Origin of the sequence: Peribacillus sp. Aquil_B1 (assembly GCF_022603275.1) — a bacterium.
GTDB lineage: Bacteria > Bacillota > Bacilli > Bacillales > DSM-1321 > Peribacillus.
This window is the reverse complement of record NZ_JAKXEE010000001.1, coordinates 396,585-508,426: the sequence shown is the minus strand read 5'-3', so window position 1 is coordinate 508,426 and position 111,842 is coordinate 396,585. Positions and strand designations below refer to the sequence as shown.

The window sequence follows — 111,842 nt, the reverse complement described above, 5'->3', positions numbered from 1 at the left end:
CACAAAAAACTGTCGGCAAACAATTATTATCTAGTTTGTAGACAAAGGAAGTTCTATCTTTTAAAACAAAGTAGATTGGAACGGAAGGCGCGAGACTCCTGCGGGAAAAGCGAGTGCCTGAAGAGGAAATCAACGTTCCAAAGTATCATTTTCGTTGTCTATTTCGCTCCCTATCCTGTTACGGATTTCCCATCAAGTTGAAATAAAATCAAAATAAAACCAATAAAAATTTTGACTTACTGTCAAAAATGATGTACATTACCTAATGGGCGAACAATTTTTATATAAAAAGACAAAAATATTCGTATATAGAGGTGCATAACATGGAAAACGTGTTTGATTATGAAGATATTCAATTAATTCCTGCAAAATGTGTAGTAAATAGCCGTTCTGAGTGTGATACATCCGTTACTTTGGGTAAACATACATTCAAGTTACCTGTAGTACCTGCCAATATGCAAACAATCATTGATGAAAAGATTGCCATTTACTTGGCTGAAAACGGTTACTTTTATGTAATGCATCGTTTTGAGCCAGAAAAACGCCTGACTTTCATTAAAGACATGCATTCAAGAGAATTGATCGCTTCCATCAGTGTCGGCGTTAAAGACGAAGAATACGGATTCATCGAACAATTATCGAATGACAACATTGTGCCTGAATACATTACGATAGATATTGCACACGGACATTCCAATGCCGTGATTAAGATGATACAGCATATTAAAAAACATTTACCTGAAAGTTTTGTCATTGCAGGAAATGTAGGAACTCCTGAAGCGGTACGTGAATTGGAACATGCTGGTGCGGATGCTACAAAGGTGGGTATTGGACCAGGGAAAGTATGCATCACTAAAATCAAGACTGGATTTGGAACGGGTGGCTGGCAATTAGCTGCACTTCGCTGGTGTGCAAAAGCGGCAAGCAAGCCAATCATAGCTGACGGCGGCATTCGCACGAACGGTGATATTGCCAAATCAGTTAGATTTGGAGCTTCAATGGTCATGATCGGTTCACTATTTGCCGGACATGAAGAATCTCCAGGTCAAACGATCGAGAAAGATGGAAAGGCCTTTAAAGAATACTTCGGTTCAGCTTCTGAATTCCAAAAAGGTGAAAAGAAAAACGTTGAAGGCAAAAAGATGTTTGTCGAGCACAAAGGATCTTTGGAAGATACGTTGAAGGAAATGGAACAAGACCTTCAGTCATCCATTTCATATGCAGGTGGTACAAAGTTAGAGGCCATCAGGAATGTGGATTATGTAGTTGTTAAGAATTCCATCTTTAACGGCGACAAAGTTTATTAAGAAGTAATGTGAAAAAACGGTCTAATCAATGGATTAGGCCGTTTTTAATTATACCTTTTTAACAAATTGGGATTTTAATTTCATTGCACCAAAACCATCAATCTTACAATCAATATCATGATCACCATCAACTAGACGGATACTTTTGACTTTAGTGCCCATTTTTAAGACGGATGAGCTCCCTTTCACTTTAAGATCCTTGATTACCGTAACGGTATCACCATCGTTCAAGGCATTTCCATTAGCATCTTTGATAACCTTCTTTTGATCGCCATTTTCCGTTTCGGCTTCCACCGTCCACTCGTGGGCGCATTCCGGGCAAATAAAAAGACTGCCGTCTTCGTATGTATATTCTGAATCACATGCAGGGCAATTAGGCAAATCAGGCATAAATTCACTTCCTCCATTCATTATGCCAATTTTAATATAATAATGGTTTACACACAACCAGTAGTCTATTACCTCCCCTGTCCCTCCCTTGCTCTAGAACCTATAAAGGTTTTACTATATACTTTTAAGAAAAAGCTGGAAAGTGCGGTGAACCCATTGTTTAAACTTCTATTGATAGAAGATGATACGACGTTATTCAATGAAATTAAAGATAGATTGGCGCAATGGTCTTATGATATTTACGGAATCGGTGATTTTAGTAAAGTGGTTCAGGAATTCACGGACATAAAACCTGATTTGGTCATCATTGATATACAGTTGCCGAAGTTTGATGGATTTCATTGGTGCAGAATGATCAGGGCCCATTCAAATGTTCCCATCATCTTTTTATCATCACGTGATCATCCTACCGATATGGTGATGTCCATGCAGCTTGGAGCAGATGATTTTATCCAGAAGCCTTTTCATTTCGATGTACTCATCGCGAAGATACAGGCCACCCTTCGCCGTGTCTATAATTACAATACGGAAAAGATCGAATTGAAAACCTGGTGCGGCGCCACCGTGGATTACGAGAAGAACACGGTATCGGCCGAGACGGGCACAATCGAATTGACGAAAAATGAAATTTTCATCTTGAAAAAGCTCATTGAACAGAAAAACAAGATTGTAAGCCGCGAAGAGTTGATCAACAGCTTATGGGATGACAAGCGTTTCATAAGCGATAACACCCTTACAGTGAATGTGAACCGTTTACGAAAGAGGTTGGATGAATTGGGTTTAGGGCATTTTATCGAAACGAAGGTCGGACAGGGCTATATCGCCGTAGAAGAGGCAAATGCATGATTGGAAAATATCTCGTGGAAAGGTTCAGCTGGATTACATTTTACATACTTCTTCATCTATTCATTATCTTTGTCGCTTATCTGGATTCGGCGATTCCGTTAAAACCAATACTGTATATTGTTTTTTTGTCGTTGCTCATATTCAGTATGTTTTTGATATTCCGCTATAAAAAAGAAACGTTTTTTTATAAAAGTTTAGAAATGAGGGAAGACAACCTGGATATTACGAATATAGCCGAACCGGAAAGCCCTTTCGAAAAAATCATAGAAAACAGCATCATTAATCAAACTGAAATATTGAAGCAATCCGCAGCAATTGGCCGAATGACTTTAGAGCAGGAGAAGGATGAATTATTATCTTGGATTCATGAAGTGAAGACACCGTTGACGGCGATGCATTTAATGATCGACCGCTTGGATGATGAATTGCTGAAATCGCATTTGACTTATGAGTGGCTGCGCATTCACCTTCTTCTTGATCAGCAGCTCCATCAAAGACGCATGCCTTTCATCGAAAATGATTTGTATATAGAGAAAACTGATTTGGAAACAATAATCTTTGATGAGATTAAAACGCTGCGATCATGGTGCATTCAAAAAGGGATCGGCTTCGACATACAATTGGATGTAACCGAAGTGCTTACTGATGCCAAATGGCTGGCCTTTATCATGAGGCAGCTCTTGACCAACTCCATTAAATACAGTGAAAACTCAGATATCATGATATTTAGCCATGTGCAAGCGGGACAAACGGTTCTTGAAGTGCAGGATTCTGGACGGGGCATTGACCCAAAGGATTTATCCCGCATATTTGAAAAAGGATTTACATCCACGACAAATCATCGTGACACTGCGGCAACTGGCATGGGTTTATATTTAACAAAGAATGCAGCCGAGTCCCTATTCATCTCCATTGATGTTAAATCAGAGCTTGGAACCGGGACGTCCGTTACCTTGACCTTCCCAAAAAGAAATGATTTCGTGAATATCACAAGCATGTGACAAAAGTGTCACATGCTTTTATTCTTTGTTCGTCCAAACGAAGGAAAAGAAATACATGGCCTTTTATAATGAGGATATAGAAAAAAAGGAGTGTATCCAAATGAATATATTAGAAGCGAAAAAAATCCATAAAAGCTATGGTAATAAATTCAATAAACAAGAAGTATTAAAGGGTCTCGATATAAGCATACAAGAAGGTGAATTCGTAAGTATCATGGGTGCGTCCGGTTCAGGAAAAACGACTTTGCTGAATGTCCTTTCCTCGATTGATAAAATCAGCAACGGTACCATTACGATCGATGGAAAAGAGATTTCGGGGATGAAAGAAAAGAATTTGGCCGAATTCCGTAAGAACCATCTGGGCTTCATCTTCCAGGAATATAACTTATTGGACACACTGACTGTCAAAGAAAATATCCTTTTGCCCTTATCCATTACAAAAACGCCCGCTAATGAAGCGGCACAAAAGTTTGATAGCGTGGCGAAGGAACTGGGCATATATGAAGTGATGGATAAATACCCAAATGAAATTTCCGGCGGTCAAAAACAGCGTACTTCTGCAGCACGGGCTTTCATCCATGATCCAAGCATCATATTTGCGGATGAACCGACTGGGGCGCTTGATTCAAAATCAGCTTCCGATTTACTGAACAAACTGGGCGAAATGAATCGGAAGCACAAAGCGACCATCATCATGGTAACCCATGATCCCGTGGCCGCCAGTTATTGCAGCCGAGTCATTTTCATTAAAGATGGACAAATCTATACCCAATTGAATAAGGGTGAAGAATCCAGACAAACCTTCTTCAAGGACATCATGAAAACACAAGGTGTATTGGGAGGGGTTCAAAATGAGCATTAATCAACTCATCTTGCGAAATCTGAAGAAGAATCTGAAGAACTATTATCTATATGTGTTTGCCCTGGTCTTCAGCGCTTCCCTTTACTTTGCTTTTGTCACCTTGCAATATGACCCATCGCTTGATGAAGCGGAGGGTACGGTGAAAGGGGCCGCCTCCATCAAGGCTGCATCGATTCTGCTTGTTGCGATTGTTTCCATATTCCTTTTATATGCCAATAGCATTTTCATAAAAAGACGCAGTAAAGAAATTGGTTTATTCCAATTGATAGGCATGACGAAGAACAGGATATTCCGTATCCTGAGTGTGGAAAACCTGATCCTGTATTTCTGTTCCGTATTCCTGGGAATCTTTGTAGGGTTTGCCGCTTCAAAATTGATCATCATGATACTATTTAAAATAATGGGTGTCGAGGCAATTGCGACTCTTACATTTTCTTTTCAACCGCTAGTGCAAACCGTGCTCGTTTTTAGTGCCATCTATCTTTTAATCATGTTGATGAATTATGCCTTCATTAAAAGGCAAACCATTCTATCTTTATTTAGAGTGACTTCAATGACGGAAGGAAAAGTGAAAAAGGTTTCGATGTTCGAAATGATCATCGGGATATTCGGAATCATCCTGATCATTGCTGGCTATGTCGTTTCATCCAAATTATTCGATGGAGCTTTCACACAGATGACCGAGCTTTTTATGGCCATGATCTTCATTCTGGCAACCGTCATCATCGGTACCTACCTATTCTATAAAGGATCCGTAAGCTTCATCTTTAATATCATCCGTAAAAAGAAAAATGGCTATTTGAACATCAATGAAGTATTGTCCCTTTCATCCATCATGTTCCGGATGAAATCGAATGCGATATTATTGACGATCATAACGACCGTTTCCGCTTTGGCAATCGGTTTATTATCATTAAGCTATATCTCCTACTACTCAGCGGAGAAAATGGCACAAAGCAGTATCCCTACCGATTTTTCGATGACGGATAAGGGAGATGCGGATACATTCAAAAAAGCTTTATCAGACAGTAAAATTGATTATGACGAAAAGGTCATAGATGTCATTCAAGTGGATGTCAACGTAAAGGAAATAATGGAAACGAGCCTCGAAGGAGTGAACTTCGATTCGGACATCATGACCGTTCCCGTCATCAGTGATGAATCCGTTAAAGAAATCAACCTTACTGACGATGAGACCCTTTTCAGCGGATACAGTAATATGATGGAGAAGGTCATATCCTTGAAGGATTCCGGAAAGATTGAACTGAAGGGCAAAAATGAAGTGATTCCGCAAACATATATGGGTTTGAATGATGATACGTTCCTGTCCTATTACTTCACGAGTGGCGGACTGCCCGTTGCCATTGTAGACCAAACGATATTCGACCGTTTGAAAAAGGATGTCGACCCGAAAATCCAAAAAGTATCATCCGTTAATATCGGCATTGATGTGAAGGATGAAGCTGAACTTGAAAAAGCGAATGATCTATTCAGTAAAATGAATTTTAAAGAAGAACATGTAAATGATTCCCAATTAGAAAATTTCACCAACCAGAAGAAGAATATGGGTCTTATGATGTTCATAGTCGGCTTCTTGGGATTAACCTTCCTCATCACATCCGGCTGCATCCTTTATTTCAAGCAAATGGATGAAAGTGAAGGGGAAAAATCCAATTATACGATTTTAAGAAAACTGGGATTCACGCGTGGTGACTTACTAAGGGGAATCCAAGCAAAACAAGTTTTCAATTTCGGCATTCCTTTAGTCGTCGGGCTGCTTCACAGTTATTTTGCAGTCCAATCAGGATGGTTCTTTTTCGGGACCGAAGTTTGGACACCGATGATCATCGTCATGGCATTATATACGGCATTGTATTCGATCTTCGGAATCCTATCCGTTTTTCATTACAAAAAGGTCATTAAAGAATCTCTATAATTTCGAAGATACTAAAAGCTCCAGGGCCAATGAGGCCCTGGAGCTTTATTCCGTTTCCCTTTAAAGTACTCCAGCCGGTTTCATCATTTCCTTGATCAATTCCCTGTTGCGCTTTTTAAAGATTTCATTATGGGAAGAAACCATCCCCACTCCGTGAGCGTCAGGCTGGATATATTGCTTTGCCTTGTTTACGGCATTTGCAGCATCTTGAAAAGTACCTGCTATCAGGTTCAATTTACCTTCATGCTTTAAGATATCACCAGCAGCGTATATTCCATCCATCGAGGATTCACTTGCAGAAGTACCTTCAATATAATAATTGTCGGCAATGGCAATGTCCACTTTACTATTTCGAAGCAGCGATGTATCACGCTCATAACCATGATTGATGATGACCTCATCGATCGGTAAGTAAGAAACCTCTCCCGTTGCGTGATTCGTCAGTTCAACATGTTCAATTGATTCATGATCAGCGCAAGCGATCAATTTTGTAATCGTCGTATTCAAGAAACAGACAGCAGAGCTTTCCATCAATTGCCTTGCTTGTGATTCATGTCCTGCTAAACTATCTTTCCTGTATGTCAGATACACCTTTTTGGCGATGGGCTCCAATTCATTTGCCCAGTCTATTGCAGAATTCCCGCCGCCTGAAATGATCACCGTCTTATCCTTGAAACGATTGAAAGACTTGACAGTATAGTTTAAATTGGAGACTTCAAACCTTTCTGCCCCGTCTATTTCCAACTTTTGCGGATTCAGGATTCCGCCGCCAACCGCGACAATGATCGTCTTGGAAAAATGCATTTGACCTGAAGCCGTATGTAAAACGAAGATACCTTCTTCATTGCGTGTGATTGATTCCACTTTTTCATTCAAGATGACTGTTGGATTGAATGTTAAACCTTGCTCCACTAACTGCTCAATTAATTTTTCCCCAGTAGTGGGTGTCAGCCCTCCAACATCCCAAATCATCTTCTCTGGATAGACATGGATTTTCCCGCCTAGCCGTGGCTGGTATTCAATCAGTTTAACTTTCATTTCTCTAAGTCCGCTATAAAAAGTGGAGTAAAGGCCTGCTGGCCCTCCTCCAATAACCGTTACATCAAATAATTCCTGCTGTTCCATTAACGTCCACTCCCCGGTAATCAAATGTGATTGATTATCATTCTCATTTAATGGTACACTCTTTTTTCATATATTACAATAAGCAGTCGAGTTAAATTTCAAAAATATCATCATTCTGCACGTTTGTATGAGATTGAAAATAAGCCATGTAATGATGTTCAGGCAAGCGAAAAAAAAGTGCAGCTATCCTTCATCTCATTTAAGGATGAAAGATACTGCACTGAATATTAGCTTGAACGAGGTCTTTTCCCTTCTGCTATAAGAAGGTTGATGCGATCTATGAGTTCAGGTAGTTCCTCCATCGTTTTGATGGTGAAGTCGGCTCCGTTTTGCATAAAGGTCTCTGCTGTTTTAGAGATGAGGTTTTGTTTATCTCGTTCTGGTAAACTTGTATACTCATCCAAACTCAATCCCATTTCGGAGCTTCCGACAATGATTCCGACCGACCATACTCCAGCGTTCACTGCCTCTTGCATATCGGAAGTGGTATCGCCTACCTTCACTACCTTCCATGATGCCGCTAGTTTCAATTCTTCCATATTCCGATAGATCATGTAAGGATAAGGCCTGCCAATCGAATGGGTTGCATCAGGGGTTACATGGAAATCCGGCCCATACCCTTTTTTCAAAGCATTGGCTACGACGACCTCCATCATTGAATCCGTATATCCCGTTGTCGACCCAATCTTCAGGCCGCGATTCCTTAATGCTTCCACCGTCTCGATAACCCCTGAAATGGGATCTGTATAATCCGCCAATGACATCATCAGCGCCGGTTCGAATTCAGCATATAGTTTTTCAACGTCTTCCTCATTGAATGGTCTTCCGTATTGTTCTTCCCATAACGATGATATCCTTGGCATGGTCAGCATCGCACGAATATGGTCGATTTTCAGCATGCCCATCGGTGCTCTGGCTTCCTCCATCGTCACATCAAGTCCAGCATTCTTAAAAATATCCACAAAAACATTCACTGGTGCAAAACATCCAAAATCCACAGCTGTTCCTGCCCAATCCAAAATGATTCCCTCTACCTTATTCATACTGTCACCACTTTCATATATTTTTCTACGATCCTGCCAAGTTCCTCGATATCTTCTTCATGGATTTCGCCAATATTGCCGATCCGGAATGTATCTATGTCAGTCAGCTTTCCGGGGTAAATAACATAGCCCCTCTCTTTGATGAAATTGTAGAAGTCCTCAAAATCAAAGGTTTCAGTTGGAAAAAGGAATGTTGTAATGATGGGCGATTGTTTATCAGGTGAGATATATGCATGAATGCCCAATTTCCCCATCAGCTCTCTCAGCCTATCATTATTATTTTTATAGCGGGCGAATCTGGCTGGAATGCCGCCTTCTTCCGTTAATTCTCCCAATGCTTTAGCAAACGCTGCCACTACATGCGTCGGAGATGTGAAACGCCATTTCCCATCCTTGTCCATCTCTTTCCACTGATCATATAAATCCAGGGACAAACTGCGGGCATTGCCTTCACAAACCAACAATTTCTCAAGCTTTGCAATGACAAAACCAAAACCGGGGATCCCTTGAATGCATTTATTCGCACTGCTGATCAAATAATCGATTCCAAGTTCATGCACATTCATCTCCACTCCGCCAAAGCTGCTCATCGCATCAATGATCAAGATTTTCCCTTGTTCCTTTGATATCTTCGAAACCATTTCTATCGGATTTAAAATCCCTGTCGTCGTTTCACAATGAACCATCGCTATATGTGTGATGTCACGGTCTTCCAGTAAAAGCTTCCGGATTTCAGTCTCCTTTGGAAATTCATTGTATTCAACGCCATATTCCACATGATTCAGTCCGATGCACTCCGCCATTTTCACAATCCGTTTTCCATATGCGCCATTCGTAATGATCAGCACTTTATCGGATATTGAAAGTGCAGTCGTCAGCACTGATTCTACAACAAACGAGCCGCTTCCCTGCATAAGTACAGCCGTATATTCTCCGTTTGCAGCATATGCCAATTCAAGAAGCTGGGATCTGATTTTTTGCGTGATTTCTTTATAATCATTTTCCCACGTACAGCGGTCAACAAGCATTTCCTGTTTCACCGTACTTGTTGTGGTCAGCGGTCCAGGCGTTAATAGTTTATAAGTATTCATTTTCCTTCACTCCTCACTGTATTCATCATTGTGCTGATTTAAAGAACTCTTGATGCTGTTTTAATAATTCGACCGTTAGGGGCTGCTTGTATTTCTTAGGGTGGGCCGGTTTGTTCTTTTCCGTTACCTTTTCCCCTTCATAAAGTGCGACCGGGTAATGTTTCAGCAATTCTTCTCTAGCATCTTTACTGATTGTTTCTGCCATTTTCATTGCTAAACTTGTTTTAGCTTCATTATCTTTATTCACGACAGCCACAGATTCCGTGTAGGAGAAATTCCCCTCAACCGGATCGACGAACTTGATCGGTAAGCCTGACTCTTTAGCCATCACAGCTTGGTAGCGTAAACCAAAACCGGCAGCCACTTCCCCTGCTTGCACTTTATTGATTGGGCCTGAACCTGAGCTCTCAAGATGCGGACCGCTATTTGCTATTAAGTCATGGAGAACCTTTTTCCCCTCTGCGTCACCGTATTGGCTGATTATTGCTTGAACTAACAGCCATCCTGTTGAAGAGTCCAGGATATTAGGAATTGAAACGAACCCTTTATATTCCGGCTTTGTCAAATCCTTAATCGAGGTAGGCATCGGCAGGCCTTTTTGTTTAAGCACTTCCGTATTGACAAAAACGGAACCGGTATTTGCCAAAATCGGCGTATAATAGGCTGGATTTTTTTCCAAGGCGTTGGTACTGAATGAAAGGTCCTGGAACATGGAGTGCTGATCTTGTGCGCTTTCGATGAAATAAGAACTCATCGTCACGACATCTGCCTCGATTTCTGCGCCTTCTGCCAGCAGTTTCCCGCCTAACTCTGATGTGCCTAATGATTGAAGGACATATTTCCCTTCGTATCCGGCATCTTTCAGGGAAGTCTCCATTGCTGCAGTGGCTTCTTCATCGCCATTCGTATAAATGACCACCTTATCCTCATCCGCTTTGCCGCTATTACGGCCCACCAATACAAATACCAAACTTAAAGCAACTAAAGAAAGTAAGGCTATCTTGATCGTTTTAGACATAATATCCCCCTCATTAATGTTTGAATTGTCTTTTTTGATAATGATCACAAAGCAGCTTCACGACTAGATTTGTAAAAAAGATAAGTAAAGACAGGATGAATATTTCATTGAATTTGGCAAAATGCTGAAGCTCTTTAATTTTACTGGCCACTAATGTGGTTTGGGCCGTGACCAAAAAGATGATTCCGCTGATCGTCACCATACTATTGATGAAATAGTAGCTGAACATCTCGATTACCGTAGATGCCGAGTTAGGCAGGATGACACGATAAATTGTCCTGATCCAGCTATCCCCCAATAAATTCCCGGTGGTTTCCCAACCAGGGTTCATTTTGGATAAAGAGTTCTTCGCCATTAAATAGGGTGTTGTAAAGAAGTGGACCATGTTACATAGAATGATGATGGCAAAGGTCCCCTTCCAGCTGCTGCCGTTGAACAGAAGCAAATACGATAAGCCCAACACCATTCCCGGTACTGTATTCGTCAGCATCGAAATGATATCCATTGACGATTTTCCCTTAAGGGGCGTCCGGACATTCAAGACCGCCGAGCTAAAGGCAATGAACGTTCCCAGTACGGCCGTCATCAAGGCAACGAATAAGGAGTTTTTATAGACTTCCGTTAAATCGCTCGATTGGAATATGTCGATAAAGTGCTTTAAGGTGAACGAGAGATTGTAAGGGAAACTAGTTAAAAATGGTGCAATGAACATGACTGCAAATACAGAAAACATCCCTATTAAGACCAACAGCGAGATACCCCCAAAACATATATCCCTCCCTTTGTGCTGTGTCAATTCGATATCGCTGAACTTGTCATAATGGAAATTAAGTTTTTCGAGATAGTTTAATAGAAAAACACTGAATACTACCGGAATGAGCATGAGAATGGCAATCACTGCACCACTATTGAAATCAGGGATTGAACCTAACATGACTTGATACAGTTGCGTCGCAACAACGGAGTAGGTTCCGCCGACTGAAGCCGGTATCCCAAAATCGGTAAAGCTCAAGATGAAGGAAAGTACAAAAGCTCCACCTAAAGTTCCCGCCAATGGCCGTATAATCGTATTCATGAAACTTCTTATCGTTCCGTCACCCATTAATTTTGAAACGATGATGAACTTTTTATCCATGTACTTGAAAGAATTATTAATGAGCAGAAAAGCTGATGGCAATGTATAAATCACATAACCTATCAATAATCCATTAAATCCGTATATATCGAATAGATTCCTTCCAAAAATCTTCGTTATGATTCCTTGGTTACCGAAAGAGTAGATGATCGCAAACCCGAATGTGATTGTGGGCAGCAGCATCGGAATTAGGATCCCTGTTTTGATTACACTTTTTAACGGCCTATATAATCGGGTGCAATGGATGGAATAGGCCAGGAAAAAGGCTAAAACGGTCGTAATGACGGCTGTGAGACCTGAGATTTTCACGCTGTTTCCAAATGACTCCATCAGCTCTGCATTTGAAAGGACCGTTAGATAATTCGAAAGATTGATTCCATCAGCCGTTTCAAAAGAGCGGACGAACAATGTGCCTAGCGGCAAGAAAAGAAAAGCGGCAAATAGCAGTAAGATAGGTATATAAATGACTCTCATTGCCGGTTTTACATCAGGCATACTTTTCACCGAATAAGTTATAAATATTTTCTCTCTTGATCTCCAGTTGCTTAAGAATGAATTGCTTAACAAAATCATTGGCTGGCTGATTGATGATCTCTTGTGGTGATCCAAATTGAGAAATGTTCCCTTGATTAATGATCAAAATTTTATCGGACATCGTCAAAGCCTCTTCCGGGTCATGTGTCACTATGATTGTCGTCAGCTTATATTCCCGGGCAATGGATTTGATGCGTTCCTTTATCGATTCCTTGATCACACCATCCAAAGCACTCAATGGCTCATCAAGTAATAGGATCTTCGGTTTCATTACAAGAGTCCTTGCGATCGAAACCCTTTGTTTCTGACCCCCGGATAATTCGCTGATCCTTTTTTTCAAATGCGGTGTTAATTCCAGGAAATCGATGTATTCCTGAAGCTCTTCCTTGGAAACGGATCCCTTCCTGTTCCTCAATCCATAAACGATATTTTCATAGGCATTTAAATGAGGGAAAAGAGCATAATCCTGGAAAACGATATTAAATCCCCGGTCTTTCATGGGCACGTTACTCAAATCGGTATCATTGAAAATGATTTTTCCGTGATTGATACCCGTCAAGCCCAAAATTATATGTAATAAAGTAGTTTTGCCGCTTCCACTTGGTCCTAATAGTGAAACGATCTCCCCCGTTTTAATTTCAAGATTTATATGATCCAAAACTGATTTCCCATCGAATTGCTTGCTAATATTTTGTAATTTTAGCAAACCGTTCACCTCCTTTAATACACCCTTAGTATAAAAGCCGTTTGTAAAACGAATTTGAGATTTTTGTAAATACTCTGTAAATGTTGAACACTTTGTTACTAACTTTATACTAACTTTTGACCAATTAGTGATATTTTTATCATCTACTTGTTGAATATACTTGCGCTACACAGTACACTTAAAATGAATATCAGGAAGATAGATATGAAGAATAGGCGGGTGAAACTTATGCTTCCTCTTGAAAGGCAAAAGAAAATCATCGAGTTATTAACGATTAGAAAAGTTATGAAGATTGCCGAGCTTACTGAAGAAATGCAAGTTTCCATCGAAACCATCAGAAGGGATATAAACCTTCTTACAAGGCAAGGAAAAATAGAAAAGATCTATGGCGGCGTTAAGCTGGTTCAATCGAAGTTTGGAGAATCGACGATAGATGAACGGATGTTCAGTCAATTAGAAGAAAAGGAATCCATCGCCCAAAAATGCAGTGAGTATATCGACGATGGTGATTGCATTTATATCGATAGTGGTTCAACAACCTATCAAATCGCTAAATATATAAAACAGAAAAAGAAACTGACCGTGATAACCAGTTCGATTCCCGTTGTAAATGAGCTCATTCATAGCGATATCGAGATATTGATCATTGGGGGAAAAGTCAGGCGAAATGAACAATCCATCGTTGCATTTGACTACTTATTCAACTTTAGTGAATTGAATATTTCAAAAGCATTCATTTGCGCGAGTGGCATAACCGTTGAAAAAGGCATATCCGACTATAATTTAGAAGAAGCGAACACACGAAAAAAAATCATAGATTTATCCCAAGAAGTCTATGTTGCCGCTGACAGCACAAAGTTCGGGAAGGACGTGACCATCGGGATATCGTCACTGGATAAAATTGATTACATCATAACCGACGATCAATTACATAAAGAATTCATCTCTTCGTTTAAAGAGACCGACACACATTTGATTCTTTCTTAAAAGCAAGAAAAAAACGGGAACTATACTGTCGTATAGTTCCCGTTTTTCAGTTTGTAGACAAAAGGGGGTCGGCGAATGCCCAATGCATTTGGGACGAAGAACGTCCTAACAAATGACGGGGAAATCCATAATAAATGATGTTCAAGGACCAATTGGCCCAAAGCTTCACCTTCATCACAACGTTGATTTCCTCTCCAGGCACTCGCTTTCCGCGGTCGGTCCGGGAGCCTCCTCGGCGCTTTGCGCCTGTGGGGTCTCCCCTGGACTCGCATTTCACACAGGAGTCTCGCCCCTTCCGTTCCAATCAACTGGTGCTCGATTCCCGATTAACGTTTCCGCACAAATAAAAAAATGCCCTTTCATACCGAGGGCATTTTCATTTTAATTTACAAATAGATATAACTTCCTATGATATTCCTCAAATGCCTGCTGGTCCTTTTCCGTGTAGTCCATCCACTTCACTTTCTTGCATCTTTCCTCTAATCTCTCATTCAGTTCATCTTCTATTTCATTCATGAAACGAATGATTTCCCCATAAGGCATATTGAAATGACGGGCTGCGAGCCTGGGCGGAGAATGCTTTACCAGCAATCTCATGAATTGATCGACCGTGTCTGCCTTTGATGCAAGATAATCTTCTTCGTTCACGATGAATTCATACACTTGTTTTTTGACGCCAGAAAGTCTGGTTACTTCGTCGCGCAATAAAAACTCCATTAATCGTTCGTTCATATGGCTCTACCTCGAATTGGTTTATATTTAAATCCTTTTAGATATGTATGAAAAGTCTATACTGCCCGATACCTCATTATGACATCGTAACCGCAACCCTACAAGCAATTCCTGTATCAATACACAAAGCGTAATTGTTACGATTTACCATCCATTTTAAGTAAAATAACATGTATATGCCTTAAATGTCAATGTTCGTGTTGTGTGCATAGTAAGCATCCTGTAATGGCAAAATATGATCATGAACAAATGGAACAGCTCTTTATTAATTTTTCTATAGGTATGGAGAATAATTTTGTTAAAATTTGATATAATAAATGTAATATTTAGTCAATTAGTATCTTTTCCTAGAATTTGCTTTTGCAAAGGGGTAGAATGAAGCTAATGACATCTTATTTTTTCTAAATGTTTCCGAGGAGTTATAGGGTGGGTATAGCAAGTACATAGTGACAGCTGAAATGCTGTCCGACATATCGGTTGTTTTCATTTGTTCAAAATAACAATGAAAAGAATAAGGAGTGATTTTTTGAAACCTTCAACAAATCGCATGTTAACCCGTATTAAATCCGTTTATATGTTCATTAGTAATAACGGTACGGTTTCTACTCAAGAGCTTGTAGAAGAATTTGGCATCACTCCTCGAACTGTGCAGCGCGATTTAAATGTCTTAGCATACAATGACCTTGTTCAAAGCCCAAGCCGAGGCCTTTGGACGACAACAAGTAAAAAGGTGAAGATGTCATCGTAAAAAGAACGACCACCCGAACAAGATCGATATGTAAAATACTTTGAGGCGGACAATATTGTCCGCCTCATTTTTTAGTGTCCAGCTATCATTCAGCCGGTTGGCCTGCCTTTAACTGTTCAAGCTCCTCCGCCGTCAACTCACGGTATTCACCAAGCTCAAGTTCCTCATCAAGCTGTAAACTCCCCATGGAAAGCCGCTTTAGGTAGACGACTCGCTTGCCAACGGCCTCAAACATCCGCTTCACCTGATGGAACTTTCCTTCCATGATCGTTAGCTCGATATCCGATGTCAAACCTGATTTTAAAATGTTCAATTCACCTGGTTTTGTTTCGTATCCATCATCCAAGGTCACGCCGTTGCGGAATGCCTCGATATCCCGTTCCGTCACTTCGCCATCAATGACCGCAAAATATGTTTTAGGGACATGTTTCTTTGGAGAAAGCAGTTGGTGGGCGAGCTTTCCGTCATTCGTGATCAGTAATAAACCTTCTGTGTCCTTATCAAGACGGCCTACAGGAAATGGCTCGAATACCGAATCTTCCGGCTCCAAGATGTCGATGACCGTTTCTTGGTAGTTGTCTTCCGTTGCCGACAATACGCCTGGCGGTTTATTCATCATTAAATAGATGAATTCCCTGTATTCAACCCGTTCACCATGAACCGTAACGATTTCCGTATCAGGGTCCACTTGTTCCTTCGGGTCCTTAAGCAGCCTGTCATTGACCTTGACGGCGCCGGATTTCAGGAGCTTTTTCACTTCTTTTCTGCTGCCATAACCAATATTGGATAAAATCTTATCTATTCTCATCGTTTCCTCCTACAGCCTTTTTCAAGAAAAAGCCTTGCCCTCTTTAATGACAGGCAAGGCCAATATATTTTAATCTGGGGATTCACCATTCAATACCCTTTATTTTACACATCAAACTTCCAGCTTATAATCCTAATTTAGATTTTAACCGATCGATCCGGGTACCGAACAAACGATGGGCAAGTTTGCTTTTTAAGGAAAGCGCCGCATAAATGAGCGCTCCAAAAATTGCACAAACGGCCACGATCAAAATCGCCTGGAAGCGCCCTTCCGTTGTAAGCCATAGCGATAATAAACTGTTCATGCCCCATGCAGCCAGTCCCATGATCATTGAAAAAACAGTGATCAAAACAGACCTTCTGATGGTAAGGCTGTAACGATATCCAGTAAAGTAGGTAATGACATACAAATTCAGCAGCACAGCAGCCAAGTAGCCAAATGCCGTGGCATAAACGGATCCTTCCGTTTCAAACAGCTTGATCATCGGGATATTCAAGCTAAGTTTGATTAAAAAGCCTACAAGCAGGCTGAGCACCGTATATTTTTGCTGATTGATGCCTTGCAAAATGGCTGCCGAAACGGAAAAAAGCGCAAATAAGATGGAAACGGGCGCATATGCCTTCAGGACACTGATTCCAAGTGGATCATGGCTGTAAAAGGCACTATAGATTGGATCGGCTAGCACCGACATGCCAACGACCGCTGGAATCGTAATGAACAGCAAAATTTGGAAGGCCTGGTTCAGCTGGCGGTTTAACTCTTCCGAATCCTCGCTTACATATGCCTTCGTCACCGAGGGAAGAAGTGCCATTGAAAATCCGGTTGCAAGCGTCATCGGAATCAAGACAAGCTTTTGGGCATATACATTCAACACCCCAAGTGCATCTTCTGCGACGTGCTGCAAACCGATTGAAGACATCGCCTTATTGAAAGACAATAAGTCCGCAAACTGAAACAATGGCATCGCGATTCCGACAAATATGAAAGGAATCGACGAAAGAAATATTTCTTTATAGATCTCCTTCAGGGAAATTTCCATCGTCCCCCGGTCTTTCTTCATCAAGCTGTCCAAATGGGGTTTTTGTTTTTTCCAATACCAAAATAACACAACTAAACCGCCGACAGCCCCGACCGTCGCCGCGAAGGTAGCCACTTGGATGGCTCTCACTAACTCTCCATCCAGGACATTCAAAACAACATACACACCAGCCAAAAGAAATACGATGCGGACAATTTGTTCGATAACCTGAGATATGGCCGTTGGTTCCATCGCTTCATGACCTTGAAAGAAGCCGCGGATGATGCTCATGAACGGTACAAAAATCAAGGCGAAGCTGACTGCCCGTATGATCTCCGTGACATCACTGACATCTTCCTGCCTGACCCCAAAGACTCCAGTAAACAGCGGAGCCATCGTATAGAGAATCAAAAAAGCGAGAAAACCGGTGATTACCATTAATTTCAGGCTCGATTTAAATAACTTCTCACCGACTGCGTATTCCTCAAGAGCATTATACTTCGAAATGAATTTAGAAACAGCAAGCGGCATGCCTGCCGTTGCAAAGCTAATGAAAATGGTATATGGAACGTACCCATATTGATAGAGGGTAGCCCCTTTATTCCCAACCATATGTTCAAATGGGATGACGTAAAATAAACCAAGTATCTTGGAAATGATCGCTCCCAGCGTTAATATAAAAGCCCCTTTTAAAAACTTAGATGACATCTAATCCCTTCCTGCCTCTGTCAGTTACGTTTCACACGCTCTTTATCTTATCATATTAAAGTATTTTTTCTATAGAAAACTACACTCAAGTTTATCGTTTTCGATGAGAATACACAAACAAATAATTCCTTTTCTTCTACATTCGCAATCTGACGGGCTCTTGCTATATAATGAAGGGACTGAAAATGATAAAGTGGTGATCAATTTGAAATATGATGTAGTGGTAATTGGCGGCGGTCCTTCCGGATTGATGGCAGCAATTGCAGCCGGTGAAAAAGGTGCCCATGTCTTGTTAGTGGATAAAGGCGAGAAGCTTGGAAGGAAACTTGCAATCTCGGGCGGCGGTCGCTGCAACGTGACGAACAGGCTCTCAATCGATGAAATCATTCAGCATATCCCTGGAAACGGGCGATTTCTATACAGTGCTTTCTCAGAGTTCAATAATGAAGACATTATTCAATTCTTTGAAAAATTGGGCGTCGCCCTTAAAGAAGAGGACCATGGCCGGATGTTCCCTGTCAACGATAAAGCGCAAAGTGTCGTGGATGCCCTTCTGACGCGCTTGTCTAGTTTAAAAGTAACGATCTATAAGAACTCTCCAGTAGCGGAAGTTCTCTATGAACATGGAAAAACAAGCGGTGTCCGGTTAAAAGATGGCCAGACCATTGACACGGAAGCCGTCGTGATTGCAGTCGGCGGGAAATCGGTTCCCCACACCGGTTCAACGGGAGACGGCTACGCATGGGCTAAAAAGGCGGGACATACGATTACCGAGCTGTTCCCAACTGAAGTTCCCGTACTTAGCCATGAAACATTCATTAAAGATCGAACACTCCAAGGTCTCGCACTTCGCGATGTTTCATTGAGTGTCCTTAACCCAAAGGGCAAGGCCCTGATCACACACCGAATGGATATGCTCTTCACCCATTTTGGCGTCTCCGGTCCAGCTGTTCTAAGATGCAGCCAATTCGTCGTGAAAGCGATGAAAAAATGGAACCTGTCGGAAGTGACAATGAAACTCGATGCCCTGCCGGACCGAAACAAGGAAGAGGTCTTTCAAGACATCATGAAGGAAATCAAGGCCGAACCGAAAAAAGCCATTAAAAACACCTTAAAAGGCTTAGTTCCTGAACGATACCTTCACTTCCTGCTTGAGCGAAGCGGCATCGACCTTCAAGAACAAGGAGCGACGATATCAAATGAAAAAATCCGCCGCTTTGCAGAATTATGCAAGGACTTCCAATTCGGAGTGCACGGCACACAGCCGCTGGAAAAAGCCTTCGTCACGGGCGGCGGCGTATCCGTCAAAGAAATACATCCAAAGGAAATGGCATCCAAACTAATGGACGGACTGTATTTCTGCGGTGAAATTCTGGATATACACGGATACACAGGTGGCTATAATATCACATCGGCATTAGTAACCGGAAGACTTGCCGGAATGAATGCTGCCATGTATGCCCGTTCATAATTCAAAGAGGCTAATCCGCTTGGATCAGCCTCTTTTACATGCGTTTTCGCAAGCCTACACACATTCCGTGTTTGTTAGCTTTGATTCCGGTGTAGGTGCTGTTATCTGGGCCTGCACCGTGCTTTTTTCGTCCGCAGCCGCGAACCCTCTATTATCCGGCGTTCATTTTAAAACATTTCTGGATGATGGCGAAATGCTTCGAGGTCAATGGTATCCCGTTTCGTGAATGTGACGCCTTCACTCTCGAGCATCGCCTTCTGATGTTCGGCGGCTCCCTCCGCTTTTATGCCAATTTCGCCTTTGGCATTGATTACCCGGTGCCAAGGAAGGTCATGTTTTTTGCTGCTTGAATGAAGGATCCTTACGACCTGCCTTGCACCGCGCGGGCTTCCGGCGAGCTGTCCAATTTGACCATATGTCATCACTTTACCGGAAGGGATTTGTTGTATGATATTAATTACCCGTTCAGTAAAACTTTCCAAATAACTCGCCCCTTCCATTCTATCCGTTTGCTAAAATCGTGATTTTTTCATCGGTTACCAGGACCCCATGATGCTTGACCAAGTTTGTTTTAAGCTCGGCAGGCACTCTGCAGTCATCGTACGCACAAACAGAAATCAATCCTCGTTCCTTGATCAGTTTGTTGATTCCCTTTTCATATTCGCCTATCGCTAAGCTGGCTTGATCGTCATGGCCCCATTCAACATGGCCCCAAGTCCGCACGTGCTGATTGCGTTCAGTGTATGTATCGATATTTTCCAAAAAATAATTAACCATCGTCGAAGGATGGAAGTCTCCATGAAAACAATAAAAATCAAAATTATTCATAAGATGCACTTGCTCCAATTGCTCCTCGTTTAAATGAAGCTGCAATTTCTTGTACACGAGAGGAAAGATACGGTCATTTTCGACGACCAGAATATGGTCTCCCTGTTTAACACCCTCAATGATGAATGTTGCCTCATTTTCAATGTAGGTTTCCAATTCATTAAAACAGTATAAGATATGTCCACCATCCGATTGCTGTAGATTTTTTATTAGTTGTTTTATATTGTTATCCAAAATGGATCTCCCCTTTAAATACACCAGTCCGCTCTATGTATTATGTATAACTTTACTCATTATCTCCGTGTTTGTAAAATTCATAGATAAATATAATCAGTTTTTCTTAATGACGCCTGTCATGATCGGGAATTGAGGCTGCTTTTAGTCCACTCACCGAAAGACCAAGGCAGCCCATTTCAGCAAACTCCTATCCTCTTGCATTTTCCCTTAGTATGTTCACCCTTAAATCACGGGATAATACGGCACATAGCGCGGGTTATAATAATATGGCGGTCTCGGTCCTATAAGCGGCAATTCAAAGGTATTGGGGTTGGAATCATATAACAACTCCACTTTTTCATCCGATTGATCGACCAATAACAATTTCACTTCTTCGCTATAATAATATGGCATATTAAGGCCTCCATAAACTATTTTTCTACACTTTAGCATATTCGAGCTGTACGGCAACGAGCCCGTACCCATACATGTTCTTCATGCACGGCATATACGTGATCGTCATAGAGTAATCCGACTAAATTCTTTTTTAGGAGGACTCCTCATGGCAGAAGATAAAAAAAAGAAATCATCATGTGAAGGCTATCCCATGCAGCCAAATTATGGAAGGATCACTCGTTATCAAGACGTCCCCATCACGGTTCCGGAGCAACGGCAATTTCGCCAGCCTGGTGTAGAAAAATTAATGGTGCCCCGGCCCATCATCGAAAATCCCAATTATAAGGGCAGTGGAAAATTAACTGGTCGTGTCGCATTGATAACTGGCGGAGATAGTGGAATTGGCGCTGCGGCTGCCATCGCTTTTGCTAAAGAAGGCGCAGATGTTTCCATCGCTTATCTGGATGAACATGAGGATGCCAATCGGACTAAAACGAGAATTGAAGAGCTTGGGCAACGTTGCTTACTGCTGCCTGGTGACTTAAGGGATAAACAGCAATGTATCAAGATCGTGGAAGACACCATCGAAACATTTGGAAAGCTCAATATTCTTTGTAACCACGTGGGTATTCAATTTCAGCAATTAAGCTTGCTTGATATTACGGATGAGCAATTCGATGATACCTTTAAAGTGAATATCTATTCCCACTTCTACACGACCCGTGCTGCCCTTCCCCATTTAAAAGCTGGGTCCTCCATCATTAATACCTCTTCTGTCGTGACGTTTAATGGGAATAAGCAATTAATTGATTACACGGCGACTAAAGGGGCCAACATTGGTTTTACCCGTGCCTTGGCAAACAGTCTTGTCGATCAAGGCATCCGGGTGAACGCGGTTGCGCCCGGAAGGTTTTGGACACCCCTCATCCCGGCAAGTTTCTCGGCAGACGAAGTGACACAAGTCGATAACCCGATGGAGCGTCAAGGCCAGCCATTTGAACTGGCTCCCACCTTTGTCTATCTCGCTTCTGATGACTCCCGTTTTGTGACAGGACAAACACTTCATGTCAACGGCGGGGAAGCGACATCGTCCTAATTTCCACATCGTATAGGCCTCCTTCCCAGGAAGTCAAATACCTGATTTCCATAAAAAAAAAGACTACCTATTGCCTGCCAGCAAGCAATAGGTAGTCTAATGTTGATTATAGACCAGCCGGCCTTTATTTTTTTTTATAGATGATCATCGCGCTAAAACAGTAGATCTGTTCCTCTTCCTCTTCACCTGTAGTGGCCACATTGTATTTGATATCGACGATTTGATTATCACGAATGTCTTCAAGGAAAAAGTTCATTTCATCCTCAAGATCCTTTTCATGCTCATAATCAAATAATTTGACTTGTATCATCGGCTCTCCCCGCCCTTTTACTATAATGATAGTTATTGTGCAGGATGCCCATTTTTCAAAAATATTATACTTGATTTGTTTGTAAAGCGGATATTAATGCAACCACTTCATCCCCGACTTCTTCTGTAGAAGCCGTCCCGCCCATATCAGGGGTGAGCGCCTTTTTATCGACCATCACCTGTTCGATCACATCCAACACTTTAGCACCCCAAACCTCATGCCCGAAGAAATCGAGAATCTGACTGGCGGACCATATGGCCGCAAGTGGATTGGCGATGCCTTGATGTGCTATATCCGGGGCTGAACCATGGATCGGTTCGAACATCGAAGGATAAATCCGTTCCGGGTTCAAATTGGCACCGGCCGCCAGCCCCATCCCGCCTGCAATGGCAGCACCTAAATCGGTGATGATGTCACCAAACAAATTGGAGGTGACAACGATTTGAAAGCGTTCGGGCTGCTTGACAAAATACATGCTCGCCGCATCGACCAGATAGGAATTCGTTTCTACATCCGGAAACTCTTGTCCAATTTCTTCAAAAACCTGATCCCAAAATACCATTGAATAATTCAATGCGTTCGCCTTGCTTATGCTCGTCAGCGTCCTGCCCGACTTACGTGCAAGTTCATAAGCATAACGGATGATCCTCTCGGTTCCCTTTCGTGAAAAGACCCCCGTCTGCAGGACGACTTCTTCCGGCTTGCCTTTAAAAAGCCAATCACCAGCACCGGAATATTCCCCTTCACTGTTTTCACGGATGACAACCATATCGATTTGGTCACATGTCACGTCTTTTAATGGACAGGGTGCACCTTGAAGCAATTTAACGGGTCGAACATTCACATATTGGTCAAATCCCTTTCTGATCTTCAGCAGAAGTTCACGTAAGGAAATATGGTCCGGGACACCAGGATAACCGACAGCCCCAAGATACACGGCGTCAAACTTCATCAGTTGTTCCAGTCCGTCGTCGGGCAGCATTTTGCCGTGCTCAAGGTAATATTCACAGCCCCATGGAAAATAGGTGAACTGGAAAGAAAAATCCCCGGCAATTGCCGCCACTTCTTTAAGGACCTTTACACCCTCATCAATCACCTCAGGGCCTATCCCGTCACCCGCAATGACCGCTATTTTATGAACATTCATTCTCCAACTCTCCTTTTTCTATATTTTCTGACTTCAGCACCCTAATTTTAGCATATAATTTATACATCCCCGTTAGAAGAGGTCCATACAGAAAAAAGAGACCTTTCATGATGAAAGGTCTCTTTTTTTTACTCCTTCAAATATGCGCGTCTTTCCGCATATTCACGGCATTGTGAACAAACCATGATCTTTTTTCTTTCTTCATTCAAATAAACCGTCACATTCCTGGATTTACGCTTACAAAAGTAACAGGTCTTTTTGAAGAACCTCACTTAACGATGACTTCGCCGTCCCATTCAAGCATTCCGCCAACCATGTTTGCCACTTTATATCCTTGTTCCTGAAGATAATGGCATACATTTTCACTGCGGCGTCCTGAACGGCAGATAAAAATATATTCTTTTTCTTTATCAAAATAGTCAAGGTTCGCCGGGATATCATTCATGCGAATATGTTTCGCGCCTTCGATCATTCCCTCTTGCACTTCTTCGTCTTCACGAACATCGACAAGTTCCATCGCTTCGCCTGCCTCAAGCTTCGCTTCGACTTCTTCAGTTGTAATGATTTTGATTTCTTCCATAATTAGCACCTCGAATTATCGTTTGATTTATCTTTTTCATTATAGCAAAATTTCCAGATAAACATCACGTAATGGATTTCCTGATGAAAATTTCCTCATGCTTATGTAAAAACGCCGGCGAATATAATATTCGCCGGCGTTTTCAAGCATAAATTTGAATTAATGCTTGAATCCCAGTTGATATTGTTCAGGGATCTCCGTTTTTTTATTCAAAGTCTTAGATGCTTCCAATGCCCAATAAGGGTTTCGCAGCATTCCTCTGCCGACTGCAACCAAATCGGCCTCTTCATTACCAATGATTGAATTTGCAAGAATCGGATCATCTAATCGACCTACAGCAATCACCGGAATATCCAAGGCTTTTTTGATTTCCCTGGCCAAAGGAGTTTGATAGCTAGCATGTGTACCCGGCCTTCCGTCTGCTCCAATCGGGCCTTCTCCTCCAGAGCTTACATGGAACATATCGACGCCTGCTTCTTTAAAGACTTGTGAAAAGGCAATGCTTTCTTCAATACCATATCCGCCTTCTACGTATTCTTTTGCAGAAATGCGCATGATTAAAGGCATGTCGGCAGGCATTTCGCTTTTCACTGCTTTAATGACCTCCACTCCGAATTTTGTCAGGTCTTTTCCATATTCGTCATCGCGTTTATTCGTAAGCGGTGATGTGAATTGGTGGATTAAATATCCGTGTGCACCATGTAATTCAATTACGTCAAATCCTGCTGTAACTGCCCTTCTGGCCGATGCCCGGAATTTATCGACCATTTCCTTCACTTCTTCCGTTTCTAAAGCTCTTGGTGTTTTGTATGTTTCGTCAAAGGCAATGGCTGATGGTGCCACCGGAGTTTCTGCATCCTCCGCTTTACGGCCTGCATGGGCAATTTGTATCCCGATTTTTGCACCGTATTGATGTACTTCCTTAACGATGTTGGAGAAAGCCCCAATTTGGTCTTCGGACCATAATCCAAGATCGCGATTCGAAATGCGCCCATCAGGATCCACATCGGTCATTTCCACTATAATTAACCCCGTGCCGCCAACTGCCCGGCTTACATAATGCTGCTGATGCCAGTTTGTTGGGATACCATCTTCCGCTTCGACGGAGTATTGGCACATCGGCGGCATGACGATTCTATTTTTAAGTTCAAGTTCTTTTATTCGATAAGGTGAAAATAAATCATTCATAATTTTTATCTCCTTTTTTATAAAATGCATGCACATGCATTTATATCATCTCAGTAATACCATGTCAACTAATCAGATTCGCGAAGCTGTCATTGTGAATGCCGATGCGGTAATCCAATAAAAAAGAAGGACGGGTATCCCGTCCCTCTCCTTCCTACGTGATTAAAAGTCGAAATTATCAGGATCTGGACCAACACGGTGATTCTGGTTCAATCCATCAATTTGGTTCATTTCTTCTTCCGTCAATTCGAAATCGAATACAGATGAGTTTTCTATAATACGATGTTCCTTAGTGGATTTAGGAATCGTTACAATCCCATTTTGTAAATCCCAGCGCAAAATGACTTGTGCAACTGATTTACCATGCTTGGTTGCAATAGCTTGTAAAACCTCATTATCCAGAAGTTCACCTTGCATCAAAGGAGACCATGCTTCAAGTTGTATTCCTTGTTCCTTACAGAAAGCCTGAACTTCTTTTTGAGTTAAACGCGGATGGCATTCCACTTGATTGACCATCGGCTTCACTTCTGCATCTGCCATTAAATCTTTAAGATGGTGAATCTGGAAATTGCTCACACCGATCGCTTTCACTTTTCCTTCTTTATAAAGAGTTTCCAACGCTCTCCAGGCTTCTTTATATTTTCCTTCCACTGGCCAATGGATAAGATATAAATCCAAGTACTCCAAGCCAAGTTTCTTTAAGCTTTTTTCGTAAGCCGCGATTGCCGATTCATATCCTAAATCGGCATTCCAGACTTTTGATGTTACGAATAAGTCTTCCCTTGAGATTCCAGCTTCCTTTAAGCCCTCACGGATTCCTTGGCCGACCCCTTCTTCATTTTCATAAATGGCAGCCGTATCGATGCTGCGATAACCATGTTTAATGGCCACTTTAACTGCATTTACCAGCTCCGGTCCTTCTTCCACCTTAAATACGCCCAATCCGAACCAAGGCATTTTGACGCCGTTATGCAATGTTGTTGTATCTTGTAAATTTTTCACCATTATACTCTACCTCCAAATTTTTTCTTCATTGTTTTTATAGATTGTAATGCGTCTAAGTATCAGTATCATTACATCCCTTCAAGGAACCTTCCATCATTCGCTGAAGGGATGCAATGATACTTATGTTATCGATACTCTATAACGCATAGCATGCTTTTTCTAACTTGCATCACTTTTAACCCTATGCTATTTTGTCCGTTCCCTTGGTACGGTCTTTACTTTCCAAGGCCCGGCTCCAGCCTGTTAAAATCACTGCTGCAAACACCATGACTCCACCTATCCACGCTGTATGAATCAGTCCGATCGAATCCGTAATCACCCCTCCTAAGTAGGCACCAATGGCGATTCCTGCATTGAAGGCGGCAATATTGATGGCTGACGCCACGTCCACTGCACTCGGCACGAAACGCTCCGCTAACATGACGACATACACTTGAAGCCCCGGCACATTCATGAATGCAAACAATCCCATTAAAATGATCGTAATTAAACCAGCTATCTTAAACGGTGCCGTGAAAGTCAGCACAACAAGTACAATGGCCTGAATAAGAAACATATAGAATAGGGCATTAATAGGATTGCGATTGGCGAATTTCCCGCCAAGGGTATTTCCTATTGCTATGGCTACTCCATATATTAGCAAAATCAAGGCCACAGTTCCTTCTTTATACCCTGTCACTTCCTGAAGTAATGGGGACAGGTACGTGAAGACAACGAATGTACCTCCATACCCTAACGCTGTAATGATGAATACTAGCAGCAATCGGCCATTCGTCACCAATTTGATTTGGTCACGGAACGTGGTCCGTGCAGCCTTTCTTAAATCGGATGGTACGAGGATGCCGTTTCCTATGAAAGCAAGCAAGCCGATTGCCACAATGATGATGAAAGCGTATCTCCAACCGAATTGCTGACCGATGAAGGTTCCAAAAGGAACTCCGGTCACCGTAGCAACCGTCAGACCTGTAAACATGATGGCGATGGCACTCGCCCTGCGGTTTTCAGGGACTAAATCAGCGGCAATCGTAGCGCCGATTGACATGAAGATACCATGTGCAAGCGCTGAAATGACACGTGCAATCAATAATACACTGACCGTGGTAGCAGAAGCCGCTAATGCATTTCCGGCAATGAACACGATCATTATCCAAAGCAATAAAGTCTTTCGCGACATATTCGATGTCAGTGATGTCAGGATAGGTGCCCCGAACATGACCCCCAAGGCATATAAGGATACCGTCAATCCCGCCGTCGTCACTGTAATGTGTAAATCTTTAGAAATGAGTGGTAATAATCCCACGCTGATGAACTCAGTTGTTCCAATCGCAAAGGCACTGATCGCTAAAGCCAGCAATGCCCATGTACTTCTATTTTTATTTGAAATCATATCCTCTTCTCCTTCTTGTCATTTTGTACTATCATTGAAATTGCCTTAGCAACTTTTTTTATAAATGGTACAGTGGAATTCGGTGTGCAAATGTTATTATGAGATATAATAGGAATAAAAAACAGTACGTACTTCAAAGTGATATAGGCACCTTTTAGTACCTATCAAATAAGGAGAGTATGCAAATCATGCAAAAAAGGAAATACAATATATCCGTTGAAGCAACACTTGAAGTAATGGGCGGAAAATGGAAATGCGTTATCCTCTGCCATCTGACCCACGGGAAAAAGCGGACTAGTGAATTAAAGCGCCTCATGCCGAACATCACCCAAAAAATGTTAACCCAACAATTGAGGGAGTTGGAAAAGGACGAAGTCATCAATCGGATCGTTTACAACCAAGTCCCCCCAAAAGTGGAATATGAATTAAGTGAATATGGGCAAAGTCTGGAAAGTATCCTATCCGCACTATGTACATGGGGGGAAAATCACATAACAAGAGTGTATGGAGATAAATTTTCCGTTCTAGAGGAAAGTGTATTGAATGATCCATTAAAATAATCCCAAACAAAAAGGATTAGCTCGAAGTGGCTAATCTTTTTTGTTTATAAAGAATTCTCCTGGTTTAACTAATAATGAAAGCTAGCCCTAATTTCCCATAAATTTACCCTTCGTAGGAGGCACCTGTTTTATTCCCCTCTCTCTTTTTGGTATAATATGTAATACTACATCACTTAAAGTTTTTATTTTTTAATCGAAGAAGTATAATGGTGAAACCAAGGAGTGACATATGAGGGTCTTATTAGAATTGATACGCATCATATTAATATTCGGGATAGCCGGAACAATCATTTCGGACATTGTAAACGGCATATATATAAACATAGGTGTGAATCAGTATGGCTGGCTAGGATCGATCGCGATACTGCTTTTATTATTCGTCTGGTATAGAAATAAACTTCAGTTCAGTGGCTGGTACTCGGGAAAAGGGAAGGAAAAGCTTCCAAAAACGGCCTCAAAAATCCTCATTCAGTGTTCACTATTTTTGTTATGTGCCCCACCTGTCTTAAGTCTGGTGCCGATGATCTTTCATTAAACGGGATTTAATATCCTGGATAGAGCAGGAGTGAACGATTTGCGGAAATTGTTTAATATAGTAGTCCTCATACTCCTACTCTCTGGATTATGGTATGGATATGGTAAGGATATTCAGGAGTCTGGATTCAAAGCTGGGGTTAGTGCCTTTGCATCAGATGTTCGTTCCTTTATAAACGGGCCCGAGGTTTCAACCGCGTTGGAAAAACTGAGTACCGGAGTCAGCAGCCTGATTGGCTCACTTTCGGAAACATTGGATACCGCTTCTGAAAAAGAATCGCAAGAAACGGAAAAAGTGAAAAAACCAGCACTGGAAGCACCTGCTGATGCATCCTTCTCAGTCCGTAATATCGAAATTGGCGACACGAAGAATGATGTAGAAAAATTGGCTGGTAAAGCTAAACGGAATACACGAAATGAATATGGCGTAGACTGGTTTGCCTATCACGAAAATTATCAAAACTTCTTCATGGCTGCCTATGATAGCAACAATAAAGTTGTTGGATTATATACGAACCAAGATTTGATTTCCTCAAAGGAAGGCATTAAACGCGGCACTCCCAAAGAAACCGTGACCGGGAAAATGGGGGAACCTGTAACAAAACTGCTTAAAGGAAACGTCTATTACCAGATTCGAAGTGACAGCGGCGAATACGATATGTTTGAAATGGATAATAGCTATGTGACCATTTTTTATGACAAACATGAGAAAAATACAGTCACGGCAATCCAAATCATCGACGCAAAACTCGAAAAGCAAAAGAGCGGCTATTTTGCAGAAGCCGGTCCCGGATTAAAGAAGGGCTTTGAATATCAATTATTCGATTTGACCAATGCCTCACGAGTCAATCATGATCTCTCAGTGCTTTCCTGGGATAAACAAGTGAAGGTCACTGCACAGGATCATAGTTCAGATATGGCCGTGAATCAATACTTCAACCATACAAATCTTGAAGGAGAATCCCCTTTTGACCGGATGGAAGATGACAAAATCAATTTTCGAATGGCTGGGGAAAACCTTGCTGCCGGTCAGAATAGCAGTATCTTTGCCCATGAAGGCCTGATGAATTCCATTGGACACAGGGAAAACAAATTACAGAAGGATTTTGAATCGCTCGGTGTCGGAGTTGCCTTCGATGAGGAAGATAAACCATATTATACGGAGAACTATTTGACGAAATAAACGAAAAAGCTGTGCATGGGAAAATCCTGCACAGCTTTTTTCATATAAAAGAGGGCATCCATTTATAAAAATGGATGCCCATGTTTTAAATCACCAAACGAATAATCCAACAACCATGGCACTTAGCAAGGAAACAGCCATCCCGCTAACCAACAGCTTCCAAACATTCCTTCCGATAATGTTCGATTTCTCATCATTGAGAATGGAATTGAATGTTCCATAAATCATGCCCACTGTACTGAAGTTGGCAAATGACGTCAGATAAGTGACAGCCACAGCGACTGTATGCGGAGGCAGTGTACTGACTTTATCTTTTAAATCGAGCAAGGCTACGAACTCATTTGTGGCAAGCTTGATTCCCATCAATTGAGCGACATACATGGCATCATGTCCTGATAATCCAAGCAGGAATGCAAATGGACTAAAAATGACAGAGAATATCTTTTGAATGGTCAATCCATCCACGAAGAAACCGAAAATGCCGTTTACGCTGGCCGTTAACGCCACATAGCCGATAACCATTGCCATGATGACGAAGACCATTTTGGCCCCAACCAGCATACTGTTGGAAATGGTGGAAAAGAAATCTTTACGTTCCTCTTTGGAAGGTACATAAACGACATCTTCTTCTTTACTGACATCGACAGGATTCAGCATGTTAGCTATCAGCAAGGCATTTAAGCAGTTCAAAGGTATCGCTACAAAAACATAGGTTGCCGGTACCATGGACAGGTAGGCTCCAATGATCGAACCACTGATGCTGCTCATACTCATGATTCCAAATGTCAAAAGACGCTGATCCTTAATCGCACTGAGCTGCATGCGGAGAACGGCAAGTGCCTCGGTATTTCCTAAAAACATCATCTGAATTGAAAAGAAACTCTCAAGTTTTGGCAAGCCGGATACTTTTGAGATGAGCCATCCCACTTTATCAATGATCCAGGTAAGTATACCGAAATACGATAAAACATCAAAAAACGTGATAATGAAGATAATTGGCATCAATGCACTGAAAAAGAAATCCACTTGTTCATTGGCCATAAGTGAAGGAAAGACAAAAGAAATCCCCTCATTCGCACATTCAATCAACCAGGTGAAGAATGAAGCGATCAGATTGATGACCCACGCCCCTATTTTTGTCGATAACATGAACCATGTGATAAGCAATTCAAGAACCAGTAAGGTAAGAATGGCTTTCCACTTAACATTCCTTTTATTAGGTGAACAAAGGTAAACGATGCCCATTACAACTAAAACACCTAATATATTCAATAAGAAATACATGCTTTCATCCCCTTTGGCTATATCATTTCCCATTCGTTTTTTTTATATAAAAAGCCCTCACCTTTTTACACCTTCAGCCGCAGGAAGAAAGTGTGAAAAAGTAAGAGCCTTCATTCAAACATGTTATATGGATCACAAGCGAACCAACATAAACCTGTCCATCTCTTCTATTTTCATACTTCCTTGTAGTCCGGCATTACGGCTGCCAGGTAGAAACTATCAGACCATCGTCACTGATATTATACAAGGATATTTTTTAAATAAATTTCTTAGGAAAGATATCATTTTAAATCAGTTTATTTTTAATTACAATACGTTTTAAAGTTGTTATATTAATATAAATTTTTTGAAAACAGTCAAGAAAGTCTTAGAAGGACCGATGTTGGGTAATACTTAAGAAGGAGCTGTCTTAAATAATAAACGGCCCATCTAAAGCGGTCTTTAAATAAGTTTCCCAGTCATCCTACTGACCATTACATTTCCTTTGCAGGAAATAAGGACGTGAATTTTTTGTGGACTTTTTTAATAGCCAGGAAACTCTTACTGCGATCCAGTGGACTTTAAGAGCCATTATATCCTTCTTCTTCTTACTTTTTTCAGTTAAATTGATGGGGCAACGGTCCATTTCCCAGTTAAGATTACTTGATTTCATAATGGCATTAATTATTGGAAACATTCTTGCCCACCCTTTATCAGATGAACAGTTAGGTTTAAAGGGTTCAATGATTACGACCTTTGTTTTAGTGATTTTATATATAATTAGTGTGTTTACGGGTCTTAAATGGGGCAAAATCCGAAGGTTTTTTGACTCTGCCCCCTTTCCACTTATCGAAAATGGGCAAATCATTTACAAAAGCTTAGCAAGGGCCCGAATCTCCATCGATTTTTTATTATCGGAATTAAGAAAAGAAAAAGTCGAAGATATTCAAAAAGTATCTCTCGCACTATGGGAACCGAGTGGTACCATTTCATTGTTCTTATATCCTCAATATGAAGCTGTCACCCCAGCAGATATGCACCTAGCAACAAATGCCTTCGCTTTTCCTAAAACGATTATTAAAGAAGGGAAGATCGATTCTAAAGAATTAAATCGGGGCGGCAAAGACGAAGCATGGCTTAAAAACAGAATCAAAATAACATATAATGCCGATGTGAACGATATTTTATTGGCTACTCTTGATAATAACGATAACTTAAAGGTCTTTTTCTACAAATAGATGCAAAAACACTTTTCAGCCAAAAATAAAATCCCCTCAAGCATTATGTAAAGCCTACATATGAATGCAGGCATTTTACACGTTTAACTTAAAGGGGATTTACAAACTCGCTTATTATTCCGACCAGTTCAGTGTATTTAAGAACTTATACACATCTTCATACACCTGCTCACGTTCCTTACCCAATGTGATAATATGGCCTGAATTTTCATACCATATCAAGTGTTTATGCTGCGTATCGACTTCATTGAAAATCGCTGTCGCACTCTCCGTATAATCGGGATCATCCAAGCGCCCTTGTAAAACAAGAGTTGGTGATGTGATTAAATCTAAATTTTCACCTGTCTCATTTATAATATTCAGCACATCTTTTAGTTGAGGCATAGGCTCTTCTTCCAGCAGCTTCACTTCAGCAGCAATTTGGTCTGCGTCTTTGCCCTCAAACTTCTTATAAGCCTGTGCATAATTGAGCAAGCGGTTCTTTTGTCGTTCGATACTTTTCCCTTGCGTCGGAGCGCACATAGAAACTACCCCTTTTACAGGCAATTCAATTCCCACTTTTAATGAGAAAACTCCTCCTAAAGAAATTCCTACAACTGCAATTTCCTCATAGCCTTCTTCTTTAAGGAATTTATAGCCATTAACTACATCTTCCCACCATTCCTTTGGACCAGTCTGAACTAATTCCTCACCAGACACTCCATGCCCTCTATAAAGAGGTCCGTGGCAAGTATAGTCAAGATCATTCAAGTATTTCCCTAATTTCTTCATATCTCCTGTACTTCCGGTAAACCCGTGAAGTAAAAGAACAGCTCTCTTTCCACCAATATATGTGAATGGCTCAGGTGCTTTCACTTTCATCTATCTAGGACCTTCTTTCTTTGCTCTTGTTGATAAATAGAATCTAAATGATTTTCAAAAAAAAATCAATTAATACCCCTTGAGTAGGGAATCTTCTATCCTATTCCGTATTTTCATTAAAACAATTAAATCATGTATATAATATCCTTACCACACTCTTCACAACTCATCCGTTCCGAAGCACATTTTACTATGATTAAATTTATTTAGCAATCGTCATTTAACCATTTTTTTTAAGAAAAGTAAAATGCACCTTGTGATACGATGTACAACGTATTACACTTTAAAAATGAAAAGGAGGAGAATTTATTTGGATAAAGAATTAATGAAGGGAAGCATTGACCTCCTTTTGCTTTCACTTCTTTCACAAAAAAAGCTATACGGCTATGAAATCACGAAGATCTTGAAGGAAATGAGCATGGGCAAATATCAAATTAGTGAGGGCACCCTCTACCCCGCCCTTAAACGGTTAGAAAAAAAAGAATTCATAAAAGGCCATTGGAAAGAGTCCGAGTCAGGCCGCAGGAAATATTATCATGTCACCGAAAATGGACAAACCGAACTAGAGCGGAAACGAGAATGCTTTTTCACCCTCGAAAAATTAGTTCGAAAAAGCACAGAGCTATTCTAAACAAAATACAAAGCTTCCTAGCCCCAATAGAACGGTGCAGGAAGCTTTTTTTATGTTTTACTCGTGAGTTTGGGCGGCACTCTTAATTTAGTACTGTTTAATCGTGAAATTCGGGCTGCTCTCTTGATTTCGCACTAGTTTACTCGTAAGTTTTGCACTTTTACTCGTGAATTCATGCTGAACTCTTGATTTTGCACCGTTTACTCGTGAATTTCGTACTTTTACTCGTGAATTTCGTACTTTTACTCGTGAATTTCGTACTTTTACTCGTGAATTTTGCTGTTTTACTCGTGAGTTTTGCTGTTTTACTCGTGAGTTTGGGCTGTTTACTCGTGAATTCATCCTGAACTCTTGATTTGGCACCGTTTACTCGTTAATTTCGCACTTTTACTCGTGAATTCATGCTGAACTCTTGATTTAGCACCGTTTACTCGTGAGTTTGGGCTGTTTACTCGTGAATTCATGCTGAACTCATGATTTCGCACCGTTTACTCGTGAATTTCGTACTTTTACTCGTGAGTTTTGCACTTTTACTCGTGAGTTTAGGCTATTTACTCGTGAATTTTGCTGTTTTACTCGTGAATTCGGGCTGCTCTCTTGATTTCGCACCGTTTACTCGTGAATGTGCACTGCACCCATGATTTTGCTCGTTTTCTGGTGAGTTACTCTGTTCACGCAAAAAAAGGACCTAATTTGGTCCTTTTTTGTCTATTCCTTTATGCTTACGATAATTGGCGCAGGAGAGCTTCATACATTCTCCTTGAACATGCGGGCCGTATTTTTCACGAAACGCCTCGAGACAATAGCATTTATCTTTTTCTTTTTTTGTTCCATCCATGTAGTGCATCCCTCCTGGCATTTAACTGGAGACTACACGTTTCTCCAGTTCTACGTTGATTCGTCCCAAAAGTACGGCACCTATTGACTGAATGATGGTTTTCACGATGATTTGGCCGATGACCGCAGCGGGTACTGCTTCCCATGGTAATATATTGGCACCCAATGGACTTAGACCAATCACGACAAATATTACCGAATCGAAAAACCCTCCAACGATCCCGCTGTAAAACACCCTCCAACTCATCGGGAGCTTTAATCGGGTATAGATTTCCGTGTCCGCTGTTTCTGCGACCACGAACGATAATGCGGAAGCAAATACAATCAATAACGTATCTCCTAATAAAAATGATACACACGCAGATAGAATAAGTGCAGTGACGATACATATATAGGTCTTTGTGCGGCCGAATTTATTCTGAACCAGATCTCGAAAGATGAAGGTTCCCCCAATTAGCAATGTACCCATCGGAATGATGAACATGCCAAAATGTAATGGCGCAAAAGCTGCTGTAACCACATTCGCCGTGATGATGGATACCAAATACAATAAAATTCTTAACATTTCTTACTTCTCCTTATACAGAAAAAACAGCACCCTAAGAAAGAGCACTGTTCTCCTTAGTTTTTTTGAGAGGGTAGCTAGAACCTCTTCCGCCCGAGCGGATTATCATTTTCCTTATTTATCGTAGCTTGAAAACGATTGGAAATCAAGAAGTTTCCATATGGTCAATTTTAGTATGTATTTGCGTATATCGTTTGGTATTAGCCATGCACTTCAAATCTACTTCAATGCAATGACTTTGCCGATTTCTGTCGTAGAAAACCGCTTGACCGGTGGTATATGAAAAGCGGACAATCATTGGTAGAGAGATGCTGCGAACTTGATATGAGGTATAAAACGCAAGGAGGAAATAGAATGATGGAAAAAACTACGTTTGTTTATCCTATTTATATCGCAACCACACCAGAGAAGCTTTGGGAAGCCCTGACGAGTGGTGAAGTCACGAAGGAATACCACTTCGGATTGCAAGTACAGTCTGACTGGCAAGAAGGATCAAGCGTTAAATATTTACTCGAAGATGGGCGGATTACTGATCATGGGAATGTACTTAAGTGTGAGCCGCTAAACCTGCTCTCGTTTACATGGAACATGGCAGGAGACGAAACACCTCGCGAGCAGCCTACCCAGGTCACTTTTGAATTACAGAAAATGGATGATTCGACTGTAAAGTTAACCGTTAGGCATGAGGAGCTTTTGGAGACAGATTTCGTATATGATGACAATACCTTTGAAGGCTTGAATAATGGATGGCCAGCTATACTGAGTAACCTGAAGAGCTTGCTTGAAACTGGACAGACTCTGCCGCCAATATCAGTAGATTGGGAAAATGGAAAACAATAAAAACAAATCGAAAGAGAGTGGAAGTATGGATACCCAAATAATTACGAAATTTAAGATAATCAAGCCAGCTAATGAAGTATTTGAAGCCATAGTGAACCCTGAAAAAATCGGGAATTTCTGGTTCTCATCCAGTTCAGAAAGATGGGAACAAGGCAGGACACTTACATTGAGATACAACGAATACGATGCTGAGGTGGTTATTAATGTAGTGGAAGTCGAGGAAAACAGGAAAATCGTGTTTGCGTGGGGCGGAAATAATCAAGAAACGATTGTTACCATTACACTAAAAGCGTTGGATAATACGAGTACAATTATTGAAGTAAACGAATCAGGATTGAGTGAAGACGACCCTGAAATAATAAACAAAATGATCGGACAAAAGGAAGGTTGGGTTTATACATTGACCTGTTTAAAGGGTTATTTGGAAAATGGCGTTACTACTTTGAGAGCCTCATTAGTTTTTTAATTATTAAAGGGTACTGGTTCAGATGTATAAGGTATCCGTTATTCTAGCTCCTTTCTAGATGTCGATTGTCTAAATCAACTCATTTTTATTCGGGAGGATACTTAGATGTTTCCGAGAAAAAACTCAAGGATGACACCCTTGAGTTTTTTTACTATCCGTATGGTTTGAAATCGGAAATCACTTTTAGATACATGCCCTTTGAAGCTTTTTTATAGGCTTCAATTCCCATCTTCTTTACTTTTTCTGATAAACTGGATGCTCTTACTAATTGGGTTCCTTGAATTACAGAAGGATCTATCATACGCATTTTATTTTTCAGATGTAAATCGTATTCCACTTGATCTTCTTTCACCTTTACGTTACCATGGATTCGTTTTAACAAGCGTTGAACTTCATGGTCTTCAGTGAAGCTTAACAAGGACATAACTTCTTCATCTGTACCGAGTAAGTCATCAAGGCTGATCAGTTTTTTAGCTAAAGCCACTTTCAGGGTCTTTGCCAAGATATCATAGCCATATATATTAAGTGGGTTCATGAAAAAATCAATAACTTCGCTGTAATACGTTTTCACAAACCATTCCGCCGATTCAATATTATCCAGATACATCCTTCCATTTATTATGATTACATGTTGTAGAAATTCTTTAATGGCTTCGATTGTGATATGTCCATATTGATACATATCCCTGAGAGTATAATCTACGCGATCGGCACATAACTCAGGTGCTGGCTGTTCAAGCAATTCCCATTTTGATTGAAAAATGACTTTACAATCATATCCATATTCCTTCAGCATAAATGGGATTTCGGATTCCATTATGACTTGATCATATATCTTTTCATGATAATCTTCATCCTTACAATCCAGAACAAAGTCAATGACATGTGAAAATGCAGTGTGGGATACGTCATGCAGCAAGCCCGCAATTTGTTCCTCTAATGAACCTCCAAGCGTTTTTATTAAAAGCATCACACCAATTGAATGGTCAAATCGTGTGACATTCCACTTCTCATTAACTAAATAACTTGCGCCGCCTTGATGTATCCCCTTCAATCTTTGGATCGGTTTGCTTACTATCAGCTCTTCCAGAACTCCCTCTACAATGTGTTCCCCATAGATACTATCCAAAACTATCAATAACTGCCGCCTCCCCCATTCGTTTACTCATAACAGGTAGGTGATTTCACTGATTTTTTTCTGTAAAAATTATTTCCCCCTTTTGACTTTGCTCATATTGCCTTTTTGCCAATTTTTCCAATTCCTCTTCATCATTCAAATCGATATTATCCGGATTGTCCTCATCAACTCCCTCTATGATCATCATTTCATGTATTATTACCTGATCTCGTGGATACTCTTTAATAAAGTCTTCTACAGAGTTTGTTTTATTTTTATAAGGTTTAGTGAATAAAAAAAAGCCGGTCAAGACTATGAAAATTGATACCAAAATACCGAAATTTTTTTTCATTTATTCATCCCCTCACAACGCTAATAATCCCATTATTATAACATATAAAGGTATTGTAGGTAAAAAAAGTAACATGAATAGAACGATCATTTTTTCCTATGATTACCTGTCTCATTGAGCTGCTATGGATACGGCAATATCGTACCCACTAGTATTTAAGTTAATTAGTTGCGGGGAATAACCCATAGGCAATGTCCTGCAACCTCACCTTTGCTCTCATTTTTTCAGATGGTAAAGTTCACTCTTGATAACAAGGTTTTGTAATTTAATCTAATAATTGACATTTCTGAATTAGTGAGTTATCATCCTAATTAACCAGTGGTCAATAAATAAGGAGGTGACGAGATGTCGCCAAGGAAATCGGCAGGTAAAGAGTTATCCAGGGAAATGGTGTTGAATGAAGCTAGAAGCCTTTTTGCAACGTTAGGGTATTCGAATGTCTCAATGAGGCAATTGGCTAAATCATTGGATTGCAGCCATGGAGCCATTTATTATCATTTTAAAAATAAGGCGGAAATATTTTATAGTTTGGTAAAAACGGATTTTTCCGTATTGAATCATTTAATCGATGAGATCATCATGTCGGAAAATGATCCTTCTGTAAAAATGGAAAAGATTTTATTGTGCTTCTTGGAGTTCGGTTTAACCCAACAAAATCATTATTCCATCATGTTTTTATCGAAGGAAAAGGAAATTCAGCAATTACTTCAATTTGATTCTAATAAAACCTATGAAAAGCTAATCCAGTCCCTGACGGACCTAACGGACAATAAATTGAATCCTGCATCCATATGGTCGATTTTTCTTTCTCTTCACGGGTTCATAACTTTTTATATTAATTCTGAGCTAACTTATCAAGATGTAAAAGGCTTAGCTTATTTTCATGTAAAAAATATCATTAGGAACATCATATAATTCTTTTGAATATTATTGACCATTGGTCAAATAGACTTTGGAGGTTTTAATATGGTAAAGAAATTCATTCATATTGAAGGACTCATGGTCCTTTTAACAGTGATTTACATCTATTCGTCATATGAATTCAGCTGGTGGATTTTCCTTCTACTGATTTTATCGCCTGATGTTTCCATGCTGGCCTATCTGATCAATGATCGGATTGGAGCAAAGGTTTATAACGTATTTCATACTTATACCCTGTCCATTTTCATGATTTTGCTAGCCATTTTTCTAAAGTCGGATGCATGGATGCTGATTGGTTTGATTTGGACCGCGCATATTGGAATGGATCGCTTATTTGGATATGGTCTTAAATACACATCATCCTTCAAAGCTACACACATTCAAAGGTTGTAATAAGCTTAAAAGGCAGTGTGATTACACTTCACACTGCCTCCGTCTCTTTTGTTTATACGCCCCTCTTGTTTCCCCATATATAGGTATGCAGCTGGGGCAGCACTTTCACATCATTCAATTCATCATCCGCTATCACTTTATCAATTAACTCTTCGTACTTCTTTAAAAGACCGCTGATCAATTGAAGATCATCCGCCGTCCTGCTGTCGTCATTGCCGACCTGCAGATAAAAAGGAATTTCCGGGTAACGACCATGTACATGTTTGGCATATTGATAATCTTCCTCGTTAAAGACGACGATCTTCAATGAGACATGGTTTTCAGGATTTCGATTATCAAGGTTCGAGATGATTTGGTCGAGCACCGTAAAGTCCGTGTTCATTCCAGAGCTCGGCGGCTTAGGTGAAATCGTCAGTTCATCAATATCGAGAAACCAATCCTGCCATCGGCTCCCTTGGGTTTCGACACCTATTTTCATTTTATTTTCATGTAAGATCGCTATCAAGCCGTTTAAGTTTTTCAGCAGAGCCGGGTTTCCTCCTGATATCGTCACGAAGGAAAAACCTGAACCCCCAATACGCTTCAGCTCATCCCATATTTCGCTAGCAGTCATCTGGACGGTATCTTCCTTACCGGTGCCATCCCAAGTAAATGCGGAATCACACCAGGCACATGAATAATCGCAGCCTGCCGTCCGAACGAACATGGTTTTTTGGCCTATGACCATTCCCTCTCCTTGGATGGTCGGCCCGAAGATTTCCATAACCGGGAGTTTACTCACTTTCCATCCACTCCCGTCTGGCTTCGGCATAGCTTGTCGGCGTTTCGTACAGTCGAACAAACTCGACTCTAGCACCCTCATATTCTTTTAATGAAAGGGATTCGGCCATTTTTTCGTAAATCCAGACAACCATATTTTCAGCCGTTGTATTCATGAGCGGCAGGGTTTCATTCAAATAGCGGTGATCCAGGTGGATTTCAATTTCATTTTTCCATATATCCTTGATGTCCCCAAAATCTATCATCAACCCGCGTGAATCTGTATACCCGCTTAATCCGAAAATGACCTTATACGTGTGGCCATGCAGGTTCTTGCATTTCCCTTCATAATCATGCAGATGGTGTGCCGCATCGAAGGTGAATTCCTTACTCACGAGAACCCTCTTGTTTGTATACTTCAATTGGCTGCGCTGAATATCTTCATCTATTTTTTGGAGTTTATCCACTATAGTAAAACCGTACATCATGAAAGCACCTTCCGTCTGCTTACATAATCATCAAGTCCTTTTTTCCGCAGTATACATGCCGGACAATCTCCACAGCCGTCGGAGATGATTCCGTTATAGCAAGTCAGGGTCTTTTCGCGGACAAAGTCGAACGCGCCTAGCTGGTCCGCTAGCTCCCATGTTTCCTCTTTATTAAGCCACATTAGCGGCGTATCAATCACGAATGACTGGTCCATCGACAAGTTCAAGGTCACATTCAATGATTTAATGAATACATCGCGGCAGTCCGGATATCCGCTGAAATCCGTTTCACAGACACCTGTGACAATATGTTTAGCTCCAATCTGACTCGCCAGCACTCCGGCAAACGAAAGGAACAGCAAATTCCTCCCTGGTACGAACGTCGACGGCAATTCCCCTTCTTCTCCGTCCGCCACCGCAATATCACTTCTCGTCAGCGCATTTGGTGCCAGTTGGTTCAGCAGCGACATGTCAAGGATATGATGGTTTATGCCCAATTCCTTGGCAATGTTTTGAGCACATTCGATTTCCAAGCTATGCCGCTGATTATAATCAAACGTCACCGCTTCCACTTCCTCAAATCTCTCCATCGCCCAGAACAAGCACGTCGTACTGTCCTGACCTCCGCTAAACACAACCACTGCCTTTTCTTTCTTCTTCATTTCTATAAAACTCCTTTTTACGGAAAAAAACAGCACCCTAAGAATAGAGCACTGTTTCTCCTTAGTTTTTTTGAGAGGGTAGCTAGAACCTCTTCCGCCTTAACGCGGAATATTATATTTTTCCAAGTCAATAGTAACTTGAAAACGATAAGAAATCAAGATGTTTATATTAAGAGAACATTAGATCTGATGGAAAATTTGGTTAACTTTTCTTTGCTTAAATCTCCTTTTATTTATCCGATAAAACAGTGTGAATAAAATATCGATAAAGGGGTCCAATAATTTGAAAAGCATTAAAGCAAAGGTATTGGTGGCATTTTCACTCATCATATCTTTATGTGTCATCTTAGGAGCATTCAATATCTATAGCAGCAACAAGTCACTGGTATATTCCCAGGATATCATCGAAAAGGAACTTCCGCTTCTTATCCAAGACGAAAAGCTGCTATACAATCTAGCACAAAGAACCGCATACGCCCGAGCCTATATTCTTTATGGAGACGAGAGCTATAAAGAAGGGTTCTTACAATATACGGAAGAAAGCCAGGTCATCCAGGAGGACCTCCTTGCCTTAAGCGATTCTGATAAAGCGAACGAATTGATCGAGAAAAGCGTGGATTGGAGGACGATGATTGTAGACCGGGTGTTTCCACAATATGAAAACGGAAATGAAGAACGCGCTAAAGAGATACTTAAAAATGAGGTGGCGCCAATAAGCAATGAAGTTATGGAGGGTTTCAAGGAGCTTGCTTCGGAACGGGAGGAATTGATTGTCGCTTCAGGTGAAACCGTCATCGCCAGCGGGAAATCGGTTAAGACGACAAGTATCATCATATCCATTGCGGCAGTCCTTATCGGCCTAGTCCTTGCGGTTGTTACTGCCAACCTCATTATCACCCCCCTCCTTAAAATCAGGGATAGGATGAAAATGGTGGCTGCAGGAGAGCTGAATCATGAGCCCCTGGAGCAAAAGTCAAATGATGAAATGGGCGAACTAACGGTATCCGCCAATCAAATGCAGAAAGACCTTCGTGATACGATCGAAAAAATGCTCATTGTATCGCACTCCGTATCCAACCAAAGCGAAGATCTGACTCATTCAGCAAATGAAGTGCAACAGGGCAGCAAACAGATAGCGAGTACGATGTATGAACTTTCGGAAGGTTCGGAGTCACAAGCCAACCGGGCATCTGAAATGGTTCGCATCATGGATGATTTCACCAGCAGGATTAAGCTTGCCCACCTAGAAGGGGTGGATGTAGCTAAAAGTTCAACCGAAATCCTTTCCTTGACCAAGGAGGGTACCACTTTAATGCGCAGTTCGGTCCAACAGATGCAAAGTATTGATGGCATTGTCAAAAATGCCGTAGAGCAAGTGAAGGGGCTCGATTCTCAATCACAGCAAATTTCGCAGCTTGTGCAGGTCATCAAGGATATATCCAATCAAACCAATCTATTGGCGTTGAATGCAGCCATAGAAGCTGCTCGTGCTGGTGAACATGGCAAGGGCTTTGCCGTCGTCGCCGATGAAGTGCGGAAACTCGCTGAAGAGGTCACACACTCCGTTGGGGATATCACCAATATTGTCTCCGCCATTCAAACAGGTTCAAAAACGGTCGTCCACTCCCTGGAAGATGGTTATACACAAGTGGATGAAGGCACAAAACAGGTCACGCTCACAGGCCGAACCTTTGAAACAATCAATCATTCTGTCGGGAATATGGAAATGAAAATTCAGCATATAACAAACGAATTGAACTATATCTCCACAAATAGCCAAAAAATCAATCAAGCTATCGAAGATATCGCAGCCGTTTCTGAAGAGTCCGCTGCAGGAATCGAACAAGTCTCCGCCTCCGCTCAGCAATCCAGCTCTTCGATGGATGAAATCACGAATCATGCCAGTGAACTTGCTTCTTCGGCAGAACTGCTAACCGAACAGGTTAAGAAGTTCCAATTATGACACTAGCAATTTCCCGAATGCGGGAAATTGCTTTTTTCCTCCCAGTATAAGGTTGTTTCATATTCGTATATTCGGGGAATAAATAACTATACACAATAATAAATCATAAAAAAACAAATCTATCAGGAGAAGCTGGAAGTGAATATTTTCCTTTGTTTTCAGAATATTTAGTGTATAATTGATTAAAGGAATATTTTAACTAAAATAATCATCACTTCCAATATCTGCTACTGCAAATCCCGACATTTCCTTTCAACACCATGCACGGGAACATATACCCAGAAAGGCTCCATTGCATGCTTTCTCGAATCAAACCATTCACAACTTAATTCACACAAAAATACGATTCTCACTCCGTTTTTTTTAAAAAAGGTTAAATTTCACTAATGATATGTTACTATTAAACCAAGACCTTTTAACCCCATAAGGAGGAATTCATATGAAACGTTTTTTCAAATTCATTACAGATTATAACGAAAGAAAAGCACTGGAACGGGAAACCGAAGAATTCTTTCGCCAAGAATACGAAAATTATATGAAGATGAATCCTGACAATCAAAGAAAAAGAAGGAGATTAGCTCCTAGACTTTATGTGATTGATGGCGGTAAAAAGGGCTCCAACCTTGAAATTTCTGACAGAAAGAAATCCAGTTAACTTGAATCCTTCCATAATCAGCTACCCAGGCTGCAGCTCAAGACCCACAATCGTTAAATCTCCAGGATGAAACGACCATTCCATTCATTTACAATATATAAGCCGAAAGCTCAGAAATGTTTCTGAGCTTTTTTATTTTTCATTCTTCTATAAACACTATATCTATAGAAGAAACTAGGTATTTTTTTAAAAAAATGGGTTAACTTTAGTTTATTTCATGTTTTAGGTAAAGGAACAATGATAGACCCATGGGTATTACCTAAGGAAAAAACCGGAAAATATCAAAAAAAAGAGATGTGTTCTTTTACTCATCTTTATCCATATTCAAAAGAGTTCAACTAATTGAGTCATTAGATGCAATATTTCACATTGAATGACAAATGGATAAAAATTGTTACGTTTATGTCAAACAATGGGTATAAACAATTAACAAACTGTAATAAACCTCACTTTTCAAAAACAATTATTATTCAAATATAGCCATTATGAATTAGGTTTAAATGCTCATGAATCTATTTTGATTTTAACCAAAATGGGTTTTTATTAAACTTTCCATAATTTAGTGTAAATAAACCGAGGATCCCCTTCATTTCCAGCCATATCTTTGTACTCATGAAACAATTTATCCCATTAGATACTATTACACTCCAATATACATTTATTTGAAAAAGCTAAGAACAACTATATTGCAATAGAATAATTGACCCTTGCCTATTAAGTTTAAAATCATGTAGTGTGTATTCAGTAAATCAAATATTTGAAAAAAGAGAGGTTAAAAAATGGCACCAATATTTATTTGTGCGATCTTTTTGCTTGGCTATGGCATTTTCGAACAAAAGCGCCATCAGAAGCGTCTCGACTCCATCCCGGTACGTGTGAATGTGAATGGGATTCGAGGGAAATCGACTGTAACGCGCCTGATTACAGGTGTGATCCAGGAAGCTAAGTATAAAACAGTAGGTAAAACAACCGGAACATCAGCAAGAATGATCTATTGGTTTACCGACAAGGAAAAACCGATAGTACGCCGCCCTGAAGGACCCAACATAGGAGAACAACGGCGTGTAGTTAAAGAAGTTGCCGACTTAGGCACGGAAGCACTGGTTTGTGAGTGCATGGCCGTACAGCCTGACTATCAACTAATCTTCCAAAACAAAATGATCCAAGCAAACATCGGGGTCATCGTGAATGTATTGGAAGACCATATGGATGTCATGGGACCGACTTTGGATGAGGTTGCTGAAGCCTTCACTGCTACCATTCCCCATAATGGTCACTTAATAACCATTGAAAGTGAATATTTGGACTTTTTCAAGCAAATTGCCAAAGAACGCAACACAAAAGTTATCGTTGCTGACAATTCCAAAATATCGGAAGAATTCCTGCGTGAATTCGACTATATGGTATTTCCGGATAATGCATCACTGGCCTTGGCCGTTGCTGAAGCATTGGGCATTGATGAAAAAACGGCTTTTCGCGGCATGTTGAATGCGCATCCCGATCCAGGTGCCATGCGGATCACCAAATTCGGAGATCCCATCCAGCCAACTTTCTTTGTCAATGGCTTTGCTGCAAATGACGCGTCATCGACGCTGAACATATGGGAACGTGTCAATACGTTCGGATACAGCACTGAACCTCCTATCGTCATCATGAATTGCCGTGCCGACCGTGTGGACCGTACCGAGCAGTTTGCTAGAGATGTATTGCCTTACATAAAATCTGAAATCGTCATTGCCATTGGTGAAACCACGTCACCGATTACAAGGGTATTCGAGCAAGGGAAATTGGATACTAAAGAATATTGGGATTTAGAAAACTGGTCAACTGAAGAAATCGTGGCCCGTCTCCGCCCATTGATGAAAAATCGCATCGTCTACGGTGTCGGGAATATTCACGGTGCAGCGGAACCATTAATAGAAGCATTCATGAAATCTAAAACAAAGCAAAAAGCAAGTTAAGTAGGAGGAACCTTAATGTTTGGATCGGATTTATATGTAGCCCTAGTACTGGGAGTAACGCTTAGCCTTATATTTTCAGAAAAGACGGGTGTCGTACCCGCAGGACTTATCGTGCCAGGTTACTTGGCATTGGTATTTGATCAATGGGAAATCATGCTGACCATATTGATCATCAGTGTCGTAACTTATTTAATCGTCACTCACGGACTTTCAAGATGGGTGATTTTATATGGAAGAAGAAAATTCGCCGCCATGATGGTGACCGGGATTTGCTTGAAGCTCCTGTTGGACTTAGTCTACCCCGTCATGCCCTTTGAAATATTCGAGTTTCGGGGAATCGGTATAATCGTACCTGGATTGATAGCGAATACCATACAAAGACAAGGAATGCCATTGACACTTGGCAGCACGCTTTTATTATCCGGCTTGACTTTCGGTTTAATGAACGTGTACTACCTATTCTGAGGTGCAAAAAATGAAACGGACTTTAAATGCAAAAGAAAAAACACTTATCTTTATTAAACGCACGAAGAAAAAGAATCTTAAATACACTGGAATCATACTACCTATATTACTAATCGCTTTAGTCATTACCACATGGATGGGACGGGCTGAGGAAGTGAAAACAGTCGAATTAAATTCCGATCAACCATTGACGATGACAATGGTCGGTGATGTGATGATGGGACGTTATGTTGAAGAAGTGACGGAAAGGCACGGGTATGATCACCTCTTCCGGTATATGAAGCCCTATTTTGCCAATTCGGATTATGTCAGTGGGAATTATGAACATACCGCTTTAAAAGAAGAGGTATCTAACTATAAGGAAGCAGATACGCCCATCCGGTTAAACTCGAACACTAGTGGTGTGGAAGCCGTTAAAAATGCTGGCTTCTCTGTGGTGTCTTTGGCCAATAACCATATGATGGACTATGAAGAACAAGGACTTCTTGACACGATTGATGAATTCAAAAGTGCAGATATGCCCTATGTAGGTGTTGGATCGAACACTGCGGAAGCAAAAAACAGCATCGACTATGCGGATGTTAATGGCGTACGTGTCGCAACACTTGGCTTCACAGATGTTTACGGTAAGGATAACGTGTCAAAAAATGGTAAAGCTGGATTATTGAACTCCAATCCTGATTTATTATTTGAAATGATCGGCAAAGCGAAGGATGCCAAGCAAGGCAACGCAGACTTGGTTGTCGTGAATATGCACTGGGGACAAGAGTATTCAACATCAACAACCGATCGACAAAAAGACTTGGCTAAAGCTATCATCGATGCGGGCGCTGACATCATCATCGGCCATCACCCCCACGTGCTTCAATCGTTTGATGTGTATAAAGATGGAATCATTTTCTATAGCTTAGGAAATTTCATATTCGATCAAGGCTGGACACGCACAAAGGATTCGGCTATGGTTCAATACCATTTAGCGGAAGACGGAAAAGCTACAATTGATGTCGTTCCACTGCAAATTGAAGAAGCAACACCAAGGCCAGCTACCTCTTCAATGGACAAATCACGTGTTTATCGGCAGTTGACGAAGGAAACGAGTGAAACAGTCCAGTGGTCGAAAAAAGAGGACCGCATCGAGATTACCTTGGATCACAAAAAGGTAATCGACCATAAGGCACAACGTGAACTAGAGGAAAAGGCAGCAATGGAAAAGAAAGCTGCTCAAGAGAAAAAAGCAGCACAGGCTAAACAACTGGACACGCAACCCATTCAGTAAGGAACGCTTTGTTACTACTATTTGAAGAATGAAGACAAACAACTTAGAAGCTCAACGAAAAGGGGGAACAACCGATGATTAACCGTATGACGGGAAAAGTACTCATATCCCTTAGCATGCTCATATATATTGCTGGATGTTCGAAGACACCCCCTATTTCTGACACGAATGATCCGATAGAGAGTAAAACGGAACAATCATACGGGGTCAGTTCTTCAAACCCAATCGCAATAGATGTCGGGATGGATATATTGGAAAACGGCGGAACGGCGGCGGATGCCGCCATTGCCGTATCTTATGTATTAGGTGTAGTTGAACCTTATGGATCTGGCGTGGGCGGCGGCGGCGGTATGCTGATTGCCCCGGAATCCGGCGATCCCAATTTTATCGATTATCGTGAATCCTCTCCAGAAGACCCAAGTTCAAGACACGATACAGGGATTCCAGGCTTAGTGGCCGGCATGCAGGTTATCAGTGATAAGTATGGGAGCGTACCGATGGAGGATCTTCTTCAGCCGGCGATAGATTTGGCTGAAGACGGATTTGAAGTCGACGAATCGTTATCATCACGCTTAGAAGCAGCACAGCCAAGGATATCTTCCGATGCGACTTCTCTTTTTTATCCTGATGGTGATGCCATTGAACCAGGCAAAACTCTCGTCCAAGAAAGACTTGCTGAAACATTGAAGCAGATTCAAAAGGAAGGTCCTGATGGTTTTTATAAAGGGGAAATTGCGCGGGATATTAAAAGAGAATCAGATATCGACTTGATGGATTTAAAGCGCTATGAGGTGAAAGAACGTAAACCGGTCCAAGGAGCATTTGCCGGTTATGATGTTTTTACCGCCCCTCCGCCCTTTTCAGGAATTACTGTTCTCGAAATGTTAAAGCTCGCCGAGGAAATGAACCTAGGTGATTCTTCAAGCAAATCAGCTTATATGAAAGTCTTGGGGGGCATCACGGATACTGCTTATCAAGATCGGTCCGCCCATGTTGGAGATGGAATAAGTCACTCTAAAGCGGAAAAATTGCTCTCCCCCATTCACTTGGATAATCTTAAAAATAAGATTAAAAGTGAAAAATGGGAAAATAAAGAATCGAATGGTTCAGAAGAACATGAAAGTACGACACACTTTGTGATAATGGACAAGTATGGCACTGTCGTTTCCACAACAAATACGCTCAGTAACTTTTTTGGATCTGGGGATTATACGAATGGATTTTTCCTTAACGATCAATTGAAAAATTTCCGGTCCGGCTTGAATTCTCAAGAGGCATATAAACGGTCAAGAACGTTCACCGCTCCGACCATTCTCAAGAAACCAGGGCAGGAATCGATTGGGATCGGCTCACCAGGCGGTGATAGGATTCCGCAAGTATTGATGCAGGTTCTTTATTCTTACACAGAGAATGAAGGCCCATTTCAGGATATCGTCGACCGTAATCGGTTCGTCTTTGATGGAAAGAAGATTTATACAGAATCCAGGCTTTCCGATGAAATAATATCCGACTTGGAAGATTCAGGATATGAAGTCATTCAGAAAATTTCTCCCATGTTTTATGGCGGTGTTCAAGTACTTGTTAAAAACGAGAAAAATGGACAATTATCCGGAGCTGGGGATAAAAGAAGAAATGGAAGCTGGAAAGCTCAGCAATAAATAGGCAATCCAGCTCCTCCTTTTCTAAATATCATATGAATTTTAGCGATGTATAAGGGGACTTAAAATATGAATATCGTAAAAAGAATAACGAGCTGGGTCATACCCGTTTTTATAATAGCTGCCCTGCTTGTAACCATGAATACGTTTAAACGGACAGAAACTTTAACACCCGACGAGCAAAAAAAGATAGAACAATATACGACTGTCGAAAAATAAAAAAAGCCGGGGCATCCCCGCTTTTTTTATTTTGCCGTCAAATGGTAAAAGATTAAAACCAGTACAGATACGGAGGATAACCATGAAGGAAAATAACTATACTGATTTTATTGAACTGAAGCAAAATGAACAAGAAGACCTCGATTACCGTATCATCGTTCACCACAGGAACCCTAATATAGCAGTTCTAGCCATACATGGCGGGAACATAGAACCAGGAACTAGCGAGATTGCAGCCGCACTTGGAGAGAGACTTTATGCAAGCACCTATCTATTCGAAGGTCTTAAACCAAGGGGTAACCAGGTCCTCCATATAACATCCCGCTTGTTCAATGAACCGGTCGGCGTTTCAATGGCATCGAACGCACAAACCACCCTTTCCATCCATGGCCACTACGACGTACATCATGCGCTGGTTTATATTGGCGGAAGGAACGAACCCTTTAAGAACCTGATACAGCAATGCCTCACCAAAGCCGGATTTCAAACTGAACATGCACCGCAGCACCTTTCAGGGATGAAAGGAAACAACATCACCAACATATCCCAAACGGGTGCAGGGGTGCAATTGGAACTTTCCACTATGCTTAGAAAAAGCTTTTTCAAAGGTGATGACTTTACCAGTAAAAACAGGAGCAATCACTGTGATCTTTTTAAACGGTTCGTTACTGCCATTGAAAAAGCGACTCTAGAATATAAACAGATTGAATGACCATCTTAGTCCATAAGGCTTTGAACTTGACCGAAGCCTTCGAATTTATCGGCAAAATAACCTGAAGAAAGATTGGAGATATGAACGCCCGTGTTTTCCGTTGTATGGAGAAAACGGCCATCACCTAGATAAATACCTACGTGGGTCACACCCAACCTTGTTCCTGTATCCCTAAAAAACACTAAATCCCCTGCCTTTGGATTTTCGATTTTGGGCAGTAAGGAGAAGTAATCCGCCGCAGATCCCCGTTTTACTGAAAGGCCCTGTTCCTTCATGACCCAATAAATGAATCCGCTGCAATCCATTCCGATCATCGGATCTTCTCCCCCGAAAACATAGTTGAATCCGCGTAGAGTGTATGCATACTTGATGACATCATATGCTTTATCATATGCAGCCTCCTGGTTTACATAAAACGGATACAACGGATTGCTGTATAGTTGAAGATACTGCCCATGCATCAACTCATCCGTACTTAATGCGTTACGATTTTTAATCGTACTCATGGAAATGCTGTAATTCTCCGATATACTTTTAAGCGTTTCTCCCGTTTGGACGATATGCTCACCTTTAGGCGTATATGATTTATACGCCACTTGGTATTTTGCAAAGTAATCTTCTGTAGTGGATCTCACCTGAACCGTTTCTGCTCCATATCCAGAATTGACAAATTGGTTTTTGCCGATATAAATACCCGCAGTCACGACTTTTAAGCTGTCTTTATCAAGAAAGAATATAATATCCCCCGTTTTTGGAGTGGCTGTATCCATCCCTTGCTTATAAAAACCATCTACTGTCAAACGGTCAACCGGCACATTTTGCCGGGAAAGCACCCAATGAATCAATCCGCTCGAATCAAACCCTTTTTCAGGCGTCTCCTCTCCAGCTGTCTTTTTAAACCCTATAAAGGATTTCGCATAGTTTGAAATTTTTTTCCCTCTCTCCGACCATTGATAGATGGAAGGAGTATACGCCGTATGAATGATTGTCAACCTTTGGCCCGCAAATAACTTATCATCCGGTAAACCATTCGTTTTCATTAATTGCTCAGCCGATATATCATATGTCTTGGCAATCGATTCTACCGTTTCGCCAGAGGTTACAGTATGCACAGGATCTGCTGCCTCGGCCTTTAAGCCAGGTAAAAAAGTGAAATTGACCATGAATAACAATGTAAGTATCATACCGCTTAATTTTCCATTAAACATTTTAACCCTTCCTTAATAGCTGAAATATTTTTAAATATACGATGTTCATGTAAACTCCATCATATGAATCTTTTATCCTATCACCCACCCGAACAGATGAGTCTTAACTCTCGCTCCAACAATATTATCGGCGAATCAAATAAAACATTTAGCCTATTTTTCGCAAATAATCATCCATCCGATTCAATAAATCATTTTAAAAATAAACCATTATTCCTATACTATGTTCTTTTACCGTCACAGTGTTACTTTCCCTAGAGCTACCCAGGTCATGGAGAAATGTTCATGGTTGGAAATCGAAGATTTTATTTTTTTGCACCGAATGGGTAAAGTTAGATTAGGCCAGTGATGATAAAGTCGTACTATCGATATAGGAGTGAAGATATGCAACAACGTTTAGGAGGGGCAACGTATTTGAGGTTTGGCATAAACAGACCTTGCTGTAACGTGATGAACTACACATTAAGCTGGCAATCTCTAATAAGGAGCATGAGGAAATTCTCATTTTACATAATATAAAAATATTGATGGACCCGTCGGACTCCGATATTACAGATCAAACGGAAGGAACCCGAATCCATTGGCATCACCCATCATCCAGCATAAGAAAATAAGGGGAAAGCTTAAATGGCCTTCCCCTCGTTTCTAAGAATCTATGGCATGTACACCGTTTTAATATGTGAAAGCTTCAAAAACACATGATCTCCATTGGCTGTCGTTAATTCTACCAAGTTGTTTTCCGCCTTTTTAAGCATACCGATTTTCATCGGGTCCTCTCCCCCATCAAATACTACTAGCTTTCCTGCATTTTTCTTTAATTGGTCTTCCAAAGAACGTAGCATCGGTACATCTGAAGGGTTGACGGGAAAACTCTCTTTACTGAGTGTATAGGGTGTGGCATTTTGATTGTACGGAGTAAGCCATTTAAGGTGATGCAGCGAGACATACATCATTTTATATACAGGCGAGTAGAATGCGAAGTAATCATTGAAAACATTGGTGATATAGCCGTGTAAAGGAATGTGTCCAGCAACATGGATTTCTGAAAAAACTCCTTTTGCGTTCATTAGTGTTTTACGATAGGAAATTGACGCCATGTCTTCCATCATGGGGGACTCCATAGGATTTTTAATCTCGTTATCTATCTCTGTACTCAGATTGAATCTATGGACGTGCAGCATAGGAAAATATAAAAACTGCTGTCCATCGAACAACACTAGAATATCCGTGCTCAGATCAGTTAGAATTCCTTTGAAAGTTTTTTTTCCTGAGATTTGGACATCAATCTGTTTACCCAGTAATGCAAACGCATCACTCATTACTATCTCCTCCTAGGGGGTTATTCAGCTAAAAATCATTTGCACCCAATAAAATAATAAGAGCAGTGTCACCACTGTCGATATTGGTATGACTATCAGGGATACACTTAAATAATCTTTCCACTTTATTTTCACTTTGTATTGTTTCAGGATATGCATCCAGATAAGTGAGGCGAGAGTACCGATGGGCAATAACAATGATCCCATGTCACTACCGATTATATTAGCTAGATAGATAGTTTTTAATGTGATCGGATCCAGTCCCATTTCGGTTAAGGTAATGGTTCCTATCATTAATGCGGGATGATTATTGAAGATGTTTGATAGAATCGAAACCAATCCTCCCATGACAAAGCTCGCACTCAGTAACCCTTGATTTACAATCGGTTCGCATATCTGTACGAGCATGGCTGTAAGGCCAACATTATGGAGACCATAAATGATGACATACATGGAGAATGCGAATATCAGGATGTGCCATGGGGTCTTTTTTAGGATATCGACAGGGTTTGTCCGTAAATGATACCATCTCCAGATCAGTAAAGATAAAGAGCCAAGTACAGCAACCCACTCGATTGGAATGGAAAAATAAGAAGCTACAAAGAGTAAACAGCGCACCACAAACACATAGAGCAATACTTTCAACATGAATCTTGTGCGTTGCCTTTTTGTTTCAACCGTCATTTTTCCCTTTAAAGGATGGAAATTCTTAGTGAAGAAACTTTCCTCAATGTCATAAGAAATATTCGGCAGTTTCTTGGGCAGTTTTTTCTTGACTACTACGAACATCAACCATGACATGAAGATCAACCCTAAAGTTGCAGGTACAAACATCATGGCAGTATGCATATAAAGCGACATATGCACAATTTTCAAAGCGATTAAATTGACTATATTACTCACGCCTATAGGCGCACTTGAAGCTGTTGCAATCAATGCTCCACTCAAAAGATACGGGATGGCTTCATGTGGTTTTAATCTGAGATTTTTCAAAAGCAAGATCAAGATGGGGGTCGTAATCATGATGCTGCCGTCGTTATTGAATAACAAGGTCATTAAAAAGCACAATAATTGAATGTACCAATACAGGCGATACCCCGATCCTCTGGCAAGGTTGGCAAGTCTCGCAGCCGCCCAGTGAAAAAAGCCGAAACTTTCCAAGATGACTGCCATGACAATCGTTGCCATGATGGTGATCGATGCGCCCCCGATTTTATTGATGATATCCAAAATATCGCCTTGGGATACTGTGCCAGTCAGCAAAATTATCACTGCACCGATTGAAGCTGGCCATGCTTCATTGATACCTCCTGGCCTCCACAATATAACTATCATTGTCATGACAAACACAAAAATAGTCATTCCTATTTCGAAATGCATGTTGTTCTCCCCTTTTTGGGCCTTGAGCCATTGGACCCTACTTGTCCGATTCCTATATATTATTCCCCTTTGTAAAAAAAGCATGGATACTTGACCAGCTCCTCTAAATTGTACTTTTGTACTTCTAGTGATTTTGTCCACTAAAGAGAGATGCCCTGTTCACAGAAATCAAGGTCAATGGCAATACAACAAAAAAGGGGAACCACTTTTAGTGGCCTCCCCTTTTCGCAACGCTTATGGTTTCCGTTCCTCTAATTCTTCACCTGGAATTCCCCAAGTGTATGCTCCAAATCATTTATCAACTGTGTAAGCTGCTGTGTATATTGAGCTAGTTCATTGGATGAAGCGGCTTGTTCCTCCATCGATGATGCAATTTCCTCTGATGATGCAGTCGTTTGCTGAGATACGGCGGTGATTTCTTCTATCACTTTAATGACCGTTTCTTTCTGTTGATTGATGCTTTCAATGGATCGTGTTTCTTCCTGAATCGAATTGGATATCCTCGCGACGGAATCCTCCAGCTCTTTCATGGCTTCACTAACCGTGATCACGGCATTTTTCTGATCCTTGCTGATTTGATTCGTTTCATTGGTCGTCCTCAGCAATTCCTCTGTATCTGACAGAATGCTTTGGATGATGGCTTGAATGTTTTTTGTAGCTTCTTTTGAATCATCAGCCAAGCTCCTCACTTCATTCGCCACGACAGCGAACCCTTTGCCGGACTCACCTGCCCTTGCAGCTTCTATGGATGCATTCAGTGATAACAAATTGGTTTGTTCCGATATTTTCGAAATGGCATTCGTGACATCGGAAATGGTTTTAGATTTTTCCACAAGTCTTAAGCTCATGCTGGTAACAGCTTCGAATGCCATTTCAAGTTTTTGGTATGACATTTCCAAACCACTTACCTGTTGTTTCCCTGACTCTATATTTTCGGATGCAAGCTTCAATACGGATTGTGTCTCCCTTGATTTTTTTGATAATCCATCGATTTCGCCACTAAGAACCTGAATCGTGCCTGCACCATGCTCCACTTGTTCAGATTGATTCGATGCACCCGCTGCAATCTCTTCTATCGCACGTGAAACATCTGTTATGGCTGCACTATTTTCAGCAGCTATTTGGCTTAAGCCGGCATTGGCTTTTGTCACCGATTCCGCATTGCCGTTTACCTTGGCAACCAATCCTCTTAATTTCCCCAGCATCGAGTTATAGCTTTTGCTTAAGTCCCCAATCTCATCATTGGATTTAATGGCAAATTCGGACACTAAATCCCCATTCGCCGTCTTTTCTATGATTTTTTGGAAGTCGGCCATGATCTTCGTTAACTTTCCTGCTAGATAAAGAGCACATGCAGTCCCGAGTAGAAGACCTAAAATACCTGATATCACTACGATTCTATTAATGTCATCGAGCTTTGATTGCAGTATTTTGTCTGGAGTGAGCGCCAATACCTTCCAGTTCACTTCAGGGACCGTATTCAGTTCACCTGTATAATCTTCACCATCCAACGTCAAGGCCTGATTCGCCTTGGCGTCCCCATTATACATGTCGGCTACCCACTTGAACTCTGAATTGAACTGGTCAGTATCCGCCATGAAATCCTCCACACCTTCTTCTATGCCGCTTTTTTCAGGATTCATATTCTTCCCGTCCATCCCCTGCATGAATGAACTCACGATAAAACCTTGTGAATCCAATATAACCAGATTGCTAGTAGACTCTTTTTCGATCGTTGCCCTCATTTTCCCGATTGTCGAAAGGTCGATATCATAACCAAGGGCCCCTGCCATTTTCCCGTCCGATAAAACAGGCGTGACAACGGACGTCATGATCATCCCTGAAACTCCATCCTTATACACATCCATCCATTTCGTTTCCGGTCTTTCGGTCAGCTGCGTATAAGTCTTAGTCTCCCTTGCATCCTGATTGAAATCCATTTGGGGCGAAGCATACAAGGAACCATCCGACCCATCCATATAATAAACAGAAATTAAATCTTCATTGTTCTTTTGAAATGCCTCTATCGTTTTTTGGATATCCTTGATTGAATCACCATTTTTGATCTGATTGGAAACCAGCTGTGATAATTGCTCTAGCGAATTTTCATACGTGGCCATACTCAAATTGATCTGTGCCGCTGCATTTTGGGCCGAGCTTTTGTTGATGGATATACTATCTTCTTTAAAAATGGAGGTCACTTTCACCCCCATTATCGAAACGGATACGACTATAGCTAGAAAAACGGATGTACATATAAATAATAACCATTTTATCCGAAGCGATATCCTTCTCTTCACTTTTTCTTTTTTGTCAATCGATGAACTTCCCATTGATAATTTCCCCCTTTTATTTGACCTGCAAATGCCCTCGCTTACCTGTGTGAAAACAAAGATTCAATCTATGCTCAAAATGGATCCTTCCTTATTTACGATCACTTGCTTTATTTTTCCACATAAACATACTATATACCTAATTAAATCTTGTCAATTGCCAATTATGGATAAACATGTAGGTAAAAAGGTCTTATTGCATTTTCAAATTCAAAAAAACCTTGGATTACATAGAATCCAAGGGTTTCACATGGGGAATATTAGGTCAGCAGTAAAAAGAGATTTAGCGTAATACTGCGGCTAAGCTTTCACTAAATTCTTTTGCGCCATCCGGACCATCACCTTACCTTCCGTTTTTATAGAAAAACTTTAGACCGACAATAGAATATGTCAGTCTTTTAAACTGGCCTTTTCCATTAAAAAGGAAACAAGGTACCTCATTTACTTTTTACCCGGCTTGGTGAATTGCTGACCAATTGCACCTATTATTAAAATGATGATCGAAATGAGACTGTAGTCCTTAAAAAAGGTCGTAAATGGAATTTCCAGAAATAAAAACGCCATCGTAAGCAGTCGTCCTATAAGTAGGATCATTCCGATAACTACCATCCAATTAAATACTTTTGCCAAAAAATCCATCTTTCCCTCCTTAGCCAATCTAATGATGACTTTCATGTTGTGCCAAGAATAAATAACTGGAGTGCTGCCTAATATCCAATACCCATCTGGCTCCATTCCTTCATCTTACATGGCGTTCCGTGTACCATTACGCATCTTTCGAGATTGGTTTTCCGGCTTGGATCAACACTTTGCTGCCCAGCAGGAAAAAGCCTTGAATGAACAGCAATAAACCAGTCCCCATAAGCAGCCATTCAATTTTAATGATGTCGGATATCGGTCCGAATACTAGCATTCCCAGGGGCATCATCGAAGTCGAGATCATCCCTAAAACACCAAATACCCTCCCAAGAAGATCACCCTCGACCTTCTCCTGTAACAAGACCATGGACGGCGTATTAAAGATGGGCATCGCCAATCCAACTACCCCCATGATGATCAAGTAAATCCAGAAAACGGGGATGATTCCAAGAGCGAAAGTACAGGCCCCAATTATTAGGCTCGCAAGTGTCATCGTATGGATTTTGTTTTTAAAGCCTCCCCACGAAGCCATGAAAATCCCGCCTAGCATCATTCCGATGGCAAAAGTGATCTCTATCGCAGTCAACCGCCAAACATCATTCCCGAAAGAGCGTGTGACCTGAAGCGGTGTAAGAAATGCAACAGGTGCGGCAAGCACGAAGAAAAATGCGAAAAATATAAAGAACTTCTTAAGAAAGTCATGATTCCTGATATAACTGAACCCTTCTTTCAAATCGGTGAAATAGCTGGTTGTTTGCTTTTGTAATGCCTTCGCATGTGCTGGAATTTTCATAAATGCCAGCAAAGTGAAGATGGCAATTGCAGCTGTAATCACATCAATGAAGAAAATGGTTTCGATTGAAGCCATCGTAAGCAGCGCGCCGCTCACCATGGGGGAAACGAGCATCACTAGCGCTTGAATGCTTCCATTTGTCCCATTCACCTTCGTAAGCTTATCCTCTGGCACAAGCTGGGGAAGAATGGCCCCGACTGCAGGAGTCTGGATTCCAGTTCCTATCGCCCGGACAGCAGACATGACGAAAAGCAGCCACAGCTCATCGTAGCCGATTAAAAACAAGATGGCCAATATTAGCGTTGAAATGGCAATCAATGAATCCGAAAGAATGATCAGCATCTTCCGATTATAGCGGTCTGCCCATACCCCCGCGATTGGAGAGAGTATAAAGGTAGGCACGAAACCACAAACGATGGATATCGTCATCATGACACCCGACTGTGTATTCAACGTAATATACCACATGATGGCATACTGAACTAAGGATGAACCAAAGAGGGATATGGTCTGACTGCCTAGAAAAAGAGTGATATTCTTTTTCCAATTGTCTTTTACTTGTTCATTTAATGATTTCATCTCTTAAACACCTCATTCTATTTTCAATTTTTTTCTTAATGCCCTAAAAAAAACACAGGCTATCTGCCTGTGTTTGAAGTAAATGGATCAGAACTTATCTAAAGAAACCTGATAGGATGATTATCACAGAAAAAATAATCTCCCACTGGCCTTCGGTTTGGTCAATACAATGGAGAATCCACCACTTTACGTATCCAAAATGACCTCATTGGATACGTAAAGTATTTCTCCCGTTAATCATTCTTCTATTTTGAAGTCAACTGGATAGCGAAAACCTTTGATCACAAAGGTTGCTGCGGCTTCAGCTGAAAACCAAAAAAGAGGTTGAATCGTCTCTTTTTTCACAAAAGCGTAAAATGAAGGTTTCCTTAAAAATAGACAGACCATTCCCATTTACCCTGCGGACATGCAGAGCCCTTGAACGTATTCAATTAACGGTTCAAAGAGTGGAAACGCAATCTGATAAATGTCACAAGGAAAACCTCCATTTCTTAAAAGTTAAAATCATCTTAACATGGAGCCAACTGGAATATCAATTAATAACTTCCCTACATGGCAGAAGCATCACTTCGGCTTTAGCTGAAATTCACTTTCCGCTTCCTTATGGAGCCACCTGCATGCCATTCATCCATCCATTCGTTTGACGGCGGCAGTATATTCCTTATGCCATTTTTCCCATTCATCCATTGGGAAGTCCTGATGATGACCGTCAAGTAAATCACTAAACATATCAAGGCATATATGCCATCCTGCCAAATCTTTTGATGTATGATCATTAACTGGCGTGATGAATTCCTTCAATACTAATGAGCATCCATCCTTTTCAGGGGAGACCTCGAAACGAACCCAGCCGTCCCCCCATTCAAAATCTAAAACGGCAGATTCTTGGAAGTCCCTGATCTTCATATCAAAAGATTTCCCTGACCCATCATTGAAATTGAATTTTATGGTCCCGTCTTTTCGAAGGTTTTTCATTTCCAGGTTGGACATCCATTTTTCCACTTTATCATTCTCCGTTAAAGCACTCCATACTTTTTCAACCGAATGATTGAGCAGGCGATCGAATCTTGCTAAAATCCCATTCCCTTCTTTTTCGATGACAGCGTGCACTTGAAATCACCCTTTCAATTCATTACCCGATATAATTTTAAAATAAAAAATGGTCGGATGTAATTCACCATTTGCAGATTTCGCATAATCAGGAATCCTGCCTGCCTGAGTATATCCCAATGAAGTATACAGGGAGTTAGAAGGATCTCCTTCCCTTGTATCCAGGACCAATAATGTCCGACCCTCCTGCTTGGCCCTTTTCTCAGCCTCTAGCATGAGTGAACGTCCTATTCCATTTCGCCTATAACCAGTATGTATCATTAATTTTGCGATTTCCGCACGATGGCTGCCATTTTGCTTTGAACATAAATGTAACTGTACACTCCCGACTATCTTACCCTGTAATTTAGCAACTAATAAAATCATATCAGGATTTATGTCACTACTCCAATAATCAACCGCCTCAGACCGTTCCATGGGAGGTAAAAAACCGATGGACGCGCCATCATCCACAACCTGCACCAAGAGGTCGGAAAGTTCATTAAGATGGTATTCGATTGACGTCAATTGTTCGATTTTCACATCGGCATTCACAGTAATCACACCTTTCCCAGTCATATTCACCATCCCAAGCGCTTTGATAAAGAAGTAATATGTGCCAGATGATGGCGCCCATGCCACGCATAAATGCCTATATTTTCACAGACAGTCACCTTTCCTGAATCAGGATGGATGAATGTCCGACTCAGATCGTCTGCATGAAGGTCCGATAAAAGTTTACACATTCGGATATGTATACTTTCGAGCAGTGAAAGAGAAACTTCAATCGGCAAATCATAATCAGGCAGCTCAGCCCATTTCCCCTCCTCGTACGGTTTAATGACAGGACTTTCTTCCGTAAGGGCCAATTTGAAGCGCATATACGCATTCATATGACTATCAGCAACATGATGCACCACTTGGCGGACCGTCCATCCTCCAGGCCGATAAGCCGTATCAAGCTGTTCATCATCCATGTTGCCTACCGCTTCACGCAGCATCCGAGGCAAAGCTTCAATCTCGTTGAGCCACCCTTCGGCTATACCACAAGTAATTTCCCCGTCAAATTGAAACTTCCCGACCGGGTATCTTAAATCCATCTTCATTCCCCCCTGAAGTTCAATAAAAATTGCATCTATATGTATTCTTTATCGATTAAGACAAATCCTTTTTAAAGGAAAACTTTGCTTTGCTCTCCTACTCATCATTAACCATCAGGAAATTTAATCCATAACATTAGCACGTATACTATTTCCACATTTAGCAAACATAAACAAATGAATGGCATTTGCATCAATCCAACCTTTAAACAATGGAAATGGGGATAGGCTCACCTTGAAGAAAATCAGTTCGATACAAACCCTTAGCATCTTCTTTTTATCAATCGGCCTTCTTAATCATGTTATTTTGATCCCTTTCCTCCTATCCACCGGCGGAAGGGACGCTTGGTTTTTTTCTATCCTGACTATTGGATTGATACCGATTTGGGTCTACATATTATCGAGAATAATCAAGAATATGGATAATCAATCCCTGACGGATTGGCTTGAAAATAGATTTGGAAAACACATTAAAAATATCGCTTTATTCTTAATCGTGATTTATCTGATCAGCCTTGTTTTGGCCACTACAAAGGAAACGATTGATTGGATAACTACAAGCTTTCTTTTTGAAACCCCAAGTTTAGCGATTATCATTCCGTTTACTTTGCTATGCATTTTTCTTGCCCATTCTGGTATGCGTTCCATCGCCATTTGCTCTTCTGTATTATTGCCAATAGTCGTCATTCTTGGTATTTTCGTTGCGACAGGAAATATACCGACAAAAGACTACAGCCACCTCCTTCCCCTTTTCGAGAATGGCTATTTTCATGGAATTAAAACCATTCAATATTCTGGTTATGGCCTTGCCGAACTGATTTTAATCGCTTTTTTTCAAGAAAAACTATCGGATATGCTCAATCTAAAGGTACTAGTATTCTTATGCCTCGGGTTAGTGTTTTTACTTCTTGGCCCATTAACAGCAGCACTCGCTGAATTCGGGCCGAGCTTAGCCGAAGCCATGAGATACCCCGCCTTTGAACAATGGCGGTTGCTGACAATTGGAAAATATATCGAACATACAGACTTCTTTTCCATTTACCAATGGCTTGCGGGTGCCTATATCCGTGTTTCACTGGCGTTATTTCTAATAACGGAAGTCTTTAAAGGAAAACCCAATAATATAAAGCTTGGAATTCTTTTCGCTGTAGGATTTCTTATGGTCGTCATCTCCATCGTACCATTCAGTAATTTCAAGTTCTTGCATGTAACCCAGACATTCTACTATCCTGGCGCTCTTTATTTCCTGTTACTTTTGTCCGCCTTTTTGTTTATCGGCACTTTCATCAGATCTAAGGAGGGGAAACGACATGCGAATGAAACGATCCAAAAATAAGCCACCCCTCTTAGAATTAAGGGAGGAGACATTTAGGGAGTTATTCAGTTCAAGCTCAGATATCAAGTTTGACACGATTTATATCGGAGAAACCGAAAGACCCATTCCTGTCCTTATTTTTTACTGCTCGGGTATGGCCGACATCAGTTTACTGAACGAAGGAATTTTGGAAAAGTTAAACAAAATGATGGAATTGGATGAGAGCATCGAGGCCGAAGAATCAATCAACAAGCTAAAACCCTTGATAGACCTCAGGAAAGTAACCATCGATAGTGAATTCAATAACGTTCAGCAGCTGATTTTCTCCGGGCATGCCTTATTATTCATACCCTCAGTCCAAGAGTTATTTTCAATCGAATTGTCCAACTTGCCGAACCGGCAGCCCGAGGAGTCTTCCTTTGAGGTCTCGGTAAGAGGTCCAAGAGATGGGTTTGTCGAGGACATTTCCATCAATACTGCTTTAATCAGAAAGCGGCTAAAAACAAAATCGCTCGCCTATGAAGAGTTTATCGTTGGCAGGCGCAGTCAAACGAAAGTCGGACTGATGTACATGGATGACATCATCAATAAAGAACTCATTAAAAATGTAAGAACGGAAATTAACTCCCTTGATTTAGATATATTGGTGAGCAGCCAACAATTGGAGGAATTGATCACTAACAGTAAATATAGTATATTTCCACTCACTCATTATACGAGTCGCCCTGATTTTGTAGTCGAAGCACTCAATCAAGGAAGATTCATTCTAATCGTGGACGGCATGCCAACGGTAATCGTGGCCCCTTCTACCTTACTATTGCAAATAAAAACCGCAGAGGATTCGAATCTTCCTTATCTATTTGTAAGCCTTGAGCGACTACTTCGCTTTATGGGGCTTGGCATTACCGTATTATTGCCGGGGTTTTGGATATCCATTTCCGCCTTCAATATTGAACAGGTGCCGTTCCCGTTACTAGCCACCATAACCCTTTCAAGGCTGGGACTTCCCTTATCTGCCACGATGGAATTCATTCTCATGCTCATTTTATTTGAATTATTCCGTGAATCCGGGGTCAGGCTACCTAAAGCGGTTGGACAGACAGTTGCGGTTGTAGGCGGTCTCATTGTCGGTGATGCCGCGATAAGGGCAGGTCTGACCTCACAAACCATGCTTGTGGTCACTGCCGTAACCTCTGTCGCATCTTATACCCTTGTAAACCAGTCTTTAACAGGTGCCGTTACCGTTCTGAGAATGTTTGTGCTGTTATTAAGCTGCATCTATGGAATCTACGGCTTGATAATCGGTTTCCTTTCCATTGTCACTTTACTATCCAGGCTTGATTCATTCGGGGTTTCATATATTGGCGGAATGAACCCGCCAAGAATCAAAAAAATCCTGGATTCATTCCTAAAGTCGCCATGGAAATCCATGAGCAAACGATCCTTGGCAGCTAATGATAAAACCAGAAAGGGGCAGTAAGGCCATGTTCCGCATCTGTAAAATTTGGTTGACCCTACATTTACTCCTATTTCTTTCAGGTTGTTGGGATGAAAAAACGATTCAGGACTTTCATTATATAACGGCCATCGGGATAGATTTCAAAGATGGGGAATACATAGTCTATACGCAACTTGTAGACTTCGCTGCGGTAGCTAAAACGGAGGCAAAGCCGACGCAAGCTCCACCCGTATATGTAGGGAAACAAAAAGGACGGTCCATTTCGATCGCCATTAATAAACTAATGCGCAATACTCAACAGTCTCTCTATTTAGGGCATGTATCCACATTTGTAATCAGTGAAAATGTTTTGAACCGGCAAAGCACAGAAATAGTGGATTATATATACAGAAACCAATTACTCAGATACTCATCCAATATCTTTGCCACAAAAAATTCCATGGATGAGCTTTTCTCCATTAACGGCTTTTTTAATTTGTCACCTTTATATACGACATTATATTTCCCGGATGATGTATACCGGATTATATCATTCATCCAACCCATTACAGTCCAAAGGTATTACTCTGACCAGCGGGAAAAAGCATCTACCACCATATTACCCTCCATTTCCTGGAACGATAAAGTTTGGAAGGAAAAAGATAAAAAGCGAAAAAGCCTCTATATGGATGGTGCATTTATCATTTACTATAAAGTGTCCCAGCCCTGGTTCTCTGAAAAAGAACTGAGCGGTTTACGCTGGCTCACTAAAAGGACCAACAAAACTCCAGTGAACATCGCAATGAATAAGCAAGACATCTATGCCTCTTTTTCCCATCCGGCTCATAAAGTGAAACCTGTTCTCAAGGATGGCAAATACAAATTCGATATTGAAATTGACGTTTCCGGCAAAATACTGGGGCTTGATACCCAAATCGATATCGAGGAAATAAAACGTAAATTCGAAAGCCAAATAAAAAAGGAAATCCTATCAACGTTTAAAACAGGGCTCCAAAAGAACGCAGACCCTTTAAACCTAGGCAAAACCCTTTATATCAAAGAGATAAAATACTGGCAAAAGAATCATTTAAAAGAGCCGAAGGATTATTTAGATAAGGATTCAATACATGATATAAACGTAAAGGTACATATCCTTAACACAGGTGGCTTAGAAGCTAAACCACTGGAGTAATGAAGATTTGAGGATTCGGTTTGGAATTTATAGTACCCAATATTATTGGATAATGTTGAATTCACGAGTAAATCGGCTTAATTCACGAGTATTTGTTCCATTTTCACGAGTAAATCGACTATCACGAGTATTTGCTTCAATCTCACGAGTAAATTGGCTTTTTTCACGAGTATTTGCTCTAATTTCACGAGTAAATTGCACCAATTCACGAGTATTTGCTCCAAACTCACGAGTAAACGCTTATCATCCATGAGTTTGCTGCTCAGCTTGGTCTAATAGCCCGCTTCATGAAAAACTAAAATCAGGATGGCACCTTTTTGGGCTCCATCCTGATTTTTGGCGCCGGAAAATGAGTTCCAGAATTTGTCGGACAGCATAATTAAATGGTAAATTTAGAGTATTCTAAATTTGGGGGTCCATTTATGAGCATACAGAAGGCTACATTACATGAGTTGGAATCACTGACGGAACTTTTTGATTTATACCGAGTGTTTTATGAGCAAGCATCTGATCCTGGTCGTGCAAGGGAGTTTTTAAGAGAAAGGCTGACAAATGGGGAGTCTGTGGTTTTTATCGCCTTTGATGAAGGAAATCCAATTGGTTTTGTACAATTATATCCTTCTTTTTCATCTGTGAGTATGATGCGGTCATGGGTGTTGAATGATTTATTCGTGAAGGAATCCGCTCGCAAAAAGGGATTTGGCGAGGAGTTATTGAAAGCGGCCATCACATTTGCACGCGAAACAGGTGCCAAAGGGGTATCACTGGAGACAGGCAAGGATAATGTAAAAGCACAGAAGCTTTATGAAAAAATTGGTTTCGTCCTTGAATCGAACCATTTTTATTATTTCACCATTTAATATAAAAAAGTGTAGGGAAAACCTCCCTACACTTGGATGCTATTTATCTAGCATAGTAATTATTTAGCAGTTTCCATGCTGGCTTGAATTTCTTTAATTAGAAGTTCGGCACCTTCAGGGCTAAGTATTAATTTACCGCCAACAAGTTTCATATTGTCATCGGAAACTTCACCTGTAACCTGACAAGTCATGTTTGGTTTATATTTTTGAAGGATGATGCGCTCTTGTTCTACATAAATCTCCAGAGCGTCTTTCTCATTAATTCCTAATGTCCGGCGAAGTTCAATTGGAATGACTACCCGTCCTAATTCGTCAACTTTACGTACAATACCTGTAGATTTCATTTAATTTACCCCACTAACTTTCTTGCGAATGTTGCATCTATATATTTCGTCACCATTCGACATTATTTGCACTTCTATAAAGATACCACTACCTACCATATTCGTCAATTCTCGTATCTTCATATATTATCTGCCTCTCTATGATTTTTATATAAATTATTAGCAATCCCTTCATAAGGCGCGTCATAACAGCGTTTCCCGCTTGCAAGGTTGGTACATTTTGTTAATCAAAATGTTAAAATGGAAACGTCTTCATTAAATTCCAACAAGCATTCTTTTCATTCCATGTCGAATCCTGGAGAATGAACTTCACTAGTCTAAAAGAATCCTGTTGATTTTCTTTTGCTTTTGAAGGACAATTTAAATTGATCGCTTATAATATTCCGAAAATTCATTCCGCTTTTAACACAGTGGATATATCTGAAAAATCTTCCAGAAAGCCGAAACGATTGCCATCCTTCCAGAGTCTAACTGACTCATAAAACAGATTGAGGTGAGTCAATTGCGTCCGATTATATTTGGTATTTGTTCTGCTTTCTTTTTTGCATTTACTTTTGTTTTAAATCAGGCCATGGAGTTATCTGGCGGCAGTTGGATATGGAGTGCTTCTCTGCGTTATTTCTTTATGGTGCCTTTTCTGTTATGTATCGTATTAAGCAGAAAAAATCTGCGTCCCCTTTTACGGGTGATGAGAGAAAAACCAGGACCTTGGCTGCTTTGGAGTTTTGTCGGTTTTGGGTTATTTTATGCTCCTTTATGCTTTGCATCCGCCTACTCACCTGGCTGGCTAATCGCCGGCACTTGGCAAATCACGATCATTTCGGGTGCATTACTTGCGCCGCTGTTTTTTGAAAATGTCCAAACGAAAGATGGGCTCGAAAGACAAAGAGGAAAGGTTTCTGTGAAAGGTCTCCTCATGTCCATGATCATCCTGCTAGGAATCATCCTGATGCAACTGGAACACACCAAGCATATTTCTATGGCCAATCTTTGGTTGGGAGTGATTCCTATCGTCATCGCCTCGTTTGCATATCCTTTGGGAAATCGCAAAATGATGGAAGTATCAGAAGGACGTTTGGATGCTTACCAGCGTGTATTGGGAATGACTTTGGCGAGTTTGCCATTCTGGTTCCTGCTTTCATTGTACGGTTTCTTTACAGTAGGGGCGCCGACGAAGATGCAAAGTTTCCAATCCCTTTTGGTCGCACTATTTTCAGGTGTCATTGCCACGGTCCTTTTTTTCAAAGCGACCGATTTGGTAAGTGGAAATATGCAGAAATTAGCTTCAGTCGAAGCCACACAATCGATGGAGGTCCTTTTTGCCCTAGCCGGCGAGTTGCTATTCCTATCTTTACCGATCCCTTCTCCATTATCGTGGTTCGGTATCTTTATCGTCATCATAGGAATGATCCTGCATAGCTATGTATCACATAAAAAAGAAGGTTCATCCCGGAAACGGACAGTGAGTGCCTAAATAGCAAGTCAAAAAAGCCCCGGATAAAATTTCGGGGCTTTTTGACCTGAAAACAGAATACTGACTACGTTCTTTTTTTCCATTGACAGGTCATGATAAATTGATGATTTTTTAAAGTGGCAAAAAGCTCACCATCCATTTTTTTCATTAAACTTTTTGCAATAGATAACCCTAGTCCCGTTCCTTTTTTATTTCTTGCTGTATCTCCTGTATAAAACCTATCAAAGATTCTCTCTACATCTTGTTCTGTCATTACATTTGTTTTATTACGAATAGTAAAGACTATGGAGGATGATTCTTCTTTTAATGATATCACTACCTCACCACTTGCATGCTTAAGAACATTACTCACTAAATTTTCAACAACTCTTTTAACTGCCGATGGATCTGCATTTAACATGATCTCTTCATCAGGCATGTCGATATCCACTTGTAACTGTCGCTCATGAAATGCATCATAATAGTTCATGAGCACGTCCCAAATACTCTCATTGAGATGGAATGTTTGAATCTGCAGCTCATAGTCCATGGATTCCACTATAGATAATTCAAAAAATTCATTGAGCAAATCTTGTAATCTTTTCGTTCGCCTTTTGACAATTCCATTATACTCTGCTCTTTCTTCTAAAGTTAAGTCCTCATCTTCTAACAACTGAATATAACCTAAAATGGAAGTTAGCGGCGTTCGAAGGTCATGGGACATATTGGCAATTGCCTGCTTCAATGTCTCTTCCGTGCGCTTTTGTTCCACCTTCATCTCCATCATGGAATCAAAATAACCATTGATTTCCACTGCCAGTTTTTCAATATCCCGATCAAAATATGAAATATCCAATTTCTTTTCTGTATATCGATAACGATAAGCTTGGAGCTGTTTCGTCATTCTTTTCATTTCTCGCTTCATGAAAAAAATCCGGAAGAGAAAAACAATCGCTATGAACATACATAGTACTGTTAAAATGATCATTTGCCTCCCCCTTTTTTCTTACTTGATTTCTTTGCGGGAAAATACAATGCAGCTTCCTATTGCACATACGGCAAAAGTTAAAATTGGAACAATAAGCATCGTAAATGACTCTGTTTGTTCTAATATGGCAGTAGGAATATCTTTTAATAATTTAATGATGCTATGATCATATATAGTTTGAATGATAGGAGAGTTTTTCGAGAATAATGAAAATGCAACCTCCAGTCCAAAGGTGAACACAAATAAAAATGAAATGGTCTTTCCACTATCAGTAAAGATGAGTCCTATGAGTGTCATAAAAGAGGCAAATGCTGCCCCATACAAAGCAAGTAACCCTATCATTGGAACAATACTTTCCACTACGGACATATTAGGGAATAAATGCGACCCTGATCCAAAGAATACAGTGGACACTATCCAAAGAACAAGTGGGAATAAGATAGAAATAATGATTGCTCCGATCGTAAAGACTGACAGTTTTGCCAGAACGATTTCCATTCTATTATTTCCACCGGATATCATATTTTTCATCACGCCTGTTGAATAATCACTTGATATAAAAAATCCAGCCAAAATACAAGGGGCATATTTCAACACAAGTTCATTCTGGTTAACAAACGCTATCACAATGTCTATTCCTTTCATCTCTCCACTAGTACCCCTAAATAGCATCTCACTCGGAGCAAGAATTCCTATTAATATAATCGTTATAGTAATAGCCCAGAAGGAGCGATCATGCCTTAGCTTATACAATTCCGCTTTTATAAGATTATTCATGGTTGCCGCCCCCAATAAGCTTTGTAAAGTATTCTTCTAAATCTTCACCCATTGGCATAAACTGCTCAATCACTGCCCCATTGGCAGCTAATGTTGTAGAAACAAGGCCTGGTTCACCTACAAACTTATATAATTTGATGATTCCAGCAGGCATTACTTCAAATTCTTTCGTACCCAATTCTTCTTCCAGCACTGCTACTCCCAGATGTGGCTTATCTACTTTTATGTGTAAATAATGCTGACACTTTTCTTGTAAATCTTTCGCTGTTAACTCCTCTAATAATTTTCCTTCGTGAATGATTCCATAATGAGTTGCCAATAAATTCAATTCACTTAAGATATGACTGGAAATAAGAATCGTAATTCCTTTCTCACGGTTTAACTTTAATAGCAACTCACGGATTTCTACTACTCCCATTGGATCCAAGCCATTTATCGGTTCATCCAAAATAAGAAATTCAGGCTCTGACAACAACGCCATCGCCAGTCCTAATCTTTGTTTCATACCTAATGAAAAATTTCTCGTTTTTTTCTTTCCTGTATGCTGCAGCCCTACAAGCGCTAACGTTTTTTCAATGCATTCTTTTCCGGGAATGCCTCTTTGCACTCGGTGGACTTCCAGGTTTTGCTTAGCAGTCATATGAGGATATAAAGCTGGCCCTTCAATAATGGTTCCTACTCTTTTTCTTGCCTCAATCAATTTTTTCGGATCGATTTCGCCAAATAGTTCAATGCTTCCCTCACTTGCAAAGGCTAATCCTGCCACAAGTTTAATAAAGGTTGACTTCCCTGCTCCATTCTGACCAATGAAGCCATATATGGCACCTTTTTTGATTGATAGATTCACGTTATTTAATGCAGTGGTATGTTTATATTTTTTTGATAAACCGGATGTCCTTAATATATATTCACTCATTTTTTTTCCTCCCTTATCTGTGATTCATCATAAAATGAAAATCATAAGGGATCATAAAGAAAACCTTAAGAAAACCTTAAGTTATTTTAAGCGATATCCCATTCCCCAAATGGTTTCAATATACTCTTCATTAGGGTTCGCTTTAGCCAATTTACTTCTCAGATTACTCATATGGACGTTCACCGTATTCTCATCCCTTAAATAATCATCTCCCCAAACCGCCTCAAACACATTTGCTTTCGAAAATATTTTTTGAGGGTAGGAAATAAGTAATTCTAAAATGGCATACTCTCTTGCCGTTAGTATTACCTTCAAGTCATTTACGATAACTATTTTCGTATCAGTATCCACTGTAATTCCTCTATACGTAAGCTGATTCTTTTCCTCTATTCTTTTTATGGTTGAAGATCTTCTTAAATGAGCATCTATTCTTGCCATTACTTCTTCAATATCAAATGGCTTCGTAATAAAATCATCTGCCCCCGCACGCAAATTATTTATCTTCGTTTGCTGTTCTCCTTTTGCGGAAATAATCAAAACAGGGACATGATGATTCTCTCTAATTTTCCGAAGAACTTCCTCCCCATCCATTCCTGGAAGCATTAAATCCAACAACACCATATCCCATTTCTTTTTCTCTACATATAATATTGCTTCCGTCCCTGAAAATGCCGGCTGAGGGACATAGCCACTTTTTTTCATCATATTACAAAGCAATCCACTAATATCATTATCATCTTCAACAATTAAAATATGTGCCTGTTTCTCCATAAGAGCCACCCTCTTTTCCACTGCAATCTATTTCTTACTAGCATTCATTGTTAAGGTCCCTTTCATTATATCGATGTTTGTTACCTGACAAAACACCAACGGGAATCGATTGTTTTAAAAAAATGTTCAAGTGTTTCAGATCGCCAGCTCTAGTCAGTTTTTTGCCGCAAATTTCTTTAAACCAATGAGGGTTTCATAAAACAATAAAAAATCATGAAGAATAACCTAGTCTATTATAATCATGGTTCGGGAAGAAGCCATTCCGAATCCCTCCGGACTATTTTCAAATTCGAAGAAAAGCCAGTTTTCCTATAGTTTTTTATTCAAAAAACATTCCAGTTGATTGGAACGTAGGTACGAGACTCCTGCGGAAAGCAAGTGCCTGGAGTGGAAATCAACGATTAACAAACCCTCAAAACACGTTTCAGTGATTTCATTCCATATATATAAAAGTGAAAATTCATGAAGGATTACCAAGTCTTGCTTTAAGATCATGTCACTCGATAAAATTGACGCAGTGCAACTCACTGCGGCTTTCTGTATTCAGATGAAGTGCATTTTTTCTGATGTTAATTCAGTCATCCAAGCTGCAAACGTTACGTGACATTTGCGGATATTAGGCTAAATTGGGCATGGCCTTGGCAAAACTTTTACCTTGAGTAAGTTCAAAAAGTATGTATAATGAAAGGTAATTGCATATGTCAAAGGTTTTCTAGGGTTCCGCAGTGCGTCTCATTGCTGGTCTGGTCCGAGAGAAAACTCACAGCATGCTGTGTCACGGAAGGATAAAAGCCTGGGAGAAACTGTTTAACAGTTATCTCTTGGGCTTTTTTTGTTTTTTTAGTAAAGAATAAAATTGGAGGTGCGATATTTCATGAGCACAAACTGGATTAAAGTATTCATTGCAGCCTTTTTTGAAGTATTTTGGGTGATTGGCTTAAAACATGCAGATGACTTTTGGACCTGGTCTGGAACGGTCATTTCGATCATCATCAGTTTTTACTTGATGATAATGGCTGGCAGGAAGCTTCCTGTCGGAACGGTATATGCCGTTTTTGTCGGTATGGGGACAGCCGGTACCGTTTTTTCCGAAATCATTTTCTTTGGTGAATCCTTCAAGCTGAGTAAAACGCTATTGATCCTCCTCTTATTATCAGGGGTGATCGGTTTGAAGCTAGTGACTGATGATAAGGCTGAGAAAGGAGATGAATCATAATGGCTTGGGTCTCTTTAATCTTAGCGGGGCTATTTGAAATGTTTGGCGTTGCGATGATAAATAAATTGCACAAAGACCGTAATTGGCAATCGTTGCTGCTGTTATTCATCGGATTTGGAGCAAGTTTCCTTTTTCTTGCTTATGCCATGAAAACCTTGCCGATGGGAACGGCATATGCTATCTGGACAGGGATCGGCGCATCAGGAGGAGCGATAATCGGGATGCTATTATATGGGGAATCCAAAGATTGGCGAAGGGTCGTTTTTATAGCCATGGTCCTTGGCGCAGCAGTGGGATTAAAACTTGTTTCATAGGAATGAGTGAAGGGTGATTTTACTTTTGTCTGTAGAAATTCGGAATATGACACACCGCTTTACCATTATATGATCAAGTATTTAAAAGCATGGAGAAACAAAGACGACACAGTTTAGATATCGAATAATGTGTCGTCTTTTATTTATTTTCTTGTTTGAAGTCATTTTATAAAAAATGATTAGCATCCATCTTAGTGGAATCTTTCCCCTTAACCTGCTTCAGCGTCGCTACTATAAGAAAGCTAACAATCACTAATAAGAGCCAGGAGCTTACCTTTCCTAGATGAACAAGACTCCATGCATCGGTTTGGTTTGGATATTCCCATGCCCCAAAGAACGTTGCGATATTTTCGGCTATCCATATAAAAAATCCGATAAGCACAAAAGAAAGTGCGATTGGCATACGATACCGAGTTCCACCAACCTCGTATGTGACCCATGACCGCCAAAAGACGATGATGACAAGACCAGATAACCACCAACGAACATCAATCCAATAATGGTGGGTAAAAAAATTCAAATAAATCGCAGCTGCAAGAGATACAACGACCAAAAACGGCGGCCACTTGACCAGTTCAACCTTTAACCTCCTCCAAGCCTGGCAAAGATAACTCGCTACACTTGCGTACATGAATCCGCTATACAGAGGCACTCCAAAGATTTTAAATATACCTTCCTCTGGATAAGTCCAGGAGCCCATATGTACCTTAAAAAGTTCAAGAGCAAGACCAATAAGGTGGAACAATGTGATAACCTTTAGTTCATCCCGTGTTTCAAGCCCGGAACGCACCATCCACCACTGCATCAGAAGGCAGATGATGAGCAGCCAGTCATACCGCGGCAGGAAGGGAAGCGGTATGAATTTTGTAATAGCCAAAGAGGCAAAAATAACGGCAGGAAACAAACATGACAGGGCCTGCTCCCAACCAAACCGAACGAGTTGTTTTAGTGCTCGCATGATTGGTGTCTCCATTTTTTTAATGGTTAAATTCATGTTTTACTCCCCTTTACCATTATCCTTGGGTGTCTTCATCATTACGGTATTCTAAAATATCTCCGGGCTGACATTCTAACGCCTTGCAAATCGCCTCCAAAGTCGATAATCTAATAGCTTTCGCCTTGCCGTTTTTCAATATGGAAAGGTTAGCCATCGTTATTCCAACCCTCTCAGAAAGTTCTGTAACACTCATTTTCCTTTTAGCCAGCATCACATCAATATTGATTATAATTGCCATGTCATTCACCTCAGACTATTAAGTCATTTTCTGATTTTATATCGATGGCCTCTTGCAAAAGCCTTTGAAGAACAGCAGCAAAGACTGCAATCACCATTGAAGCAAAAATGATGACCAATCCGATTACTATGATGCCTGGGGCGTCGTCCATCTCCGCCATAAGATAAAAGAGCGGCATTCCTGCCACATACAAGCCGCTGATTGTGATTGCACAATTTTTTATAGTCTTTAAAGCTCTTACAGATAATTCCGAGAAAGCTTTGTTGTTGTCAATATAGCTTAAAAGTTTAAAGGCTTGATATAGAGCAAAGTAAAAAGGTATCGCCGATGCATACAAATCGATTAAAACGAGATATTTCAAATAAGTCATATCCGGATATAATTCTGCTGCAAAATTCGCTATCTCAGGCACCACAAAGATGCACAAAGCAAGAACCGGCATTCCAATAAGAATAACGGCTATCTTCAAAAAGATCGTTGACACTTGTTTCATATAAAGCACCTCATTTATTTTTTATCAATTTGAATTTAACATATATTTTATCGTTTTACAATAAAACATTGTTGTTTTTTATTATATTATTATTGTTACCTAAATATCCTTTTCTTTTTTAAAATGGCTGTTTTCACATACTTTATTGCTATTTACCAGGTAGTGAGTTGTGGTTGATTTCCACTCCAGATGCTTGCTTTCCGCGGGGCGGGAGGTGAGCCTCCTCGGCGTAAACGCCTGTGGGGTCTCACCTGTCCTGCTACTTCCGCAGGAGTCTCGCACTTCCGCTCCAATCAACCTTAAATAGTTTCGTTTTATAAACAACAATCTTTACGAAAAGTTCCTTAAAAACAAAAGAAGCATTCCTCATTACAAAGGAATGCTCCATAACTGAACTATTCATTTCACTGCTATTACCTTCAGCTGAACCCTTATATCATCAAGATTTCCCTGATATCCTCTTCTGTAAGCGAAGACGACGACTTGTCTCCAGGGTCGATGATTTCTTCAATAAGGTGTCTCTTTTTCTCTTGAAGTTCATTCATTTTTTCTTCGATTGTGCCACGGGCAATAAGTTTGATGACTTGAACTGCATTCTTCTGTCCCATTCGATGGGCACGGTCCGCTGCTTGTTCTTCAACTGCCGGATTCCACCAAAGGTCATATAGAATGACTGTATCGGCACCCGTCAGGTTGAGACCCGTACCTCCCGCTTTCAATGAAATGAGGAAGATATCCCGCTCTCCTGCATTAAATCGATTGCAGATTTCCACACGTTCCTTTGATGGGGTTTGTCCATCCAGGTAGAAAAAAGGTTGTCCCTTCATGGCCAAATCCCTGCCGATAATTTGAAGCATTTTTGTAAATTGCGAGAAAACCAGCACCCTTCTTCCAGAATGCTTCGATTCCTCGACAATTTGCATCAGTTGCTCATATTTTGCTGAACTGCCTTTATATCCGTCCACAAACAAGGCGGGGTGACAGCATATTTGCCGAAGCCGGGTCAAGCCAGCGAGGATCCTGATCCGATTTTTCCGGAGGGTGTCCTTATCCAGGTGTTTCAGCGTATCATGCCGCAGCTTAGCCAGATATGCGCCGTACAGTTTCTTCTGATCAGGAAGCAGTTCCATCGATTCCAGCGACTCGATTTTTTCCGGAAGTTCACCTAGCACGTCCTCTTTCATTCTCCGCAGCAAAAATGGGCGGATCCTGCGGGAAATCTGTTTCCTTGAGAGATTGCTATACTCCTTTAACCCCATGAATAGTTCAGGGAATACGACATGGAAAAGGGACCAGAGCTCTTCTAGTGAATTCTCGATAGGTGTACCGGTCAATGCGAAGCGATGTGCCGCTTTTATCTTCTTGGCCGCTCGTGCCGTTTGTGTCACCGGGTTCTTAAAAGCCTGTGCCTCATCGAAAAACACCGTATGGAAGTCCTGTTTTTCAAACGACGCGATGTCTTTCCGGAGCAATGGATAAGAGGTGATCACTACATCCACATCCTTCGCTCCCTTAAGCAGCTTCGTCCTTTCCGTCTTGTCGCCATCAACGACGACGGCTTGTATATCAGGAGCGAATTGGGTGAATTCGTTCAGCCAATTGTAGGTCAATGATGATGGGCAGACAATAAGCGCCGGAACCCTTTTCTCACGGATGTCAGGCAGCACGGAAAAAATGAACGCGATGCTTTGCAGTGTTTTTCCCAGTCCCATATCATCAGCAAGAATTCCGCCAAAACCGTATTGGGCAAGTATTTTCATCCATTTATAGCCGTTTTTTTGATAGTCGCGCAAGATCGGGACTAGACTATTTGGCACCGTGAACTCCAAGGAGCCCGGATTCACGATGTTATCCAAAAACTGACGGAATGACTCCTCCATTGTGAATGTCTGGCTGTCATTCACGGAATCAAGGAGCTGAAGCCCTTTTACGATTGGCATGTTCAGCGTGCTCTCCAGGTCTTCATCCTGTACAGGCAGTGCATTCAGAAAACGATTGATTTCCTCGTATTCCCTTGTTTCAAGGGAAAGCAGCGATCCATTCCTTAAACGATAGTACTTCCTCTTTTCTTCAAGCGCTGCTAAGACCTCACGAATTTGTTTATCTGGGATATCATCCATTTCAAATTTGAATTCGAGCCAATTCGTACGTTCTTTTTTGATATTCACCCTAATGCGCGGTGCAGCATTTCCACGGGAAATCCGGTTTCTTACTGCAGTCGTGGCATAGATTTGTACCAGCTTTTGGAGTTTCGGAACGATGTGGTACAAAAACTCATACTCCAACTCTTCATTATGCAAGAAATAGCCGCCGTCCGTCTTGGCAAACTGGCTATCCTCCATCAGCTTTAGTATCTCCGCCTCCTTCTCAACATCCCTTATAGCCTTGGATTCCTGCTTTTCCAAAGGGTTGATCACGATATTTTCATAATGGAACTCCACCCCCGCTAGCAGCCTGTTTTTTACTCGATCCAAGTATAGCTTTGCAACAAGCGGTGTCTTCAATAATAATTCATTGATGGATCTTGCTATATGGACTTCACCGAGTCTTTTCAAACCTGGTACCACTTTGTCCAGGAATAGTTCCAGCTGGTCATCGTGGATTGGAATTTGATTCATTCCCGAATTCTCCATCATTTGCTTTAACTCAGAAAGGCGCTGGCAATCCTCACTTTCGAGCCGAACCAATTTCCCTTTAAATAGGACCAGTTTGTATGCATTCATGATAATCATCTCATGCAATCCATTAATTTTCAGTTGATACCCTTTGACCTTGCTTTCGGAAAAGTCAAACTGTAAAGGAAGCGGTCCGTTTAATAAATGAAAACCATTAAATGTATCGCCCCCATTGGAAAGCTTCACCAATGGCGCTACTTCAAGGATAGGTACAAGCCTTTGAAAAGAAGATGGAGGCAAAAGCAATAAGTGATTGTCCAATGTATATTCAGATTTATCCGTCAGGGCGTCAACAAAGACTTTTTCATCCGATATTACTGTGATGAGCTCCTGAAGCACGGAATCATTTTCATTCTGAAAACAATGCAATACCGGGTCATATATAAATGAATGGGACACTTCGGCAGGTTTTCCATCTTTAACGCGCTTCAGGAAATCCCGGACATTCCACACATTGAAAGAACCGATTTTCATTTCCAGTCCTAACATATATTGTTCCGTTCCCAACCATACTGGTTTGCACGTAAACTCTAATTCAAGCACCTTTCTTTTTTCAAAGTGGCGCTGATGACCGCTTTTACGGACAGGCTGATTATCGAAAAGTGTCAGCAAGCCCTCTGACAACTTCTTATTGGCTGAAGGATCAGAACCGATTGAATGCAGGCCCTCAGGCATTGTTCCACTTTGCTGATGGTCGTATACCGACAGCAGGACGGCTGCAATATGCTGACAATCCCGCTGGAAGGAAGCTAGCGTAGGACAGCTGCATTTTGTCTGAAAACCGCCAACGGCATCCGCCTCGATCGTGACATGGAAGTCTTCCTTGCCTTTAACCGTTGCTTCACAACCATCATGACGGTAGCTTTCAAATTTCACTTTATTGGCACGCTGAAAAGCTTCCCCTCTTTTGAAGGAGACGGCCCCGCACATGTCTTTTATGATTTTTTGATTCAACTTGATATCCAAATTGCCGTCCTCCTCCCGGGGGTTTTGTTGTTGAGTGATTTTACATTACGCTAAAAATTAAACTCATTTAATCATCATACTATGAAATGCGTTAACAGGGATGGTAAAAAACAAAAAGACAAACCCCCAATTCGGAGTTCATCTCTATTTCATCAAGGGGAATTTCACCATCATTGTTGTCCTTTTGTGTTGCCTTTCTTCTTTTTTCGATAAAAGAAGCTGAACACAAGGAATGCAAGAAGAATGAGAAAAAGGATAAGTTCAGCGGGGTCCTTCACCAAAAATGGGTTAAAGGCATGCTTGATTGAATTATCCAAATCAAATCCTAATAGAATATCCATACCTAAAGAAAAGGCCACTAAAGGAAACAGTATCAAAACAGTTATACCGAAGAATTTCATTTTTGATCAACTCCGCCTTGGAACTTATTTTGGTGCTGCCCTTTCCTTTTTTTTCGATTCTTAAAAAAGGCAATGATCAAGAGAAGCAACGGAATGATCACCTGAAATGGCAGATGAACGTAATTTGGTACGGCATCCAGCCCTTCATAGATATGTTCCGTATAGCTGCTTGACATAATAATTGAAATCAATAAAATGACCATGCCAACAGGGTATGCAAGTCTGGAGGGCTGTTTAACATTGAAAACATTCGCCGTACCCGTTACCGCTACATAAGTAAATACACATATCTTGATGAACCCGCCAATCATCAACAAAAACAAGAAGTACACATCGAGACGTTCAAGAAAGCCAGCGACCTCTATTGACTGAATGAGGGTAAGAAGAGGGTATTGCGAACGTGTCGTAAGGTCCACACCAAGTACAGAAATATTCACTGCCATTATTATCGCGAGAAAAATACCGCTTGTCGCCAAGCTCCCTATCCCAATTTTTTTCAGTCGCTGAGGTTCATTCAAATAAGGAAAAATCATTAAAAACACTATGATCTCGCCAAATGGAAAAAATACGGTTTTAGTGAAAGCCATCTTCACCATCTCTGGCCCGCTCATTTCAAAAATGGGTTTTAAGTTGTTTAAATGGATCATGCCTGAAGCAATAATCAGAAGCATGAAGGTCATTAAAAGTAAATTCTCCAAGACAAAGAATAGTTCCCCCGTCCTCGTCAATACTTCTATCCCTTTACGGACCGTATACACCACGACTAAAATGAATGCAGCGTTCGCAACAAATAACGGAATATGAGGATAGGCAAAAGTAAGCAGCGTATCTCCGAAATCCCTTAGCACCCTTGCAGAAAGATAGATGAAATAAAGGATGTATAGAAAAGCTACGATCCTGCCTAGAAAATTCCCCAATATCTGTTTTACAAACTCTGTTAACAGCTGCTCTGGGTAGTATTGAAAAAGGCCATAATAAATGAAAAATAATAAAAATCCTCCTATCATCGCAATAAGGATGACTAGCCAAGCAGCCTGCTTGGCTTCACCTGCAAGCGGAACCAAAAGTGCACTGCCCATTTCAAATAGGAAAATAAGGACGAACAGCTGGTAACCGCTGATTTTTGCCTTTTCCATGAGGATGCCACTTCCTTTCCATTATTGATCTTTCTTTTTTAAATTTGAAAGAAATGGCTTATTACGTAATCCGGTACGGCGAATGAAAGTTTCTACCTGCACATCTACTTCCAGTTTAGGAAAAGAATCATCGTCCCAATTTTCCTCTAACTTCTTCCATTCTTTCGGGTGGGATTCGTGCATGAGCTCCCCAAAACCAAAAATATCGGATTTATTTTTTTGTGCCCGAACAATCGCATCTTCCATCTCCTTCTTCAATTCTTTCGCTAACTTCTTTTCAATATCTATCAGAACATGCATATCGGTTAGATTCAAAGGAACATTCACCTCCCGGATATCTCCCTCTGCACGGACCTTTATCGATATTTTCGGTTTGCCGTTTACCAATTTTGCCCCAACGTTGGTTTTTTGGCGAATTACCGAATAGGTGATTGCGTCTTTTTTACCCTCCCAATCAAGGTTTAAATGGGTATTTTCGATCCTATCCATTACCCACATTGATCCTATTGCCTTATCGCCATCCAGCCAGTCAATCAATTTGCCGTCTTTAAAAACACCTATCCCTGCTGCATTAGGGTTTGCCTCAATATCCGAAGACATGGTATTCTCCATTTTATCCTCTTTACCTGTGTTTCCTCTCACTGTAAAACCGCTTATTATCGGTTCTTTTCCGGTACTAAGCAGATTCTTGATCACCTCTTGGAGATTGATGCTAATACTTTTCCCCTGGGTTTTTTCAGTGGTTTCAATCGTCCTAATGACTTTTTCAGCAGATACCTTATCGATTGCAGTTAACGTTTCGACAATATCCCTTGCTTTCACACCCCGGGCAATCGCAATCCTCGTAGTTGCCCTGAATTCCGGTGAGCGCTCAAATGCATCAAAAATATCGTTGAGGCCCTCTTCTTTTGCTAGTTCCTCACCGATGACAATCAGGTTGGCATGGGCAAAATACATATCTCGGGAGATTTTAGTTGAAGCGATACTATCCAGTTCAAGCACATTATTTCCAGTGGCCCTATAAATGGATATCGGTGGATTTGTTCCGCCGCCACCCTGAAGAGCTCCCGCTACGTTGCCTGGATTAATGATTTGGAACGTTCCCACTATCTTTCCCTCTTTATTTCTATCGAGTCCAACCGCCGAGACGATGGCCATTTCGTTTAATTCTGTTTTATCCCAGCAGCCTGTGGTGAATAGGGTGGAGATCAACATCATCAAGAGCGGAACTAATCTTTTACGTTTCATTGCCTTCACCTTTTTTCTCGTCAGAAGTTTTCATTCCGCGCGATTCAGGAGGCAGGGGTCTTTGATTATCGCCTTCCCTTATCAGATTATTTTCGTTGGTTAAAAATTTTGGCCTTTCCTTGAATGCCCACATAGGTCTTCTGAAGAATGTGTCGCCCAGCCCTTCAGGATTCAGAGGAGCGAGCGGTGTCATATAAGGAACTCCAAGTGAACGCAGGCTGCATAAATGGACGATGAGAATGATAAAGGCTAAAATCATCCCATAAAAACCTAAAGTGCCGGCACAAATAATGAATCCGAACCGCACAATGCGGGCAGAAATCGCTATGGAATAAGAAGGGGTTGCAAAACTGGCAATCGCCGTGATCGAGACGATGATGACCATTGCCGGCGATACGATACCAGCCTGGACGGCCGCCTGCCCGATGACCAATGCTCCGACAATGGACATCGTCGAACCAACGGCCTTTGGCATCCGAAGACTTGCTTCCCGTAATATTTCAAAGGTCATTTCCATAAGAAGCGCTTCAACGACGGCAGGCAAAGGAACCGTTTCCCTTTGGGCCGCTACGATGACCAGCAACTTCGTTGGAATCATTTCCTGATGAAAAGTAGTGGCTGCAACATAGACAGCCGGCCCGACTATCGAGATGATGAAAACGATGATCCGTAAAAAACGTGTGGCAGAAGCAATGTCAAAGCGATTATAGTAGTCTTCGACAGATTGAAAAAACTGAACGAATATTGCCGGGGCCACCAAGACGAAAGGCGTTCCATTAACGAATATCGCCACTCTTCCTTCCAGAAGATTTCCTGCGACCATATCCGGTCTTTCTGTATGGTTAAGGGTTGGGAATGGGGTCATGACCTGGTCTTCTATCAATTGTTCAATATATCCTGATTCAAGAATGCTATCAATGTTAATTCGATTTAAGCGCTTCTTGACCTCCTCGACAATCCCTTCCTTGACAATTCCATTGATATACATGATGGAAACGTCCGTTTTGGTCACTGTGCCTATTTTCATCGACTCTATCCATAAATCCGGGGTATTGATGATCCGGCGTAACATGGCGATGTTCGTTCCATTCGATTCCGTAAACCCTTCTCTCGAACCCCGGACAGTCAAATGCGTGCTCGGTTCCTGAATCGAACGCCGCTCCCCCCCTTTTGTACTGGCAACCAGGGCGATGTTTACTCCATCAACCAAGATGATGCTGTCCCCTGATAATAATGTCAAAAATAGTTTTTCCCAGTCCGTGACCCTTTCTACGCCACCGAGGGAAACCACGTCCTCAGAGATGATTTCCAATGCTTCCAGTGGAAGTATGTTTTCTGAAAGGTGAGGATTTTTCATGATTGATTCAATTAAAAAGTCCGTAACGCTAGGATTATCAATCAGACCCTGCACATACAAAATAGTTGTTTTTATCTCCGGATTTTGACCGATTTTCAACGTTCGGATAATGATGTCGGGACTTTTTCCCGTCTTTTTCTTCACGATTTCCAGATTGGCAGAAAGGGAACTTTCAATATAAATCGGCGTTTTGCTTTTTGATTGATTGTCATCTTCCTTTTTCTTTTCACGTTGCTTTACTTGTCTCTTTTGTTTGAAAAAAGAAGCCATATACCGAACCTCATTCCTTTTTCGTTTCACTCATTTTGCCCAAAGCATTCCCCCTTTATTCTGAGTTCAGCCTACTTCCTTCCATAAGAAAAAGGCTGTCACAATGACAGCCTTTGGCGGTTATTTTCCGTTATGTAATGAAGTGCCGAATATAACGGCCCCATCAACTAAACTCTAAATTATACTTTGCCTTTATTCCTTCTTAAAATCAAAACAACGAAAATAATCAATAACAAAGCCAATATCGCATAAACGATGTTTGAATAAATGTCCATATATCCTACTATATCTTCCCAGGAAGACCCAACAGCTGCCCCGATATTCACTAGGATGATGTTCCAAATTAATGTTCCGGATGTTGTGTAAAGCAGAAAGAGCCAAAAGCTCATATGGGACATGCCTGCAGGAATTGAGATCAAGCTTCTGATCAACGGAACCAATCTGCAGAAAAACACGGTCCATGCCCCGTACTTGTCAAACCATGAATTCGCCTTATGGACGTCCGATACCGTTAACCGAAGAATATGGCCCCATCGTTCCACGAACTTTTCAATGACCTTAACATCAAGAAGTAAACCAATTCCATAAAGGACAACTGCCCCTGCCACTGACCCTATAGTCGCAGCAATCACGACGCCGATAATCGTCATATCCGCTTTTGTTGTCATATAGCCGCCAAATGTAAGAATGACCTCTGACGGGATCGGCGGGAAAATATTTTCCAATGCTATTAATAGAAAGATTCCTATATACCCAAAATCATTCATGAATTCCGTAATCCAGTTTTCCATTTAATACGCTCCTAACTTTCTTGAATCAACAGCTGACTTGTTACCCGCGGCTGTTTATCTTGCATTAATCTTGCTCCCTTTATTAACGATCTTTGTTCCCCCGGCGGTCTTGATACCTTTGAAAAACCCAAATGGCAATCGCGATCCAACAACCACCCGCCAAATATCCGGCTATGATATCACTAGGATAATGGACTCCCAAGTAGATACGGCTTATACCTATCGTGAGAATCATCAGCATGCTGATCAGAATCAATAGAATCCTTGCCCACCTAGCCGTAATATGACGCCATAGCAAAAATGTAAGAATACCGTATAAAGAAAATGCATTCATGGCATGTCCACTAGGAAAACTGTACCCGCCTATATCGATGAGTCGATGTAAATCCGGCCGGGCGCGTTGAAACAATAGCTTTACCATTAAATTAAGAAGAGGTGAACCGATCATGACTGCAGTGAATAAGACCAGTTCCAAACGATGCTTCAAAACCCTATATAAGAAAAACAAAATGATCAAGGAAAGGATGATAATGGAACCGGTTGAACCTATGTAGGTAAAGAACTTCATGATGTCCGTGAGAAGCGGGGACTCCCATCCCTGAACCAAGGAAATCACATCTTCATCAAATTTCAGGTATTCATTTGCACTTATGGTAAATGCCATGAAACTGAACCCGATTAAAAAAAGTACACTTATAATAAAGGCAATGGTTAATTGCTGCTTTAATTTCATAATAACATCCTTTCACTTATTTAAACCGATTCATATGGAAATTTCTATTTTATCATATCTTCTTCATTGCATGGTGAGTGTAATCGCCCGCGAATTTGCCTGGGCACAAAATTTCCTACTTTATCATACTACTTCATTCGTCATTGTCACCTCAACTTCAGGTTACTATAAGATTTCCTGTCGACTTCATGAACATCAATCGATTTAACAGGTGCCATTCAACATATATGCCATGCGTCCCACTAAAAAGAAAAAAACCTTATGCAGGTTAGTGCACAAGGTTTTTTTCTTTTTTTATACTGTACGGAATGCCTTAAGCGGTAGTGATGTCAATGTTTGCCCTGTCGCTGAATCGGTAAGATTCTCTTCTAACTGGAATGATGGCACCGCTTCAATATGCTTGAATTTCTTCAGGAAGGCAGTAAGTGCAATCTTTGCCTCCAGCCTGGCTAGCGGCGCTCCCAGGCAGAAATGGGGACCATTTCCGAAAGTAAGGTGCTTCTTATTGTTAGGGCGGTGGATATTAAGGGTGAAGGCGTCTTCAAACATCTCTTCGTCCAAATTAGCTGCGCTCATCCAAACAACCACGTTATCGCCTTCTTTCAATTCCACTCCCAATAGATCGTTATCTTCCTTTACGGTGCGATCCAATTTAATAAGATTGAAGCGGAAACGGAGCATTTCCTCTACCGCCTGCGGAACCAAATCCAGGTTTTCATGTAACTCTTGATAAACTTTCTTGTCATCATATAGCAGGGAATAAAAGCTATTGGCCAGTAAATGACTTGTTGTCTCGACCCCCGCTCCTAAAATCAGCATGGTCGTCCGGACAACCTCATCATCCGTAAACATTTCCCCATCCACTTCCGACTTCAATAGATCTGAAATGATATCATCTGCCGGGTTTAATCGTTTTTGCACAACAATCGGATACAAATACTGATAGTATTCTTTTGCTGCCACTTGCTTCAATTCATTTACTTCTTCTTGTTTTTCTTTATCAAAGGGAAGGAATAAGATATCAACCCATTTCTTAAACAATAAACGATCTTTCGAGGGAACGCCCATCAAATCCGACATGACAATGATCGGAAGCGGACTCGCCAATGATTGCACAATATCGATTTCCGTTTCCTCATCCATTTGTCCAATCAACTCATCTGTAATTTCCTGAATGCGAGGTTCCCAATTTTGAAGACTTCTAGGTGTGAATGCCGCGGCCAGCAGTGAACGGCGTTTTCTATGCTCAGGCGGATCCGCTTCAGTGATTTTGATTTTATCAGGCACAGAGCCTTCATCACTATCCGTTCCAACCGATATGGTAGTCCGTTTCCGTACACTTGAAAAATGTTTATAATCACTGAGAACCCGCTTCACATCTTCATATTTAAAAACATTCCACGTATCCGTTCCTTCGTGATAACTCACCGGGTCATTTTCTAACATCCGTTTACACCAAGCGTACGGACTAAATTCCTCAGCCCGTGTTTTAAACCTAGTAATTTCTTTTACTGCAATAATTTCTTTCATGATACCGACTCCTCCCACTTCTAAAAAAGTTACCTAACAAAAGGATCGAATGTTCAGCATTACCATCCCAGTCGATTTGTTATAGGGTCGAGCATTCCTGATAGACTTTTTTCACCAAATCCTTAAATACACATCTATTCCATTATAGGGAAATATCCTGCAACAAACCATGCATCTTCCATACCAGCAGCCTTACATGAAATTTGCCCCACAATCCCAACAACCCTATGTAGAACTGCTTATTTTTTACAATTTACTTTCTTTTTCTATTTTTTTATGTCTCTCAATTGATACTTAAATTCCAATCCTCTTTTACAAATTCGGTCAAAGTCATTTTCACTGATTTATTTCAGTATAATTTTTTACGTAGATTTCCACTCCAGGCTCTCGTTTCCGCGGGCGTTCCGGTAGCCTCCTCGGCGCTCTTTACCCGCAGGAGTCTCGAACACCCGCTCCAATCAACTGGAACGTTTTTCAAATAAAAAAAGCAGACAACATCGTGTTCGGAATGGTCTCCTGCCGAATACCTATCAAGATTTTTCAGAGGGAATGATAACCATGATTTAAAATTAGATTAGGTTATACTCAATGATTTTTTTACTCTTTTATAAGATGAAAACCTTACTAGATTGAAGAAATTTGCGACACTCCTGCCGAAAATCTGGTTAGCCGAGACCCCACAGCCGCTTGCAGTGAAGAGGCTTGGCAGACAGTCTGCGGAAAGGGAGCGGATCTCTGAAATCAAGCTGTAATTTTTAAAAGAAAAAAACTGCAGGCAAACTCGCTTTTCTTCGAGTTTGTCTGCAGCCGTCAATTTTTGCCCCTTTTAATCAGTTCATTCAAATCATCCATTTTCTTTTCCATAATATCCAGTCTGGTTTTACGGTGCTTGATTGAACGGAAAAGGGATACGGTCCCTACGATGATCAGGATTAGAAATACAAGGCAAAACAATTGGTATATCAGATCCGCAATATTATACCCACTCACTATGTAATCCCCCTAAATGGCATTCTCAATATTCTATTATACACCAGGAAAAATGATCAATTTAACCTTTTTAAGGGGAATCGGAAATAAAAAAACCGATAGCCAGTTGCTATCGGTTGATCTTTTATACCTCTATTTGTTGATCGTCATCTTGAGGCACAATTAATTCATTATAAAATGCAGCCATTGTTGTTCCTGCATAAGGAATCAACCATAATAAACCAATTCCCAGCGTGAACATGCAAAGGATGCCCCATCCGATGAAGCTTAGGTGCATAAGGAAATACTTCCATTTTAAGCCATTCATCCTTTTTCTGCTTTCTGTAATGCTTTCAAGGACCGTGTATTCAGGATGATCCTTCAATAAGAAAAACACCTGCGAATAGGCGATGCCTTTAATGATACCCGGAATGATTAATAATAATGACCATAAAAAAATGAAAATGCCTTGTAAGATGGATGCCCCAATAAGCTTGAAAGAGGTTTTTCCTTCTTTATAGATAGCAAACACTTCTGGAATGTCAGGATTTCCTTCTCTAACCAAATTCAGGTAGAACCAAGTGGTCGAAATGGTTAGCGGGATTAAGGCAATGGAAAAGACGAGGCTGAAGATATCAGACCATATCGGTGTTTCTTCCTGCATGAGCCATTGTGAAAACCCACCGCTTCCGATCACTTCGACAATTAAAGGCAAAATGATGTTGATCAAGAACAGAAGCAACATCAGCGATACAGTTACTCCCCATTTACCTCCCAACGACTGAAGGGCGTTCCTTTTTAATTCTGAGATTCTCATACTCTTATTTAACTCCCCTTTTTTAAACAGCGGAATTCTGAATATTCACCATTTTATTGTAAATTCTGGTTGAATTAAGAAAAACCACTATTTTTTTGATGTTAAATCTCATGTTGTATTTTAACATAATATTTCTTTCCGTGGGCTTAATTTCCTAGAAAGCACACACGGATAAAGAAAAGCGGTTGAATCGTTTTCGAGCAACCATGAACAACTCCTTTCTGGCTCTTGATCAATTGGCTTGTTTGCTCATAACATTTTATGAAAGGGAATATGGCAATATGCCCTTCCAAATGAAAAATACCTTCGCCAGACCCTACGATGTTAAGGTGTACGGTCTGCGATCGGCCTTGTCAGTTCTTCAAATTCCCCTTTTGAATTCAGGACCGCCACAACTCCCAGAATAGGTAGTACAATTCCCGTAAGAATGAAGCACGCTAGAACCGAAAGCCAATCCGACCCTGATGCAAGGGCGATCGACGGAGGAAAAATCAGATTGCCAGCCCAAAAAACTCATCACTCAATGAAACCAGCTATTAATACGCCTATAACTTATATAAGCGAATGTCGTGCCAATCTTATTTCTTGCATATGACGCTACACACAAGGCAAAAAAATGGTCACGATTCTAATTAGCGTATAGAATCGTGACCCTTATTATCAAAATCCAATAAAAGTGGTGAAATTTTTTCCCTCTAGCGTAAAAAAATTTTTTACCGCAATTTATGTTTTTCGATTTTATATTTCAATAATTGTTTGGACATACCAAGCTGCCTGGCAGATTCCGCAATTTTCCCATTCGTATTTCTCAATTGACGCACAATAATCTCTTTTTCATATTGCTGAACCGCATCTTTCAAGGAATTCACATTAAGACTGTTGTTATCAGCCATTGGAGCTCCCGTATACTCTCTGATTCTCCCAGGAATATCATCAAGGGTGATTATACTGGACTGGACATGATTATATGCCGTCTCGACCGCATTTTTCAATTCCCTGATATTCCCTGGCCATGGATATCTTTTGAAACACTCCAGCACATCATCCTGAACACCATCAATATATATATTCATCGTATTGTTGTAAAAATTCAGATAATGTTCAACAAGGACTTCTATATCCTCTTTTCTTTCCATCAAGCTTGGCAAGTCAATCTGCACGACACCAATTCTATAGAATAAATCTTCCCGCAACCGCTTCTCCGCCAGTAAAATATCCGGTACCTCATTCGTTGCTGAAATCACCCTGATGTCCAAGCGGATATTTTTCTTCCCGCCCAGTCTCCTGATCGTTTTCTCTTCAATCGCCTTCAGAAGCTTCACCTGAAGATTCATATCCAGGGAATTGATTTCATCCAGAAATAAAGTTCCGCCTTCCGCCTGTTCGAATAGACCTGGCATGTCTTCCGACCCGGTGAAGCTCCCCTTATTCGTACCAAACAAAGTGCTTTCCCATAAACTAGCAGGGACCGCACTGCAGTTAAGTGAAATGAAGGGCTTTCCAAATCGATCGCTTAAATTATGGATCGCCTGTGCGATAAGTTCTTTACCTGTGCCCGTTTCCCCAACGATCAAAACATTTGAGGTCGTTAGCGCAATTCTTCCAAGTTTATCTTTAATGCTTTCCATTTTAGGGTTAACCGTGATAATATCATCGACCGTATAAACGGTATTATTTCTCCTGAAGATTTTATGGCTCGAATATTTGTCCAAATATTGGATAGCATCTTTGGAAAAGAAACGCTTAGAGAATTCTACGGCTCCAATTATTTTACCGTTTTCGGCTATCGGAAAAGTGGAATTGATCGTTTCGATGACCTCTCCCGTTTTGGTGATCATTTCTTGTTTTATATTACATAACGGTTTTCCCGTCCTTAACACATTCATCAGCGTACTATTTTCGTTCGTGATGTTTTTATAAAAGGAAGTGACACTCTTCCCCATGAATTCTTCCGGCCTTATTCCAAGCTCTTTAAGGACATTTAAATCTGCCATATCATAAAAAATGATAATCCCTTTATCATCTACGACCAAAACATTATCAAAATCGGATAATCTCCTGAATATATCCCCATTCATATTCACCCTTCCAGCCCCCTCTCAATTTTACATACAAACCGTGGCAATCTCCGCAGATCGGTCCATCCACTTTGTAGCTTCTTGGTTTGGAACTGCTTGATGCATTGTCCAATCATTCTAAATATTTTACCATGAAACAGGGCGTTTTTTCTTTTCAAACTTTTTCCTGGCTTTGTCATCACCATATAAATGACCACAACAAAAAAGAGCATCCCAAAGCAGAAATCGCTTCCGCCTTTGGAACACCCTCTTTCCTATAATCAATCAGAGCCAGTTATAACAAAATCGTCTTGGAGCAAAGCTAATGGAAGCTTTCTATTTATAGGATCCCCTGCCGAAACATTAATTTCAGTAATGTGACCACTGGCACCTATTGAAACATCAATCAATTTCCCATCCTCCGTTTTCACTAAAAAGAGCCTCTCCCATTCATAAACATAGGAATTCTTTTGAACGTAAACTTGTTCGACGGTCCCATCCTGAGCACACTCGATGGTATGAATCGGTTTTAACACGGAATCACTCCTCCACTCTCCATTATTTGACTAAAGCTTATACCCAGCCACGGAATATCGAGGCTTCTGCCATTTTTCTGACACCCACCATATACGCTGCCAGCCTCATATCCACTTTTCTCGTCTCGGACATTTCATAAATTTGATTAAATGAGTTGACCAATAACGCTTTTAATTTGGTTTGGACCTCTTCATCTTCCCAATAATAACCTTGATTATTTTGAACCCATTCAAAGTAAGAAACTGTCACACCGCCTGAACTTGCCAATACATCAGGTACGAGAAGCACATTCCGTTCCGTCAAGATCTTGGTTGCCTCCAAAGTGGTAGGTCCATTTGCTGCCTCCACGACAATTTGGGCTTTGATAAGATGTGCATTTTCTTTGGTGATTTGATTGGAAATGGCAGCAGGTACTAAAATATCACAATCTTGTTCCAGAAGCTCCTGGTTGGTGATTGTATGATCGAATAGTGTCGTTACCGTTCCAAAGCTATCCCTTTTATCAAGTAGGTAATCGATATCCAGACCATCCGGTTTATAGATGGCACCATATGCGTCCGATATGCCAATCACTTTCGCACCAGCATCATGCATGAATTTGGCCAAAAAGCTTCCTGCGTTCCCAAACCCTTGGACGATGATGCGTGCACCTTTCAATTCTATGCCCTTACGCTTTGCCGCTTCCTCGATACAGATGGTGACACCTTGTGCCGTCGCCTTTTCCCTACCGTGTGAACCACCCAGTACCAGTGGCTTGCCTGTAATGAAACCAGGAGAATCGTGTTCTCTTATTCTACTGTATTCGTCCATCATCCATGCCATGATTTGTGAATTCGTATAAACATCCGGGGCCGGAATATCTTTAGTCGGCCCCACTATTTGGCTGATTGCCCGAACGTATCCACGGCTAAGCCTTTCCAATTCACCGATGGACATTTGGCGCGGATCACAGATGATACCGCCTTTTCCTCCGCCATATGGCAGATTCACGATTCCGCATTTCAAACTCATCCACATTGAAAGCGCCTTGACTTCTTCCTCATCGACTTCGGGATGAAAACGGATTCCGCCTTTCGTCGGACCGACAGCATCGTTGTGCTGGGCACGGTATCCAGTGAAAATCTTCGTTGTATTGTCATCCATCTTGATTGGAATCCGGACGGTCAGCATCCGAAGAGGTTCCTTCAAAAGCTCGAACACCTCTTCAGAATAGCCAAGCTTATCAAGCGCCTCCTTGATTACGACCTGTGTTGAATCAAGCAAGCTGGCAGTTTCTTTTTCTTCTTTGACAGTTGTACTCAATGGAATTCACCTCATAGGTATATTAGGATAAAACTCTTTTAATGCGTTCGATTGCCCAATCCAAGTCTTCTTTAGTAATCACTAATGGCGGAGCAAAACGGATAACTGTATCATGCGTTTCTTTACATAGCAATTTCTCTTCTTTAAGTTGCTCACAATAAGGTCTTGCTGCTTCGGTTAATTCGACTCCGATGAACAAACCTCTGCCGCGGATATCTTTAATCATTGGATTCTTGATTTCTTTTAAACTATCCATAAAGTATTGTCCAAGCTCCAATGAACGTTCTGCAAGCTTCTCTTCTTCAAGGACTTCCAATGAAGCGATGGAAACCGCACATGCCAATGGGTTGCCGCCGAATGTAGAACCATGTGAACCAGGATTGAATACGCCAAGGATTTCACGGTTCGCAGCTACGCAAGAGATTGGGAAAACCCCGCCGCCCAAAGCCTTACCTAAAATGTACATATCGGGAACTACTCCATCCCAGTCAGAGGCGAACATTTTTCCTGAACGTCCAAGTCCTGACTGAATTTCATCAGAAACGAATAGGACATTATTTTCTTTACATAAGTCGTAAGCTTCTTTTAAGAATCCTTGTGGCGGAATGATGATTCCCGCTTCACCTTGAATCGGTTCGATTAAAAATCCAGCCGTTTGCGGTGTAATCGCTTCTTTCAATGCATCTAGGTCGCCGTAAGGGATAAGCTTGATCCCTGGCAGCATCGGTCCAAAGCCCCTTCTATATTCATCATCGGATGACAAGGACACGGCTGCCATCGTACGGCCATGGAAGTTCCCGATACAAGCAATGATTTCAGCTTGGTTTTCTGCGATTCCCTTAACATCATAGCCCCAGCGTCTAACAGCTTTGATGGCTGTTTCAACGGCCTCAGCACCTGTATTCATAGGCAGTGCCATGTCTTTTTGCGTAATGCGTGAAACCATTTCATACCATGGTCCTAATTTATCACTATGGAATGCGCGGGATGTCAATGTTACGCGATCAGCTTGTTTCTTTAATTCGTCGATGATTTTCGGATGCCTGTGGCCTTGGTTCACTGCTGAATAGGCACTAAGCATATCCATATATTTGTTGCCTTCAGGATCTTCCACCCAAACTCCTTCTGCCTTTGCAATGACGATTGGAAGTGGATTATAATTGTTTGCACCATATTGTTCTGTTTGCTCTATTAATTTTTCCGTTAAAGTTGTCATGTTGATTCCCCCTAAAATTTATAGCGTTTCAGATGTTGTTTTACCTTGAAGGTGAAGAACTAAATAATCAGGACCGCCCGCTTTTGAATCTGTACCGGACATATTGAATCCGCCAAATGGCTGGTATCCTACAATGGCACCAGTACAGCCGCGATTGAAATACAAGTTACCTACATGGAAATCCTCACGCGCTTGTTCAATGTGTTCAATGTTGTTAGAGATGACTGCACCCGTTAATCCATAATCCGTATTATTGGCAATCTCGATTGCATGATTGAAATCTTTTGCCTTACAGAATGCAACCACCGGTCCGAAAATCTCTTCTTTCATGACACGTGCGTTCTCATCCACATCGGCAATGATAGTAGGCTGGATGAAGAAACCTTTTGAATTGTCTCCTTCTCCACCTGCAACGATTTTTCCTTCTTCTTTACCGATTTCAACGTAGCTCATGACTTTGTCGTAAGCCGCTTGATCGATGACCGGACCCATGAAGTTGTTTAGATCTGTTGGTTCCCCGACCGTTTTTTCTTTCGTTAATTCAATGGCACGATTCAAGACTTGGTCATATACATCTTCCACTATGACAGCACGTGAACAAGCAGAACATTTTTGACCGGAGAATCCGAATGCAGAAGCGACGATTGATTGTGCCGCCAATTCCAGATCAGCCTCTTTATCAACTACGATCGTATCTTTACCGCCCATTTCAGCGATGACACGTTTTAACCAAATTTGGCCTTCCTGAACTTTTGCAGCACGCTCATAAATACGGATACCGACATCACGAGATCCCGTGAAGCTGATGAAGCGTGTACGAGGATGATCTACCAAGTAATCGCCTACTTCGGCGCCGCTTCCTGGAATGAAGTTCACAACTCCTGCAGGCATGCCCGCTTCTTCCAGCACTTCGATGAATTTAGCTGCAATGACCGGTGTTGTACTGGCCGGTTTCAATAAGACTGTATTTCCTGAAACAAGAGCAGCCGTCGTCATGCCTGCCATGATCGCAAACGGGAAGTTCCAAGGTGAGATGATGACACCGACACCAAGTGGAATATAACTGAAAGCATTGTGTTCAATCGGACGGCTTTCCACTGGCATGCCGTCTTTAAGCTTCAGCATTTGACGTGCATAGTATTCCATGAAGTCGATCGCTTCCGCTGTATCTGCATCCGCTTCATTCCAAGGCTTTCCTGCTTCTTTCACCAATAGAGCCGAGAAATAATGTTTTCTTCTCCGAACGATGGCTGCAGCCCTGAATAAAATATTTGCACGCACTTCCGCTTTCGTTTTTCTCCATGTTTGGAATGTCTTATCTGCCGCTTGCATCGCTTGCTCAGCAAGATCTTTATTCGCTTTTGATACGGTTCCGATAACTTCTTCTTTATTTGCTGGGTTTACAGAGGTAATGACTTCATCAGCAAACACTTTTTCACCATTAATGATTAGCGGATATTTCTTCCCTAGATCATTAGCTACATCATTCAATGCCGCTTGAAAAGCTTTATTGTTTTCTTCGATTTTAAAATTAGTAAATGGTTCGTGTTTATATGTTTGGACCATTATGGCTCATCTCCCTAAAATTTTATGTTTTTTCTTCTCCCTTACTTAACAAGCAAGTTCCGTGCCAACTTTTCATTTTTTAGAAAAATTAATGATTTTCTTTTAAAAATGCAATGAAATTCAGCACTTTTGGGGCAAAATTGACATAGTATGCCATTATTTTTTGCTCTAAACCCTATTTTTGTCGCTTAAACCTTACACTTTTTATTAATGCAAAATTCATGCCAACACGAAAAACGATAAAAAACAGCTTTTTTTCACTTTTTCCGCAAAATATTTTTGCACTTCCATGCAAAATAATCTTGCTATGCAAATTTTATTTGCGCCTTTGCTTCAATTCCTCTACAATAGCTCTAAGAAAAGAAGAAAAACGGGAGGCATTCATGCATTTAGATCAAATTGTTAAAATAGAAGGTTTCCAAACCATCCTCCATTCACTAGTGGACGTAATCGATATCGGATTACATATAATCGATATAAAAGGCCGGACCATTATATATAACAAGAAAATGGCTGAAATAGAAGGCATGGATTCAGAAGAGGTATTAGGGAAAAAGATTCACGAGATCTTTATATTCAAGGAAGAAGCGGAGAGCACATTAATACGAGCGCTTCATTCTGGAAGGAAAACCGAAAACTCGAAGCAGACCTACTTCAATAATCTCGGACAAGAAATTACAACAATCAATAATACGTTCCCGATTTTGGATCAAAATCAAAATATCATTGGAGCCATTGAAGTGGCAAAGGATATAACGAATCTTGAACGAATCATTAAAGATAATATCTTGAATAAAGGCGATACGAAATATACGTTTGACAGCATCATCGGAACGAGTGAGAATTTCTTGGAAGTCATTGAAAAAAGCAAGCGTTCGACCAGGACGGCATCCTCCATCCTCATCGTCGGGGAGACGGGAACGGGAAAAGAACTCTTTGCCCAAAGCATCCATAATGGCAGCAGCCGTTCGACACATCCTTTCATCAGCCAAAACTGTGCTGCCCTGCCAGATAGTCTTATTGAAGGAATTCTTTTTGGTACGAAGAAAGGGGCCTTCACCGGATCGATTGAAAGGCCAGGTTTATTCGAACAGGCCCAAGGCGGGACCATCCTTCTTGATGAAATCAATTCCTTAAATCCGAATATGCAGGCGAAATTATTAAGGGCCCTTCAAGAAAGGACGATTCGCCGTGTCGGGGATACAAAAGATAAACAAATTGACGTACGGGTCATAGCAACGATAAATGAAGATCCGATAGATGCCATTTCAAATGATCATTTACGGAAGGATTTATATTATCGATTAAGCGTCGTTTCGTTATTCATCCCGCCTCTTCGTGAACGGAAAGAGGATATTCCCTTGCTGGCGCAATCCTTCATCGAGAAATTCAATGCGCTGTTCGAATTGAATATTGAAGGGATCAGCGATGAGGTCTACTCGCTTTTTTATGATTACGACTGGCCCGGGAACGTAAGGGAACTTGAACATATCATCGAGGGGGCCATGAATTTAATGGAACCTGGCGATACAAAGATTGCCATCCCCCACCTTCCGACTTTATTTAGGAAGAAAGCTCATTTGGAAGACATTCATCCCAAAAGCAAAGAGACTCCTGCAAATGGAGATATACAGGAGTCGACCTTATCTCTTGATGATTATATCGCCCATACTGAAAAGCAATACTTGGAGAAGATTTTAAAGGAACATGGAATGAATATCTCCAAAGCAGCCAAGGCCCTGAATATTAGCCGCCAAAGTCTTCAATACCGCTTGAAAAAGTATCAGGTCAAATAAAACAAAGAAGGCCCCCATTACATGGAGGGCCTTCAGTTTATAGGAGGAAAGGGAGCGGGTTTAATGCGTAGTCGAATACATGCATCAACGGTCGAATTTAGCGCCGTGTAGGTCGAATACATGCGTGAACGGTCGAATTTAGTGCCGTGTAGATCGAATTAATGCGTGAACGGTCGAATACATGCGTGAACGGCCGAATAATGCCGTGAGATCAAGGCAAACTCACTTTCTACGAATTTGTCTACAGTCTGAAGGCCCTCACTGATAATGAGGGCCTTTTTTGCTTCTATTCATTTCACTTCGCAATCAGAATGTTTCAGCAGCTTTTACAACGTTTTCCAAACCATCCGCGATGATTTTTTGTGTCCGATCCGGATACTGATTATGTCCTTCAATGACCACGACATCCGGATTGTTAATTCCCCATAGGCCAATGATATTTTTCACTAAATTCACGGCCATTTCAGCAGAAGCCATTCCTTCTAATGCATAATCAGAACCGCGGGCATTCAATAGCATGACTTTTTTATCACCAGCATACCCTACAGGACCTTCCGCCGTATAATTGAACATTTTACCTGCTTGTGCCAAATAGGAAAGATATGTGATAAGCGGCGCAGGAACCGTGGAGTTCCATAGAGGGAAAGCGAATACCACTTTATCCATCGCCATGAATTGATTTAAATATTGGTCAACCAGTTCGGCCGCCTTTTCCTCTTCGGCTGTCAGTTCAAGACCTTGGTTACGTTTATATAAACCGGTAATTGCCGTATTTCCATAGTAAGGAAGTTCTTCTTTAAATAAATCCAGCTCGGTCACTTCATCTGTACGGTGTGTCTCTTTATATGCTTTTAAGAATGTGTCATACATTTTCGAGCTGATTGCCTGATCTGCTGGACGATCATTCACTTTTACGAATAAAACTTTTGTCATTTTTCCATTCTCCCCTGCCGCGGTTTCTTTATTTCTAAATAATCTACTTAAGAATCCCATTATCCTCTCACCATTGCTTTCTGCTTTATATTTTAGACGACTAAATGAATCTCATTGCCTGATGGATCTGTTACAGCGAAAACCCCTTCTTTTTCCGTGACGACTGCCCCGATTCCTTTCAGTTGTTCCGTTACTTTTTTTCTCGCTTCTTCATCCGCAAAAACGAGAGTATACCAGTTTAGCCCCACACTATTTTCCTTAGGAGCAGGGGCGCCAACACCATTCCAAGTGTTTAACCCGATGTGATGATGATATCCACCGGTTGAAGTAAAGAGCGCTCCTCCATATCGATTCACGACGCTAAACCCAAGACCTTGCATGTAAAACTCCTCCGTTTTACGTAAATCCGCTACATGCAGATGTATATGCCCCATTAAGGTACCTGCAGGCAGTTTGCTCCACGCACCATCGCTTTCTTTCAGAAGGTCATTCCCATCCAGCGGATCCGTGCCCATTGCGACTTCCCCATCGGCCCATCTCCAATCAGTGGATGGCCGGTCAGAGTATACTTCAATGCCATTGCCATCCGGATCGGTAATGTACAGCGCTTCACTCACTTCATGATCCCCCGCTCCAAATGGATACTTCGTTTGAAGTAAATGGCGTAAAAAAATCGATAAGTCAGCACGACTTGGCAGCAAAAGGGCAAAGTGATATAAGCCCGTCGTCCGCCCTTCTTTCGGAATCACATCAGCAGGCTGCTCAAGTGTCAGCAACGGGGTTTTTCCGTCTGTCGTTAAAACAGCTTGCCTGTCGGTTTTCTTTAATACTTGAAGACCGATAATTTCTTGATAAAACTGAATGGCATTATTTACATCCAATACGTTTATACTGACCTCGCCAACAAAGGTAATTGGTTTTTGATGAAAATTTTTATCCATATTGTCACTTCCCTTTTTTATTGAAAATCACTTGATCCAAAGAAAGAACCGTGCGGTTTGCACACGCTAGATAGACAGACATGGCAAGCAGTGCCAAGTCCAGTTCGTAGCCTGCCGCTTGCCCGTTTCCAAGAAAACCAGCAGGTAATTTAGCCGCGAAAATCGCCCCCGCCATAATGACCGCAAATAGGACGGAAATGATTCGTGTTCCCAAACCCAGTATAACCGCAAGTCCCCCGATCAATTCGATTCCTGCAACGATGTACGCCATGAAGCCAGGAATGCCAAGGCTATCGAAAAATCCCGCCGTATTTCCTATTCCCCCTTGAAACTTTGAAACGCCGTGAATGAAAAAAGTAAGACCTAATATTACCCTTAAAAAAACTTGACCTGCTTCATTTTTATTCATATATGAATTCTCCTTTTTGTTGGTTACTTTATGTAAGTGATTATATTTTAATAAGTTTATAATGTCAAGTAAGTTTATAGGAATATCTTTTTTTCCCAAAATAAAAACGAATTGCCTAAGCAACTCGTTCATCGATTAAAACTCAAAAAACACAGCCTCATTATTCAAACATCGAAATCAATTCTTTTGTGTATGAATGGCGATCGCTGCGAAAAAGCCGTTCGTTTTCGAAAGAATCCACAATTACACCCTCTTTCATCACCATGATTCGATGGCTCATCTCCTGTACTGCCGACAGATCATGAGAAATAAAAAGGTAAGAAATGTCCAAAGTTTCCCGCAGCCCGCCTAACAATTTAAGCACCGCCGCTTGAGACAGAACGTCCAGGCTTGAAGCCGGTTCATCCAATATAATGAGGGCAGGTTCAATGCTGATTGCGCGTGCGATGGTTACACGCTGCTTTTGTCCGCCGCTTAGTTCATGAGGGTAACGTTCAGCAAAACTCCTTGGTAGCTCCACAGATTCCAGCAGCTGTTCGATAAAGTTCGCTTCATTTGTATACGAAAAATGTTTCAGATTGACCTGGCTGCCAAATTGAAGATATGGATCCATTAGTGAATCTTTTATCCTTAGTTTTGGATTCAAAGCCGATGCAGGATTCTGCAAAACGGCCTGGATGTTCTTGCGATACGGTTTTAAACTGCGTTCGCTTTTATTTTGCAGCGCCGTTCCTTCAAATAAGATGCTGCCTTGGTCAAAAGATTCAACCTGAAGGATAAGTCTTGCCAATGTGCTTTTTCCGCAGCCGCTCTCTCCCACTAACCCGAGGCATTCCTTCCTTTCGATGCTGAAATTCACGTTTCTTAGTATTTCCACTCCGTTATCATAGCTTTTATGGACATTTCGCACGTCTAATAAACTCATCCTGACACTCCTTCAAGCTTAAATGGGACTCTGCTCAATGATGGCGATGATTGAATCAGTTCATTCGTATAAGCATGCTGCGGATGATTCAATACCTGATTTTTATCACCGGTCTCAATGATGGCCCCGACTTTCATGACCGCAATGCGATCTGCATACTTCCTGACATGACGTAAATCATGGGTAATGAACAAGATCGCACATCCGGTTTCTTTTTGGAGCCTTGATAACAGCTGTAAAACCTTAAAGGAAGATACACTGTCCAAGGCTGTGGTCGGTTCATCCGCTATCAAAATATCCGGCTCAAGCAGCAGGGCTATCGAAATGGATACGCGCTGAAGCTGCCCGCCGCTTAATTGACAAGGGTATCTGCTGTAGATATCTTCATTCAGGCCCACCGAAATGAGCGCCTTGACCGCTTGCTTGCGTCTTTCCTTTTTGGAAAGGTTCAAATGTGTTCGCTGATATTCGTCGAAATGTTGACCGATGGTAAGGAACGGTGTAAAAGAACCCTGGTAATCTTGAAAAATGTAAGCCAGGCGCTTTCCGCGGATCTTCCTGATTTCTGAGGAAGATAGCGTTAATAAATTCTTTTCCCCGTACCATATTTCCCCCTTCGCTTGGAGATTGGGTGCAAGCAGCTGACATATTGCCATGGCCGTCATGCTTTTGCCGCTCCCGCTTTGTCCGACAAGTGCGAACCACTCTCCTTCCTGCACGTCTAATGAAACATCCTTGACGATATGATTTTGCTTCCCCATGATATGCAGCTGCCTCACGGATAAAATGCTCATGATTCCACCTCCTTTTTCACATCGAATGCATCGCGAAAATAATCACCGAGTATGTTGGATAGAAGGACGACAAACACGATGGCGATTCCAGGGTAAATCATCAGCAACATATTGGATTGAAAGTATGGACGGGCATCATTCAGCATGGCTCCCCACTCCGGTGCCGGCGGCTGCGCCCCGAGCCCGATATATGATAAGGAAGATATGAGCAAAATGATTTTTCCTAAATCAAGGCTAGAAAGGACCATCACGTTCCCGATAAGGTGCGGAAATAGATGCTTCCGCATGATCCCAAATGAACTTAATCCATTGATTTTAGCAACTGTGACATAGTCCTTCTGACGTTCGGTGATCACCGTACTTCGCACAAGCCGGGCATAATTCACCCATTTCACCAGAACGATCGCCAACAGGAGATTTTCGATTCCTGGTCCCAATAAACCACTAAGCACAATGGCAACGATTGTATCAGGGAATGCGAGAAACGCGTCTGCAATACGCATGAAAATCCGATCGATCAGACCTCCTTTAAAACCGGCAATCACACCGAACGGGACGCCGATGATAACCGCGGCAAACAGAGATAAGAGACCGTAGCCAACCGTCAGCTGTGCGCCAAGCAAAAGACGTGTCAATACATCACGCCCTAGATGATCCGTCCCTAACGGATGTTCCATGCTTGCCGGCCATAGCCTTTCTCCCAGATTGACCAGTGCGGGATCATGTTTCAGGATAAGAAAGGTGTAAGCCGCAACGGCAAGGACTGTAGCCATCACCGTAAAAAGGACTGTCATTCTCCAGCGCCTTTTGGATTTTTTTTTGATAACTAACTCCATTTTCCATCCTTCCTTTCCTTCAGTCTTAGCTCCGGATTTAAATAGCGATATGATAAATCCACGGCACTATTAACCATGAATACAATGATGGCCATGACCAACAGGTACCCTTGGATGACTGGATAATCCCGTGACCGAATCGAGTCCACGACCATCTTACCTATGCCTGGATAGGCAAAAATCACTTCGATCACCACTACACCGCCGATCAGGCTGCCAAGGCTGACACCGAATACGGTAATGACCGGGGGCAGGCTATAACGAAATGCATGGGCAAAGAATATCCGTATTTCTGATATCCCCCTAGATCGGGCAGCCCTGATGAAATCATGACTGAGGGAATCTATTAAACTCGAACGCAGCAAACGCACGTACACACTTGTGATGGCCAGCCCCAGCGTGACTGACGGCAGAATCAAAGAACGAAATCCGTCCCTGCCCATTGTTGGAAGGGCTCCCCACCGTACCGCAAATAAATCCATCAAGAGCAGCCCCAGCCAAAAGCTGGGAATGGCTGCGCCCAATAAAGAAATGGCACGGCTTATCTGATCAATCCAGCTTCCCCTGTACAAGGCAGCAAGCGAGCCTAATGGAATGGCTATACCAAGCATGACAAGCAATGCGCCAACCGCCAGCTCAAGTGTTGCAGGCAGCCCGCTCATGATCATCCCCATCACAGGCTGATTCGTCAGATAGGAGTGCCCGAAATCCAATTGGATAAAATCCGTAAACCAATCGCCATACTGCACTAACAGCGGATCATTGAACCCCAATTCTTCACGAAGCTCATTGACTTGCTCGTTTGTGATCGACACATCATCCACTTGAAGTATCGAGAGAACCGGGTCCCCTGGAGCAAGCCGAACAAAAAGGAAAGAGATGAATGTAATCAAAAGGACAAAAATCACGACCTCAATGAATCGCCGGACTAAGATGCGAAACATTCACATCACATCCAGTTCATTCGTCAGCATGTAGTATTCGCTTCTCGAAGTGATCCAGTTTTTAATTTTATCGGCATCATAAGCAACAAGTGTATTCGGATGTAAAATGAAAGAATTATACACTTGTTCATCGACATACATCGCAACCTCCTCAGCTATATCCGAGCGCTTTTCCTGTCCGACGGTTACGTTCAGCTTATCAATCAGGGACGTCAGGTGATCATCATCAGCCCCACTGAAGTTCAAGGCTCCCTTTGGATGATAGGTAGCATTTAAATAATAGCCGGCATCCCCGCGCGGAGCCGTTAAATTGCTGTAGGTCGTTAAATCCCAATCGCGATTGGCAGCCATATACTCTTCAGGGATTTCGATTTGCTTGATTTTCACATCAATCCCCAACTGGCCGGCATCCGATTGAAAAACTTGGGCAATTAACGGCAGGTCGGCACGTGAACTGTATGTAAGAAGTGTAAACGTTAATGGTTTGCCGTCTTTTTGCATGACACCATCCACTTTCTTATATCCCGCCTGATCAAGATACCCCATAGCCGCTTCCATTCCATTCTCTTTTTTCTGATAGTCCGGAGCAAAAGAGAATGTAGATGGAAATGGACCAGTCGCCACTTCGGCATGACCATGCAAAATCGTATCCGCAATCGATGAACGGTCGATCATGGCATCTATCGCCTTTCGGACGTGTATGTCCTGCAATGCTTTTCTCTCCAAATTCATCGTCATTTGATGGACGCGGAAAGTGGATGTCGATTCAACCTTCACACCATCTATCGCCTTTAAATTTTCCAGACTTTCCACTTCCGGACGGAAAACAATATCGGCGTCTCCCGATTCAAGGGCAAGAGACCGTGCATTGGCATCTTCATTAAACGAAAACCTGGCGCTCTCAAGCTTTGCGGCCCCATCCCAGTAAGACTCATACCGTATTAAATCAACAGCCGTACCTGGTATGAATTTCGAAACGGCAAATGGCCCTGTTCCAATCGGCTTGTTTATATAATCACTTTCCTTCACGTCAATAATCGAAGTATTTGGATGAACCAATTCAGAAGGAAACTCAGGAAAAGGAACCTCCGTCTTAATCGTCAGCGCATTTCCGTCCGCTTTAATCGATTCAATGCGCAAGGCATTCTTAATCGCCGGACTATCTTTCATCGCCCTCTCCAACGAAGCCTTCACTGCTTTGCCATCCATCCGCTTTCCATTCTGAAAAGTCACACCCTCCCTCAACTCGAAATTCCATAATTGACCGTCCTTGCTATCCCAGCTTTTCGCCAGCCAAGGCTCGATGGTCAAATCCTCATCATTGAGATGCACCAATGTCTCAGTGATCCCAGCCCTTAGTGACACATAACTAGTATCGACATTCGGGTCTAATGAGCTAGTCGCAAAATTAAAAAGCAAGTTCACCTTCTTCTCCCCTCCCACTTGATCATTCGCAGACTCGGTGGAACAAGCAGTCAAAAGTAAGAATGCTAGACATACAATAAAAATCAATCTACATTTTCTGAACACGATTTATTTCCCCCATTACCTCAACTATTTTTATTGGACACTTTAAAATCGTATTGATTACGATTTATAATCCAGCTTTGCTTTACTATCATGACAAACTACGTAACGCATTGTTGAATGCTTATCCAGAATCAAACTATGTAATGCTCCTCGACGAGAGTAAACACCAATTCACGAGTATTTGTGCCAAATTCACGAGTATTTGTGCCAAATTCACGAGTATTTGTGCCAACTCACGAGTAAATGTGCCAAACTCGCGAGTAAACACGCCAAACTCACGAGTAAACACGCCAAACTCACGAGTAAACACGCCAAACTCACGAGTAAACACGCCAAACTCACGAGTAAACACGCCAAACTCACGAGTAAACACGCCAAACTCACGAGTATTTGCTCCGAACTCATGAGTAAATGCGCCAAACCCGTGAGTAACAGCTCTAAATCTCGCAATAGCACCCAAATTCTTAAGTAAATGCACCTAACTTTTGATTTACTGCACTAATCCGCATTTTTTTAAAACCTAATCTCATAAAAAAGCTCCTTTCAAACAAATCAAAATGATTACGATTTAAACCTTAAATAAATCCACTTGTTTTGACTGCCTTTCATTATAAAACGTAATGATTACTGTTTACAAGTTTTTTTTGAATTTTAAAGATTATCGGATGCCAGTTCCATCTTTTTGATTAAGAAAAAACTCCTGAAAAAGGATTTCAGGAGTTCTCGGCTTTTATTTCAAGTTGTTGTAGTGGTTGATAACTTCTTTGGTTATTTCGCTATTTTCGTCCAATCCGCTAACTTCTTTAAGTGCGGTAGCTACACCGTGTTCTTTGATCATCGTTTGCAGTTTAAGGGCTTCTTCATCTTCGTTAAAATCAAAGAGTAAAGCGGCGGCTATCGCTTTCGCCAGATTAGTATAGGAAAGTCCGGCTTTTTTAGCTTGTACGGCAGGGCGCACGAGACGGTCGTTTGGCCCGAGCTTACGAAGCGGAGAACGGCCGACTCTATTCACCGAGTCATTCAGGTAGGAGTTTTTAAATCGATTAATGATTTTTTCGATATACTGCTGATGCTCATCTGCGTCCAAACCGTATTGCTGTATTAAATAAGCGCCCGTTTCCCCCAGGGTTTTCTTGACTTGCTCTACGATGCCTGCGTCCTCCAATGATTGGTCAATCGTCGATTTTTTATTTTTGAGATAACCGAGGTAAGCAATGACGGCGTGTCCTGTATTAACGGTGAACAGTTTTCTCTCAATGAATGGAGCGAGTTCTTTTACAATGGTCATCCCTTCAACGGCAGGAATGCTTTCCTTCGTTTCAACGACCCATTCATAATAAGGTTCCACCAAGACATCGAGTGATCCTTCGTTATTTTGGATAGGAACGATGCGATCGACTGCTGAGTTAAAGAAGTAGACTTTATCGGCTAGTTTTTCTTTTGTATCTTGATCCAAGTTTTCTAGAATGTAGCCTTCTAAAAGGTCTGTTGCCGATATTTGGTTTTCACAAGCGATCACATATAGTTTTTCATCGGTTTCCTTCACCCTTGATGCTAACCCTTTTGCAATTAAAGGAGCGATATGAGGCAAAATATTGGGACCGATAGCAGTGGTGAGGTAGGTTGCTTCGGAAATTGCTTTTATGATTTCCTCTTCCTGCTTTAAACTGTTTAAACCCGAAACATTTTCTACTGTGACGGATTCTTGTTGATCAGTGGCCAGTTTGACTAGATATTGCTTTTTATCATTTAACTGGTCGATGATTTGATCAGCTATATCTACAAATGTCACATGATATCCAGATTGTGAAAAGAGCGCTCCGATAAAGCCTCTTCCAATGTTTCCTGCACCGAAATGTACTGCTTGTTTCATTACAATCATCCCTTTATCAAGTTAGTATATAAATAATCCAAAAATATGGCTTCCAGCCTTCTGTTAATCATTTCTTCGTCCGAAGATGAAAAAATCATGATGGATTCATTGCTTTCAATTAAGCTTGAGCTTATTAAGCTGACAATTTCCTGCTGTTTTACACTCAATTCTTCAGGTGCCAGCATCAGCAGTAAATTTTTCATATGGACGTCATTTCCGTCCATACCTTTGACCAGACGATATTCCTCCAGGTGGGCCACCTGGAATATCAGTTCTTTTACATTCTTGTGTCTCGTATGGAAAAGGCCCATTCCAGTGCCAGGAATGCCTAAACCGCCTTTTTTTTCCCGTTCCTTCAAGGATCCGACCACATCATCCGCACCCATTAAAAGTTGTTCCGCTTCTGCCATCCTGACCATTTCTTCAATGATTTCTGGATGTCCTTTCAAGTGCGGCAGCCGATAAAACCGGAAATTATCCATGATCGACTCGATGCTCTGCTGGGCATCTTTCAATTCATGCAGCACTTCTTTCAATTCCCCATCCTCTTTTTTGGTCACGGTATCCTTATGGGCTGACTGAATGCCATAACGCTTATTCTTCGTGAAGTTTTCGATATTCTTCCTTAAATAATTCCTGATGTTCAAAATATTCTCTTCACTCAAAAGAGGTGATACAAGGATATAATCACTATCGATATACGGAAGCCGGACGGTAGAAATGATCACATCATAGTTTTTCAGACTGCCCTGCTGCTGTATGTCTTTGATCGTCTTGATCTCTACAGTCTCGATTTCGAAGATTTCCTTTTTGATCCGGCTTGCAAGCATCTTCGACGTGCCGATACCTGTCGGGCAAACGATGAGTGCCCTTATTGATATTTCTTCCTCCCGCAGCACTAATGCAGATCCGAAATGGAGGACGATGAAGGCTATTTCATCTTCAGGAAATTCTTTTATTTCTTTGAATCCCTTTTCCAGACTCGTCTTCACTGCCAAAAAGAGAACCGGATACTTTCGCTTTATCTCTTCGGTTAAGGGGTTGTATAATCCCATTTCCTGTTTGATCCGGAAAAGCGATGGTTCCATATGGGCAAGGAGCCCTTGATACAATGGGAAATCCTTGGTCAAATCGATTTGCAGTTGTGCCGAAACATCTTTTATCAGGTTTCTTATCAGCTGGCCAAGCAACACACTGTCATATGGAACGGCATCCGCCGCATGGAGCTTGGAGCCTTTAAGGATGGCTGCCAGGTAGCTTATATCATCAATGGTAAAAGAGACTTCCAGCATAGTGCTGAGTTCCTTGCCTATTTTATTCATGAGATTATTCTCATCGGAAAGTTCGCTTATTTTCTTGAAGTCCTTCTCCAAAAAAAATTGGCTTTCATTCCTTTGCAGGGTTACATAAATATGTACAATTAACCCTATATACCCGCTATCCGCCAAACGAGAATGGACACTGTTAAAAGTGGAAAACAGCACCCCATCGATAGCCAGAAGATATTCAGGATCGAAATATTCGAGGATTTTCGCTTCTGGAAATTTTCCTTCTTGCAGCAAAAATAAACTTTCAATCAGTTCTTCATTAAAGAAGTGCAAGAAATAGGCTGCCTGGGCTTTCCGTTTATTTTCTTCGGTGCCGGCAAGCTCTATTCCGACTCCCCTTTTTCTCGTAATCACGATATTAAAATTCTTTAACCATTCAGTCAGTTCGTCCAAATAGGTTGTAAGAGTCGTAATGCTTATACCGAGATCCCCCGCAAGAACTTGAGTTTTATATGATTCTTCCTGCAGTAAAGCTAAAAGGAGATGCAGCTTTCTTTCTTGTGGCGTTTGATCGATCGGATGATTGCCCATCAGGTGCTGTACAAGCCGAAAGACTTGTTCATTTTTCCCGTCGATGGACAGGCCCTCATGTGTATTGCGTGTTAAATGCAACTCAAATGATTGCAGGATTTTTTCTATGGACTTTAGATCACGCTGAACCGTCCGGACACTAACATTCAATTGTGTCGCAATGGATAAGGCTGTATGTTTTCCTGATGTTTTTATGATCAATTCTATGATTGATTTTTCCCTTGAAGTAATATACATGCTACCAACTCATTTCTGGTGGAGTAACACGAGAAAATACTGAATAGAAAAGCGTAAAACGCTTTTCTATTCTTGGTTAAGAGTATTTAATTATTTTCGACATTTATAATATCCATCAATTCCCTGGCTGATGTGGCTTTAACCATCTTTTCAATATTCTCCATCTCAGAGCAGGTAACTGCAATGCCAGATAGAATTTCAAGATGTGTCCCATCCTTGCCGGCAATGCCGAATATCAATCTTGCCTTTTGGCCGTCAAAGTCGACACCATCAGGAATTTGCAGGACGGTAAATCCAGATTTAAGGACATCTTTCTTAGCTTCCTCGGTTCCGTGCGGAATGGCTACATCATTCCCCATATAAGTTGAAGTCAATTCATCACGGGCAATCATTGCTTCAATATAGCTTTCCTTAACGTAACCTGCATTAACCAAAGCTCTTCCCGCAAAGCGGATCGCTTCTTCCTTATTGGCGAACTGTTGATTAAGGAAGACGTTTTCTTCGCGAAGCAATTCATTATCCTCCTGCTCATCCTCGTTAATGCCTGGCTCAATTGAATGTTCACGAACACCGGGAACCTTCTCTTCAGCATCCTCGACGATTTCATGCAGCTCATCGGTGCCATCGTCCTGAAGCCTTGCAAGCAATGAATCGTATTCAGGGCTCGATAGGAAATTATCGACGGATACATGATAAGCATTCGGCACTTTATTCTGTGCTCTTGGTGTTAACTCTTCCTGTGTTATGACGATTTGTGCATCTGCAGGAATGTTTGAGATCGCCGTATTGGTAACAGTGATATTCAATCCGGCTTCCTTCACCTTCTTGCGAAGCAGCGAAGCCCCCATCGCACTTGATCCCATCCCAGCATCGCAGGCAAATATTATTTTGCTGACGTTTGCTGGCATCGTACCCGGGTCTGAAGCGAATACATCGGCAACAGAGCTTTTCTTGCCTTTCATTTCTTGCATTTTTTTCGCGGCATCTTCAATATTCTCTTCAGATTGCTTTCCTGTTTTCAGGATGAATGCACCGACGATGAATGAAACGATGGCCGCTACGATGACGCCTGCAAAGTTAGCAATATATGCACCCGCATTATGCGGAGTTACCGCTGTAATGGCAAGGATGCTTCCTGGAGATGCGGGAGCGAACAATCCTCCGCCTAGTAGGACCAAAGTGAAAACTCCACTCATGCCTCCAAGAATGACAGCTAAGAATAACATCGGCTTCATTAGGATATAAGGGAAATAAATTTCATGGATCCCGCCGAAGAAATGAATGATGGCAGCTCCTGGCGCCGATTTCTTCGCCGTTCCCTTCCCAAAAAAGCAATAAGCAAGCAGTACGCCGATACCTGGTCCAGGATTCGATTCCAGAAGGAACAGGATTGAAGCCCCTGTTTGTTTAACTTGCTCCACACCGATTGGTGATAGTACACCATGATTGATGGCATTATTCAAGAACAATACCTTGGCAGGCTCGATCAGGATACTAGTCAACGGCAGTAAACCTGTACCGACAAGCCAATCGACTCCTGCTACAAGCCAGCCTGTAAATACGTCTACAGCAGGCCCGATGGCCAAGAAGGATAGAATGGACAGTAAGCCGCCAATTATCCCCGCTGAGAAATTATTAACAAGCATTTCAAAACCGGCTTTTATTTTTCCTTCAATCAATTGATCGAATTTCTTGATGACATATCCGCCGAACGGTCCCATTATCATGGCGCCAAGGAACATCGGGATATCAGATCCGACGATGACGCCCATTGTCGCAATGGCACCGACTACGCCGCCACGGTGGTCATGGATTAGCTTACCACCTGTATACCCAATTAAAAGCGGCAATAAAAAAGTAACCATCGGTGTTACCATTTTGGCAAGGCTTTCATTTGGCAGGAAACCAGATGGAATGAATAGGGCAGTGATTAGCCCCCATGCTATGAAAGCTGATATATTCGGCATGACCATCGAACTTAGAAAGTTACCGAACTTTTGAACTGCAACTTTTATATTAAAGTGAGCCATTTTGCACTCTTCCCTTCATATTAATATAGTTTCCTTTAATTTTAAGGTACGTACCTTCAGCATTCAATAAAAGTAAAAGCTAACTTTGTCGCGAAAGAGAAGACAAACATAATGTATCTCACTTTTCCAGATTTATTCAGTGCTTGATAAAGACAAAAAAGAGTCCCGTTCGCAACTTGACGAACGGGACTCTTTAGGGATTTATAGCGGGATGATTCCCAATAGGACACATACCACTATCATGACAAGCGTCGATCCGCATGCCCATTTCAGGAAGGTACGCTGCAATGCACCGAAATCTTCCCCTACCATTCCAACCAATAGATAGGTAGATGGAACAAGCGGGCTTAATAGATGGACGGGCAACCCTAATAGTGAAGCTCTGCCGATCAGGGCAGGGTCAATTCCATAAGCAGCTCCCGCTTTAGCAAGCAATGGGAGCACACCATAATAAAATGCGTCATTAGACATGAAGAACGTAAAAGGTGCTGAGATGATGGCCGTGATGACAGCAAAATGTGCGCCCATTTGATCTGGGATATGCTGAATCAAAGAGTTTGCCATGGCATCGACCATTTCCGTACCGGCAAGGATTCCAGTGAAGACACCTGCTGCAAAAATCATCGAAATGACAGATAAAGCATTGTCCGCATAGTTTGCTACACGCTCTTTCTGATCACTGAGTTTCGGATAATTAACCGTAATGGCAATGGCGAAACCTACCATGAACAGAACCGCTGAAGGCATAAGTTCCATAATCAGCGCAACCAGCAGTGTAAGAGTCAATGCGTAATTGAATATGATCAATTTAGGACGCTTAAGATAAGCATCTTCCGTTGCAGCCGCGTGCTGTGCTACAGCACGATAGTCGACTTCAATGATCCCGATTCTCTTTCTTTCTTTTTTACCCAGGCAATATGCCATGAAAAGGACGAACAGGACTCCGCCAATCATCGCAGGAATGACAGGGGTGAAAACATCGGACATTTCAAGTTTTAAAGCGGTCATCACCCGTGCTGTAGGGCCTCCCCAAGGAAGTAGATTCATGACTCCAGATGACGAAACAGCAATACCGGCCAATACTAGCGGCCTCATGCCAATCCGTTTATATAGCGGAAGCATGGCTGAAATCGTTATCATATATGTGGTTGTACCATCTCCATCCAAGGAAATCAGCAAAGCCAGGACGGCCGTGCCAATGGCAATTTTCACTGGATCTCCTTTTACGACCTTAAGTATCGTATTGATGATCGGGTCAAAAACGCCAGCATCGATTAAAATGCCAAAGAAAAGGATTGCAAATAAAATCATGATTCCCGTTGGCGCGACGTCCTTGATCCCTTCCAGCGCCATCTCACCCATTTTACCGCCAAACCCGCCAATAAGTGCAAAGGCACTTGGTACTGCAATCAAAGCTATCATGGCTGAAAGTCGCCCTGTCATAATTAAAATCATAAACACTACTATCATCAAGTATCCTAATAAAGCGAGCATATCTATCACTCCTATCTTCTAATAAGATAAAGTGTATATGAAACCGCTTCATTTGTAAGCGTTCTCAATTTATTGTGTTTTAAAACTATTTAGTTAATTGTGTTCATTGTGTTCACGGAAGAATTTTTCGAGGCTGAACCTGGCGCCACTCCCCGGGTTGAATGGCGGGTTCTTTAAGAATATGAGCGATCATTTAGCAAATAATCCGCGCATTTATTCTTCAAATGATAAATTTGCCGGACCATCCAAAAGGTCACAGCCGTAATCTATATTGGTCGTTGGTGTATCTGTACTGACTTCCTCGAATTCCAGTTCATCGATCCATACTTGGCCACGCCCTGAAAGAAGGACCCCGAATGAAATGATGGCACTGTTTTCGGGTACATCCAAGACAATATAATAATGGTTCCATTCCGTATCGTCAACGACAGGCCGATTCCCCATATTGTCGAATTGCAAAACATCATGAAGGGCATTATCCACCCTCATCCATAAACCACAAAATCCATCAACATCTCGTGATTTTAAAAAACCCGACAGTTTCATTCTTTTGCCAAGGTAATTTTCCGCCTTGAATTGCTGCATCATCGTTGCAAATTCCTCCTTGGATTCCGCAGTGACGGATTTCAGGAAACCTGATGCCTGGCCTTTATGGAATGTCTCCCGGTCAATTCCCATTTTATAATTGAATGGATGACTCCCGCTTAAATTCCATCCTTTTAATAATTGTTCGTTTTTCATCGTCATTTCCTCCTTTTGCAAAGTTAGTTTACTTACGAGTTTCCGGAATTGCCCTGGCGGCAGGTCATAATATTTCTTAAATGAACGAGTAAAGGATTCTTGTGTTTCAAAGCGGTAATAGAAAGCAATGTCGATTATTTTTTCATCAGTATAAAGCAGCATGTTTGCTGCATTGGCGATCCTTCGATATCGAATATATTCAGATACGGTCACGCCAACCTCCTTTTGAAAAATACGATGATAATGAAACTTCGAAAAACCTGCGAATCGTGCGATGTTCTCTAAAGACAATTCATCTTGTAAGCTATTCTCTATATATTCAATCGTTTTTTGGATGATGGGGCTGTATCTCATTTCCAAACCTCCTTAAGAAAAGGATAACAGAAAAAAATATCGTTTTTTTGACATATATTGCTTTTTTTATAATCTTAAAAACCATGCATGCATAAAAAAACACCTCCAATCTTGAAGGTGTTTCCCATTTCATTCTATTGAATTTTATAATATCTTCGCTCAGGTCTCCCCACTACCCCATATACGACTTCCGCTTTACATTTCTTAACGGATATCAAGTATTCCAGATAACGTCTCGCGGTTGTCCTGGAAGCTCCGATCTGTCCGCTAACTTGCTCAGCCGACAAACCGATATCGCTTGCTTCGAGTACCTCGATCACTTTCGCCAAAGTGATTTCGTCGACCCCTTTCGGCAAGGACGGTCCATCGTTCGTTTCCGAAGCGGAAGAACCCTTTTTCAAAATGAGGTCAACAAAATCCTGATCTATTTCTTGTTTGGATTTCATCAGGTGAACTTTCTTCAGATACTCTTCGATAACTTGGTTGAAGCGCTTCATTTCCACTGGTTTAATTAAATAATTCTCTACACCATAGTGAAGCGCCTTTTCAAGTAGTTCTTTATCCGTTGCCGCGGTAATCATGATGATATCCACATTCGGAAATTTTTGCCGTATGTCCGGAAGGA

The 111,842-nt window shown here is 41.3% G+C and carries 110 protein-coding genes, 1 pseudogene and 4 riboswitches (1 of these 115 only partly in view); of the genes and pseudogenes, 34 read left to right on the top strand and 77 right to left on the bottom strand.

Annotated elements, in window-relative coordinates; translation table 11 throughout:
- The first annotated feature begins 323 nt into the window (after positions 1–323).
- A complete protein-coding gene (guaC, locus tag MPH60_RS02540; RefSeq protein ID WP_241589051.1) occupies positions 324–1,307 on the top strand; it encodes a GMP reductase in 984 nt (327 codons plus the stop codon).
- A gap of 48 nt (positions 1,308–1,355) precedes the next feature.
- Here guaC and MPH60_RS02535 read toward each other — a convergent pair whose 3' ends face one another.
- Entirely contained in the window at positions 1,356–1,697 is a 342-nt protein-coding gene (locus MPH60_RS02535; protein ID WP_241589052.1) for a zinc ribbon domain-containing protein YjdM, read from the bottom strand.
- Positions 1,698–1,853: 156 nt separating this feature from the next.
- On the opposite strand from MPH60_RS02535, the gene MPH60_RS02530 reads away from it, so the two are divergent.
- The 4 genes from MPH60_RS02530 to MPH60_RS02515 all read left to right on the top strand — a co-directional run bounded on the left by MPH60_RS02530 (position 1,854) and on the right by MPH60_RS02515 (position 6,342).
- Complete coding sequence (locus tag MPH60_RS02530; RefSeq protein ID WP_054400643.1) at positions 1,854–2,543, top strand: response regulator transcription factor; 690 nt, start codon at positions 1,854–1,856, stop codon at positions 2,541–2,543.
- Positions 2,540–3,544 carry a sensor histidine kinase gene (locus MPH60_RS02525; protein ID WP_241589053.1) on the top strand — a complete coding sequence of 335 codons (1,005 nt, stop codon included), beginning with the start codon at positions 2,540–2,542 and terminating at the stop codon, positions 3,542–3,544. The genes MPH60_RS02530 and MPH60_RS02525 overlap by 4 nt, the downstream gene beginning before the upstream one ends.
- Before the next feature lie 100 nt (positions 3,545–3,644).
- Complete coding sequence (locus MPH60_RS02520; protein ID WP_241589054.1) at positions 3,645–4,406, top strand: ABC transporter ATP-binding protein; 762 nt, start codon at positions 3,645–3,647, stop codon at positions 4,404–4,406.
- Complete coding sequence (locus MPH60_RS02515; RefSeq protein WP_241589055.1) at positions 4,396–6,342, top strand: FtsX-like permease family protein; 1,947 nt, start codon at positions 4,396–4,398, stop codon at positions 6,340–6,342. The genes MPH60_RS02520 and MPH60_RS02515 overlap by 11 nt, the downstream gene beginning before the upstream one ends.
- Before the next feature lie 60 nt (positions 6,343–6,402).
- Here MPH60_RS02515 and MPH60_RS02510 read toward each other — a convergent pair whose 3' ends face one another.
- The 6 genes from MPH60_RS02510 to MPH60_RS02485 form a co-directional block, all read right to left on the bottom strand.
- Entirely contained in the window at positions 6,403–7,467 is a 1,065-nt protein-coding gene (locus MPH60_RS02510; RefSeq protein ID WP_241589056.1) for an NAD(P)/FAD-dependent oxidoreductase, read from the bottom strand.
- A gap of 227 nt (positions 7,468–7,694) precedes the next feature.
- Positions 7,695–8,510 carry a phosphonoacetaldehyde hydrolase gene (phnX, locus tag MPH60_RS02505; protein WP_241589057.1) on the bottom strand — a complete coding sequence of 272 codons (816 nt, stop codon included), beginning with the start codon at positions 8,508–8,510 and terminating at the stop codon, positions 7,695–7,697.
- A complete protein-coding gene (gene phnW / locus MPH60_RS02500; protein ID WP_241589058.1) occupies positions 8,507–9,601 on the bottom strand; it encodes a 2-aminoethylphosphonate--pyruvate transaminase in 1,095 nt (364 codons plus the stop codon). The genes phnX and phnW overlap by 4 nt, the downstream gene beginning before the upstream one ends.
- A 25-nt stretch (positions 9,602–9,626) precedes the next feature.
- On the bottom strand, positions 9,627–10,619 hold the full coding sequence (locus MPH60_RS02495) for an extracellular solute-binding protein (protein WP_241589059.1): 993 nt from the start codon (positions 10,617–10,619) through the stop codon (positions 9,627–9,629).
- 13 nt (positions 10,620–10,632) lie between these two features.
- Positions 10,633–12,249 (bottom strand): ABC transporter permease subunit, encoded by a 1,617-nt coding sequence (locus MPH60_RS02490; RefSeq protein ID WP_241589060.1) that lies wholly within the window; start codon positions 12,247–12,249, stop codon positions 10,633–10,635.
- Positions 12,242–12,994 carry an ABC transporter ATP-binding protein gene (locus MPH60_RS02485; protein WP_241589061.1) on the bottom strand — a complete coding sequence of 251 codons (753 nt, stop codon included), beginning with the start codon at positions 12,992–12,994 and terminating at the stop codon, positions 12,242–12,244. The genes MPH60_RS02490 and MPH60_RS02485 overlap by 8 nt, the downstream gene beginning before the upstream one ends.
- 228 nt (positions 12,995–13,222) lie before the next feature.
- On the opposite strand from MPH60_RS02485, the gene MPH60_RS02480 reads away from it, so the two are divergent.
- Entirely contained in the window at positions 13,223–13,981 is a 759-nt protein-coding gene (locus tag MPH60_RS02480; protein ID WP_241589399.1) for a DeoR/GlpR family DNA-binding transcription regulator, read from the top strand.
- A 381-nt stretch (positions 13,982–14,362) separates the two neighbouring features.
- Here the strand turns inward: MPH60_RS02480 and MPH60_RS02475 are convergent, their stop codons facing one another.
- Positions 14,363–14,713, bottom strand: coding sequence for a hypothetical protein (locus MPH60_RS02475; RefSeq protein ID WP_101223034.1), 351 nt, complete (start codon positions 14,711–14,713; stop codon positions 14,363–14,365).
- 526 nt (positions 14,714–15,239) lie between these two features.
- Here MPH60_RS02475 and MPH60_RS02470 point away from each other — a divergent pair.
- A complete protein-coding gene (locus MPH60_RS02470; RefSeq protein WP_034309346.1) occupies positions 15,240–15,461 on the top strand; it encodes a DeoR family transcriptional regulator in 222 nt (73 codons plus the stop codon).
- Between the two features lie 85 nt (positions 15,462–15,546).
- Here MPH60_RS02470 and MPH60_RS02465 read toward each other — a convergent pair whose 3' ends face one another.
- Both MPH60_RS02465 and MPH60_RS02460 read right to left on the bottom strand, forming a co-directional pair.
- Positions 15,547–16,269, bottom strand: coding sequence for a pseudouridine synthase (locus MPH60_RS02465; RefSeq protein WP_076364518.1), 723 nt, complete (start codon positions 16,267–16,269; stop codon positions 15,547–15,549).
- Positions 16,270–16,393: 124 nt separating this feature from the next.
- Positions 16,394–17,995, bottom strand: a complete 1,602-nt coding sequence (locus MPH60_RS02460; protein ID WP_241589062.1) for a putative polysaccharide biosynthesis protein — start codon at positions 17,993–17,995, stop codon at positions 16,394–16,396.
- 205 nt (positions 17,996–18,200) lie between these two features.
- Here MPH60_RS02460 and MPH60_RS02455 point away from each other — a divergent pair, with 205 nt between their 5' ends.
- The gene (locus MPH60_RS02455) at positions 18,201–19,466 is read left to right on the top strand and encodes an NAD(P)/FAD-dependent oxidoreductase (protein WP_241589063.1); all 1,266 of its coding nucleotides are present in this window, start codon (positions 18,201–18,203) and stop codon (positions 19,464–19,466) included.
- Between the two features lie 167 nt (positions 19,467–19,633).
- On the opposite strand, the gene MPH60_RS02450 is transcribed toward MPH60_RS02455, so the two are convergent.
- The 3 genes from MPH60_RS02450 to MPH60_RS02440 all read right to left on the bottom strand — a co-directional run bounded on the left by MPH60_RS02450 (position 19,634) and on the right by MPH60_RS02440 (position 20,924).
- Positions 19,634–19,966 (bottom strand): MGMT family protein, encoded by a 333-nt coding sequence (locus tag MPH60_RS02450; RefSeq protein ID WP_405389214.1) that lies wholly within the window; start codon positions 19,964–19,966, stop codon positions 19,634–19,636.
- Between the two features lies 1 nt (position 19,967).
- Positions 19,968–20,528, bottom strand: a complete 561-nt coding sequence (locus MPH60_RS02445; protein ID WP_241589064.1) for an MEDS domain-containing protein — start codon at positions 20,526–20,528, stop codon at positions 19,968–19,970.
- Between the two features lie 225 nt (positions 20,529–20,753).
- The gene (locus MPH60_RS02440; RefSeq protein ID WP_170971649.1) at positions 20,754–20,924 is read right to left on the bottom strand and encodes a hypothetical protein; all 171 of its coding nucleotides are present in this window, start codon (positions 20,922–20,924) and stop codon (positions 20,754–20,756) included.
- Between the two features lie 148 nt (positions 20,925–21,072).
- On the opposite strand from MPH60_RS02440, the gene MPH60_RS02435 reads away from it, so the two are divergent.
- Entirely contained in the window at positions 21,073–22,002 is a 930-nt protein-coding gene (locus tag MPH60_RS02435; protein WP_241589065.1) for an SDR family oxidoreductase, read from the top strand.
- Positions 22,003–22,126: 124 nt separating this feature from the next.
- Here MPH60_RS02435 and MPH60_RS02430 read toward each other — a convergent pair whose 3' ends face one another.
- From MPH60_RS02430 to MPH60_RS02405, 6 genes are all read right to left on the bottom strand, one after another.
- A complete protein-coding gene (locus MPH60_RS02430; RefSeq protein WP_048682016.1) occupies positions 22,127–22,312 on the bottom strand; it encodes a sporulation protein Cse60 in 186 nt (61 codons plus the stop codon).
- Positions 22,313–22,376: 64 nt separating this feature from the next.
- On the bottom strand, positions 22,377–23,459 hold the full coding sequence (locus MPH60_RS02425; protein ID WP_241589066.1) for a tartrate dehydrogenase: 1,083 nt from the start codon (positions 23,457–23,459) through the stop codon (positions 22,377–22,379).
- Between the two features lie 268 nt (positions 23,460–23,727).
- Positions 23,728–24,039 carry a rhodanese-like domain-containing protein gene (locus MPH60_RS02420; RefSeq protein ID WP_034309364.1) on the bottom strand — a complete coding sequence of 104 codons (312 nt, stop codon included), beginning with the start codon at positions 24,037–24,039 and terminating at the stop codon, positions 23,728–23,730.
- 159 nt (positions 24,040–24,198) lie between these two features.
- On the bottom strand, positions 24,199–25,227 hold the full coding sequence (locus tag MPH60_RS02415) for an NADH:flavin oxidoreductase/NADH oxidase (RefSeq protein ID WP_241589067.1): 1,029 nt from the start codon (positions 25,225–25,227) through the stop codon (positions 24,199–24,201).
- Between the two features lie 162 nt (positions 25,228–25,389).
- On the bottom strand, positions 25,390–26,232 hold the full coding sequence (locus MPH60_RS02410) for an aldo/keto reductase (RefSeq protein ID WP_241589068.1): 843 nt from the start codon (positions 26,230–26,232) through the stop codon (positions 25,390–25,392).
- A 181-nt stretch (positions 26,233–26,413) separates the two neighbouring features.
- The gene (locus tag MPH60_RS02405) at positions 26,414–27,619 is read right to left on the bottom strand and encodes an MFS transporter (RefSeq protein WP_241589069.1); all 1,206 of its coding nucleotides are present in this window, start codon (positions 27,617–27,619) and stop codon (positions 26,414–26,416) included.
- Between the two features lie 188 nt (positions 27,620–27,807).
- On the opposite strand from MPH60_RS02405, the gene MPH60_RS02400 reads away from it, so the two are divergent.
- The 3 genes from MPH60_RS02400 to MPH60_RS02390 all read left to right on the top strand — a co-directional run bounded on the left by MPH60_RS02400 (position 27,808) and on the right by MPH60_RS02390 (position 29,896).
- Positions 27,808–28,179, top strand: a complete 372-nt coding sequence (locus MPH60_RS02400; protein WP_241589070.1) for a winged helix-turn-helix transcriptional regulator — start codon at positions 27,808–27,810, stop codon at positions 28,177–28,179.
- Positions 28,180–28,408: 229 nt separating this feature from the next.
- Complete coding sequence (locus MPH60_RS02395; RefSeq protein ID WP_241589071.1) at positions 28,409–28,714, top strand: hypothetical protein; 306 nt, start codon at positions 28,409–28,411, stop codon at positions 28,712–28,714.
- Between the two features lie 39 nt (positions 28,715–28,753).
- Entirely contained in the window at positions 28,754–29,896 is a 1,143-nt protein-coding gene (locus MPH60_RS02390; RefSeq protein ID WP_241589072.1) for a CAP domain-containing protein, read from the top strand.
- Between the two features lie 90 nt (positions 29,897–29,986).
- On the opposite strand, the gene MPH60_RS02385 is transcribed toward MPH60_RS02390, so the two are convergent.
- On the bottom strand, positions 29,987–31,180 hold the full coding sequence (locus MPH60_RS02385; protein ID WP_241589073.1) for a nucleoside transporter C-terminal domain-containing protein: 1,194 nt from the start codon (positions 31,178–31,180) through the stop codon (positions 29,987–29,989).
- A gap of 166 nt (positions 31,181–31,346) precedes the next feature.
- Positions 31,347–31,447: riboswitch (purine riboswitch) on the bottom strand.
- A 245-nt stretch (positions 31,448–31,692) separates the two neighbouring features.
- Between MPH60_RS02385 and MPH60_RS02380 the strand changes: the two genes are divergently transcribed.
- Positions 31,693–32,397 (top strand): DUF421 domain-containing protein, encoded by a 705-nt coding sequence (locus MPH60_RS02380; protein WP_241589074.1) that lies wholly within the window; start codon positions 31,693–31,695, stop codon positions 32,395–32,397.
- 114 nt (positions 32,398–32,511) lie between these two features.
- Here MPH60_RS02380 and MPH60_RS02375 read toward each other — a convergent pair whose 3' ends face one another.
- Complete coding sequence (locus MPH60_RS02375; RefSeq protein WP_241589075.1) at positions 32,512–33,258, bottom strand: alpha/beta hydrolase; 747 nt, start codon at positions 33,256–33,258, stop codon at positions 32,512–32,514.
- Between the two features lie 310 nt (positions 33,259–33,568).
- Here MPH60_RS02375 and MPH60_RS02370 point away from each other — a divergent pair, with 310 nt between their 5' ends.
- The gene (locus MPH60_RS02370; protein ID WP_241589076.1) at positions 33,569–33,889 is read left to right on the top strand and encodes a PadR family transcriptional regulator; all 321 of its coding nucleotides are present in this window, start codon (positions 33,569–33,571) and stop codon (positions 33,887–33,889) included.
- Positions 33,890–34,577: 688 nt separating this feature from the next.
- Here MPH60_RS02370 and MPH60_RS02365 read toward each other — a convergent pair.
- Entirely contained in the window at positions 34,578–34,727 is a 150-nt protein-coding gene (locus MPH60_RS02365) for a hypothetical protein (protein WP_241589077.1), read from the bottom strand.
- 21 nt (positions 34,728–34,748) lie between these two features.
- Positions 34,749–35,291, bottom strand: a complete 543-nt coding sequence (locus MPH60_RS02360; protein ID WP_214788352.1) for a VUT family protein — start codon at positions 35,289–35,291, stop codon at positions 34,749–34,751.
- 50 nt (positions 35,292–35,341) lie between these two features.
- A riboswitch (PreQ1 riboswitch) is annotated at positions 35,342–35,384 on the bottom strand.
- Positions 35,385–35,645: 261 nt separating this feature from the next.
- On the opposite strand from MPH60_RS02360, the gene MPH60_RS02355 reads away from it, so the two are divergent.
- Positions 35,646–36,131 (top strand): SRPBCC family protein, encoded by a 486-nt coding sequence (locus MPH60_RS02355; protein ID WP_241589078.1) that lies wholly within the window; start codon positions 35,646–35,648, stop codon positions 36,129–36,131.
- A 25-nt stretch (positions 36,132–36,156) separates the two neighbouring features.
- Positions 36,157–36,597: an SRPBCC domain-containing protein gene (locus MPH60_RS02350; RefSeq protein ID WP_241589079.1), complete on the top strand. Its 441-nt coding sequence runs from the start codon at positions 36,157–36,159 to the stop codon at positions 36,595–36,597.
- 151 nt (positions 36,598–36,748) lie between these two features.
- Here the strand turns inward: MPH60_RS02350 and MPH60_RS02345 are convergent, their stop codons facing one another.
- Entirely contained in the window at positions 36,749–37,735 is a 987-nt protein-coding gene (locus MPH60_RS02345) for an HD domain-containing protein (RefSeq protein ID WP_241589080.1), read from the bottom strand.
- Positions 37,736–37,781: 46 nt separating this feature from the next.
- Entirely contained in the window at positions 37,782–38,066 is a 285-nt protein-coding gene (locus MPH60_RS02340; RefSeq protein WP_241589081.1) for a hypothetical protein, read from the bottom strand.
- Positions 38,067–38,411: 345 nt separating this feature from the next.
- On the opposite strand from MPH60_RS02340, the gene MPH60_RS02335 reads away from it, so the two are divergent.
- Together MPH60_RS02335 and MPH60_RS02330 are read left to right on the top strand one after the other, a co-directional pair.
- Complete coding sequence (locus MPH60_RS02335) at positions 38,412–38,981, top strand: TetR/AcrR family transcriptional regulator (RefSeq protein WP_241589082.1); 570 nt, start codon at positions 38,412–38,414, stop codon at positions 38,979–38,981.
- Between the two features lie 51 nt (positions 38,982–39,032).
- Complete coding sequence (locus tag MPH60_RS02330) at positions 39,033–39,380, top strand: DUF4260 domain-containing protein (RefSeq protein ID WP_241589083.1); 348 nt, start codon at positions 39,033–39,035, stop codon at positions 39,378–39,380.
- A gap of 52 nt (positions 39,381–39,432) precedes the next feature.
- Here the strand turns inward: MPH60_RS02330 and queE are convergent, their stop codons facing one another.
- The 3 genes from queE to queC are packed head-to-tail and all read right to left on the bottom strand — an operon-like array spanning position 39,433 to position 41,289.
- Positions 39,433–40,161 carry a 7-carboxy-7-deazaguanine synthase QueE gene (gene queE, locus MPH60_RS02325; RefSeq protein ID WP_241589084.1) on the bottom strand — a complete coding sequence of 243 codons (729 nt, stop codon included), beginning with the start codon at positions 40,159–40,161 and terminating at the stop codon, positions 39,433–39,435.
- Entirely contained in the window at positions 40,154–40,624 is a 471-nt protein-coding gene (gene queD, locus MPH60_RS02320) for a 6-carboxytetrahydropterin synthase QueD (protein WP_101223055.1), read from the bottom strand. Before queD ends, queE begins: the two co-directional genes overlap by 8 nt.
- The gene (queC, locus tag MPH60_RS02315; protein ID WP_241589085.1) at positions 40,624–41,289 is read right to left on the bottom strand and encodes a 7-cyano-7-deazaguanine synthase QueC; all 666 of its coding nucleotides are present in this window, start codon (positions 41,287–41,289) and stop codon (positions 40,624–40,626) included. The genes queD and queC overlap by 1 nt, the downstream gene beginning before the upstream one ends.
- 55 nt (positions 41,290–41,344) lie before the next feature.
- A riboswitch (PreQ1 riboswitch) is annotated at positions 41,345–41,387 on the bottom strand.
- Positions 41,388–41,572: 185 nt separating this feature from the next.
- On the opposite strand from queC, the gene MPH60_RS02310 reads away from it, so the two are divergent.
- From MPH60_RS02310 to MPH60_RS02275, 8 genes are all read left to right on the top strand, one after another.
- Complete coding sequence (locus MPH60_RS02310; protein WP_241589086.1) at positions 41,573–43,252, top strand: methyl-accepting chemotaxis protein; 1,680 nt, start codon at positions 41,573–41,575, stop codon at positions 43,250–43,252.
- Positions 43,253–43,691: 439 nt separating this feature from the next.
- Positions 43,692–43,907: a hypothetical protein gene (locus tag MPH60_RS02305; RefSeq protein ID WP_241589087.1), complete on the top strand. Its 216-nt coding sequence runs from the start codon at positions 43,692–43,694 to the stop codon at positions 43,905–43,907.
- 779 nt (positions 43,908–44,686) lie between these two features.
- Positions 44,687–45,868 carry a poly-gamma-glutamate synthase PgsB gene (gene pgsB / locus MPH60_RS02300; protein WP_241589088.1) on the top strand — a complete coding sequence of 394 codons (1,182 nt, stop codon included), beginning with the start codon at positions 44,687–44,689 and terminating at the stop codon, positions 45,866–45,868.
- Positions 45,869–45,883: 15 nt separating this feature from the next.
- A complete protein-coding gene (gene pgsC / locus MPH60_RS02295; RefSeq protein ID WP_048687555.1) occupies positions 45,884–46,333 on the top strand; it encodes a poly-gamma-glutamate biosynthesis protein PgsC in 450 nt (149 codons plus the stop codon).
- A gap of 10 nt (positions 46,334–46,343) precedes the next feature.
- Complete coding sequence (locus MPH60_RS02290) at positions 46,344–47,609, top strand: CapA family protein (protein WP_241589089.1); 1,266 nt, start codon at positions 46,344–46,346, stop codon at positions 47,607–47,609.
- Between the two features lie 74 nt (positions 47,610–47,683).
- Positions 47,684–49,267 carry a gamma-glutamyltransferase family protein gene (locus tag MPH60_RS02285; protein WP_241589090.1) on the top strand — a complete coding sequence of 528 codons (1,584 nt, stop codon included), beginning with the start codon at positions 47,684–47,686 and terminating at the stop codon, positions 49,265–49,267.
- A 69-nt stretch (positions 49,268–49,336) separates the two neighbouring features.
- Positions 49,337–49,486, top strand: a complete 150-nt coding sequence (locus MPH60_RS02280) for a CapE family protein (RefSeq protein ID WP_245406202.1) — start codon at positions 49,337–49,339, stop codon at positions 49,484–49,486.
- Between the two features lie 82 nt (positions 49,487–49,568).
- Positions 49,569–50,198, top strand: a complete 630-nt coding sequence (locus MPH60_RS02275; protein WP_241589091.1) for a poly-gamma-glutamate hydrolase family protein — start codon at positions 49,569–49,571, stop codon at positions 50,196–50,198.
- 5 nt (positions 50,199–50,203) lie between these two features.
- On the opposite strand, the gene MPH60_RS02270 is transcribed toward MPH60_RS02275, so the two are convergent.
- The 9 genes from MPH60_RS02270 to MPH60_RS02230 form a co-directional block, all read right to left on the bottom strand.
- Positions 50,204–51,406: a C40 family peptidase gene (locus MPH60_RS02270; RefSeq protein WP_241589092.1), complete on the bottom strand. Its 1,203-nt coding sequence runs from the start codon at positions 51,404–51,406 to the stop codon at positions 50,204–50,206.
- Between the two features lie 653 nt (positions 51,407–52,059).
- On the bottom strand, positions 52,060–52,725 hold the full coding sequence (locus MPH60_RS02265) for a DUF2642 domain-containing protein (RefSeq protein WP_241589093.1): 666 nt from the start codon (positions 52,723–52,725) through the stop codon (positions 52,060–52,062).
- A 24-nt stretch (positions 52,726–52,749) separates the two neighbouring features.
- Positions 52,750–54,105: an arsenic transporter gene (locus tag MPH60_RS02260; protein ID WP_241589094.1), complete on the bottom strand. Its 1,356-nt coding sequence runs from the start codon at positions 54,103–54,105 to the stop codon at positions 52,750–52,752.
- Positions 54,106–54,356: 251 nt separating this feature from the next.
- Positions 54,357–56,438 carry a methyl-accepting chemotaxis protein gene (locus tag MPH60_RS02255; RefSeq protein WP_241589095.1) on the bottom strand — a complete coding sequence of 694 codons (2,082 nt, stop codon included), beginning with the start codon at positions 56,436–56,438 and terminating at the stop codon, positions 54,357–54,359.
- 441 nt (positions 56,439–56,879) lie between these two features.
- A complete protein-coding gene (locus MPH60_RS02250; RefSeq protein WP_241589096.1) occupies positions 56,880–57,077 on the bottom strand; it encodes a hypothetical protein in 198 nt (65 codons plus the stop codon).
- 127 nt (positions 57,078–57,204) lie between these two features.
- A complete protein-coding gene (locus MPH60_RS02245) occupies positions 57,205–58,449 on the bottom strand; it encodes an MFS transporter (protein WP_241589097.1) in 1,245 nt (414 codons plus the stop codon).
- A 624-nt stretch (positions 58,450–59,073) separates the two neighbouring features.
- Positions 59,074–59,559 (bottom strand): SRPBCC family protein, encoded by a 486-nt coding sequence (locus MPH60_RS02240; RefSeq protein ID WP_241589098.1) that lies wholly within the window; start codon positions 59,557–59,559, stop codon positions 59,074–59,076.
- Positions 59,560–59,565: 6 nt separating this feature from the next.
- Positions 59,566–60,117, bottom strand: coding sequence for a GNAT family N-acetyltransferase (locus MPH60_RS02235; RefSeq protein ID WP_241589099.1), 552 nt, complete (start codon positions 60,115–60,117; stop codon positions 59,566–59,568).
- A gap of 2 nt (positions 60,118–60,119) precedes the next feature.
- The gene (locus MPH60_RS02230; protein WP_405389197.1) at positions 60,120–60,638 is read right to left on the bottom strand and encodes a YfiT family bacillithiol transferase; all 519 of its coding nucleotides are present in this window, start codon (positions 60,636–60,638) and stop codon (positions 60,120–60,122) included.
- Positions 60,639–60,873: 235 nt separating this feature from the next.
- On the opposite strand from MPH60_RS02230, the gene MPH60_RS02225 reads away from it, so the two are divergent.
- From MPH60_RS02225 to MPH60_RS02215, 3 genes are read left to right on the top strand one after another with little or no spacing between them, the layout of a single operon-like run.
- A complete protein-coding gene (locus MPH60_RS02225) occupies positions 60,874–61,974 on the top strand; it encodes an endospore germination permease (protein WP_241589101.1) in 1,101 nt (366 codons plus the stop codon).
- The gene (locus tag MPH60_RS02220) at positions 61,949–63,433 is read left to right on the top strand and encodes a spore germination protein (RefSeq protein WP_241589102.1); all 1,485 of its coding nucleotides are present in this window, start codon (positions 61,949–61,951) and stop codon (positions 63,431–63,433) included. The genes MPH60_RS02225 and MPH60_RS02220 overlap by 26 nt, the downstream gene beginning before the upstream one ends.
- Before the next feature lie 4 nt (positions 63,434–63,437).
- Entirely contained in the window at positions 63,438–64,583 is a 1,146-nt protein-coding gene (locus tag MPH60_RS02215) for a Ger(x)C family spore germination protein (RefSeq protein WP_241589103.1), read from the top strand.
- Between the two features lie 77 nt (positions 64,584–64,660).
- On the opposite strand, the gene MPH60_RS02210 is transcribed toward MPH60_RS02215, so the two are convergent.
- On the bottom strand, positions 64,661–64,834 hold the full coding sequence (locus tag MPH60_RS02210) for a hypothetical protein (protein WP_241589104.1): 174 nt from the start codon (positions 64,832–64,834) through the stop codon (positions 64,661–64,663).
- 171 nt (positions 64,835–65,005) lie between these two features.
- Between MPH60_RS02210 and MPH60_RS02205 the strand changes: the two genes are divergently transcribed.
- Positions 65,006–65,443: a GNAT family N-acetyltransferase gene (locus MPH60_RS02205; protein WP_241589105.1), complete on the top strand. Its 438-nt coding sequence runs from the start codon at positions 65,006–65,008 to the stop codon at positions 65,441–65,443.
- 59 nt (positions 65,444–65,502) lie between these two features.
- On the opposite strand, the gene MPH60_RS02200 is transcribed toward MPH60_RS02205, so the two are convergent.
- Positions 65,503–65,787 carry an AbrB/MazE/SpoVT family DNA-binding domain-containing protein gene (locus MPH60_RS02200; RefSeq protein ID WP_241589106.1) on the bottom strand — a complete coding sequence of 95 codons (285 nt, stop codon included), beginning with the start codon at positions 65,785–65,787 and terminating at the stop codon, positions 65,503–65,505.
- A 502-nt stretch (positions 65,788–66,289) separates the two neighbouring features.
- Between MPH60_RS02200 and MPH60_RS02195 the strand changes: the two genes are divergently transcribed.
- On the top strand, positions 66,290–67,261 hold the full coding sequence (locus tag MPH60_RS02195) for a DMT family transporter (RefSeq protein ID WP_241589107.1): 972 nt from the start codon (positions 66,290–66,292) through the stop codon (positions 67,259–67,261).
- A 64-nt stretch (positions 67,262–67,325) separates the two neighbouring features.
- Here the strand turns inward: MPH60_RS02195 and MPH60_RS02190 are convergent, their stop codons facing one another.
- From MPH60_RS02190 to MPH60_RS02175, 4 genes are all read right to left on the bottom strand, one after another.
- Positions 67,326–68,228 carry a sensor histidine kinase gene (locus MPH60_RS02190; RefSeq protein WP_241589108.1) on the bottom strand — a complete coding sequence of 301 codons (903 nt, stop codon included), beginning with the start codon at positions 68,226–68,228 and terminating at the stop codon, positions 67,326–67,328.
- Between the two features lie 18 nt (positions 68,229–68,246).
- Positions 68,247–69,005 (bottom strand): ABC transporter permease, encoded by a 759-nt coding sequence (locus MPH60_RS02185; protein WP_241589109.1) that lies wholly within the window; start codon positions 69,003–69,005, stop codon positions 68,247–68,249.
- Complete coding sequence (locus MPH60_RS02180; RefSeq protein ID WP_241589110.1) at positions 68,998–69,921, bottom strand: ABC transporter ATP-binding protein; 924 nt, start codon at positions 69,919–69,921, stop codon at positions 68,998–69,000. The genes MPH60_RS02185 and MPH60_RS02180 overlap by 8 nt, the downstream gene beginning before the upstream one ends.
- Before the next feature lie 81 nt (positions 69,922–70,002).
- Entirely contained in the window at positions 70,003–70,692 is a 690-nt protein-coding gene (locus MPH60_RS02175) for a response regulator transcription factor (RefSeq protein ID WP_241589111.1), read from the bottom strand.
- Positions 70,693–71,393: 701 nt separating this feature from the next.
- Positions 71,394–71,494: riboswitch (guanidine-I (ykkC/yxkD leader) on the top strand.
- Between the two features lie 72 nt (positions 71,495–71,566).
- On the opposite strand from MPH60_RS02175, the gene MPH60_RS02170 reads away from it, so the two are divergent.
- Both MPH60_RS02170 and MPH60_RS02165 read left to right on the top strand, forming a co-directional pair.
- The gene (locus MPH60_RS02170) at positions 71,567–71,908 is read left to right on the top strand and encodes a DMT family transporter (protein ID WP_063232562.1); all 342 of its coding nucleotides are present in this window, start codon (positions 71,567–71,569) and stop codon (positions 71,906–71,908) included.
- Entirely contained in the window at positions 71,908–72,222 is a 315-nt protein-coding gene (locus MPH60_RS02165; RefSeq protein WP_034309447.1) for a DMT family transporter, read from the top strand. Before MPH60_RS02170 ends, MPH60_RS02165 begins: the two co-directional genes overlap by 1 nt.
- 166 nt (positions 72,223–72,388) lie before the next feature.
- Here MPH60_RS02165 and MPH60_RS02160 read toward each other — a convergent pair whose 3' ends face one another.
- The 19 genes and pseudogenes from MPH60_RS02160 to pruA all read right to left on the bottom strand — a co-directional run bounded on the left by MPH60_RS02160 (position 72,389) and on the right by pruA (position 93,521).
- Positions 72,389–73,180, bottom strand: coding sequence for a DUF817 domain-containing protein (locus MPH60_RS02160; RefSeq protein ID WP_241589402.1), 792 nt, complete (start codon positions 73,178–73,180; stop codon positions 72,389–72,391).
- A 55-nt stretch (positions 73,181–73,235) separates the two neighbouring features.
- Positions 73,236–73,457 (bottom strand): helix-turn-helix domain-containing protein, encoded by a 222-nt coding sequence (locus tag MPH60_RS02155; RefSeq protein WP_101223077.1) that lies wholly within the window; start codon positions 73,455–73,457, stop codon positions 73,236–73,238.
- Positions 73,458–73,467: 10 nt separating this feature from the next.
- Positions 73,468–73,950: a DUF2975 domain-containing protein gene (locus tag MPH60_RS02150; protein WP_241589112.1), complete on the bottom strand. Its 483-nt coding sequence runs from the start codon at positions 73,948–73,950 to the stop codon at positions 73,468–73,470.
- A gap of 431 nt (positions 73,951–74,381) precedes the next feature.
- Complete coding sequence (locus MPH60_RS02145) at positions 74,382–77,591, bottom strand: DEAD/DEAH box helicase (RefSeq protein ID WP_241589113.1); 3,210 nt, start codon at positions 77,589–77,591, stop codon at positions 74,382–74,384.
- Between the two features lie 170 nt (positions 77,592–77,761).
- Positions 77,762–77,992, bottom strand: coding sequence for a hypothetical protein (locus MPH60_RS02140; protein ID WP_034309457.1), 231 nt, complete (start codon positions 77,990–77,992; stop codon positions 77,762–77,764).
- Positions 77,989–79,128 carry a GerAB/ArcD/ProY family transporter gene (locus MPH60_RS02135; protein ID WP_241589114.1) on the bottom strand — a complete coding sequence of 380 codons (1,140 nt, stop codon included), beginning with the start codon at positions 79,126–79,128 and terminating at the stop codon, positions 77,989–77,991. Before MPH60_RS02135 ends, MPH60_RS02140 begins: the two co-directional genes overlap by 4 nt.
- Positions 79,129–79,149: 21 nt before the next feature.
- A complete protein-coding gene (locus tag MPH60_RS02130; protein WP_241589115.1) occupies positions 79,150–80,376 on the bottom strand; it encodes a Ger(x)C family spore germination protein in 1,227 nt (408 codons plus the stop codon).
- Positions 80,366–82,003 (bottom strand): spore germination protein, encoded by a 1,638-nt coding sequence (locus MPH60_RS02125; protein WP_241589116.1) that lies wholly within the window; start codon positions 82,001–82,003, stop codon positions 80,366–80,368. The genes MPH60_RS02130 and MPH60_RS02125 overlap by 11 nt, the downstream gene beginning before the upstream one ends.
- A gap of 179 nt (positions 82,004–82,182) precedes the next feature.
- The gene (locus MPH60_RS02120; protein ID WP_241589117.1) at positions 82,183–82,794 is read right to left on the bottom strand and encodes a DedA family protein; all 612 of its coding nucleotides are present in this window, start codon (positions 82,792–82,794) and stop codon (positions 82,183–82,185) included.
- Positions 82,795–82,876: 82 nt separating this feature from the next.
- The gene (locus MPH60_RS02115; RefSeq protein WP_241589118.1) at positions 82,877–83,527 is read right to left on the bottom strand and encodes a phosphatase PAP2 family protein; all 651 of its coding nucleotides are present in this window, start codon (positions 83,525–83,527) and stop codon (positions 82,877–82,879) included.
- A gap of 294 nt (positions 83,528–83,821) precedes the next feature.
- Complete coding sequence (locus MPH60_RS02110; protein ID WP_241589403.1) at positions 83,822–85,060, bottom strand: cytochrome P450; 1,239 nt, start codon at positions 85,058–85,060, stop codon at positions 83,822–83,824.
- An 807-nt stretch (positions 85,061–85,867) separates the two neighbouring features.
- Positions 85,868–86,047: a DUF4083 domain-containing protein gene (locus tag MPH60_RS02105; RefSeq protein WP_241589119.1), complete on the bottom strand. Its 180-nt coding sequence runs from the start codon at positions 86,045–86,047 to the stop codon at positions 85,868–85,870.
- Between the two features lie 124 nt (positions 86,048–86,171).
- Positions 86,172–86,843, bottom strand: coding sequence for a DUF975 family protein (locus MPH60_RS02100; protein ID WP_241589120.1), 672 nt, complete (start codon positions 86,841–86,843; stop codon positions 86,172–86,174).
- A 324-nt stretch (positions 86,844–87,167) separates the two neighbouring features.
- Positions 87,168–87,341 (bottom strand): annotated as a pseudogene (locus MPH60_RS02095) (branched-chain amino acid transport system II carrier protein); the annotation flags it as partial.
- A 215-nt stretch (positions 87,342–87,556) separates the two neighbouring features.
- The gene (locus MPH60_RS02090) at positions 87,557–88,921 is read right to left on the bottom strand and encodes a sigma-54 interaction domain-containing protein (RefSeq protein ID WP_241589405.1); all 1,365 of its coding nucleotides are present in this window, start codon (positions 88,919–88,921) and stop codon (positions 87,557–87,559) included.
- Between the two features lie 260 nt (positions 88,922–89,181).
- On the bottom strand, positions 89,182–89,436 hold the full coding sequence (locus tag MPH60_RS02085) for a hypothetical protein (RefSeq protein WP_076364404.1): 255 nt from the start codon (positions 89,434–89,436) through the stop codon (positions 89,182–89,184).
- 37 nt (positions 89,437–89,473) lie between these two features.
- The gene (locus MPH60_RS02080; RefSeq protein WP_241589121.1) at positions 89,474–90,739 is read right to left on the bottom strand and encodes a Glu/Leu/Phe/Val family dehydrogenase; all 1,266 of its coding nucleotides are present in this window, start codon (positions 90,737–90,739) and stop codon (positions 89,474–89,476) included.
- A 22-nt stretch (positions 90,740–90,761) separates the two neighbouring features.
- On the bottom strand, positions 90,762–91,955 hold the full coding sequence (locus tag MPH60_RS02075) for an ornithine--oxo-acid transaminase (protein ID WP_241589122.1): 1,194 nt from the start codon (positions 91,953–91,955) through the stop codon (positions 90,762–90,764).
- An 18-nt stretch (positions 91,956–91,973) separates the two neighbouring features.
- A complete protein-coding gene (pruA, locus tag MPH60_RS02070; protein ID WP_241589123.1) occupies positions 91,974–93,521 on the bottom strand; it encodes an L-glutamate gamma-semialdehyde dehydrogenase in 1,548 nt (515 codons plus the stop codon).
- Between the two features lie 383 nt (positions 93,522–93,904).
- Here pruA and MPH60_RS02065 point away from each other — a divergent pair, with 383 nt between their 5' ends.
- Positions 93,905–95,317, top strand: a complete 1,413-nt coding sequence (locus MPH60_RS02065; protein ID WP_241589124.1) for a sigma-54 interaction domain-containing protein — start codon at positions 93,905–93,907, stop codon at positions 95,315–95,317.
- Between the two features lie 306 nt (positions 95,318–95,623).
- On the opposite strand, the gene MPH60_RS02060 is transcribed toward MPH60_RS02065, so the two are convergent.
- From MPH60_RS02060 to MPH60_RS01990, 15 genes are all read right to left on the bottom strand, one after another.
- A complete protein-coding gene (locus tag MPH60_RS02060) occupies positions 95,624–96,310 on the bottom strand; it encodes an FMN-dependent NADH-azoreductase (RefSeq protein WP_241589125.1) in 687 nt (228 codons plus the stop codon).
- A 32-nt stretch (positions 96,311–96,342) separates the two neighbouring features.
- On the bottom strand, positions 96,343–97,191 hold the full coding sequence (locus MPH60_RS02055) for a VOC family protein (protein WP_241589126.1): 849 nt from the start codon (positions 97,189–97,191) through the stop codon (positions 96,343–96,345).
- A 4-nt stretch (positions 97,192–97,195) separates the two neighbouring features.
- Complete coding sequence (locus MPH60_RS02050; protein ID WP_241589127.1) at positions 97,196–97,600, bottom strand: DoxX family protein; 405 nt, start codon at positions 97,598–97,600, stop codon at positions 97,196–97,198.
- A gap of 160 nt (positions 97,601–97,760) precedes the next feature.
- On the bottom strand, positions 97,761–98,525 hold the full coding sequence (locus tag MPH60_RS02045) for an ABC transporter ATP-binding protein (RefSeq protein WP_241589128.1): 765 nt from the start codon (positions 98,523–98,525) through the stop codon (positions 97,761–97,763).
- Positions 98,522–99,319 (bottom strand): ABC transporter ATP-binding protein, encoded by a 798-nt coding sequence (locus MPH60_RS02040; protein ID WP_241589129.1) that lies wholly within the window; start codon positions 99,317–99,319, stop codon positions 98,522–98,524. Before MPH60_RS02040 ends, MPH60_RS02045 begins: the two co-directional genes overlap by 4 nt.
- On the bottom strand, positions 99,316–100,155 hold the full coding sequence (gene nikC / locus MPH60_RS02035; protein ID WP_405389184.1) for a nickel transporter permease: 840 nt from the start codon (positions 100,153–100,155) through the stop codon (positions 99,316–99,318). Before nikC ends, MPH60_RS02040 begins: the two co-directional genes overlap by 4 nt.
- On the bottom strand, positions 100,146–101,099 hold the full coding sequence (gene nikB / locus MPH60_RS02030) for a nickel ABC transporter permease (protein WP_241589130.1): 954 nt from the start codon (positions 101,097–101,099) through the stop codon (positions 100,146–100,148). Before nikB ends, nikC begins: the two co-directional genes overlap by 10 nt.
- Complete coding sequence (gene nikA, locus MPH60_RS02025; RefSeq protein WP_405390696.1) at positions 101,100–102,632, bottom strand: nickel ABC transporter substrate-binding protein; 1,533 nt, start codon at positions 102,630–102,632, stop codon at positions 101,100–101,102.
- 133 nt (positions 102,633–102,765) lie between these two features.
- Positions 102,766–103,089 carry a hypothetical protein gene (locus tag MPH60_RS02020; protein ID WP_241589132.1) on the bottom strand — a complete coding sequence of 108 codons (324 nt, stop codon included), beginning with the start codon at positions 103,087–103,089 and terminating at the stop codon, positions 102,766–102,768.
- Positions 103,090–103,359: 270 nt separating this feature from the next.
- The gene (locus tag MPH60_RS02015; protein ID WP_241589133.1) at positions 103,360–104,502 is read right to left on the bottom strand and encodes a mannitol-1-phosphate 5-dehydrogenase; all 1,143 of its coding nucleotides are present in this window, start codon (positions 104,500–104,502) and stop codon (positions 103,360–103,362) included.
- Positions 104,503–104,507: 5 nt separating this feature from the next.
- Positions 104,508–106,598, bottom strand: coding sequence for a BglG family transcription antiterminator (locus MPH60_RS02010; protein WP_241589134.1), 2,091 nt, complete (start codon positions 106,596–106,598; stop codon positions 104,508–104,510).
- A gap of 86 nt (positions 106,599–106,684) precedes the next feature.
- A complete protein-coding gene (locus tag MPH60_RS02005) occupies positions 106,685–108,628 on the bottom strand; it encodes a PTS mannitol transporter subunit IICBA (RefSeq protein ID WP_241589135.1) in 1,944 nt (647 codons plus the stop codon).
- A gap of 201 nt (positions 108,629–108,829) precedes the next feature.
- Complete coding sequence (locus tag MPH60_RS02000) at positions 108,830–110,122, bottom strand: CitMHS family transporter (RefSeq protein ID WP_241589136.1); 1,293 nt, start codon at positions 110,120–110,122, stop codon at positions 108,830–108,832.
- 213 nt (positions 110,123–110,335) lie between these two features.
- Complete coding sequence (locus MPH60_RS01995) at positions 110,336–111,217, bottom strand: helix-turn-helix transcriptional regulator (RefSeq protein WP_241589137.1); 882 nt, start codon at positions 111,215–111,217, stop codon at positions 110,336–110,338.
- 134 nt (positions 111,218–111,351) lie between these two features.
- Positions 111,352–111,842 carry the 3' portion of a response regulator gene (locus tag MPH60_RS01990; protein ID WP_241589138.1) on the bottom strand. It continues 199 nt past the right edge of the window, so 491 of the gene's 690 nt are visible here — the last part of the coding sequence; the start codon falls outside the window, past its right edge — the gene reads right to left on this strand; the stop codon is at positions 111,352–111,354.

What these genes read in the sequence shown, in the direction of transcription:
- guaC (WP_241589051.1), top strand. Translation starts at nt 324, where the DNA reads ATGGAAAACGTGTTTGATTATGAAGATATTCAATTAATTCCTGCAAAA.
- MPH60_RS02535 (WP_241589052.1), bottom strand. Translation starts at nt 1,697, where the DNA reads ATGCCTGATTTGCCTAATTGCCCTGCATGTGATTCAGAATATACATAC.
- MPH60_RS02525 (WP_241589053.1), top strand. Translation starts at nt 2,540, where the DNA reads ATGATTGGAAAATATCTCGTGGAAAGGTTCAGCTGGATTACATTTTAC.
- MPH60_RS02520 (WP_241589054.1), top strand. Translation starts at nt 3,645, where the DNA reads ATGAATATATTAGAAGCGAAAAAAATCCATAAAAGCTATGGTAATAAA.
- MPH60_RS02515 (WP_241589055.1), top strand. Translation starts at nt 4,396, where the DNA reads ATGAGCATTAATCAACTCATCTTGCGAAATCTGAAGAAGAATCTGAAG.
- MPH60_RS02510 (WP_241589056.1), bottom strand. Translation starts at nt 7,467, where the DNA reads ATGGAACAGCAGGAATTATTTGATGTAACGGTTATTGGAGGAGGGCCA.
- phnX (WP_241589057.1), bottom strand. Translation starts at nt 8,510, where the DNA reads ATGAATAAGGTAGAGGGAATCATTTTGGATTGGGCAGGAACAGCTGTG.
- phnW (WP_241589058.1), bottom strand. Translation starts at nt 9,601, where the DNA reads ATGAATACTTATAAACTATTAACGCCTGGACCGCTGACCACAACAAGT.
- MPH60_RS02495 (WP_241589059.1), bottom strand. Translation starts at nt 10,619, where the DNA reads ATGTCTAAAACGATCAAGATAGCCTTACTTTCTTTAGTTGCTTTAAGT.
- MPH60_RS02490 (WP_241589060.1), bottom strand. Translation starts at nt 12,249, where the DNA reads ATGCCTGATGTAAAACCGGCAATGAGAGTCATTTATATACCTATCTTA.
- MPH60_RS02480 (WP_241589399.1), top strand. Translation starts at nt 13,223, where the DNA reads ATGCTTCCTCTTGAAAGGCAAAAGAAAATCATCGAGTTATTAACGATT.
- MPH60_RS02475 (WP_101223034.1), bottom strand. Translation starts at nt 14,713, where the DNA reads ATGAACGAACGATTAATGGAGTTTTTATTGCGCGACGAAGTAACCAGA.
- MPH60_RS02465 (WP_076364518.1), bottom strand. Translation starts at nt 16,269, where the DNA reads ATGAGAATAGATAAGATTTTATCCAATATTGGTTATGGCAGCAGAAAA.
- MPH60_RS02460 (WP_241589062.1), bottom strand. Translation starts at nt 17,995, where the DNA reads ATGTCATCTAAGTTTTTAAAAGGGGCTTTTATATTAACGCTGGGAGCG.
- MPH60_RS02450 (WP_405389214.1), bottom strand. Translation starts at nt 19,966, where the DNA reads ATGGAAGGGGCGAGTTATTTGGAAAGTTTTACTGAACGGGTAATTAAT.
- MPH60_RS02440 (WP_170971649.1), bottom strand. Translation starts at nt 20,924, where the DNA reads ATGCCATATTATTATAGCGAAGAAGTGAAATTGTTATTGGTCGATCAA.
- MPH60_RS02435 (WP_241589065.1), top strand. Translation starts at nt 21,073, where the DNA reads ATGGCAGAAGATAAAAAAAAGAAATCATCATGTGAAGGCTATCCCATG.
- MPH60_RS02430 (WP_048682016.1), bottom strand. Translation starts at nt 22,312, where the DNA reads ATGATACAAGTCAAATTATTTGATTATGAGCATGAAAAGGATCTTGAG.
- MPH60_RS02425 (WP_241589066.1), bottom strand. Translation starts at nt 23,459, where the DNA reads ATGAATGTTCATAAAATAGCGGTCATTGCGGGTGACGGGATAGGCCCT.
- MPH60_RS02420 (WP_034309364.1), bottom strand. Translation starts at nt 24,039, where the DNA reads ATGGAAGAAATCAAAATCATTACAACTGAAGAAGTCGAAGCGAAGCTT.
- MPH60_RS02415 (WP_241589067.1), bottom strand. Translation starts at nt 25,227, where the DNA reads ATGAATGATTTATTTTCACCTTATCGAATAAAAGAACTTGAACTTAAA.
- MPH60_RS02410 (WP_241589068.1), bottom strand. Translation starts at nt 26,232, where the DNA reads ATGGTGAAAAATTTACAAGATACAACAACATTGCATAACGGCGTCAAA.
- MPH60_RS02405 (WP_241589069.1), bottom strand. Translation starts at nt 27,619, where the DNA reads ATGATTTCAAATAAAAATAGAAGTACATGGGCATTGCTGGCTTTAGCG.
- MPH60_RS02400 (WP_241589070.1), top strand. Translation starts at nt 27,808, where the DNA reads ATGCAAAAAAGGAAATACAATATATCCGTTGAAGCAACACTTGAAGTA.
- MPH60_RS02395 (WP_241589071.1), top strand. Translation starts at nt 28,409, where the DNA reads ATGAGGGTCTTATTAGAATTGATACGCATCATATTAATATTCGGGATA.
- MPH60_RS02385 (WP_241589073.1), bottom strand. Translation starts at nt 31,180, where the DNA reads ATGTATTTCTTATTGAATATATTAGGTGTTTTAGTTGTAATGGGCATC.
- MPH60_RS02375 (WP_241589075.1), bottom strand. Translation starts at nt 33,258, where the DNA reads ATGAAAGTGAAAGCACCTGAGCCATTCACATATATTGGTGGAAAGAGA.
- MPH60_RS02365 (WP_241589077.1), bottom strand. Translation starts at nt 34,727, where the DNA reads ATGGATGGAACAAAAAAAGAAAAAGATAAATGCTATTGTCTCGAGGCG.
- MPH60_RS02360 (WP_214788352.1), bottom strand. Translation starts at nt 35,291, where the DNA reads ATGTTAAGAATTTTATTGTATTTGGTATCCATCATCACGGCGAATGTG.
- MPH60_RS02355 (WP_241589078.1), top strand. Translation starts at nt 35,646, where the DNA reads ATGATGGAAAAAACTACGTTTGTTTATCCTATTTATATCGCAACCACA.
- MPH60_RS02350 (WP_241589079.1), top strand. Translation starts at nt 36,157, where the DNA reads ATGGATACCCAAATAATTACGAAATTTAAGATAATCAAGCCAGCTAAT.
- MPH60_RS02340 (WP_241589081.1), bottom strand. Translation starts at nt 38,066, where the DNA reads ATGAAAAAAAATTTCGGTATTTTGGTATCAATTTTCATAGTCTTGACC.
- MPH60_RS02335 (WP_241589082.1), top strand. Translation starts at nt 38,412, where the DNA reads ATGTCGCCAAGGAAATCGGCAGGTAAAGAGTTATCCAGGGAAATGGTG.
- MPH60_RS02330 (WP_241589083.1), top strand. Translation starts at nt 39,033, where the DNA reads ATGGTAAAGAAATTCATTCATATTGAAGGACTCATGGTCCTTTTAACA.
- queD (WP_101223055.1), bottom strand. Translation starts at nt 40,624, where the DNA reads ATGTACGGTTTTACTATAGTGGATAAACTCCAAAAAATAGATGAAGAT.
- queC (WP_241589085.1), bottom strand. Translation starts at nt 41,289, where the DNA reads ATGAAGAAGAAAGAAAAGGCAGTGGTTGTGTTTAGCGGAGGTCAGGAC.
- MPH60_RS02305 (WP_241589087.1), top strand. Translation starts at nt 43,692, where the DNA reads ATGAAACGTTTTTTCAAATTCATTACAGATTATAACGAAAGAAAAGCA.
- pgsB (WP_241589088.1), top strand. Translation starts at nt 44,687, where the DNA reads ATGGCACCAATATTTATTTGTGCGATCTTTTTGCTTGGCTATGGCATT.
- pgsC (WP_048687555.1), top strand. Translation starts at nt 45,884, where the DNA reads ATGTTTGGATCGGATTTATATGTAGCCCTAGTACTGGGAGTAACGCTT.
- MPH60_RS02290 (WP_241589089.1), top strand. Translation starts at nt 46,344, where the DNA reads ATGAAACGGACTTTAAATGCAAAAGAAAAAACACTTATCTTTATTAAA.
- MPH60_RS02285 (WP_241589090.1), top strand. Translation starts at nt 47,684, where the DNA reads ATGATTAACCGTATGACGGGAAAAGTACTCATATCCCTTAGCATGCTC.
- MPH60_RS02280 (WP_245406202.1), top strand. Translation starts at nt 49,337, where the DNA reads ATGAATATCGTAAAAAGAATAACGAGCTGGGTCATACCCGTTTTTATA.
- MPH60_RS02275 (WP_241589091.1), top strand. Translation starts at nt 49,569, where the DNA reads ATGAAGGAAAATAACTATACTGATTTTATTGAACTGAAGCAAAATGAA.
- MPH60_RS02270 (WP_241589092.1), bottom strand. Translation starts at nt 51,406, where the DNA reads ATGTTTAATGGAAAATTAAGCGGTATGATACTTACATTGTTATTCATG.
- MPH60_RS02265 (WP_241589093.1), bottom strand. Translation starts at nt 52,725, where the DNA reads ATGAGTGATGCGTTTGCATTACTGGGTAAACAGATTGATGTCCAAATC.
- MPH60_RS02260 (WP_241589094.1), bottom strand. Translation starts at nt 54,105, where the DNA reads ATGCATTTCGAAATAGGAATGACTATTTTTGTGTTTGTCATGACAATG.
- MPH60_RS02255 (WP_241589095.1), bottom strand. Translation starts at nt 56,438, where the DNA reads ATGGGAAGTTCATCGATTGACAAAAAAGAAAAAGTGAAGAGAAGGATA.
- MPH60_RS02250 (WP_241589096.1), bottom strand. Translation starts at nt 57,077, where the DNA reads ATGGATTTTTTGGCAAAAGTATTTAATTGGATGGTAGTTATCGGAATG.
- MPH60_RS02245 (WP_241589097.1), bottom strand. Translation starts at nt 58,449, where the DNA reads ATGAAATCATTAAATGAACAAGTAAAAGACAATTGGAAAAAGAATATC.
- MPH60_RS02235 (WP_241589099.1), bottom strand. Translation starts at nt 60,117, where the DNA reads ATGACTGGGAAAGGTGTGATTACTGTGAATGCCGATGTGAAAATCGAA.
- MPH60_RS02230 (WP_405389197.1), bottom strand. Translation starts at nt 60,638, where the DNA reads ATGGATTTAAGATACCCGGTCGGGAAGTTTCAATTTGACGGGGAAATT.
- MPH60_RS02220 (WP_241589102.1), top strand. Translation starts at nt 61,949, where the DNA reads ATGCGAATGAAACGATCCAAAAATAAGCCACCCCTCTTAGAATTAAGG.
- MPH60_RS02215 (WP_241589103.1), top strand. Translation starts at nt 63,438, where the DNA reads ATGTTCCGCATCTGTAAAATTTGGTTGACCCTACATTTACTCCTATTT.
- MPH60_RS02210 (WP_241589104.1), bottom strand. Translation starts at nt 64,834, where the DNA reads ATGGATGATAAGCGTTTACTCGTGAGTTTGGAGCAAATACTCGTGAAT.
- MPH60_RS02205 (WP_241589105.1), top strand. Translation starts at nt 65,006, where the DNA reads ATGAGCATACAGAAGGCTACATTACATGAGTTGGAATCACTGACGGAA.
- MPH60_RS02200 (WP_241589106.1), bottom strand. Translation starts at nt 65,787, where the DNA reads ATGAAATCTACAGGTATTGTACGTAAAGTTGACGAATTAGGACGGGTA.
- MPH60_RS02190 (WP_241589108.1), bottom strand. Translation starts at nt 68,228, where the DNA reads ATGATCATTTTAACAGTACTATGTATGTTCATAGCGATTGTTTTTCTC.
- MPH60_RS02185 (WP_241589109.1), bottom strand. Translation starts at nt 69,005, where the DNA reads ATGAATAATCTTATAAAAGCGGAATTGTATAAGCTAAGGCATGATCGC.
- MPH60_RS02180 (WP_241589110.1), bottom strand. Translation starts at nt 69,921, where the DNA reads ATGAGTGAATATATATTAAGGACATCCGGTTTATCAAAAAAATATAAA.
- MPH60_RS02175 (WP_241589111.1), bottom strand. Translation starts at nt 70,692, where the DNA reads ATGGAGAAACAGGCACATATTTTAATTGTTGAAGATGATAATGATATT.
- MPH60_RS02170 (WP_063232562.1), top strand. Translation starts at nt 71,567, where the DNA reads ATGAGCACAAACTGGATTAAAGTATTCATTGCAGCCTTTTTTGAAGTA.
- MPH60_RS02165 (WP_034309447.1), top strand. Translation starts at nt 71,908, where the DNA reads ATGGCTTGGGTCTCTTTAATCTTAGCGGGGCTATTTGAAATGTTTGGC.
- MPH60_RS02160 (WP_241589402.1), bottom strand. Translation starts at nt 73,180, where the DNA reads ATGCGAGCACTAAAACAACTCGTTCGGTTTGGTTGGGAGCAGGCCCTG.
- MPH60_RS02155 (WP_101223077.1), bottom strand. Translation starts at nt 73,457, where the DNA reads ATGGCAATTATAATCAATATTGATGTGATGCTGGCTAAAAGGAAAATG.
- MPH60_RS02150 (WP_241589112.1), bottom strand. Translation starts at nt 73,950, where the DNA reads ATGAAACAAGTGTCAACGATCTTTTTGAAGATAGCCGTTATTCTTATT.
- MPH60_RS02140 (WP_034309457.1), bottom strand. Translation starts at nt 77,992, where the DNA reads ATGAAATTCTTCGGTATAACTGTTTTGATACTGTTTCCTTTAGTGGCC.
- MPH60_RS02135 (WP_241589114.1), bottom strand. Translation starts at nt 79,128, where the DNA reads ATGGAAAAGGCAAAAATCAGCGGTTACCAGCTGTTCGTCCTTATTTTC.
- MPH60_RS02130 (WP_241589115.1), bottom strand. Translation starts at nt 80,376, where the DNA reads ATGAAACGTAAAAGATTAGTTCCGCTCTTGATGATGTTGATCTCCACC.
- MPH60_RS02125 (WP_241589116.1), bottom strand. Translation starts at nt 82,003, where the DNA reads ATGGCTTCTTTTTTCAAACAAAAGAGACAAGTAAAGCAACGTGAAAAG.
- MPH60_RS02120 (WP_241589117.1), bottom strand. Translation starts at nt 82,794, where the DNA reads ATGGAAAACTGGATTACGGAATTCATGAATGATTTTGGGTATATAGGA.
- MPH60_RS02115 (WP_241589118.1), bottom strand. Translation starts at nt 83,527, where the DNA reads ATGAAATTAAAGCAGCAATTAACCATTGCCTTTATTATAAGTGTACTT.
- MPH60_RS02100 (WP_241589120.1), bottom strand. Translation starts at nt 86,843, where the DNA reads ATGAGAATCTCAGAATTAAAAAGGAACGCCCTTCAGTCGTTGGGAGGT.
- MPH60_RS02090 (WP_241589405.1), bottom strand. Translation starts at nt 88,921, where the DNA reads ATGAATGGGGATATATTCAGGAGATTATCCGATTTTGATAATGTTTTG.
- MPH60_RS02075 (WP_241589122.1), bottom strand. Translation starts at nt 91,955, where the DNA reads ATGACAACTTTAACGGAAAAATTAATAGAGCAAACAGAACAATATGGT.
- pruA (WP_241589123.1), bottom strand. Translation starts at nt 93,521, where the DNA reads ATGGTCCAAACATATAAACACGAACCATTTACTAATTTTAAAATCGAA.
- MPH60_RS02065 (WP_241589124.1), top strand. Translation starts at nt 93,905, where the DNA reads ATGCATTTAGATCAAATTGTTAAAATAGAAGGTTTCCAAACCATCCTC.
- MPH60_RS02060 (WP_241589125.1), bottom strand. Translation starts at nt 96,310, where the DNA reads ATGGGATTCTTAAGTAGATTATTTAGAAATAAAGAAACCGCGGCAGGG.
- MPH60_RS02055 (WP_241589126.1), bottom strand. Translation starts at nt 97,191, where the DNA reads ATGGATAAAAATTTTCATCAAAAACCAATTACCTTTGTTGGCGAGGTC.
- MPH60_RS02050 (WP_241589127.1), bottom strand. Translation starts at nt 97,600, where the DNA reads ATGAATAAAAATGAAGCAGGTCAAGTTTTTTTAAGGGTAATATTAGGT.
- MPH60_RS02045 (WP_241589128.1), bottom strand. Translation starts at nt 98,525, where the DNA reads ATGAGTTTATTAGACGTGCGAAATGTCCATAAAAGCTATGATAACGGA.
- MPH60_RS02040 (WP_241589129.1), bottom strand. Translation starts at nt 99,319, where the DNA reads ATGAGCATTTTATCCGTGAGGCAGCTGCATATCATGGGGAAGCAAAAT.
- nikC (WP_405389184.1), bottom strand. Translation starts at nt 100,155, where the DNA reads ATGGAGTTAGTTATCAAAAAAAAATCCAAAAGGCGCTGGAGAATGACA.
- nikB (WP_241589130.1), bottom strand. Translation starts at nt 101,099, where the DNA reads ATGTTTCGCATCTTAGTCCGGCGATTCATTGAGGTCGTGATTTTTGTC.
- MPH60_RS02015 (WP_241589133.1), bottom strand. Translation starts at nt 104,502, where the DNA reads ATGAAACAAGCAGTACATTTCGGTGCAGGAAACATTGGAAGAGGCTTT.
- MPH60_RS02010 (WP_241589134.1), bottom strand. Translation starts at nt 106,598, where the DNA reads ATGTATATTACTTCAAGGGAAAAATCAATCATAGAATTGATCATAAAA.
- MPH60_RS02005 (WP_241589135.1), bottom strand. Translation starts at nt 108,628, where the DNA reads ATGGCTCACTTTAATATAAAAGTTGCAGTTCAAAAGTTCGGTAACTTT.
- MPH60_RS02000 (WP_241589136.1), bottom strand. Translation starts at nt 110,122, where the DNA reads ATGCTCGCTTTATTAGGATACTTGATGATAGTAGTGTTTATGATTTTA.
- MPH60_RS01995 (WP_241589137.1), bottom strand. Translation starts at nt 111,217, where the DNA reads ATGAGATACAGCCCCATCATCCAAAAAACGATTGAATATATAGAGAAT.